The organism is Rhodobacter sp. NTK016B (assembly GCF_017303295.1).
Taxonomy (GTDB): Bacteria; Pseudomonadota; Alphaproteobacteria; order Rhodobacterales; family Rhodobacteraceae; genus Pararhodobacter.
On sequence record NZ_JAFKOK010000010.1, the window covers coordinates 111454 to 220210 of the forward strand.

Consider the following 108757-nt stretch of genomic DNA (forward strand, 5'->3'; position numbering starts at 1 on the left):
AATTGCCTGTGTTCTTCTGCGCCCCGCGCGCGCCGAAAATCGTCATCGCTTCGGCTTCGCGGGCCTTGTCCTGTTCGCTGACGGGCGGGCGCGAGGTCGGAACCGAGGCTTGCAGTGGGGCGTTGCGACGCGGCGCGTCCCCGGACGTGGTCGCGGTCTTGCCCGGCGCCGGACGCGCGGGCGGCGTGCCCGAAGGCGCCGCCGGAGCGGGCACCGAAGCGGCCGAGGTTGCGGTTCCAGTCGCGACGGGCGCCGGCGCATCCGCAGGCTTTTCCGCCCGCTTGGAAGCAAGCTTCGTGCGCGCGTTCTGCGCCGCAGCCCCCGCACCCGCGAACATACCGCGCGCGCGCTCAAGCAGACGCTGTGCGCCTGCCGGTTCGGACGAGGACGAGGCCGTCGCACCGCGCGTCACGGCCAGACGGCCGCCGGGGCCGGTCTTGGCATCGCTCGGCGCAGGGTTGCTGGAGGCCACGACGGGCGCCGGACGGCGTCGCGAGGCGAACGAGACGGGCTCAGCTGCCTGACCGGACGTATCGGGCGTTTTCGCGTCGCTTTTCCCGGTCGCGCCCTTTGCGGCCTCGGCCTTGACCTCGGACGCGGTGGGGATTTCAGGCGCGTCGCCCGCCACAGCGGGACGGACCGGCGGCACTGCGCGCTTGGTCGCCAGTTCGGCGGGCAAGGCGGGTTTGGCGGTGTCTGGCGCGTTCTGCTCGCGGCGCAGGCGGCTGCCCATGCGACGCACCAGACTGCCGACGCCACGCTTGCCGCCGTCTTCCGCCGGAGCGGCGGAAAGCGGCGGCGTGCGCGGACGGGCCAGACCGGCCTCGGAGGTATCCGACATGGGACGCGGCGGGATTTCGACCTTGGGGCGCGCAGGAGCAGAAGCGGTGGTGCTCGGTGCAGCTTTCGCCGGTGCCGATGGGGCAGCCGGGCGTGGATTGGCGACGTCGGGCGCGGCGGACGGCACGACCGGATCGGCCTTGGCCGCAGGTTGCGGCGCGGGCTTGGCGGTCTTTGCCGCAGCGGGCTTTGGCTCGGGTTTCGGTTCAGGCTTCGGTGCTTCAGCCTTCGGCTCGGAGGCGCTTTGTCCCGATGTCTTGGCCGAGGGCTCGGCAGGCGGCGGCGCCTTGGCAGCAGGCGCGGCGATCTCGCGGATCGGCTCACCATCGGGCTGGACATGGTCGCCCTGCGCCAGATAGCGCGGTGCGGCCATCGTTTCGCCGAAGAACGGCTCGCCCGAGAATTCGCCCGGCCCGGGCTTGGCAACAAAGGCCACCGGGTTGAACCCATAGCCATCGGCGAAGGACTCGGCCTCGATCAGCGTCTCGCGCGCGGCGATGACGACCAGCGCATATTCGTCCTCGACCGACCAGTCATAGGCCAGTTCCTCGATCCGGTAGGGCGTCAGCCGCTCGATCTCGGCTTCGATCTGATAGCGCCGTGCCTCGTCCGTGGGCCCCGGCGCGACCACGCTGGTATAGCGGACTTCGCTTTCGGGCAGCACCAGCTTGGTGCGCAACCCGCCCGGCTCGAGCTGCTCGGCTTGCGTGACCAAACCTGCACAGGCTTCGGCGATGTTGTCGTTGTCAAAGTCGACCGAACCGACATGCGCCCAACCGCCAGAGGTGCGGTGGAGCAGTTCGACACCTTCGTTCGACAGCTTCAGAGCAAAATTTGGTTTCATACCGCGCGTTTATCACAGCCAACCTGAAAGAGCCGAGTCACCGGCTTGTGTGTTCCAATGCGTATAGCAGGAATCCGCCGAAGGAAACAAAAAGCCCGGCAGTGATGCTGCCGGGCCACAATTCTTTGATCGTTTTCGCGCGAAAACGCTTCAGGCCGAGGCTTTCGCCAGCGCCTGATCCAGATCGGCGATGATATCGTCGGCATCTTCGGTCCCGATTGACAGCCGCACGAGGTTCGGCGCGGCGCCTGCGGCCTTCTGCTGTTCGGGCGTCAGCTGGCGGTGCGTGGTGCTGGCCGAGTGGATGACCAGGCTGCGCGTGTCGCCCAGATTGGCCACATGGCTGAACAATTCCAGCGAATCCACCAGTTTGACACAGGCGTCATAGCCGCCCTTCAGCGTGACAGTGAACAGCGCACCGGCGCCTTTGGGGACGATTTTCTCCGCGCGCTCCTTGTAGGGCGAGCTGTCGAGACCGGCAAAGGTGACACCTTCGACCGCCGGGTGCTTTTCCAGCCACGCGGCAACCTTCGAGGCGTTGGCGACGTGCTTTTCCATGCGCAGGCTGAGCGTTTCGATGCCCATCAGCGTGTAATGCGCGGCCTGCGGGTTCAGCGTCATGCCAAGGTCGCGCAGTCCGATGGCGATGCTGAAAAAGGTGAAAGCCAGCGCGCCGAAGGTCTCGTGGAACTTCAGGCCGTGATAGGCGGGCTCGGGCTGCGACAGCGACGGGAACTTGTCCGAGGCCGACCAGTCGAACTTGCCCGAATCGATGATCGCGCCGCCGGTCACGGTGCCGTTGCCGGTCAGGTATTTGGTCATCGAATGCACGACCAGCGTCGCGCCCATCTCGATGGGCTTGGCGAGGTAGGGCGTCGCGGTGGTGTTATCGACGATCAGCGGCAAGCCGTGCTTGTCGGCGATCTTGGCCAGCGCCGGAATGTCGCTGACATAGCCGCCGGGATTGGCGATGGTTTCGCAGAACACCGCGCGGGTATTCTCGTCGATGGCGGCTTCGACTGCGGCCAGATCGTCGGTGTCGACAAAGGTGCATTCCCAGCCGAAGCGTTTGAAGACCTGCGTGAACTGCGTGATCGTGCCGCCGTAAAGACGGGTTGAGGCGACAATGTTCTTGCCCGGCGCCATCAGCGGATACAGCGCCATGATCTGCGCCGCGTGGCCCGACGAGGTGCAGACCGCGCCTGCGCCCCCTTCCAGCGCCGCCAGCCGCTCGGCCAGTGCCGCGACGGTCGGGTTGGTCAGGCGCGAATAGATGTAGCCCACTTCCTGCAGATTGAAGAGCGCCGCCGCGTGGTCGGCATCGCGGAAGACGTAGGCGGTGGTCTGGTAAATCGGCACCTGCCGCGCGCCGGTCGCCGGATCGGGGCGCGCGCCCGCGTGGATTTGCAGCGTGTCGAAACCGTAGTCTTGGGCCATCACGACCTCCCTGTCTGATGTCATCGGGTGCTGCGCGACGCTAGTGTATCGGCCCGGGGCGTACAACTGTCCTCGCGGTGCCCGCAGGCGGGCCGGGGCGGAACATTGTTGTCCTGCGCCGCTCGCTTCTTTGGACGACGTTCCGCGCTTGGCACCCATGCCGGACACTTGATCCGCTGAGGACGCGCAACGCGCGACGATGGTTCGGCGCAAGAAATCTCAACCTAGGGGGCGGGACGGATCAGGCACGCGGATCGAAAGAAAAAGCGCCCCGGGAAATCCCGAGGCGCCGACTTGATTGAAAAGGGATAGAATAAGTTTTGGTGATGAAACCCGGCAAACCCGGCGTTCTTGAAAAATCTCCGTCTCAACAACTTTCGCGGCAAACCCGCTTGGATACCCGTAGGTCGGTTAACCCGGCGCAGGCGTTCAAACTTTTTCGCCCGATCCGAGATTTTTTTCTGTTCCCTGCGAAACAGCCCCCGGCGCAGAAAAAAGCCCCGGAGCAAGCTCCGGGGCAGGTATGGGACAGACGGCGATGCACAGGGCTGACAGAGCGGGAACGCGGGAGGCGTGGCTGGCTGTGGCAGCGGGTCTTGCAATGTCGGGCCGTGTGGCATCGCCTCTATGGGTCGCGCGAGGGGCGGACCCGGTTCAAACTTTTCCGCATTGGCATGAAGGGGGCACGACAACGCGCCAGAAAGTGGTGGATAACTGCGTAAAGGGCCGCCGGTCTGGAAACCGGCGGCCCGTAGGGGGGGGGGCAGATCGATGCGGTGGCCTGCTCAGCAGCCGCCGTGGACCAGCCCGTAGCCGAAATCGGTATTGCGCCCGCCCGGTCCCAGCGGCTGCACGTCCGAGCGCAGGGCCGAGCGGATCGCCGCGACCGAGCCCCGTCCCGCCGCCATCTCGCGCGCGGCAAGGGCGGTGACGATGGGCGTCGCGAACGAGGTGCCGCTGACATAGCCGCCGCCGCTTTCGCTGGCGGCGTAGATATCGACGCCGGGCGCCGCGAATTCCAGCTCGGGGCCGGTATTGGCCATCCGGAAGCGACGCCGCGCGGCATCGACGGCGGTGACCGCGATCACCTCGGGCGCGGCGGCGGGCCACGCGACGACAGGACGCCGCTCGTTCCCCGAGGCCGCGATCAGGATCGCACCCCGGCTTGCCGCCGCCCGGATCGCCACGCCCAGAGCCTCGTTCGGCGGCCCGGCGAGCGACAGGTTGATCAGGCGCACACCGTTGCTCACCAGCCGGTCGATCGCCTGCGTGATCCGCTCGACGCTGGCCATGTCATTCTCGTCCCGGGTGCTGAAGACCGAGACCGCGTACAGCTGCGCGCCCTGCGCAAACCCGGCAAGCGCGCCGGTATCGTCCTGCCCCACGAGCAGCGTCGCCACTGCGGTACCATGATTTTGCGACGGCACCTGCCCGGTCGGCACCAGCGTCTCGTAGGTCACGTTGACCCCGCGCAACGCCGGGTGGTCGGTATTCACCGGCCCGTCAATCATGCCGATCCGCACGGACGACGACACCCGGCAGCGCCCCGGCGCGGTATCGCCGATCAGATCGGGCGCATAGATCCGCGGGCTGCTTGCGCTCTGCGCAAAGTAATAGGCGTGCTGGACAGCCAGAACCGAGGACGGCGCCATCCGCGACAGCGCCTCGTCGATGCGGGCGCGCGAATACTGCGTGGGCAGGATCGCCACGGTGCTGGTCTGGCCCAGCGCGTCGAGCGCGTGGACGCGCAGGACTCGCCCGCGCACGCTCTCAATCGCCGCGCGCACGGCATCGGCATCGCCCTGCGGCCCGACAACGATCCATTCCGGCTGACCGTTGGGCGTGGTGAGAATCCGTACCGGACGGCTGCGCCCTTCGCGACGCGCCGGGGCGTGGCCGATCCCGTAATCGTGGTATTCGTGCGGAACCTCTGTCCCCGGCCCCTCGCCCCCGTCGGTCTGCGCAAGCGCGACCGGCGCCGAAAGCAATGCGGCAGCCAGAAGAACAACAAAACGGCGGATTGTTCTGGATCGCTTAATTCCGGGCATTCTCCACGCTCTCGACAATTCCTTCCGCTGACCGGAGGATCCCGGCCGCGTTTTCCACATCCGCGCCTTCGAGCACATCGAGCCGATACAGGCCCAGCGCCGAGGGACCCGCGACGATTTCAAGCTCGGCATCCAGCAACACGTCCCGGATCGCGGCCTCGGTCGCGTCGGCGGCAAACCCCACCACCAGCGCCCCGCGCGCCTCGCCCCCGGCCAGCACATAGCCCGCCGGTGCGACATTGACCTCGAAACTGGTGGGCGGGCGCATGAAATAGCTCTGCGCGACGATGCCCAGCACCGCCACCGCCGCCACCGCCTGCCACAGGGTCGTGCGCGATCTGAGCTGCGCGATCACGCCCCGGCGCCCATCCGTTTCGGACCCGGCGCGGTAATCTGCGTCGCGCACGCTCTGGCGGTCGACATCGCGCATAAGCCGCGCCAGACCGAATTCGCCGGGTGCGTTCACCTCTTCGGCCTGCATTTCGCGCCGGATGGTCGCCAGCGCGTCACGCTCGGCCGCCAGACGCGCGTCGTCGGCGACAAGCGCTTCAATCTCGGCCCGTGCTTCCGCATCAAGCGTGCCATTCACCAGAAACGGCAGATCCAGTTCGATCTCTTCCCGGGAACGGGTCATGCAACCACTCTCCCCTGTATCCGGCCCGACAGGCAATGCAGCAGCAGCTTCTTCGCGTGATGCAGCCGCGACTTGATCGTGCCCTCGGGGACACCGGCGATCTGGGCGATCTCGGCGCAGGTCATGTCTTCGTAGAAGGCCAGCGAGACCGCGCTGCGATGATCATCCGACAGCGTGCCCATGCAGAAGCGGAGATGCTCGGCTTCCTGCTTCGCGGCGAAACCCGCATCGGCGGCCTCGGCGACGTCGCCGGTTTCGGGCACCTCATCGGTCACCGTCACCCGCGCGCGCTTGCGATGGGCATCGATAACCTTGCGATAGGCGATTCCAAAGATCCAGGTACGCACTTGGCTTCTCCCCTCGAAGCTGGCGGCCACCCGCCATATGTCCATGAAGACTTCGTGGAGTATGTCGGCCGCCTCGTGCGGATCGTTCAATCGCGAAACGATGAATTTGTAGACCGGGCGCTCATAGGCACGATACAGCGCGGCCAGGGCCTGCTTGTCCCCCTGCCCGACCTGCTGAACCAGAAAATGATGGTTCTCGCTCATGTGCCAACGCGCCTTTGATCAATGCGTCGGACGCTACACCAGGATCGGGACACAGGGAAGCACCCAGCCGCCCGCGAACACTCATGCTTTGGCAAAGCTCACGGAAACCGACCCGAAGCCTCCGAAATCGGCATCGAAGACACTTCCGGGGGGCGCTTCGACGGGGCGCACGAAGGATCCCGACAGCACCACTTCGCCCGCCTGCAGCCCCTCGCCATACTGCGCCAGCCGCCTTACCAGCCAGACGATGCCCGTGACCGGATCGTCCAGCACGCCCGCGCCCAGCCCGGTTTCCTCGACCACGCCGTCGCGCTTCACGATCGCCCCCGCCCAGCGCAGATCGATGTCGCGCGGATCGTGGCGCTGACGGCCCAGCACGATCCCCGCATTGGCGGCATTGTCGCTGATCGTATCGGTAATGACCCGCGCCCGCCCCGTGGCCGGATCTGCGCGCAGGATGCGGGTGTCGAGGATCTCGAGCGACGGCGCCACCGCCTCGGTCGCATCGAGCACCGCCTCGCGCGTGACATCGGCGCCCGACAGGGGGGCCTTCATAACAAAGGCAATTTCTGCCTCGATGCGCGGCTGGATGAAACGCCCCGCAGGGATCTCGGCGCCGTCCTCGAACAGCATGTCATCGAACAACACGCCCGAATCCGGCGTGTCGATCTTCAGCGCATCCTGCATGGCGCGGCTGGTCAGACCGATCTTCCAGCCGATCACCGTCCGCCCCGCGGCCTTCCTGTGCGCCACCAGCGCCGCCTGCACGGCATAGGCATCGTCCAGATCCATGCCGGGATGGGCCAGCGACAACAGCCCGATCTGGCGCCCATCGCGCTCGGCCTCGAACAGCGCGCGCCCAGCGGCCTTGTGCTCGTCCGGCGTCATTCGTCCACCACCCCGTTTCGCAGCACACCGATGCCCGCGACCTCGATCTCGACCACATCGCCGGGCACAAGGTATTTCGGCGGATCGAACCGCGCGCCCGCGCCGGTGGGGGTGCCGGTGACGATCATGTCGCCGGGCTCGAGCGTGGTGAAGGTCGAGATATAGGCGATCTCTTCGCGGATCGGGAACATCATCCGGCTCAGCACATCATCCTGCCGGACCTCGCCATTCACCCGTGTGACGATCCGCGCCTCGTCCAACTGCGCGGGATCGTCGAATGGCACCAGCCACGGCCCGATCGCACCCGACTTGTCCCAGTTCTTGCCCTGCGTGACATTGAATTTCGCATGCCGCACCCAGTCGCGGATCGTGCCCTCGTTGCACAGCGTCAGCGCGGCGATATGGTCGTACGCATCCTCCGCCGCGATCCGCCGCCCGCCCTTGCCGATCACCACGACAACCTCGCCCTCGTAATCCAGCGTATGGTTCTCGGGCGGGCGCATCAGCGGCTCGCCGTGCCCCGTGAAGCTCGACGGGAAGCGCGGGAAGAGCGACATGTATTTCGGCTGGGACGAGCCATCCTTGTATTCGGCATTGCGGTCGGGGAAGTTGACCCCCACACACAGGATCTTGCCGGGATCGGGCACCGGAACGGCATAGGTGAACTCGCCCTCGGGATGCGTCACCGCCCGCCCCGCGCCCGCCTTGACCAGATCGCCCAGCGCGCCCGCCGCGATCACATCCTTCAGCGTCGCCCATTGCGGAAATTCGTCAGACAGCGCGACGAAACCGCCCTGCGCCATCAGCCCGTAGACCTGCCGCCCCCCGGCCTCCACCGTCGCGATCCGTGCTTTCATCTTTAATCTCCAAATATCCTCGGGGGTGGCCGGAGGGGGCAGACGGCCCCCTTCGGCGCGGCGAGCGCGAGGGGGCGCGCAGCCCCCTCGCCCGACGTCACGGGGCCACGATCGGCTGCGCCTTCAGCGCCGACGCCACCAACTGTGCGCCCTCGAAGACGGATCCTTCCTCGAACCACGACCGCGGCGCGGGGGCGCCCCACAGGGTCTGGCGCTGCGGGTCCTTCAGATCCCACTTGATCGGCTCCAGATCCGGGTCGACCGTCATGTAATCCGAACAATAGATCTCGATCCGGTGTCCGTCGGGGTCGCGGATATACAGGAAAAACGCGTTCGAGATCCCGTGCCGCCCCGGACCGCGCTCGATATTGCCGACATAACCGGTGGTTGCCATCAGGTCCAAAAGGTCGATGATGTTCAAGGGCGTCGGCACCCAGAAGGCCGTGTGGTGCAGCCGCGGCCCGGTGCCGTTGGTGAAGGCCACATCATGCACGCCGCCCTTGCGGTGCATCCAGGCGGCCCAGCATTTCCCGGTCTCGGCATCCTCGGTATATTCCGTCACCCGGAAACCGATCGAGTTGTAGAACGCGACAGAGGCGTCGACATCCGACGAGAACATGTTGAAATGGTCGATCCGGAGCGGCTTCACCCCCCGGTAGAGCTTGTATTGCTGATGGATCGGCGGCAGGCGGTCCATGCGGCAATAGAATTCCAGCGGGATGCCGAATGGATCACGCGTGCGGAAGGTCCGGCCGAGAAAGGGTCGCTCGACCCAGTCGACGCCAAGCCCCTGCGCCTCGAACCAGGCTGCGGCCTTGTCGAGTTCCTGCTCGTCGAAGACCTTGAAGCCCAGACCGCCGACATACGCGGTGTCGGATTGCACCAGCGCGATGCAATGGTGGCCGCGCTCCTCCATCGCCCGCAGATAGATGATGCGATCATCCTCGTCGGTGACCTGCAGGCCCAGCGTGTCGACATAGAAGGCCCGCGAGGCCGCAAGATCGGTCACGCCGTATTCCACATGGCTCAGGCGGACGATGTTGAAGGGCGGGTAGAGATTGGGTTCGGGGATCGGCATCGGGAACTCCTCAGACCGGGAAAATCACGTTGACCTGTCCGGTACCGGACGACGGGAAATAGGGGGTCACGATCTCGCACTGGCCGGTATAGTCATCCCAGCCCAGCGCGCCATACAGCATCGCCGTATCGTGCATCGCGCCTTCGCCTGAGCAATGATGCGCGTAATCGCCCAGCATTTTCAGGAACGTGGCGTGATCACCGCGCTGCCACATCTCCAGCACCATCAGATCCACCTGCCGGTTGAATTCCGAGCTGATGGTGAAGGTGCCGTTATTGGGCGCGTATTCCTTGTTCGACCAGATCTTGTGGCTGAGCGAGCCCGAAGCGACCAGCATCACGCGGCTGTCGCTGTCTTCGATCGCTTTGCGGATCGCCTGTCCCAGCACCCGGCTTTCGTCATGGCCATGCACCGTGCAGAAAGCCGCGACCGAGACGACCTTCATGTCATGCTCGCGCGCCATGAAGCTCATCGGCACCAGCGTGCCGTATTCCAAGTCCAGACTGTCGAGCCGGTGCGCCAGCGTATAGACGCCCATATCCGTGGCCGTCCGGGCGATCGCTTCGCCCAAGGCCGGATTTCCCCGGTGGGAATAGGGCATGTCGCGGATGAATTGCGGGAATTCGGACGAGGTCAGCAGCCCTTCGAAATGGTCGTTGGCGTTGACGTGGTAGCCTGCATTGACCAGCCAATGCGTGTCGCAGATCACCACCGTGTCCACGCCCAGCGCCTTGGCGCGGCGCGCGATTTCCAGATGGCCGTCGATGGCCGCCTGTCGCTTGCCCTTGATCGGGCCCTCCTGTTCGGACATCTGCAATGTCGGAACATGGGTCATCTTGGCGGCGAGAACGAGGTCGCCCATATCTGTCTCCTCCCAGAGTGATCGCGCGTTTCCCGGGGGTTGTCAGGCGCCCAGCTGCTGGATCTTGTGGCTTCCCAGCGCGAAGGACGTATTCTTCGTCTCCATGTAGAAATCGAACGACCAGTCGCCGCCGTCACGCCCCACGCCCGAGGCTTTGACACCACCGAACGGCGTCGGCAGATGGCGGACATTTTCAGAATTCACCCAGATCATGCCCGCTTCCAGCTTGTCGCTGAAATTGAGCGCGCGGGTCAGGTCGTTGGTCCACAGATAGCCCGAAAGGCCGTATGCCACGTCATTGGCGATATCGAGCGCTTCGGCCTCGTCCTTGAAGGTGATCGAGGTCAGGAAGGGGCCGAACACCTCTTCCTGCGCGATGCGCATCTCGCGCGTGGCGCCGGTGAACAGCGTGGGTTTCACGAACCAGCCCTGCTCACCCTCGCGCGCGCCGCCCGCGCGGCAGACCGCGCCTTCGGATTTGCCGATGTCGACATAGGACATGACCTTGTCGTAATGCACCTTGTGGATCAGCGGCCCGACCTCGGTCGCGGAATCCAGCGGGTGGCCCACCTTGATCCGCTTCACGCGCGCTTCGAGCTTTGCGTGGAAGTCCTCGGCCACGCTTTCCTGCACCAGAAGCCGCGAGGACGAGGTGCAGCGCTCGCCATTGAGTGAATAGATCATGAAGATCACCGCATCCAGCGCGCGCTCCAGATCGGCGTCTTCGAACACGATCACCGGGTTCTTGCCGCCCAGTTCGAAATGCACGCGCTTCAGCGTGTCGGCGCCCTGTTTCATGATCATCGAGCCGGTTTTCGATTCGCCCACGAAAGCGATGGCCTTGATGTCGGGATGCTCGGTCAGCGCGCGTCCCGCATCCTCGCCGAACCCGTTGACGAGGTTCAGTACCCCGTCGGGCAGCCCCGCCTCGCGGCAGATCTCCGACAGGATGCGCGCGGTCAGCGGGCTGAACTCGGCCGGTTTGTGCACCACCGTGCAACCCGCGGCAAGCGCGGGCGCGATCTTCCACGTCGACAGCATGAAGGGCGTGTTCCACGGCGTGATGACACCGACCGGGCCGATCGGGTGGCGCGCGGTCACGTTCATCTGGCCCGGGGCGAACAGGGTCTGCCCGTCGCGCGCGCCCGGCGCCTGATCGGCGAAGAAGCGGAAATTCTCGGCCGCGCGCAGCGCCGCCTTGGACATGAACCGCCACGCCTGCCCGGTGTCCCAGCATTCGCAAAGCGCGATTTCCTCGGCGCGTGCGACGATGGCGTCGGCAATGCGGTGCAGGATCTTCTTGCGTTCCTTGCCGTCCATCGCGGCCCATGCCGGGAACGCGCCCTTGGCGGCCTTGGCGGCGGCGTCGACATCCCCGGCGGTCGAGCGCGAGACGCTGCAGATCAGGCTGTCATCGACCGGCGAATGCGTGTCGAAAGACCCGCCCGAGCCCGGCACGTCCTTGCCGTCGATCAGGTTCATGATACCGCCGTCGCGGAACCGGGCGAGATGGGTGTCGAGCTGGGCGAGACGGGTGGCGAGATCACTCATGCTTGCATGTCCTTCGGCAGAAAACGGCGGATTGAGCTTGTCTTGGGGCTCAGCTCGGGATCGATGTCGCGCATCTCGAGCGAGAGCATCAGCGAATTTTGCGCGAGATCCTCGGCGCAATAGGCTTCGAGGGCCGCGAACAGATGGTTCGTCGCCCTGAGCTTGTCCTCGGGGCTGCGGCCACCGCGCAGGCGGACCGCGATATCGATAAAGGCGTGCTTGGGATCGCCATCGGCAATCAGCACGTGATCGGCGGCGAAGGCGCGCACCCGGATGCCGGCGGGCGGGAAAACGCCCGTCTCGACCGCCGCGTCGCGCAACACGCGCAGAAGGCCCGGCATATCGAGTCGCTCTTCCAGATTGCGCGAATACTGGATCTGCAGATGCGGCAAGGCTCCCCCCTTTCCAATTAATTGCTTTGTTAAGGGTTAGGCGCACGAATGTCAATCGCTGAATCGCGGGTCGCTCCCGCTTAAGTTGCGTTGGCAACCCCGCAAAGCGCTTGCCTAGGCGGCGATGTTCGGCCACTGCTTGTTCATGAGTAAGACCTCTCTCCGCACGACTTCCCGCTCTCTGCCGATCGCCCTGTTGCGCGCGCGGGAGACCGTCATGGGCCCGGTTCGCGAGATGCTCGCCGATAGCGGCATCAACGAACAGAAATGGCGTGTCCTCAGGGTGCTGGACGAATCCGGCGCGCTGGATCAAAGCCTTCTGGCCGAGAAAAGCTGCCTGCAGCTTCCCTCGCTCACCCGCATCCTGCGCGCGATGGAGGAACAGGGCCTTGTCACCCGCGCGATGGATCCGGGCGACCGCCGGCGCTCGATCGTCAGCATCTCGAAAGCGGGGCAAAGCGTGATCCAGGACCGGGCCGACGCCAACCGCAAGCTCTTCGACCGGCTGGAAGCGGCCTATGGCAAAGAGCGCATGGAGACGCTGCTCGATATGCTGGAAGATCTCAACAACACCGATTTCCGCGACTGATTCCCGGCAGGGTGCGATTGCCTCAGATGATGGGTGGAACTCAGCCGCCGGGATGCCTAGTGTCTGGGGCGTCACCAGCCCCCGGAATTCGATGAGTCAGACCTACCAGGTTCTCGCCCGCAAATACCGCCCGGAAACCTTTGCCGATCTGATCGGGCAAGAGGCGATGGTGCGCACGCTGAAAAACGCCTTCGAGGCGGATCGCATCCACCATGCCTTCGTGATGACGGGCATTCGCGGAACCGGCAAGACGACCACCGCGCGGATCATCGCCAAGGGGCTGAACTGCGTGGGGCCTGACGGCAATGGCGGCCCCACGACCGAACCCTGCGGCGTCTGCGAGCCCTGCCGCGCGATCACCGAGGGACGGCATGTCGACGTGATGGAGATGGACGCCGCCAGCCGCACGGGCGTCGGCGACATCCGCGAGATCATCGATTCCGTGGCCTATCGGGCTGCAAGCGCGCGCTACAAGATCTACATCATCGACGAGGTGCACATGCTCTCGAACAGCGCGTTCAATGCGCTGCTCAAGACGCTGGAAGAGCCTCCCGCGCATGTGAAATTCATCTTCGCCACGACCGAGATCCGCAAGGTGCCCGTCACCGTGCTGTCGCGCTGCCAGCGCTTCGATCTGCGGCGGATCGAGCCCGAGGTGATGATCGCGCATCTGCAAAAGATCGCCGGCAAGGAAAACGCGCAAGTCGCGGACGAGGCGCTGGCACTGATCGCGCGCGCCGCCGAAGGCTCGGTGCGTGACGCGATGAGCCTGCTCGATCAGGCGATCAGCCACGGCGCGGGCGAAACCGGGGCCGATCAGGTCCGCGCGATGCTGGGCCTTGCCGACCGCGGCCGGGTCATGGACCTGTTCGAAGCGGTGATGCGCGGCGATGCGGCAGGCGCGCTGGAAGAGCTGGCGGCGCAATATGCCGACGGCGCCGACCCGGTCGCCGTGCTGCGCGATCTGGCCGAGATCACCCATTGGGTCAGCATCATCAAGGTCACGCCCGGCGCGGCCGAGGATCCGACCGTCGGTCCCGACGAGCGCCAGCGCGGCAGCGATCTGGCCGAGCGGCTGGATCTGCGCATCCTCGCGCGGATGTGGCAGATGCTGCTGAAATCGCTCGAAGAGGTCGCGATGGCACCGAACGCGATGATGGCCGCCGAAATGGCGATCATCCGCATGACGCATGTCGCCGAACTGCCCACCCCCGACGAGCTGATCAAACGGCTGCAGGACAGCCCTCCGCCCCCCGCGCCGAACGGCGGCGGTGGTGGCGGTGGCGGTGGCGCGCCGGCCATGGGCGGCGGTGGCGGCACGCAGGCGATGGGGCGCGGGATGCCCCCGCGTGGTGGCGGTGGCGGTGGCGGGGCGCAGGCGGCGCTGGCCGGGCAGGTCAACGCGCTGGCGCAGTATGCCACCTTTGAAAGCGTCGTCTCGCTGATCCGCGAGCGCCGCGACATCCGGCTTCTGACAGAGGTCGAGACCTGCCTGCGGCTGGTGCGGTATTCGCCCGGCCGGATCGAGTTCGAACCCACCGACAACGCCGCGCCCGATTTCGCAGCGCGGCTGGCCGGACGGCTGCAGAACTGGACCGGCGCGCGCTGGGGCGTGTCGATCGCGCAGGGCGGCGGGCAGACCATCGCCGAGGTGCAGGCGGCGGAAGACGCCGCGCGCAACGCGCAGGCGCTGGAGGATCCGCTGGTCAAGGCGATCTTCGACGCCTTTCCCGGCGCCAAGATCACCGCCTTCAACGCCCCCGCCGAAACCGTGCAGGAGGTCGCCGAAAGCGCCCTGCCCGAGGTCGAGGACGAATGGGACCCGTTCGAGGACTGAGCACCCTCGCCTTGCGGCCTGCAGGCCCGGTGCCTACATGTTCACCAACACGGATCACGGACCACGGGAGCAGATCATGCTGAAGGGATTGGGCGGCCTCGGTGGCTTGGGCGATATGTCCAAGATGATGAAGGCCGCACAGGAAATGCAGGAAAAGATGGCCGAGCTGCAGACCCGTCTGGACGACACGATCGTCGACGGCGAATCCGGCGCGGGACTGGTGCGGGCGACGGCGAATGCCAAGGGCGTGCTGAAAAGCCTGTCCATCGACCCGTCGATCTTTTCCGCCGACGACAAGGAAGTGGTCGAGGACCTGATCCTCGCCGCGATCAAGGATGTTCAGTCCCGCGCGCAGGAGCGCACGAAATGGGAAATGGGCAATCTGGCCGAATCGATGGGCCTGCCGCGCGACATGAACCTTCCGGGGATGTGACGTGGCGAACGCGCCGGGCGAGATCGAGGCGCTGATCGCGCTGATGTCGCGGCTGCCGGGGCTTGGCCCCCGCAGCGCCCGGCGCGCCGTTCTGCACATGCTGAAAAAGCGCGGGCTTGTGATGGAGCCGCTAGCGCAGGCGCTGTCTCGCGTGGCGCAGACCGCGCGTGACTGTCAGGTCTGCGGCAATATCTCGGATCACGACATCTGCCCCATCTGCACCGACGAGACGCGCGCGACCGGCGTCGTCTGCGTGGTCGAGGATGTCAGCGATCTGTGGGCGATGGAGCGCGCGGGCGGCTTCAAGGGTCGCTATCACGTGCTGGGCGGAACCCTCTCGGCACTGGAATCGGTGGGCCCCGAAACCCTGCGCATCCCGGCGCTGGTGGACCGCATCGGCGTCGAGGACGTGAGCGAGGTGATCCTTGCGCTCAATGCCACGGTCGACGGTCAGACCACCGCGCATTACATCGCCGAAACCCTCGCGCCCACCGGCGTCTCGGTCAGCGCTCTGGCGCGTGGACTGCCGATGGGGGGCGAGCTGGATTATCTCGACGACGGGACAATTGCCGCAGCGCTGGCGGCGCGGCGGCAGCTCTGATCAGGCGTATTCCGCGTCGTAATGCCGAACCCGCACGCGGCGCGTCGACACCAGATGCCGGGGCTTCGCCCAGGGAAGCGGGAAACGCGCGGTGGCGCTTTCGGTGACGACCCATTGGGCCCAGCGTGACCTTGCCATGACTAGAATCCTTGCCTGTCAGCGCGCTTTGGCGCCTTTCCCGGTCAGATTGACCCTGGAATGAGGCCAAAACGGGGCAAAGGCCGGGATTCTTTCCGTCCAAGAAACGGCTTAGAGCCGGATGGCAGAAATCAGCCGGCCATAATCGGCCTGGTTCTGATGCACCGAGCGGCGGTAGGAATAGAACTGCTCGGGGCTGGAATAGGTGCAGTGCCGCGTCCAGCTGGCCGCGCCCACGCCTGCCTCGCGCAACCGCCTCAGGCCGAAGCCCGGCAAGTCGAACAGGTAGCGGTCGCCTTCACCATTGGCGAAGAACCATTCGGCCTCGGGGTCTTCGGTCAGGAAGGTGTCCAGAAATTCCGGCCCGACCTCATAGGCGCGCTGGCTGATGCACGGCCCGATCACCGCCGAGGTTTCAGCCCGGTCGCCGCCCAGATCCTCGATCGCGTCGAGCGTCGCCTCAAGGATGCCGCCCAGCGCCCCTTTCCAGCCCGCATGAACCGCGCCGATGACCCCGGCAGACGAATCGTGCAGCAGAACCGGCATGCAATCGGCGGTCAGGATCGACAGCGCGAGGCCCGGCACATCGGTGACCATCGCATCGCCTTCGCCCTGCTCACCCGGCCCGGTAACCGTCACGACCTTGGCCGAATGCACTTGCCGCACGCCCAGCAATGCCTCGGGCGGAACGGCCATCGCGGCGGCAACGCGGGCGCGGTTGATCGCCACCACCTCGCGCTGATCGGACGAGCCGCCACCGCAATTCAGCCCCGCGAACACGCCCGACGAGGCCCCACCCCGGCGGGTGAAAAAGCCGTGGCGGACCTCGGAGAGATCGTCAGATGTCAGGATTTCCAATGTCATCCGTCATCCTTGGCTGCGGAACGGGCGGCGAAACCGGGTGGAAGAGGGGCGCCGTCAGGCACCAACGCGAGCGCCTTGAACAACGTTCCCATTTCCGCGGCATGGGTCAAGCGGCGAAACGCGGCAATATGCGCATCGAGCGCCGCACCGTCGAGCGATTGCGCCAGCCGCGCGGCACGGGTCTCGATCCCCAGCGCGGCCAGAAGCATCCCCTGCGGCGTCAGGGCGCTGGCGGTGAGCGGCCGGGCGAAACGCGCGAGGGCTTCGAAATCGACATGCGCGGTCAGGTCGGCCAGCCCCGGACGGGCGAAGGGGTCGGCATAGGCGTGGTTTTCCAGCGCCTGAAACGTGTCCCCTTTCGAACGCCAGTCGCCGTAATCGACGATCAGGGCCGCGCCGCCATGACGGGCGATGCGGCCCGCCACTGCCTCGACCGCCGCGCGGGCTGGCGGACAGGTTTCGACGATGTCGCCGTCGCGGGTATCGGCCAGCCGGTGGTGCAGATCGGCAAGCGGCGCGCGGGGCGACAGGCCGGGGCCAAGGGTTTCGCCCTGCAGGCCCACGACGACCTCGCGCCAGCCCTCGCCATCGCGTCGGAACTGACGAATCGGCAGGGCATCGAAGAATTCGTTGGCCACAAACCATGTCGGCGCTGCGGGCAGCGCATCGAGACTGTCCAGCCATTCGACCGGCGCCCCCGTCAGCCGCTCGGCCTGTGCCTTGCGCAAAACGGGCGAGGCCTCGATCAGCCGGATCGTCACGCGGTCATGAAAGCCCGGAACGCCCCGTGTGGCGCGCCAGATATCGGCCATCAGCGTGCCCCGGCCCGGCCCGGCCTCGGCCAGAACGGCGCGCGGGGCGCCCTGATCGAGCCAGCTTTGCGCAACGCACAGGCCGATCAGCTCGCCGAACATCTGGCTGATTTCCGGCGCGGTGGTGAAATCTCCCGCCGCGCCAAGCGGATCGCGGGTCGCGTAATAACCATGCTCGGGGTTGAGCAGGCATTCCGCCATATACTCGGCCAGCGAGATCGGCCCCGTCGCAGCGATGCGCCGTGCAAGGATCGCGGCCAGTTCCGTCATGCGGGCGCGGGCGCCCGGCGCCGTGACCACACGATCAGCGCGATGCCGATCAGCAACATGGGCAGGCTCAGCGTCTGGCCCATCGTCAGCCCGAATTCGCCCAGACGGATCACGTAGCCCTCGGGGTCACGCGCCAGAAACTGGTCGTCGGGCATGCGCCAGAACTCGACAGCGATACGCGACAGGCCGTAGATCGTCAGGAAGGTGCCGGTGATGAACCACGGACGCTTCAGGCCACCGCGCCGGGTCACCAGATACCAGATCACCAGCCCCAGCAGCAGGCCTTCCAGCCCGGCCTCGTAAAGTTGCGTCGGGTGGCGCGCGCAGATGCCCGGCCATGCAGGCGGGCAGACGCTGCCCATGCCGGGAAACACAACGCCCCAGGGCAGGTTGGTGGGATGCCCCCAAAGCTCGGCATTGATGAAATTCGCGACGCGGCCCAGCCCCAGCCCGACAGGGATGACCATCGCCATGGAATCGCCCACCGCCGAAGCCGGGATGCCGTTCTTCCATGCGAACAGGAAACCTGCCGCCGTCGCGCCCGCCAGCCCGCCATGGAAGGACATGCCGCCTTCCCAGACCTGCAGGATCTGCAGCGGATGGGCGAGGTAATAGGCCGGCTGATAGAACAGCACAAAACCCAGCCGCCCGCCGAGGATCACGCCTAGGATGATCCATGTCAGCAGGGATTCGACATGCACCGGCGTCATCGGTGCGGTATCGCCGCGCCACAGATGCGGGCGTTTCACCGCCGCGACGATCAGCCGCCAGCCGATCACGAACCCGGCGATATAGGCCAGCGCGTACCAGCGCAGCGCAAAGGTGAAGAAGCCCAGATCCAGCGAAAAGATCTCGGGGCGCAGATAAGACGGGAAGTCGATGACCAGTTGCATGGTGGTCCTGTTTGCTTTGCCACGGGTTTCCCGTGGCGGCCCCCGGAAGTCAACCGCGGGGGGCACGGGGACAAGGCGGCAAGACGGGCCCATGCCAACCTTGCGTTGCCCGCCAGCCCGTCCCATATAGGTTTCAAGCCAGTAAAGGAGCGCCCGATGCAGCCCGGCAACAAGATCTTCGACGACCTGTCGAAACTCATGACCAATGCGATGGGTGTCGCTCAAGGCGCCCGGTCCGAAGCCGAAACCGCGATGAAATCGCTGATGGATCGCTGGTTGGCCGACCGCGACTTCGTCACGCGCGAGGAATTCGACGCCGTGCGCGCGATGGCCCAGAAGGCCCGCGAGGAAAACGAGTCGCTCAAGGCGCGCATCGACGCGCTGGAATCGCGTCTCAACGGCTGAGTGCGTGCCGGGTCGATCCCGGCCCGTATCCCTGCTCCCGCTTCACAGCATTGTCATGCCGGCCTAACCTGCCCCACCCGTTTGCGGGTGGGTCTTGTGGTGGGGAGGCAGCATGAAAACGTGGCTCGTGGCCGAGGGGCGACGACTCTGGCGCACCTGCGTCTATTCATGGCGCGGCTGGGCAGCCGCGTGGGCGTCGGAAAAGACGTTGCGGCAATGGACGCTGGCCAACGCGCTGTCGGTGCTTGCTGCGCTGCTTTTGCCGCTCGGCACTGCTGAGCGGGCACTGATCATCGCGCTGGGTCTGCTGCTGCTTGCCACCGAGTTGATGAACACCGCGATCGAGACGGTGGTGAACCACCTGTCGCCGCAGCCCCATCCGCTGGCCGCCAAGGCCAAGGATTGCGGCAGCGCGGCCGTCGCGCTGGCTGCCATCGCTGCGGGGGCGGCCTGGATCGTCGTGTTGTGGGGACTCTGGGCGCGCTGAGGATCAGCCGCCCAGCAGACTGCGCGACCCGCCCGCCATCGAAGCACGCAGGCTGTCCACCAGCCCGACATAAGAGACCAGCGGCCCGCGCAGGAACGGCAGGGCATTCGCGATCACCGGAGCCAGAAGATAGAGCACCGCCAGTGCGATAACGATCAACACGACCAGCGACAGCCCCCGGCGGAAGCCCTTGCCGTCTTCGTCGTCGTCATCCTCGTCACCATCGGCGTCGCGGTCGCTGCCCGGCTCCAGCGTCGAGGTCAACTCTTCGATATCCGGCAGCAATTTACGGCGGCTGACGGGCGTTTCCTCGGGCTTGGACTCGTCCGGCGCCTGGGCGTCCGAATCGTCGGGCAGCGCGGGATCGTCCTCGCCATAAACGCGCGACGGCGCAGCTTTCGAGCGTTGCGGCCGCGTCAGGCCCAGATCGCCCTGCGTCTCGATCCCGGTGCGGGCGCGCTTGCGCTCGCCCATCTCGCGCTCGGCCTCTTCGCGCAGGACGTCGAGCACCGTCTTGTCGATCCGTGGCGCGGCCTGAGGCCGACCGGGCACCGGCCCGCGTTCATCCGCATCGTCGTCGTCGAGCGCGTCTTCGGTCTCGAAATCCTCATCGTCGTCATCGAGATCGGCGGCGCGCATCTGCAGCGCCACGTCCATCGGATACTGATACCAGGTATGCCCGCAGGCCGAGCACTGAACGTCACGCCCGCCCTTGGGAATGACCTTTTCATCCACCTCGTACTGCGCATTGCAGTTGGGACAGGTCAGTCTCATCGGGACTCCTTGGGACGATTTTCGCCGTTTGCCTGCCACGGCCATTGGCTCTGCTCACCGGACGTTGTAGCAATCCCCATGTCAACTTCCAAGGGCGCAGCCCGCGTTTCGACTGCTCGCAAAGGGGTTAACTTGTGATCCGATTGGCGAACGTCTCGCATGATTATGGCGGGCGCGGTTTGTTAAAGGGAATCGACCTGCACATCGCGCCGGGGGCTTTTCACTTTCTTACCGGGCCCTCAGGTGCAGGCAAGTCCACACTTCTCAAACTGTGTTACGGCGAATTGCGGCCAAGTGACGGCGAGGTCGAACTTTTCGGCCAGCCGCTGGCCGGCCTGAGTCGCGACGCGCTGGCCGATACCCGCCGCCGCATCGGGGTGATTCATCAGGATTGCCAGTTTCTCGACCATCTGAGCCTTGCCGAAAACGTGGCGCTGCCCTTCGTCGCCACCGGTCGCCCGGTCCCCGAGGCCGATCTGCGCGAATTGCTGGCCTGGGTCGGGCTTGCGGGACAGGCCGAAAGCCTGCCGCCCACCCTGTCGGGCGGCGAACGTCAGCGCGCGGCGCTGGCCCGGGCGGTAATTATGTCGCCCGAGGTCGTGCTGGCCGACGAACCCACCGGCAATGTCGACCCCGAGATGTCGCAGCGCCTGCTGTCGCTGTTGGTCGAACTCAACCGCATGGGCACGGCGGTGATGATCGCCACCCACGACCTGCCCCTGATTCGCAGCGCCAAGGCGATGGTTTCGGCGCGTGTGCTGCGAATCGTGGATCAAAACCTGCAAGCAGCCGGGAGCGACCTTTGAGCGACGCCCAGCCCCGCCCCCTGCGCGCCTTAGGCGGCGCGCGTCGCACGCCCGGTTTCGGCGACCCCGCCGGGATCGTCCCCGCGACCGGCTCGGCCGCGTGGCTGACCGCGCTGATCTCGGCGGCGATGGCGTTTCTCGCCGTCTTCGCGCTGGCGATGTCGCTCAGCTCGAACCAGCTTGCACAGCGCTGGTCGGACACGCTGTCGCAAAGCGCCACGCTGCGCATCTCGGCCCCGCCGAGCGAACTGGACGCCCAGACGCGCGCGGTTCTGGAAATCCTGCGCACCACGCCCGGCGTACAATCGACCCGGGTGATGGACGAAGACGAGCAGCGTCGCCTGCTCGAGCCGTGGTTCGGCCCCGACCTGCCGATCGAGACGCTCGCCCTGCCCCGCCTGATCGAAATCGCCGAAGACCCCGGCGGCTTCGATTCGGTCGGCCTGCGGATGCGGCTGGCGACCGAGGCGCCGGGCGCGGTGCTTGACGACCATACCCGCTGGCGCCGTCCGCTGGTGCAGGCCGCGTCCTCGCTGAGGGTGCTGGCATGGTTCGCCGTGGCGCTGATCGCGGTGATGGTGGGGGCAATGATCACGCTGGCCGCCGGGTTCTCGCTGGCCGCGAATGCGCAGGTGATCCGCGTGCTGCGGCTGGTAGGGGCGCGCGACCTGTTCATCGCCCGCGTCTTTACCCGGCGCTTCACGCTGCGCGCCTTTCTGGGCGCAGCGGCGGGGACCTTGCTGGGCATCGGCGCCTTCGCGGTGTTGCCCGTCGCGGGCGAAGCCGGGTTCTTCACCGGGCTTGGCTTTCAGGGCGCGGGCTGGCTGACACCGCTTATCATTCCGCCCGTTGCCGCGCTGATCGGCTGGGCCGCCACCCGCGCGGCGGCAATGCGCGTTCTGAAAAGGGAAACGTGATGGGCTACGCGTTCCAGTGGCTGCGCTCGCTGATCTTCACGGGGCAGGCCTATGCGATGATGGTGCCGATGGCGGTGATCTTCCTGCCCTGGGCCATCGTCAGCCGCAAAGGCGCCTGGGCGGCCGTTCACACTTGGACAAGCTGGGTGCGCTGGACGGCGTCCTGGATGATCGGGCTGAAATCCGAGATCCGGGGCCCGATCCCCGAAGGCGAGGTGATGATCGCCGCAAAGCATCAGAGCTTTTTCGACATCATCCTGATCTGCAACGTCCTTCCCCGCCCCAAATTCATCATGAAAAAGCAGCTCGTCTGGGCGCCGATCCTGGGCTGGTACGCGCTGCGCATCGGCTGTGTCCCGGTGGATCGCGGACGCCGTGGCGCGGCGATCAAGGCGATGGTCGAGCAGGTGAATTCCGGCAAGCTGGAACCCGGTCAGCTGATCATCTTCCCCCAGGGCACCCGCGTCGCGCCGGGCGTCAAGCAGGATTACAAGGTCGGCGTCGCGGTTCTGTATCAGGAACTCGGCGCGCCCGTTGTGCCCGCTTCCTGCAATGTCGGCGTGTTCTGGCCGCGCCACGCGGTTTACCGCAAGCCCGGCCTCGCGGTGGTCGAGTTCGGCACACCGATCGAGCCGGGGATGCCCTTGCGCGACTTCCTCGGGCGGGTCGAAGAGGTTGTCGAAGAGCGCTCGGACGCGCTGATGGCCGAGGCCGGTTTCCCCCGGATCGAAGGCTGAGATGGCAACCAGCGCCGACACCGTGGAGTTCATTCGCGAACAGATGGCCGGGGCCGGTGCGGTCACGGCCAAACGCATGTTCGGCGAATGGGGGCTGTATCTGGATGGCAAGTTCATCGGCGTGATCTGTGACGAAACGCTGTTTCTGAAGGACACGCCCGGCGCGCGCGACGCCTTCCCCGACGCCGAAACCGCCCCGCCCTATCCCGGCGCGAAGCCCGCGCTTGTGGCGGCGCCACTGCTGGACGAGCCCGAGCAACTGTGTCGGGTTGCGCGTGCGGTATGGGACGACTTGCCCGCACCCCGTCCCAAGAAACCGCGCAAAAAGACCTGAGACGTCCCCGCGAAGACGCGGCGCGATCATGGAGCCAAAAGGGAGAGCACAGGATGAGCTGGATCACCGAGATGGCCGCGCTGGAGGCGCTCTACGGCACGCCCGCCGAAGCGACGCAAACCAAGGTCACCCCCCGGCTGACCCCGGCCTATACGCGCTGGATCGAAGCCGCGCGTTTCTGCTTTCTTGCCAGCGTCGGCCCTGAAGGCACCGATTGCACGCCGCGCGGCGATGACGGTCCGGTGGTTCAGATCGCCGATCCCGGCACGCTTGTCATGCCCGACTGGCACGGCAACAACCGCATCGACAGCCTGCGCAATATCCTGCGCGACGGGCGTGTCTCGCTGTCGTTCATGGTGCCCGGCTCGACCAATGTGGTGCGCGTGAACGGCACCGCCCGTCTGTCGACCGACGCCGCGCTGACGGGGCGTTTCGAAAAGACGGGCAAGCGCCCGAAACTGGTGATCGTGATCGCTGTGGGCGAAGTCTACATGCAATGCGCTCGCGCGCTGATCCGCTCGGGCATCTGGCAGCGCGACGACAGTGCCGGCCTGCCCAGCATGGGCGATATCCTGGCCGAGATCACCGCCGGCGCGTTCGACGGCGCCGCTTACGACACGGCCTGGCCGTCGCGCGCGGCCGAAACGATGTGGTGAGGAAAGCGCCGCGCGCGGGTCAGACCGCGCGCTTGTGCTTGATGCGGTCGACGGGCGTGCCATCCGCCAGCGGCACCGCGCGGATCACGTCGTATTCGCGAAAACCCATCTTGGTGTAATAGGCCAGACCCGGCACGTTGTCGGCGCGGATTGTCGCGTTCATCGTCTCAAGCCTCAGCGCCTGCGCCCGGGCCATCGTCGCTGCAAAAAGCGCGCGCCCCGCGCCCGGCACGCGGGGAACCTGCCGGGTGAAACTGCCGATATCGCCCCAGCCCTGAGGCAGATCGGTGTTGCGGTAGAGCCCCTGAAAGCCCACCGGCTCACCGTCGCGGGTCACCACGTGACAGCAAAGCACGTCCGGCCCCGCAAGACTGAGGTCCCACAGCCGTGCGGGGGTGAAGGGGGTCTCGTTCGCGGTTGTGCCACCCGCGGCGATGATCGCGTTGATCACGTCGCAGAGCGGCTCTGCATCGGTCTCGACCGGGGGCCGGACCTGCAAGCTCACGCGGCGAGGCCCTTCTTGCCCATATCGAGGTATTTCTGCCGCCGCGCCTTGATCAGCGCGTCGCTGGTCTGGCCATCGAACTTGGCCAGCATCTCGTCCAGCGCCTTGCCGACCGAGGCAATCGTGCCGCTGCGGTCGCGCTGCGCCCCGCCACGCGGTTCAGAGATGATGCTGTCGATCACGCCCAGCTTCAGCAGATCCTGCGCGGTCAGGCGCATCGCCTCGGCGGCTTCGCGCATCTTCTCGGAATCCTTCCACAGGATCGACGCGCAGCCTTCGGGCGTGATGACCGAATAGACGGAATGTTCCAGCATCAGGATGAGGTCAGCCGTGGCCAGCGCGACCGCGCCGCCCGAACCGCCCTCGCCGATAATGACCGAAATCACCGGGACACCGACCTGCAGGCATTTCTCGGTCGAGCGGGCGATGGCCTCGGCCTGACCGCGTTCCTCGGCGCCCTTGCCGGGATAGGCACCGGGCGTGTCGACAAGCGTGATGACCGGCAGGCCGAACCGCGCGGCCAGATCCATCAGGCGGATCGCCTTGCGATAGCCCTCGGGGCGCGCCATGCCGAAATTGCGCTCGATCCGCGACTTGGTGTCCGAGCCCTTTTCCTGCCCGATCACCACAACGGGCCGGTCGTTCAGCCGCGCAAGACCGCCCATGATGGCGTGATCGTCGGCAAAGTTCCGGTCGCCCGCAAGCGGCGTGTATTCGGTGAACAGCGCATCGATATAGTCTTTGCAATGCGGCCGGTCCTGATGCCGCGCGACCTGACATTTGCGCCACGGCGACAGATTCTTGTACAGGTCATTCAGAAGCTGCTCGGCCTTCTTGTCCAGCGCTTCGGCTTCCTTCTCGACATCCATCTCGGGCGAGGTCTGGGCCATGGCACGCAATTCGGCGGCCTTGCCTTCGATCTCGGCGAGGGGTTTCTCGAATTCAAGGTAATTCATCGACGGCACCTATTGAGACGGGTTCTATATGCATCGCCTCATGCGGTGTTGCAACCGATCCCGTCCCGCAGCCTTGGCCCCGCGCGCCGATCAAGCCGTGTTCTGGCGGCTGCCCGCTTGCACCCGCGCGCGGAAATTCTATTTTATGTAAGGTCTATAGGGATGATGCTGCAATGATCCGCTACAGCCTGCAATGCGATAAGGGACATGCGTTCGAGAGCTGGTTCGCCTCGGCCTCGGCCTATGATGCCCTGGCCAAGGGCGGGCATCTGAGCTGCGCCCATTGCGGCAGCCCCAAGGTGGAAAAGGCGCTGATGGCGCCGTCGGTCTCCAGCGTCGAAAGCAACAGCGCGAAACCGGTCGAAACGCCCGCCGCTACCCCGCTGGGGCCGCGCAACGCCATAGAAGAGCGGATCGCGGCGATCCGCAAGCATGTCGAGACGACCTCGGATTATGTCGGGGACAATTTCGTGCGCGAAGCCCGGGCGATGCATCTGGGCGAAAGCCCCGAACGCCCGATCTGGGGCGAGGCGAAACCCGAAGACGCGCGCGCGCTGGTGGACGAGGGCATTCCGGTCGCCCCCCTGCCTTTCATGGGCAAGGCACGCACCAACTGATGCCGGATTGGCAACAATCCCCATCGGCATTGTACGCATTTCGTTAACCATTCTCGCGAGCCGCAAGGATTGGTTAATCAAACGACAACAAAGAGATCCGAATTCGGCGCAATCTCGCCACAATGCCAGCGCCATTCTGGGGGCAACCGCCAGTCACCGAGGTGCCGCCATGACCGTCTCGCCCAAGCTCTCGCCCGTCCGCTATCCGCAATCCGCCTTCAGCACGCCGCGCCGTTCGGGCCGGATCGACTGGGTCGTTCCGCTGGCCGCCGTAATCGGGCTGGGGATTGCCGGTTTTGCCGCGATGCGCGCGGGCGGCAGCGAAACGCAGGCCGCGCCCCTGCTCAACCGCGCGTCGATCGTGCCGATCTCGGCCCCGGCCGAACCCGGTGCCCCGCAGGTCTACGAGGCCCTCGCGACGGAAACCCGCGCCATCAACCGCTGCGACGCGATCAGCGGCGATTGTCGGATGCTGCCGGTTGAGGACACGCTCTACCGCATGAATGACGGCAGTGAATGGCTGGCCCGCACCGCCTTCGACGATGCCGGGCAAATCGAATACACGCTGTGGTACGATCATACCGGCGCGATGGTCGGCGCCCCGCTGGGGCTGCAACCGGGCGCCTGAGCACGCGCGCACCGACCGCGCGAAAACACCCCGTCCGGGCCTGATTTTCCTGTCGTTGCGGCCCTTGCGCCATACCCAACCCGCGCGTAAGACGAGCGCGCGCTGCACAAGGTGTGCGGCATGCGTCTTGCGGGGGTATTCATGCCGATCCTTGTGATGAAATTCGGCGGCACGTCGGTCGCCGATCTGGACCGGATCGCCAATGCGGCCGAGAAGGTCAAACGCGAGGTCGAGCGGGGCTATGACGTGATCGTCATCGTCTCGGCCATGTCCGGCAAGACCAATGAACTGGTGGGCTGGGTGAACGAAACCTCGCCCTTCTACGACGCGCGCGAATACGACGCCGTTGTCTCTTCGGGCGAGAACGTGACCGCCGGGCTGATGGCGCTGCGCCTGCAGGAAATGGGCGTCTCGGCGCGCAGCTGGCAGGGCTGGCAGGTGCCGATCAACACCACCTCGGCGCATGGCGCGGCGCGCTTCGAATCCATCCCGCGCGACAATATCGACGCGAAATTCGCCGAAGGCTTCAAGGTCGCCGTGGTCGCGGGCTTTCAGGGCCTCAGCCCCGAGGGCCGGATCACCACGCTGGGCCGGGGCGGCAGCGACACCACCGCCGTGGCTTTCGCCGCCGCATTCGAAGCCGAGCGTTGCGACATCTACACCGATGTCGACGGCATCTATACCACCGATCCCCGCATCACCTCGAAGGCGCGCAAGCTCGACCGCATCAGCTTCGAAGAAATGCTGGAACTCGCCTCGCTGGGGGCGAAGGTGCTTCAGACCCGCTCGGTCGAGCTGGCGATGCGCTACAAGGTGCGCCTGCGGGTGCTGTCCTCGTTTGATGAAACCGATGAAACGTCCGGCACGATTGTCTGCGACGAGGAGGAAATCATGGAATCGAAAGTCGTCTCCGGCGTCGCCCATTCGCGCGACGAAGCCAAGATCACCCTCTTCACCATCGAAGACCGCCCCGGCATCGCCGCCGCGATCTTCGGACCGTTGGCCGATGCGGGCGTCAATGTCGACATGATCGTGCAGAACATCTCGGAAAAAGACTACGATGACAGCCATCCCGGCGCCGTCACCGATATGACCTTCTCGTGCCCCGTCGATCAGGTGGGCCGCGCCCGCAAGGCGATGGAAGAAGCCAAGGCGGGCGGCAAGATCAACTACGAAGAGCTGATCATCGACACCGACGTCTCGAAGGTCTCGGTCGTCGGCATCGGCATGCGCAGCCATGCCGGGGTCGCCGCCAAGATGTTCCAGGCGCTGTCGGCCGACAACATCAACATCAAAGTCATCGCCACCTCCGAGATCAAGATTTCCGTGCTGATCGACCGGCGCTACATGGAACTCGCCGTGCAGACCCTGCACGATGCTTTCGACCTCGATCACGCATCCTGATTGCGGAATAGGCAGCGGCCCCGGAAGGCGAGTGCGGCGACAGCATTCGCGATCCGGGCCGCTCGCCGGCAGCGCGCCGTCGCAAAGCCGTTTCCATTCCGCCTTAAGTTGATCTAAGGTCCAGTCGCCCCACCGCTTGTTAACAGGACAGCCGCACAGATGCAGGACCGGAGCGAAAGCGAAAGCCGCCGACTGCTGCGCCGACTGCGCGACACGCTGGCCGAACCCGCCCGCGGACAGGAAAGGCTGGACCGGATCGTCGGCATGATCGCCGAATCGATGCGCACGGATGTGTGCTCGATCTACCTGTTCCGCGACCGCGAAACGCTTGAACTTTGCGCCACGCGCGGCCTTAAGGCGGAATCGGTACATCGCACGCGGATGCGACTGGGCGAAGGTCTGGTCGGTCGCGTCGCACGCACGGCCACCGCCGTGAACACCGCCGACGCCCCCGCCGAGCGCGGGTTCCGCTATATGCCCGAGACCGGGGAAGAGATCTATTCCAGCTTTCTCGGCGTGCCGATCCAGCGTCTGGGCGAAAAGCTGGGCGTTCTGGTCGTGCAATCGCGCGAGGCGCGGCTGTTTTCCGATGACGAGGTCTATGCACTCGACGTGACGGCGATGGTTCTGGCCGAGATGACCGAACTGGGCGCCTTCACCAGCGACGACACGCCGATGGCATCGGCCCACAAGCATCCGGTGATGCTGCGCGGCGGATCGGGTCAGGAAGGCACCGCCGAGGGGCAGGTCTGGCTGCACGAGCCGCGCGTGGTGGTGACGAACCTCGTCAACGACGACCCGGCGGCCGAGGCCGAACGCCTGCGCGCCGCAGTGGACCGGCTGCGGGTGTCGGTCGACGACCTGATGAACACCGCCGGCACCGGCGACAAGGAACATCGCGACGTTCTCGAAGCCTACCGTATGTTCGCCAATTCGCGCGGCTGGCTGCGGCGGATGGAGCAGTCGATCGAAAGCGGCCTGTCGGCCGAAGCGGCGGTCGAAAAGGAACAATCCGAAGCCCGCGCGCGGCTGCAGCTGGTGCCCGACCCCTATCTGCGCGACCGGCTGCACGATCTGGACGATCTGTCGAACAAGCTTCTGCGCATCCTGACCGGACAAGGCAGCGATACCGGCGCGCAGATGCCCGAACGCCCGATTCTGGTGGCGCGCAATATCGGCCCCGGCGAGCTCTTGGAATACGGCAAGCTCCTGAAAGGCGTCGTGCTGGAAGAGGGATCGGTGGGCTCGCACGCCGCCGTCGTCGCCCGCGCGCTGGCGATCCCGCTGGTGGTCCATGCCGAGGGCATCACCACCGAGGCGCTGACCGGCGACAGCATCATCGTCGATGGCGACGAGGGCGTCGTCCATCTGCGCCCCGATGACAGCGTCGCCGCCGCGTACCGCGACAAGATCATCATGCAGACGCAGGCCGCCGCCCGCTTCGCCGAACTGCGCGACAAACCCGCCAGCGACCGCAAGGGCAACCGCGTCGCGCTGCATATGAATGCGGGCATCATGGCCGATCTGCCCTCGCTCGAAGGGTCGGGCGCCGAAGGCGTGGGCCTGTTCCGCACCGAGCTGCAATTCCTGCTGCGCAATTCCATGCCCCGCCGCGCCGATCTGGCCGCTCTTTATGCCCGCGTTCTCAAGGCTGCGGACGGGCGGCGGGTGATCTTCCGCACGCTCGATATCGGCTCGGACAAGGTCATGCCCTACATGAACCGGCCCGAGGAACCGAATCCGGCGATGGGCTGGCGCGCGGTACGCGTGGGGCTCGACAAGAAGGGCGTGATGCGGATGCAGCTTCAGGCGCTGATCCGCGCCTCGAACGGACGCCCGCTTTGCGTGATGTTCCCGCTGGTCGCCAATTTCGAGGAATTCCGCACCGCGCGCGAGATCCTGCTTCGCGAGATCGAACGCGAGGCCCATCTGGGTCACCCGCTGCCCGAGAAACTGGAAATCGGCGCGATGCTGGAAACCCCCAGCCTTGCCTTCGCGCCGGACGCCTTCTTCAAGCTCGCGGATTTCGTGTCGATCGGTGGCAACGATCTGAAACAGTTCTTCTATGCCGCCGACCGCGAAAACGAACTCGTCCGCCGGCGCTATGACACGCTGTCGCTGAGCTTCATCACCTTCATCCAGAAGATCGTCAAACGCTGCGAGGCCAATGGCACCGCGCTGAGCTTCTGCGGCGAAGACGCGGGCCGCCCGGTCGAGGCGCTGACGCTGGCGGGTGCGGGCCTGCGCAGCCTGTCTATGCGACCGGCCTCCATCGGCCCGGTCAAGGACCTGATCATGCGGTCGGATCTCGACGAGGTCGCGGCGCTGATCGACCGGGCCAAAGAGCACGGCGAGGATACGCTGCGCCGCTCGATGATCGACTATATCCGCAGCCTGCCCATCGGCTGAACGCCCGCGCCTTCAGGGGATGCTCTGTCGATGGCTCAGGCGCCGTCGGTCCAGCGCGTCACGTCACCGGTCACGCCGTCCCACGCGCCGGGTTTCAGGTCCAGCCCCAGCACCCGCTCGGGGTTCGTGGGCGGCGGCATGACAACGCGGTCGAGCTTGGTGAAGCCGAAACGCCCGTAATAGGGCGCATCCCCCACCAGCATCACCCGGTCCCAGTGATGGCGCCGCGCGCGGCGCAGGCTTTCGCGGATCAGCAGCCCCGCCAGCCCCTCTCCCTGCCGTGTCGGGTGAATGGCGACGGGCCCCAGCAACAAGGCGGGCGTGCCGCCCACGCGGACCGGCCAATAGCGGATGACACCCGCCAGCGCCTCGGTCTCGTCCCACAAACACAGGCAGAGCGGCGCCACGGGCGGCACGTCGTCGCGCAGGCGGTACGAGGACAGCGCCGTGCGACCCGGCGCGAAGCACAGGTCGTAGAGCGCCTCGACCTCCCACCAATCGGCGGGCTCTTCCTGTTCCAGATCCATGGCCGCTCCAGACCGGTTTTCGCGTCAGATCCTGAAGCACATCCGGATCGCACAGGACAGGCCCGGCCCACAGCATCTGGACTCGGCCCTAACATGCGTTAAATCCAAGATCAAATCCCCGCAGCGCCGGGCTGCGAACGCGAAGGAAACCCATGTTCTACCGCCCCGCCGACGGCCACGGCCTGCCGCATAACCCGTTCAACGCCATCGTCTCGCCCCGCCCCATCGGCTGGATCTCGACCCGCGACGCCGACGGCCACGACAATCTCGCGCCGTATTCCTTCTTCAACGCGGTCGCCTATGTGCCCCCGCAAGTCATGTTCGCCTCGACCGGCGCCAAGCCCGACCGCCCGGCCAACAAGGACAGCGTCTCGAATATCCGCGAGACCGGCGTGTTTTGCGTCAATGTCGTCTCGAAGGCGCTTCTGATGGCGATGAATACAAGTTCGGGGGCGTGGGACCGCGACGTCGACGAATTCTCGCTCGCCGCGCTCGAGCGGGCAGAATGCGACACGATCCCCTGCTCTTACGTCAAGGATGCCCCGGCCACGCTGGAATGCCGCATGACACAGATCATCGAGCTGGGCGGCAAGGACAACACCATGGTGATCGGCGAAGTAACCGGAATCCGACTGCACGACGACTGCCTGATCGACGGACGCTTCGCGTACGAGACCTTCACCCCGGTGGGGCGGCTGGGCTACCGCGATTACGCCTATGTGGACGATGCATTCCAGCTGGCCCGGCCCTCGGACAAGTGAGGGGCGAGAGGGCGGCTGCCCCCTCGCGCTCCCCTGCCCAAGAGGGGAAGCACGCTCCCCCTCTTGGACCTCCCCCGTGAGTATTTGAGACAAAGTGAAGGCGCTTCATTCTGCTTCATACACTCATGCCCGCTCATCATCGCTGTTTACGGCCGGGACCATGGCCCGCGCGCGCAAGCGGGGTGGGTGGGCGGGAGCGATGCGCGCGCGCCTATCCGCCCAGAACCGCGCCGGGATTGAGGATGCCGACCGGATCGAGCGCGCTTTTGATCGCGCGCATCGATGCGACCGCCACCGGATCGACATAGCGCCGCAGATCACCGGTTTTCAGCCGCCCGACCCCATGCTCGGCGCTCACGGATCCGCCGAAGGCATGCACCAGATCGTGCACCGTCTCGATTACCTGCGCGCGCAGCGGCTCGTAGGCGTCACGCGTTTTGCCCGGGGCCGGGAACACGTTGTAATGCAGGTTGCCGTCCCCGACATGGCCGAAGCAATTGATCCGCATATCCCCCAGCGCACCTATGGCCGGCCCTGCTTGAGCGATGAAATCGGGCAGCGCCGCCAGCGGCAGCGAGACATCGTGGCTGGCCACCGCGCCGATCTTGCGATTGGCCTCGGGGATCGCTTCGCGCAGGCGCCAGAACTGGGCCCGCTGAGCTTCCGAGCTGGCGATCACACCGTCGAGCGCAAGCTCCGCCTCGGCCGCGGCTTCGAACAGCGATTCGAGTTCTGCTGCCGGGTCGAGCGAGGCCACCAGCCCAAGATCCACCAGCACCATCCAGTCGGGGATCTCGGCAAAGGGCTGGCGGATCTCGGGCATCACCTCGGACAGGAAGCGCGGCCCTTGCCCGCCGATCAGCTCGAAACCCGACACCCCCTCGCCCAGCCGCTCTTGCGCCAGCGCCAGCAGGCTCAGCGCCGCCTGCGGCGACGGCACGACAATCATCGCCGCCCCCGTGCGTGCGGGACGCTGAAAGAGCCGCAGCGAGGCGGCGGTGATCACGCCCAGCGTGCCCTCGGAGCCGATCAGCAAATGGCGCAGATCGTAGCCCATGTTGTTCTTGCGCAGCCGTTTGAGCCCGTGCATCACTCGCCCGTCGGCCAACACCGCCTCGATCCCCAGACAGAGGTCGCGCATATTGCCCCAGCGGAGCACGCCGGTGCCGCCTGCATTGGTGCCCAGAAGCCCGCCGATCCGCGCCGTGCCCTCGGACCCCAGTGACAGCGGAAAGAGCCGCTGCGCGGCCTCTGCCGCGCCCTGCACATCGGCGAGGATGCAGCCCGCTTCGGCCACCATCACCCCGCCCTCGGGCTCGACGAGGCGAATGGCGTTCATCCGCTCGAGCGACAGCAGCAGCGGCGCGGCGCCCCCGGTCATCACCTGCCCGCCGACCAGCCCTGTGCCGCCACCATAGGGGATAACGCCGACCTTTGCCGCATTCGCGGCGCGCAGAATCGTCGAGACCTCGTCCACCGATGCCGGGCAGGCCACCGCGCCCGCCTGACCCCGGTAGCGCCCGCGCGGTTCGGTCAGGTAGCGGTCCTCGGCCGGGCGCAGCGTGCCTTTGGGCAGTTGCCCGTCGAGTGCGTCCAGAAAGGTACCATCGCAGGGGGAGAGCATGGTCAGAGTTCCTCGGCCAGTGTCAGGATCGCCCGGCAGACGCGGGGATTGCGCATCGTCAGTGGCGCGCCCATGGCTTTCTCGGCGCCGGCGGCGAGTTTCGAGCGCCCGACGCCATGCGGCAGGTGCAGATAGAGCGCCGCCTCGCTCGCGTGCCAGGCCTCATCCCCCTGGGTCAGCCTGTTGAGCCGGGCCGCATCGATTGCAGCGGGACGGGCAAGGAAGCCGATCTGCGCCGTGTCCTCGTCAAAGGGATTGGCCGCAAGGATCGCGGCGAAAGCGGGCGGATCGAAGATCAGCGCTTCGGGCGCGACGGGGAAATCGGCGGCGATGGCCTGCGCGATGCCGGGGCCAAGATCGGGGCGGCAGGCGGGGTCGCGAAACACCGCATTGCCGCTCTGGATATGCGTGCTCACCTGTTCAAGCCCCAACCCGGCCAGAAGCGCCCGCAGATCGGCCATCGGCAGTTTGCGGTTCGCGCCGACATTCACGCCTCTCAGCAGCAGGATCCGGCGGTCATCCGACATCCGTTCGTCCCCTTCGGTCGCCCCGAAGGTTGGCATAGAGCACGTGGTTGCGCCAGCGTCCGTTGATCTGCAGATAGCTCTGCGCGACCCCTTCGTACTTGAAGCCGCATTTCTCCAGCACGGCGCGCGAGGCAGCGTTTTCGGGCAGGCAGGCGGCCTCGATCCGGCTGATATCCAGTTCGGTAAAAGCGTGATGGACCACCGCGTTCAGCGCCTCGCGCATATAGCCATGCCGCGCGAAGGTTTCCCCGATCCAGTAGCCGACCGTGCCGACCTGCGCGGGACCGCGGCGGATATTGTCGAGTGTGATCGCGCCCAGAAGCTGGTCGTCGTCGCGCCGGACAAGAAACAGCGGCAGGCCGGTGCCCTGCTGGCGCACACGCGCCGCCCATTGCACGCGCCCGGTGAACGAGCGGCGGTGCAGATGATCCTCGGACCATGTTGGCTCCCACGGGACCAGAAACGCGGCAGAGGACGCGCGCAGCGCCGTCCACATCCGGAAGTCCGAATGCTCGGGCAGACGCAGGACCATGCGTTCAGTGTCCAACCGGAATCGTCGTCTCGATGCCAGCAGGAACCCGGCCATCAGGCAACGAGCCTTTCGCGCAGCTCCTGCAGCGTGGGCGCGGTGGCGACGGGACCGTACAGCGCCATCGACATGCGCGCCTCGCTGGCGAGTTTCTCGGCATAGGTCTTGATCGCGGGCAGATCGACGGCGTCGATCCGCTCGACCGTTTCCGACAGGTCGGGCACCCGGCCCCAGATCGCCAGCAGGCGGGCCAGACGCTCGGCACGGCTGGACGGGCTTTCCAGCCCCATCAGCAGCCCCGCCTTCATCTGCGTGCGGGCGCGGGCGATCTCGGATTCCTTCATGTCCTGCGTAGCACGGCGGAATTCGTCGATCGTCAGGTTGGCCAGATCGCGAATATCCTCGCCGCCGGTCCCCGCATAGACGGTGATCGAGCCGGTATCGTCATGCGACCCCGCCTGCGCGAAGGTGGTGTAGCACAGGCCACGTTCTTCCCGCAGTTTCTGGAACAGGCGCGAGGACATGCCGCCGCCCATCGCGCCCGCGAAGATCTGCGCCGTGAACAGGTCGGGATCGCGAAAGGCCGGGCCTTCGATCGCCAGCGCGAAATGCGCCTGTTCCAGCGTCTTGATCTCGCGCCGTTCATTGCAGTGAAAGCTGGCGGGATCGGCCACGCCGGCATCGAAGGCGGGCAGATGGCCGAACAGGTCCTCGGCCAGTTTCACCAGCGTGTCGTGATGCACGGCCCCGGCGGCGGCCAGAATCATCTGCCCCGGCCCGTAATGGCCTTTGACGAAGCTGCGCAGATCGCTGGCATCGTAATGGGCGATGCGTTCGGCGGGGCCCAGAATCGGGCGGCCGATGGGCTGGTCGGGATAGGTCGCTTCCTGCAGCCAGTCAAAGATCACGTCATCGGGCGTGTCCGCCGCCTGACCGATTTCCTGCAAGATGACATGCCGCTCGGTTTCGATCTCGCGCGGGTCGAAGGCGCCGTTCAGCACGATATCCGACACCACGTCCAGCGCCAGCGGCACATCGGCCTCGAGCACACGGGCGTAATAGGCGGTCATCTCGCGCGAGGTATAGGCGTTGATATAGCCGCCGACATCCTCGATCTCTTCGGCGATCTGCAGGGACGAGCGCGTGGCCGTGCCCTTGAACGCCATGTGTTCGAGGAAATGCGCGATGCCGTTCTGCTCGGCGCGTTCGTGGCGTGCACCGGCCATGACCCAGATGCCGACCGCTGCCGAGGCGAGGCCGGGCATGGGTTCCGTGACGATGCGGAAGCCGTTGGGAAGCGTTGTGATGCGGTGCATCAGGCCCCCGTCCGTTCGAGAATGAGCGCTTCGAGCGCCTTCAGATCGCCGGGCATCCGCGTCACGCGCTCGGTCCGGTCGAACAGATCGCCCATGCGCGGCGGCAGCGCCGGGTGAATGCCCGTCGCCTCTTCGACCGCGGCGGGGAACTTGGCGGGATGCGCGGTGGCCAGCGTCACCATCGGGTTCGTCCCCTGATGCGCTTCGGCCACGGCGACGCCGACCGCCGAATGCGGGCAGAGCAGTTCGGCCGAATGCGCCAGCGTGCGCTTGATCGAAGCCGAGGTCCCCTCTTCGCTGACACGGCCGGATTCGAACGTGTCCTGCAGCGATTGCAGCGCGCCTTGGCTCACGGTGAATTTGCCCGTGCTTTTCAGCTCGTCCATGAGCTGCGCCAACGCGCGCCCGTCGCGCCCGTAAGCGTCGAACAGAACGCGTTCGAAATTCGAGCTGACCTGAATGTCCATACTCGGAGAGATGGAGGGCAAAACGCTTTCGGTCTGGTAAACGCCGGTGGTCAGGCAGCGGTGCAGAATGTCGTTCTGGTTCGTCGCGATCACCAGCTTGCCAATCGGCAGGCCCATCGTCTTGGCAATGTAACCCGCGAAGATATCGCCGAAATTGCCGGTGGGCACGGTGAAATCGACGGGCCGGTGCGGCGCGCCAAGGCTGGTCGCGGCGCTGAAATAGTAAACCACCTGCGCCAGAACGCGCGCCCAGTTGATCGAGTTGACCCCCGCCAGCCGAACCCGGTCGCGGAAGTCGAAATCGTTGAACATGTCCTTGAGCAGGCCTTGGCAGGTGTCGAAATCGCCATCGACCGCCAGCGCATGCACGTTCGACTCGGCCGGCGTCGTCATCTGACGGCGCTGGACCTCGGACACGCGGCCATGCGGGAACAGGATGAACACATCGACATTGCTCAGGCCCTTGAAGGCCTCGATCGCGGCGGACCCGGTATCGCCCGAGGTCGCGCCGACAATGGTCACCCGGTCACCCGACCGGGTGAGCGAGGCCTGAAACAGCTGACCGATCAGCTGCATGGCGAAGTCCTTGAACGCCAGCGTCGGGCCGTGGAACAGCTCGAGCAGAAAATGGTTCGGGCCAAGCTGCTTGAGCGGCGCGCGCGCATCGTGGCCGAAACCGGCATAGGCCTTGGCGATCAGCGCCTTGAATTCGTCGTCGGTGAAGGTCTCGCCGATGAAGGGGCGCATCACGCGGTAGGCGATCTCTTCATAGGGCAGACCGGCCAGCGCGGCGATATCGCTCTCGCTCATCGTGGGCACGGTTTCGGGGACATAAAGGCCGCCATCACGCGCAAGCCCGGTGAGCATCGCCTGTTCGAAGGTCAGGGCCGGTGCCGAGCCCCGAGTCGAGATATACTGCATAAGTCTTTCCTCAGACACTTGTCCGCCTGATACGCCACAGCAGGGCGATTGTCATCACCGCCCAGACGGTCGCCAGCATGAACCACGTCAACGCGTATTCCAGATGGTCGTTCTTCAGGGCGGCGCCGCTGATCGGGTCGGTCATCAGCGGCGGCGCGGCGGCGCTGTCCTCGCGCGCGACGATCAGCAGGGGTTCGGCATCGAGCGCCTCGGCAATCGGCAGCGGGTCGCGGGCGAAATACAGGTTGCGGCCTTCGTCCGGGTCCGGCGTGAAGCTGTCGCGGTCGCCCGGCCAGTCCAGATTGCCGATCACAGTCACGCCGTCGGCCTGCGCAACATAAGCGTCGCGCTGCGATTCTCGCACGAAGCCCCGATCGACCAGCAGGCGGCGCCCGGTTTCGGTTTCAAGCACGGCGATGATGCGCACGCCCGGCCCCGCCTCGCGCTGGCTGGACAGGACATTGGCATATTCGCCGGTATAGCGGCCCTGCACGATCACCGGCAGGTAACGGTCGTCGTCAGGCGTGGCATCGGCGGGAACGAGCACCGGATCGTTATGAATGCGGGTCTCGATCCGTTCGATCAGGTCCAGCTTCCATTCCAGCCGGTTCAGCTGCCAGAAGCCCAGCCACAGCAGAATCGCCACACCGGCAATGCCGAAGATCCCCGCGCCGATCAATCGTCCGTTCACGTCATCATCCCGTTCAAAAAGAAGAACGGGGGGCACGTAGCCCCCCGAACCCAATGCATCAAGTGTGAGGCTCAGACGCCCGAGCTGCCCCAGATATAGACAGCAGCGAAGAGGAAGAGCCACACGACATCGACGAAGTGCCAGTACCACGCGGCGGCTTCGAAACCGACATGGCGTTCCTTCGTGAAGTGACCGGCGCGGACGCGCAGGTAGCACACGAAGAGGAAGATCGTGCCGATGATCACGTGCGCGCCGTGGAAGCCGGTCGCCATGAAGAAGTTAGCGCCATAGATGTTGCCGGCAAAGCCGAAGCCCGCATGGCTGTACTCATAGGCCTGCAGCACGGTGAAGATCGCGCCCAGAACGACCGCCAGGATCAGCCCGGTCGAGACGTCCTTGCGGTTATCTTCGTGCACAAGCGCGTGGTGGGCCCAGGTCGCGGCGCAGCCCGACAGCAGCAGGATCAGCGTGTTGATCAGCGGCAGATGCCACGGATCGAACAGCTCGACGCCCGCGGGCGGCCAGACGCCGTCGATGGCCGGGCTTTCCGGACCCATCGGGTACATGGCGTGCTTGAAGAAGCTCCAGAACCACGCCGCGAAGAACATGACTTCGGACATGATGAACAGGATGAAGCCATAGCGCAGGCCGATCACGACGACCGGGGTATGGTCGCCCGAATGGCTTTCGGTGACGACATCCGACCACCAGGCATACATGACGTAGAGCACGCCGATCAGGCCGATGGCGAACACCCAGGGGCCCATATCGTGCATCCACAGGATGGCACCCGTCAGCATGACGAAGGCCGAAACGGCACCGACGAAGGGCCAGATCGACGGCGGGAGGACGTGGTAATCGTGGTTCTTTGCGTGGGCCATTTCCGTTCCCTCAGATTTTCCCGTTTCGTGCCGCTTGCGCGGTGTCTGTTTTTTGGCGCCCCGGCCCGTCGGGCCCGGACGCGTGAAGTCAGTTCGTTTCCACCTGCGCCGCCGCCGATTCGGGCAGCTCCGCCGGGTGGAAGGTATAGCTCAAGGTGATCGTGTTGAGGCCCTGCGCCTGCACATCCGGATCGTCGACGATCTCGGGATCGACGTAGAAGGTCACCGGCATCTGGGCGGTTTCGCCTGGCTGCAGCACCTGCATGTCGAAGCAGAAACAGGCGATCTTGATGAAATAGCCACCCGCCGCATAGGGCGTGACATTGTAGCTGGCCGTGCCCGCGATCGGGTGATCGGTGGGGTTATAGGCCTCGTAGAAGGCAAGGCCGGTCTCACCGATCCGCAGTTCCATCACCCGCTCGACAGGGCGGAATTCCCAAGGAAAGCCCCGCTCGACCGAGGCGTCGAAGCGCACTTCGACGGTCTGATCGAGAATCGTGTCGGATTCGGTCTCGGCCCGCTGGGTGGTGCCGCCAAAGCCCGTGACCCGGCAGAACAGGTTATAGGCCGGGACCGCCGCCCAAGCGAGCGCGCCCATCACGATGACCACCCCGATGAGCGACGCAAGCGTGCGCTGGGATTGTTCGAGATTGCGCCACCAGCGTTTCATTCGTCTGCCCCCCCGGTCCGCGCACCGGGATCCATCTCGATGCGGTAGGTGTGGTCAAACCCCTGCAGCTGATCGCCCGTGGTCATCTTCGCGATGGTCAACCCGAAGACGAGCGCGACGAAGGCCAGCAGCACGACGAGAACGCCGATATTGCGGCCCTGGCGGCGCTTGTGCAGTTCGTGTTCGCGGGTCAGAGCCATGAGGCAGTCTCCCAGCCGACATAGGTCGACAATGCATGGGCCCACGGCGTCGCTTCGACCGCGAAGGCGGCGAAATGCAGGAACAGATAGGCCAGCGACAACGCGAAGAAACGCTTCTCGGCAGCGTATTTATCCGCCTCGGCCCGTTCTTCTCGGCGCATCCACAGGCGGAAGGCGCCGATCACGAAGAGCAGGTTCAAGACCAGCGATACAGCGAAATAGATCGGCCCGCCAATCGAAGTGAAGGCCGCGATCAGCGCGACCGGCGCGAGCAGCAGCGTGTAGACAAGGATATGGTTGCGGGTCGAGCGGCGACCGTGGGTCACGGTCAGCATCGGCACCTTGGCCTTTTCGTAGTCCGAGTTCATGAACAGCGCCAGCGCCCAGAAATGCGGCGGCGTCCACATGAAGATCAGCAGGAACATCAGCACCGCCTCGATGCTGATCGAACCGGTCGCGGCGACCCAGCCCACCATCGGCGGGAAAGCCCCTGCCGCGCCGCCGATGACGATGTTCTGCGGCGTCGAGCGCTTGAGCCACATCGTGTAGATGACGGCGTAGAAGAAGATCGTGAAGGCCAGAAGCCCGGCGGCCAGCGCATTCGTGGCCAGCCACAGCATGACGACCGACAGAACCGACAGCGACGCGCCGAGACCCAGCGCTTCGCCGGGTTCGACGGCCCCCGAGGGAACCGGGCGCTTGGCGGTGCGGCGCATGACGCGGTCGATATCGGCATCCCACCACATGTTCAGCGCGCCCGAGGCCCCGGCCCCCAGCGCGATGAAGATGATCGCGGCCAGAGCCTCGACCGGATGCAGATGGACGGGGGCGACGATCAGCCCCACCAGCGCGGTGAAAACCACCAGCGACATGACGCGCGGCTTCAGAAGCTGGACGTAGTCGCCGAAACTGGCGTCCCCCGGTCCGGTCTGGCCTGCGATGTCTGCACGAATGTCGGTCATTCAGTCCTCGGAATGGTCCGGCGCCGCGTCGCGGGGTTAGTCCCGCGCGCGACGCCGGTTACTCTTGGATCAGTTCGACGCCAGCTCGACGGCGGCTTCGGTGTAGCCCGGCGCGGCGGCGAGGTTCTCGGCGCCCTGCTCTTGCAGCCAGGCGACATAGTCTTCCGGCGACACGGCGCGGACGGTGATCGGCATGAAGGCGTGGCCCTGACCGCACAGTTCCGAGCACTGGCCAAAATAGATGCCGGGTTCGTCAACGTTGAACCACAGCTGCGCCAGACGGCCGGGAACCGCGTCCTGCTTCACGCCAAAGGCCGGGATGGTCCACGAATGGATCACGTCACCGCCGGTGACCTGCATGACGACGTTCTGCCCGACCGGCACGACGACCTGCGCATCGGTCGCGAGCAGGTAGTGACGATCTTCGTAACCGTATTCGGCCAGTTCGTCGCGGGCCAGCGGATAGGCCGAGAAGTCGACGCCGTGATCGACATATTCATAGCCCCAGTACCACTGATAGCCGGTCACCTTGATGGTCACGTCGGCCTCGGGCATCGTCTGGTCGCGGAACAGCGCGGGAACGGTGAACGAACCGATGAAGATCAGGATGAAGATCGGCAGGATCGTCCACGCGATTTCCAGCGGCGAATTGTGCGTGAAGCGCGACGGCACCGGGTTCGAACGCTGATTGTAGCGCACGATGACCCACAGCAGCAGGACGCAGACGAAAACCGTGATCGCGCCGATGATGTACATCAGCATGCTGTCGATCCAGTGGCTGCTCGCCGCGACAGGGCTGTGCGCGTGTTGCAGGTCGATCCCCGCGTCGTGGGGTTCGCCCAGGAAGGGCAGATCCTGCGCCATCGCCTGGCCGGCGGCGGCCATCGACAAAGCGGCAGCCCCAATGCGACCACCCATTCCGGCGGCGAAGCGGGTGAGGTCCTTGAAAAGATGCATCTTGTGTTCCCGTTTTGCGCGGCCTTCCGACCGTCTATCTCCGCCGCCCCCGCGCGATGCGCCATCAGTCATGGACGGACCGGCCGCGAACAGACGGGAGGCGGTTTCCCTCTCTCCTAAAATCATATTAGCATCCCCATAACAAGCCAAACCGATGCGTCATGGTGCCGCCATTTGACTTAAGTCAAAGACATGCTGCACCGCCGCAACGGTCGCGCAACGCTCACGTTGAAAGGAGCATCATGTCTGTCGCTGCCCATCCCCTCCCCGAGGCCGACCGCTTTCAGCCCTTCGAGACCGCGCTGGACCGGGACGCTGCCCTCGCCACCCTGCGCGAGGCAACGCAGGGCGCGGATGACGGCGAGCTGTTCCTTGAACGCCGCCGCTCCGAATCACTCGTGCTCGATGACGGGCGCATCCGCAACGCCGCCTATGACGCCGCCGAGGGCTTTGGCCTGCGCGCGGTGCGCGGCGATGTCGCAGGCTATGCGCATTCCTCGGAAATGACCGAATCCGCCCTGAAACGCGCCGCCGCCACCGCGCGGCTGGCGGTCGGCGCGGGCGGCGGCACGATGGCCCCGCCGCCCAAGGGCACCAATACCCGCCTGTATGGCGATTTCGACCCGATCACGGATGCCAGCTTCGCCGCCAAGATCGAGACCCTGCGCGCGATCGACGACTTCCTGCGCGGGCTCGATCCGCGGGTGGTGCAGGTGACCGCTTCGCTCGCCGCCTCGATCCAGGAAGTGGCGATCCTGCGGCCCGAGGGCGGGCTGGTGAGCGATATCCGCCCGATGGCGCGGATCTCGATCGCGGTGATCGTCGAACGCGACGGCCGCCGCGAATCGGGCCATTACGGCGGTGGCGGGCGCATCAACCTGTCGGGACTGATGGAGCCTGCGCATTGGCAGCCCGTCGCGCGCGAGGCGCTGCGCGTGGCGCTGGTCAATCTCGACGCCGTCCCGGCGCCGGCAGGCGCGCTCGACGTGGTGCTGGGACCGGGCTGGCCCGGGATCCTGCTGCACGAGGCGGTGGGCCACGGGCTGGAAGGCGATTTCAACCGCAAGAAAACCTCGGCCTTTGCCGGGCTGATGGGCAAACAGGTTGCGGCCAAAGGGGTGACGGTGCTCGATGACGGCACGATCCCGGACCGGCGCGGCTCGCTTACCGTGGATGACGAGGGCACGCCCTCGGGCAAGAACGTGCTGATCGAGGACGGGGTGCTGGTGGGCTATATGCAGGACCGCCAGAACGCGCGCCTGATGGGGGTCGATGTGACCGGCAACGGACGGCGCGAAAGCTATGCCCATACGCCGATGCCGCGCATGACCAATACCTACATGCTGGGCGGCGATGCCGATCCGGCGTCGCTGGTGGCCGATATGAAGGACGGGATCTGGGCCGTGGGCTTTGGCGGCGGGCAGGTCGACATCACCTCGGGCAAGTTCGTGTTCTCGTGCACCGAGGCCTACCGGGTGCGCGACGGCAAGATCGGCGAGCCGGTGAAAGGCGCGACGCTGATCGGCGACGGCCCCACAGCGCTGAACAACGTGCACGGGATCGGCAACGACATGGCGCTGGACCCGGGCATCGGCAATTGCGGCAAGGCCGGACAATGGGTGCCGGTGGGCGTGGGCCAGCCTTCGCTGAAGATCGGCGGGCTGACGGTCGGCGGGGTGGCGTGACAGCGGGGGGCCAGCCCCCCGCACCCCCCCGCCAGAGGGGGCTGTCTGCCCCCTCTGGACACCCCCGAGGATATTTTCGGATTAAAGATGAGGGGCGCCGCGATAATCGGCGCCCTTCTTCACCCCCTGTTAACCGTTATCGCGCAGTCTTCGAATCGAATGAGGCGAGGTTGCGATGGACGGGAACACACTTTCTTCTCCCACACCCTTCACCCCACCCACCACGGAAGAAGACCGTCTGGCGTGGCTTCGCCTCATTCGCTCTCGCAGGGTCGGACCCAGCACGTTCATCCGTCTGATGACCGAACACAAGAGCATCCATGCGGCACTCGATGCCCTGCCCGCGATCGCCCGCGCGGCAGGGGTTGAGGATTACGCGCCCTGCCCCGCCGATCTGGCCCGGCGCGAAATCGACGCAGGCATGCGGGCCGGCGCGCGGATGGTGACGCTGGGCATGGAGGATTACCCCGTTTCGTTGGCCGCGATCCCCGATCCGCCGCCGGTTCTGTGGCTGCGCGGGCGCCCGCAGACGCTGGGAAAGCCCTGCGTCGCGCTGGTCGGGGCGCGCAACGCGTCGTCGCTGGGCGCGCGGATGACGCGCAGGCTGGCCGAAGGGCTGGGCTATCATGGCTATTGCGTGGTCTCGGGACTGGCGCGCGGGATCGACACGGTCGCGCATGGCGGAGCGCTGAAAACAGGGACGATCGCGGTCATGGCCGGGGGCGTCGACGTTATCTATCCCGCTGAGAACACAATGCTGGCCGCGGCGATCGCCGATCAGGGCCTGCTGGTATCCGAGCAGCCGATCGGGCTGCAGCCGCAGGCGCGCCATTTCCCGCGCCGCAATCGTCTGATCTCGGGCCTGTCACTTGGCGTCGTCGTGGTCGAGGCGGCGGAGGGGTCAGGCAGCCTGATCACCGCGCGCGATGCGCTCGATCAGGGGCGCGAGGTGATGGCGGTGCCGGGCCATCCGATGGATGCCCGCGCGGCCGGGTGCAACGCGCTCTTGCGGGAAGGCGCACGGCTGGTGCGCGGGGTCGAAGATATTGTCGAGGCGCTGAGCGAGGGCGCACCCGCAGCGGATGCGAAGAGCGGCGCGCAGACGGGCACACAGACAGACCCGCGCAATTCGCGCCCCGCCAAAGGCGCGAAAGGGCGCGCCGGAGCCGCCGGAGCAGAGGGCAAGGCACCGCCTGCCGCGCCAGACATGTTGACCCTGCACAAAATGATCCTGGACCGGCTGGGCGCCGCTCCGGTGGCCGAAGATCAATTGCTGCGCGATCTGGATCTGCCACATCCGGTGATCGCTCCCGCGCTGCTGTTTCTGGAACTGGATGGACGGGTCCAGCGTCAGCCGGGGGGATTGCTGGCACGGATGTGAGATTGGCGAAACGCAATGGGGGTTGGGACGCCGACCCTATCCCCGATGCTGCCCGCAGCCCGACGGGGCGCGGGGAGCGGGGCGGCCAGACAGACGAATGGTGCGGGGAATGAGGCGTCGGAGGCGACTGGACATTATCCCGCCTTCTGGCTGGGTCGATGGGACGTCTCCACGGTCCGTGTCGTCGTTACGCGGCAAGCGGGGGCTGCGCTGGAAAGCCCCGCGATCACGCCAACGGAGAGGGGCAGACGCCCCGCGACAAAGACAGCCAAGGATCGGCACAGAAGGACACAGGCCCCCGGGACCAAAGCCCGGCATTGGCAAGCCTGCCCGGGATTATCGGACGCCCCCGGTTACGCCGGAACCGGCATCGAAGAATCCCGGCCCACTCAACCCTGCGGTGCGCCGCCCAACCCTGATCGCGCGGCATCAGCGCCGCCCCCCGACACCGTCCGGAGAGCGCGCGGCAAGCGGCGTCAGATTGACATCCCCCCCCATTCGCCCCCATCTAGGCATCGCGGCCCGAACGGCGCACAGCCGCAGCATCCAGCCGATCTGGTGCGAAAAGCGTTTTCTATCTGAGGTTTGCATGGCAGTTGTCGTCGTCGAGTCCCCGGCCAAGGCCAAAACGATCAACAAGTATCTGGGCTCGGATTACACCGTCCTGGCTTCGTTCGGCCATGTCCGCGACCTGCCGCCCAAGGATGGCTCGGTCGATCCCGAACACGATTTCGACATGAAATGGGAGGTGGCCTCGGACAGCAAGAAACATGTCCGCGCCATCGCCGAGGCGCTGAAGACCGACAACGACCTGATCCTCGCCACCGACCCTGACCGCGAGGGCGAGGCGATCAGCTGGCACCTGACCGAGGCGCTGTCGAAGTCGAAAGCGATCAAGAAGGACACGCCGGTCAAGCGCGTGGTGTTCAACGCGATCACCAAATCCGCCGTGACCGAGGCGATGAAGAACCCGCGCGATGTCGACATGCCGCTGGTGCGCGCCTATCTGGCTCGGCGGGCGCTCGACTATCTGGTGGGGTTCAACCTGTCGCCGGTGCTGTGGCGCAAGCTGCCCGGCGCGAAATCGGCGGGGCGCGTGCAATCGGTCTGCCTGCGGCTCATCGTCGAGCGCGAGATGGAGATCGAGGCGTTCCGCGCCCGCGAATACTGGTCGGTGACCGCGAACCTCGCCAATACACGGGGCGCCGAATTCACCGCCCGGCTGGTGACGTTGGGCGGCAAGAAGCTTGAGCGCTACGACCTTGCGACGCAGGCCTCGGCCGAGCTGGCGGTAGAAGCGGTCAACAAGCGCGACCTGTCGGTTCAATCGGTCGAGGCGAAGCCCGCCAACCGGAACCCGACCGCGCCCTTCATGACCTCGACCCTGCAGCAGGAAGCGAGCCGCAAATTCGGCATGGGCGCGCGCCAGACAATGAACGCGGCGCAGCGGCTCTACGAGGCCGGGCTCATCACCTATATGCGGACCGACGGCATCGACATGGCCCCCGAAGCCGTGACCGCCTGCCGCGCCGAGATCGAACGGCGTTTCGGCAAGGACTACGTGCCCGCCGCGCCGCGTATCTACAAGAACAAGGCCAAGAACGCGCAGGAAGCGCACGAATGTATCCGTCCGACCGATATGTCGGCCGACCCCGACAGCCTGAAGCTGACCGACAGCGACCAGCGCAAGCTCTATGGCCTGATCTGGAAGCGCACCATCGCCTGCCAGATGGAAGCCGCACGGCTGGAACGCACGACGGTCGAGATCGGCTCGAAGGATGGACAGGTGGGCCTGCGCGCAACGGGTCAGGTGATGTTGTTCGACGGCTTCCTCAAGGTCTATGAAGAAGGCCGCGACGATGACGAAGGCGAAGACGGTCGTCTGCCGCAACTCGGTCAGGGCGAGGGTGTGAGCAAGAAGGCCGTCACGCCCGAGCAGCATTTCACCCAGCCCCCGCCCCGCTATACCGAGGCCACGCTGGTCAAGCGGATGGAAGAGCTGGGCATCGGCCGCCCGTCGACCTATGCGTCGATCGTCACGACGATTCAGGAGCGCGGCTATGTCCTGAAGGACAAGAATCGCCTGAAGCCCGAGGATAAGGGCCGTCTGGTCACGATCTTCCTGACCTCCTATTTCCCGCGCTATCTGGGCTACGACTTCACCGCCGGGATGGAAGAGCAGCTCGACGATATTTCGGCGGGCTCGCGCGACTATAAAGACGTGTTGCAGAATTTCTGGGCGGATTTCTCGGCGGCTCTGGCCGAGACCTCGGATCTGCGCATCACCGAAGTGCTGGAGAAGATCGACGAGGTTCTGGCGCCGCATCTTTATCCGCCGCGTGAGGATGGCAGCGACCCGCGGGTCTGCCCGACCTGTGGCGAGGGGCGGCTGAACCTGAAGACCGCGCGGTCTGGCGGGGCCTTCATCGGCTGCTCGAACTATCCCAATTGCCGCTATACCCGTCCCTTGTCGGGCGATGAGGGCGACGCGGAACTGGCGGGCGACGGCAAGCTGCTGGGCTATGACGGCGAGGATGCGATCCGCCTGAAAACCGGGCGTTTCGGCCCCTATGTCCAGCGCGGCGAGGCGACCGAAGAGGTGCCGAAACCGCCGCGCGCCAGCCTGCCCAAGGGTTGGTCGGTCGAGGACATGGATCTGGAAAAGGCGCTGACTTTGCTGAGCCTTCCGCGCCTCGTGGGTCATCATCCCGAGGACGGTGAGCCGGTCGAAGCCGCGATCGGGCGCTTCGGCCCCTATGTGAAGCACAACAAGACCTATGCCAACCTGCCCGAGGTGGACGAGGTCTTCACCATCGGCATGAACCGCGCGGTCGAGTTGATCGCCGCCAAGGCTGCGCGCGGCCCGGGCCGGGGGGCGGCTGCGCAGCCGCTCAAGGTGCTGGGCGATCACCCCGATGGCGGGGCTATCCAGGTCATGCCGGGGCGCTACGGTCCCTATGTGAAATGGGAAAAGATCAACGCCACGCTGCCCAAGGAAATCGAGCCCGAAGCGGTGACGATGGAACAGGCGCTGGAGCTGATCGAGGCCAAGGCCGCGACCAAGGGCAAGAAGAAGGCGGCGCCGAAGAAAGCGCCCGCCAAGAAAGCGGCGCCCAAGAAGACCGCCGCCAAGACGACTGCGAAGAAAACCACCGCTAAAAAGGCCCCGGCCAAGAAAAAGGCCGAGCCTGAGGGCGACGACTGATCCCGCCGCGCGCCCGCAGACACTTTCGGGCGCGCGTCAGCCTTTCGGCGTGAAACGATTGAGCGGCACGCGCAGCACCGCGCGGCCCTGCGCGTCGGGTTCGGGCAGGCGCCCGCCCCTCAGATTCACCTGAAGCGCATGCAGCATCCGGTCCGGCAGGCCCAGCGTCGCATCGCGCGCCTCGCGGGTTTCGATGAACTCGGCCTTGGTGATCCCGTCCTTCATATGCTTGTTCGTTGCGCGGTGCTCGGCCACCGTCGCCATGCAGGCGGGATCGTCGCCGTAATCGTGGCCGATAAAGACCCGCGTGTCCCCCGGCAGGTCCAGAATCGTGCGGATCGAGTGCCACAGCTCTTCGGTCGAGCCGCCGGGAAAATCCGCGCGGGCCGAACCGCTCTCAGGCATCATCAGCGTATCATGCGCGAAGATCGCATCGCCGATCCTGTAGCTGACCGACGCGAGCGTGTGCCCGGTCGACAGGATCACCTGAGCCTGCAGCCCGCCAATCGCAAATGTGTCGCCATCGTCAAACAGCCGGTCCCAGTGATCGGGCTGATCCTGCATGTCGTCCTGCGCATAGAGATCGGCCCAGAGCCGCTGCACGTCGAGCACCCGGCGCCCGATCCCCTGCCGAGCGCCCAGCTTTTGCGCCAGATAATGCGCGGCCGAGAAATGGTCGGCATGGGGATGGGTGTCGAGCACGAAGACCACCGTAAGCCCGCGCTCGCGCAGATAGGACAGGATCTCATCGGCGCAGGCGGTCCATGTGGCCCCGGCGGCGGGGTCGAAGTTCAACACCGGGTCGATGATCACCGCCTGCCCCGTCTCCGGGTCCGAGGCCACGTATTGCCACGAGCCGGTCGCCTTGTCGTAGAAAGCGGCGACATCCGGGCTGTTCTGGCTTTGGGTTGCGGGAAAGCGCTGCATGACGACTCCTGAGATTTGTGGCACGTCTTGCATTCTGAAACGCGAATGTTTGGCAATGGTTCCGCCGATGCCGGGTCAAAAGCCGCGTTCGATGAAGCCGAACAGCGCAAAGAACCGCATCCACCGCGACAATTCCTGCCCGGTCCCGACAGGCTCACCACCGTCGAGATAGCTCTGGACCAGGCGATCCGCCTGCGCGGCGATCCGGCGGTCGAGGATCACCACCCCGTTTTCCAGATCGTGCAGGAAGCTGCGCTGGTTCAGGTTGACCGAGCCCGCAACCACCAGCCGATCGTCGATCACGATCAGTTTCGCGTGCAGCAGGCTGGGCATCGGGTCGTAATCGACGAACCGGACCCAGTCGGCATAGCGGTTGGCAAACCGGCGGTTGAGGCCCGACACCATGAAATCCGTAACCTCGCGCACCCGCACCGTGGCCACCACATCGACCTCGACCCCGCGTTCGCGCGCCCGCGCCAAAGCCGCGCCGATCATCGGCGGCAGGTTAAGATAGGGCGACGCGATACGGATCCGGCTTTGCGCCGCGTCCAGAAGGCCCGCGTAATACCGCTCAAGCGCCGCGCCATCGGTATAGGGGACCGAGATGAAGTGGCGCATCGCCCCCTCGCGCAGCGGGCCGGCGGTTCCCGAGGCGATACCGGGCCGCATGGTCTGGCGCTCGGTATCGCGCAGCCACAGCGCGCCCATATGCTGCACGATAGCCCGCACTTGCGTATCGTCGTGGAAAGCCAGCTCGACATCCTGATACGCGGTGAAACCGCCGGTCAGGCGCATCTGCGACGGGTCGTACTGGTGCAGGAACGAAAAGCGCGACAGATCCCGCGGCGCTTCGAAGAAATAGCCTTCATGCATGTTGCGCCCACCGACGATGGCGACCGAGCGCCCTGGCTGGCGCGCGATGGTCGCGAACAGCTTCACATGCGTCACCCGGTGCAGGCGCGCGAATTGCCCCTCGAAGCCCCGCGCATCGGCGGCAGGCGTGCGGTAAAGCTGCAACTGCACATTCGGATAGCGCGCGGCGAGGCCTTCGAACAGCGCGCGATCAGCCTCGGCCAGCATCACATCCGACACAAGGATACGCACGATCGTGCCCCGCGCCGCGTGCCATGCCAGCATCCGCGCGGTCAGGTAGCCCACGAAATCGGCGTTGATGTTCAGGTAATTGACGTAGATGAGATCCAGATCCGGGGCGTTGGAGTAATCCAGCGGCAGATCCGGGTCGCCGGTTTCCAGCGCCGCGCGCGACAACCGGGCGCCTGTCAGGGCCTCGACCCGCGCGTTGAGCGCATCTGCGCCGTCGGCCAGAAACTCGGTCCGTCCCGCTGGCATCGGGCAGGTCGAACTCAGCGCCCCCGAGGCCATCATCGCCCGCGCCAGCGGGTCCGCGCCCCCGCCCCCCTCGCAGGCAGGCAGGGCCGCGTCCAAGGCCGCAACGGCGGGGGCTGCGCGGTCGGTGGCATCCAGCCGCAGCGACCAAGGCGCCCGCCCGCCCGGCGTGACGCTCAGCGTGCAACTCTCGGTCTGGGGCGCGATGTCCAGAAAACTGCGATGCCGCTCGCCCGGTTCGATCCGTAGCGCCAGCGTCACACCCGCCGGCGCCCATGCCGGGTTCGCGCGCCCGTGGTCAGGCTGGCGCACCCGCGCCGGGCCGTTGCAGGTGGCGCGCAGGCTATAGGCGCCGTGCCCGCGCGCCAGAAAGGTCAGTGAAACCCGCGCCGCGCCATGCGTGTCGAACACGCTGTGCCCTTGCCCCGGCGCGGGGCCTTCTTCGGTCAGGACAAGGTAGCTGAGGACATGCGCGCCCTCGGCTGGCGGGGCGATCTGCGGCACCTGCCGGGGCGCAGGCCCGCGTTCCACCGCTGCGCATCCGGCCAGTGTCGCCAGACAACACAACAATAAGCCGCGCAACCCTTTTACCATGGCGCCACAATACCGCGCGCAAGCGCTGTCGCAAGCCCGCCGCGCGGCGCCCCACACCGCCCCGCACCACGCCGGTCCGGGCCGGTGACCCGCATGGTGCCCGGGAATTGACTTCGCCGCACTGCCGCGTCACAAACAGGGCGCGCCTAGCGAGGGGGAAAGTATGCAGAAGATTTACGGTTCGGCAGCCGAGGCTCTGGACGGGCTGGTATTCGACGGCATGACCATTGCCGCCGGTGGTTTTGGCCTGTGCGGCATCCCGGAACTGCTGATCGACGCGCTGGTCGAAACCGGGGTCAAGGACCTCACCATCGCCTCGAACAATTGCGGCGTTGACGGCTTCGGTCTGGGCAAGCTGCTGGATACCAAGCAGATAAAAAAGATGATCTCGTCCTATGTCGGCGAGAACGCGGAATTCATGCGTCAGTACCTGTCGGGCGAGCTTGAGCTCGAATTCAACCCGCAGGGCACACTGGCCGAGCGGATGCGCGCCGCTGGCGCGGGCATTCCGGGCTTCTACACCAAGACCGGGGTCGGCACGCAGATCGCAGACGGCAAGGAACACAAGGATTTCAACGGCGAAACCTATATCCTTGAAACCGGCCTGTTCATGGACCTGTCGATCGTCAAGGCGTGGAAGGCCGATGAAACCGGCAACCTCGTGTTCCGCAAGACCGCGCGGAACTTCAACCCGCCGGCGGCGACCTGTGGCAAGGTCTGCATCGTCGAGGTCGAGGAAATCGTGCCCAACGGCTCGCTCGATCCCGATCACATCCACCTGCCCGGCATCTACGTGAACCGCATCATCCAAGGCGAGCACGAGAAGCGCATCGAGAAGGTGACCACCCGCAGCCGCAAGACCGCCGCGTAATGTCCTCGCCCTATTCCGACCTCCCCAAGCGCGCCTATTGGCGTAGCGGCGTCGCCGAACGCGCGCCGCTAGATCCCGGTGATCTGTACCAACCGCGCTTCGAGGTCGGAATGTCTACGCGCGTGGCCACGGCCGGCAGTTGCTTCGCGCAGCATGTCGGTCGCGCGCTGCGCGGCGCGGGGCTCGACGTGATCGATGCCGAGCCACTGCCCGTCGGTATTCCCGACAGCGTGGCCACAGGCTTTGGCTACCGGCTTTATTCGGCGCGCTACGGCAATATCTATACCGCACGGCAGCTCTTGCAGCTCGTCCGCGAGGCCGAGGGCAGCTTTACGCCCGCCGATCCCGTCTGGACCAAGGACGGTCGCCATTTCGATGCACAACGTCCCTCGGTCGAACCCGACGGGCTGGATAGCCCCGAGGCCGTGCAGGCCCACCGCGCGGGCCATCTCGCGGCGATACGCAGCCTGCTGCGGCAGGCGGACCTGTTCGTCTTCACTTTCGGCCTGACCGAATGCTGGATGCACCGCGACAGCGGCACCGTCTTTCCGACCGCGCCGGGCACGATCGCCGGCACCTACGACCCCGAGCATTACGTCTTCAAGAACTTCGACGCGATCGAAGTGCTCGAGGATTTCGAGGCCTTCCGCACCATTGCCAAGTCGATCAATCCCGACATGCGGTTTCTGGTCACCGTCTCGCCGGTTCCACTGACAGCCACCGCGACCGGCCAGCATGTCGAGGTCGCGACGACCTATTCCAAATCCGTCCTGCGCGCCGTCGCCGGCATGCTCTATGCCCGACACGAGGACATCGACTATTTCGCCTCCTACGAAGTGATCACCTCGCTGAACACGCGCGGCGCCTATTACGACGCCAACCAGCGCAACGTGAACGCCCGGGGCGTCGCCACGGCGATGCAGATGTTCCTCGGCGCCCACAACCTTGACGGCACGGGACGCACCGGAGCGCCGCGCAGCCAGAGCGCGAACGCCGCCGATGTCGTGTGCGAGGACGCGTTGCTCGAGGCTTTCGCGCAATGACCCGGCTGATCATTCTGGGCAATTCTCACCTCGGCGCCCTGCGCGCTGCACTGCGCGAACAGCCGCAGCTGGCGCAAGGCACCGAGATCGCCTTTTTCGGCGGCATTGCCCCTGTCTTCAAGGCTATGTCGCTCAGCCCCGATCTGCACTTCGGGCTGATCGGCCCGCACGATGTGCCCGCAGCCAATGTCGAGCAGACGAAAAAGCTGTTCGGCGGCACAACCATCGACCTGAAAAACGCCGACGCGGTGGCGATTTCGGGGGTTGCATGGCATGTTTGGACGATGGTGGAACTGCTTGGTCGCTACATCGTTGACGGGCTTACCGATAACACCACCGAAGCCGGGTCCGGCGAAGCGGCGCTGCGCCTGTCGCGCCCCGCTTTCGAGGCGGTGCTCAAGGCGCTTGCCGAGGCAAGCCTTGCCCCGCTCGCATGGACCCGTGCGCTGGATGTGCCCGTCCATATCGCACTGCGCGCGGTCCCGCCCGAGACCTTGATCACCCAGAGCAAACCCGCTTCGCGGACCAACCGGGCGACACGGCACGGCTTAGCGCAAGCGCTGCAGCGGCTCGAGACGCTGATCGTCGAAACCGGCGCCCGGCAGGGTCTTTACGTGCGACCGCAACCCGCGCAGACCCGTGCGGTCACCGGCTGGACGCTGGCCGAGTTTCAGCGCGGCGCGGTCCGTCTTGCGCCCGGCGCCCAATCGGCTGCCGGACAGAAGCCCGACAACGAGCATATGAACACCGCCTATGGCGCGGCGTGCCTTACTGACCTACTGAACCGGATCGAAACCGAGCAGCGCCCGACCGGCCCGGATCTCGCAAACACTCAAGGAGGATGACAACATGGCCTGGGATCGCAACCAGATGGCCGCCCGCGCGGCGCTCGAACTCGAAGACGGCATGTATGTGAACCTCGGGATCGGCATCCCGACGCTCGTCGCCAATTATGTCGGCGACAAAGACATCACGCTGCAATCGGAAAACGGCATGCTGGGCATGGGCCCCTTCCCCTATGAGGGCGAGGAAGACCCTGACCTGATCAATGCCGGCAAGCAGACGATCACCGAACTGCCCCGCACCGCCTATTTCGACAGCGCAACCTCGTTCGCGATGATCCGCGGCGGCAAGATCGCCGCGGCGATCCTCGGCGCGATGGAAGTGGCCGAGAACGGCGATCTGGCGAACTGGATGATCCCCGGCAAGCTGGTCAAGGGCATGGGCGGCGCGATGGACCTCGTCGCGGGCGTGAAGCGCGTGATCGTGGTCATGGACCACACCAACAAGCACGGTGAATCGAAGGTCCTCAAGGCCTGCACGCTGCCGCTGACCGGCACCGGCGTCGTCGACCGCATCATCACCAATCTGGGCGTGCTCGACGTGGTCGAAGGCGGACTGAAGATCGTCGAATGCGCCGAGGGCGTGACCGAGGACGAGCTCCGCGCCGCGACCGAGGCGACGATTGTCAACTGACCTGCCGATTGAGCGCGCGGTCACCGGCTCGAAGGGCCGATACGTGATGCGGCGGGACGGCGAAGAGGCGGAACTCACCTTTTCGATCGTCTCGCCCACGCTCATCATCGCCGATCATACCGGCGTGCCCGACAGTTTCCGCGGCACCGGCGCCGGAAAGGCGCTGGTCGAAAGGCTGGTCGCCGATGCCCGCGCTGAAGGCGTGAAAATCGTGCCGCTCTGCCCTTTCGTAAACGCCCAGCGCGCGCGTCACCCCGAATGGGCGGACGTGTTCCAAGTCTGAGCCTTCGCACCGCAGGCCCGGCACGCGCCAGCCCTGCGGCCGCGCGCAGCGGAAGCGTTGATTGAGTATTTTGGGCAGAATGAAAGGGCGCGCGCATCACGGCGCGGCATCTTCATTCGGGCATCTTTGATCCGGAAATATCCTCGGGGGTGAATTGGCCGTCAGGCAAAGAGGGGGCAGACAGCCCCCTCCCTCATCCGGCAGGCGCGGCGCCCTTGGCTTATTCCTCGCCCGGCAGGATCCGCACGCCGCCCTTGTCCGCCGACGAGGCGAACATCGCATAAGCCTTCAGCGCGGTCGACACGGCCCGCTTGCGGGGTGCAGCCGGTTTCCACGGCAGCGGGCCCTTCTCCTCGCGCCGCGCGGCCAGAGTGGCGTCGTCCACGGCCAGGTTAATCGAGCGGTTGGGGATGTCGATCTCGATCGTGTCGCCGGTCTCGACCAGCCCGATCAGCCCGCCTTCCGCCGCTTCTGGCGAGGCATGGCCAATCGACAGCCCCGAGGTCCCGCCCGAGAAGCGGCCATCGGTCAGCAGCGCGCAGGCTTTGCCAAGGCCCTTCGACTTCAGATAGCTGGTCGGGTACAGCATTTCCTGCATCCCCGGCCCGCCCTGCGGCCCCTCAAAGCGGATGACCACGACCTCGCCTTCCTTGACCTTGCCGGTCAGGATGCCGCTGACCGCGTCGTCCTGGCTTTCATAGACCCGCGCGGTGCCGGTGAATTTCAGGATCGAATCGTCCACGCCCGCGGTCTTCACGATGCAGCCGTTGAGCGCGATGTTCCCGAACAGCACCGCCAGCCCGCCATCCTTGGAAAAGGCGTGTTCGACATTGCGGATCACGCCGTCATCGCGGTCGTCATCCAGCGCCTTGTAGCGGTTCTCGGTCGAGAAAGCCTGCGTGGTGCGCACGCCACCCGGCGCGGCGCGGTAGAATTCGTCCACTTTCGGGTCGTTGGCCGTCTTGATGTCCCAGGTCGACAGCGCCTCGGCCATCGAGCCCGAATGCACCGTGCGCACGGTGTCATGCAGCAGCCCGCCGCGATTCATCTCGCCAAGGATGCCCATGATCCCGCCCGCGCGGTGGACGTCTTCCATATGCACGTTCTGGGTGTTGGGCGCGACCTTGCACAGGCAGGGAACCTTGCGGCTCAGCCGGTCGATATCCTGCATGGTGAAATCCACGCCGCCCTCATAGGCGATGGCCAGAAGGTGCAGCACCGTGTTGGTCGAGCCGCCCATCGCGATGTCGAGCGACATGGCGTTCTCGAAGGCCTCGAAGGTCGCGACCTCGCGCGGCAGGTAGCCGGGCTCGCCGCGCTCGTAATGGGCCTTGGTGATCTCGACGATCCGACGACCGGCGCGCAGGAAGATTTCCTTGCGGTCGGCATGGGTGGCCAGCATCGAGCCGTTGCCCGGCAGCGCAAGGCCCAGCGCCTCGGCCAGACAATTCATCGAGTTCGCTGTGAACATACCCGAGCACGAGCCGCAGGTCGGGCAGGCATTCTGTTCGAATTCCTCGACCTGCTCGTCGGTGTAATGGTCGTCGGCGGCGACGATCATCGCGTCGATCAGGTCGACCTTGCGCACCAGATCGCCGATTTCGACCTTGCCCGCTTCCATCGGCCCGCCCGAGACGAAGATCGTCGGGATGTTGAGCCGCATCGAGGCCATCATCATGCCCGGCGTGATCTTGTCGCAGTTCGAGATGCAGACCATCGCGTCGGCGCAATGGGCGTTGACCATGTATTCGACCGAATCCGCGATCAGCTCGCGCGACGGCAGCGAATAGAGCATCCCGTCATGGCCCATCGCGATCCCGTCATCGACGGCGATGGTGTTGAATTCCTTGGCCACACCGCCCGCCGCTTCGATTTCCCGCGCGACCATCTGGCCCAGATCCTTGAGGTGGACATGGCCCGGTACGAACTGGGTGAAGCTGTTGACCACGGCGATGATGGGCTTGCCGAAATCGCTGTCGGTCATCCCCGTGGCGCGCCAGAGGCCCCGGGCCCCGGCCATGTTGCGGCCATGGGTGGAACGGCGGGAGCGGTAATGCGGCATGGTAGCGTCCTCGTGACTGTCTTGGCGCTCAATAGCGCAGATCGGGCGGGCGGGACAAGAAACTTACCCCCTGTGCCCCACAAATCGTGCGCCCGGCGCCAAGGATCAAGGGTGCGGCGGGATGCGGGCTTGGCCCCGGCAGCGGCATCGGGTTAACTCGGACCAAACAGGGAGACTGTCATGAGCATCCGCAAACTCGCCGCCGGGAACTGGAAGATGAACGGGCTGACCGCCCAGCTGACCGAGGCCATGGCACTGGCCGCAGCCCATCCGCAGCCCGATCTCGACATCCTGATCTGCCCGCCCGCGACGCTGCTGGCGCCTATGGCGACGGCGATGACCGGCACCTCGGTCGCGGTCGGCGGGCAGGATTGCCATGCCGCCGAGAAAGGCGCGCATACTGGCGACATTTCCGCCACGATGCTCAGCGATGCGGGCGCGTCTTACGTGATCCTTGGCCATTCCGAGCGCCGCGCCGATCATGGCGAAAGCTCTGCCGATGTCGCCGCGAAGACGCAGGCCGCCTGGGCCGCGGGGCTGATTGCCGTGGTCTGCCTGGGTGAAACCGAGACACAGCGCGATGCCGGCGAGACGCTGACGGTGATCGGCGCGCAACTGGCCGAGTCGCTGCCCGAGGGCGCGACGGCCGAGAATACCGTCATCGCCTATGAGCCCGTCTGGGCCATCGGCACCGGCCGCACCCCGACCGAGGAACAGATCGCCGAGGTCCACGCCTTTCTGCGCAAGAACGCGCCCGATGCGGGGATCCGGCTGCTTTATGGCGGGTCGGTCAATCCCAAGAACGCCGCGACGATCTTCGCCATCGCCGATGTGGACGGCGCGCTGGTCGGCGGCGCTTCGCTGAAGGCCGAGGATTTCGGCGCCATCGTCACCGCTTTGCAAGAGGCCTGAGCGCCGCGCCGGGACCACGCGGGGCAAGGGGGCTGTCTGCCCCCTCTTTGCCGTGCGGCAAATTCACCCCCGAGGATATTTACGGAACAAAGATGGGCAATTTTCGTCGAATTGTCCGTAACTGTTGAGTCCTACACCCGCGTCACGCCGCTTTCTCGTCCTGCGCGGCGCGGGGTTGCGCGCGTTCGACAAGACGGGCGAAATAGCTGGCGCCGATCGGGGCGACGGCATCGTTGAAATCGTAGCGCGGGTGATGAAGCCCGGCGCTGTCGCCCTGACCCAGAAAAAGATACGCCCCGGGACGCGCTTCGAGCATATAGGCGAAATCCTCGGCCCCCATCGTCGGCTCGCATTCCCCCGCCTCGCTGCCGATCTCGGCCGCCACGGCGCGGGCGAAATCGTAATCCCCGGCGTGGTTGATCGTGGCGGGATAGCCGCGCTCGAAGGTGATGTCGGCGCGCACGCCCATCGCTGCCGCGATGCCCGAGACGATCTGATGGCAGCGGGCTTCGACCATGTCCTGCACCGCCTTGTCATAGGTGCGAACCGTGGCGCAGAACCAGCCGCTTTCGGGGATGATGTTGTCGGCGGTGCCGGTATGGATCTGCGTCACCGAGATCACCAGCGCATCGGTGCCCTTGCGGTTGCGCGACACGATGCTTTGCAGCGCGCCGACCATCTGCACGATGGCCGCGACCGGATCGGCGCAATCCTCGGGATGGGCGCCGTGGCCACCCTGCCCCGTGACCGTTACCCACAGCGTATCGACGGCGGCCATGATGGGGCCCGGCGCGCCTTCGAACCGGCCCTCGGGCACGCCGGGGGCATTGTGCAGGGCAAAGACCCGCGAGATGCCGAAGCGCTCCATGATGCCCTCTTTCACCATCACCTCGGCGCCGCCGCCCCATTCCTCGGCCGGCTGGAAAATCAGCGCAACGCGGCCGGCAAAATTGCGCGTCTCGGCCAGATAGCGCGCGGCACCCAGCAGCATGGTCGTATGGCCGTCATGGCCGCAGGCATGCATTTTGCCGGGCACGGTCGAGGCATGCGGCAGGCCGGTCTCTTCTTCGATCGGCAGCGCGTCGATATCGGCGCGCAGGCCGATGGTCGGCCCCGCGCCCTGACCCTCGATGATCGCCACGAGGCCCGACTGCGCGATGCCTTCGTGGATCTCGGTGATGCCGAATTCGCGCAGCCGCTCGGCGATGAAAGCGGCAGTCTGGTGGCAGTCGAAGCGCGTTTCGGGATGCTGGTGCAGATGCTGGCGCCACGCCGTCATCTCGGGCGTGTAATCGGCGATACGGTTGAGGACGGGCATGGTGGACTCCGGCGCGGGGCTTTGGGATAGAGGGCGCAAGCTTCCTCCAGACAGCGGGTGCGTGCAATGGCCGAAGATCCCCTTATCAACGATCCCGATGGCGGCATGCCCCGCCTGGCGCGGATCATGGCCCGGCTGCGCGACCGCGAGACCGGCTGCCCGTGGGATATCGAGCAGGATTTCGACACGATTGCCCCCTACACGATCGAAGAGGGTTACGAAGTCGCGGATGCCATCGCGCGCAAGGACTGGGACGGGCTGAAAGGCGAGCTGGGCGACCTGCTGTTCCAGTCCGTCTACCACGCGCAGATGGCCGAAGAGGCCGGGCTTTTCACGCTGGACGACGTCTTGCGCGGCATCGCCGACAAGATGGTCGCGCGTCATCCGCATGTCTTCGGCGACGTGGTGATCGACAGCGCCGAGGCGCAGACCGATGCGTGGGAAGTCATCAAGGCCAAGGAACGCGCGGCGCGAGCGCAGGGCGGCGTTCTGGATGATGTGCCCGTGGGGCATGCCGGGCTGACGCGCGCGGTGAAGCTGCAAAAGCGGGCCGCGCGGGTGGGGTTCGACTGGCCGGAGATCGGTCAGGTCGTGGCCAAGATTGCCGAGGAAGCGCAGGAACTGACCGAGGCCGCGCCCGAGGATCAGTTCGAGGAATATGGCGACCTGCTGTTCGTGATGGCCAATCTGGCGCGGCATCTGGATATCGATCCCGAGGCAGCGCTCAGGGCCGCGAATGACAAGTTCACCCGCCGTTTCCGGTCCATCGAGGCCGCGCTGGCAGCGCAGGGGCGCAGCCCGGCCGACAGCGATCTGGCCGAGATGGATGCGCTGTGGGACGCGGCGAAGGCCGAAGAGAAAGCCGCGCGCCGGGGTTAGGGTCTTCCGGTGCGGGCGGGCGCGCAGTAAGCCTGTGGGATGCAACGCCTTACGCTCAACTCGATCGCCGATATCCTGTCGCTGCCCTATGACGAGGTGATCGATACCCGTTCGCCGGGCGAATACGCCGAAGACCACGTCCCGGGCGCGGTCAACCTGCCGTCTCTCGACAACGACGAGCGCGCGCGTGTCGGCACGGTCTATGTGCAGGACAGCCGCTTCAAGGCCCGGCGCATGGGGGCTGCCCTTGTGGCAAAGAACGCGGCGACGCATCTGCAGACCTATCTCGCCGACAAACCCGCCGATTACCGCCCGCTGGTCTATTGTTGGCGCGGCGGGATGCGCTCGAACGCCATCGCGCTGATCTACAGCCAGATCGGCTGGCGGGTCGGCGTGCTGGACGGCGGATGGCGCAGCTGGCGGCGATTGGTGCAACAGGCGCTGTATGAAACACCGTTTCCCGCGCCGGTGGTGATGCTCGACGGCAATACCGGCACCGCGAAGACCGCGCTTTTGCACAAGGTGAAAGCGATGGGGGCACAGGTGCTGGATCTTGAGGGGCTGGCGCGGCACCGAGGCAGTCTGTTCGGGCTGACGGTGGGCGACAGCCAGCCTGCGCAAAAAGGGTTTGAGAGCGCGCTTGCGGTCGAGATGGCAAAGCTCGATCCCGCGCGCCCGGTGCTGGTCGAGGCGGAGTCGAACCGGATCGGAGAGATCCGCATCCCGCCCGCCTTGTGGTCGGCGATGCAGGCGGCGCCTCGGGTCGAGATCGCCGCGCCGCTGGCGGCACGGGCGGACTGGCTGACGCGCGCCTATGCCGATGTGACGGCGGATCCGGGGGAACTGGCCGCGCGCATCGCGGCGCTGCAACCCTACCAGTCGCGCGAGACAATCGAGGCATGGCAGAAGCTGGCGGTCGAGCGGCAGTTTCCCCGCCTCGCGGCGGCACTGATGGAAGCACATTACGACCCGCGCTATGCCCGCACCCGGTTGCGCCGGGGGACCGAGCCGTTGCGCGTCTATGCCACCGAGACGCTGGACGACGCGGCGCAGGATCGACTGGCAAAACGGATCGCCGCCGATCTGGAAGGCGACTTTTTCAACACTTGAGCGGCGTCAATGTCGGTCAAGTTATAGCGGACCGGCATTAATCCGACACAAGGCGAAAGTCTGACTTTCAATCCCGCCAGTCGAAAAAACCGCGCGGCGTCCGCTCAAGCAGGCGGCGGGCGATTTCGGTTCCAAGATCGGCAGCATCGAAGATCGAGGCCCGCCCCTCATCGCTCAGCGATTCCGAGCCGTCCGGGCGCAGCACTTCGCCGCGCAGCCATATCTCGTCGCCTTCCAGAACCGCCAGCCCCGCAATCGGCGTCTCACAAGAGCCGTCCAGCGTGGCGAGGAAGGCGCGCTCGGCGGCCAGACGGTGGCCAGTATCGGCATCGTGGATCGCGCTCAGCATCGCCTCGGCGCGCGGATCGTCCAGACGCCGCTCGATCCCGATGGCACCCTGCGCGATGGCGGGCAGCATCTCGTCCACCTCGATGGCCGAGCGGGCGACCTTGGCCATGCCCAGCCGGTTGAGCCCCGCCATGGCAAGGAACGTGCAATCCGCAACGCCCTCGGAGAGCTTGCGCAGGCGGGTCTGCACGTTGCCGCGAAACTCGACCACTGTCAGGTCCGGGCGCCGGTGCAGAAGCTGTGCGCGACGGCGCAGCGACGACGTGCCCACCACCTGCCCCGGCTCAAGATCGGCAAGACGCGCGACGCCCGGCGAAACGAACGCGTCGCGCTCATCCTCACGCGGGAGATAGCAATCCAGCACCAGCCCCTCGGGCTGTTCGACCGGCATGTCCTTCATCGAATGCACCGCAAGATCGATGCGCCCGTCGCCGAGCTGTTCCTCGATCTCGCGCGTGAACAGGCCCTTGTTGCCGATCTCTTTGAGCGGCCGGTCAGCCTCGATCATCGAGCGGTCATCGCCGGTGGTCTTGATCACCACGATCTCGAAGGCCGCTTCGGGCAGGTCGAAAGCCGCCATCAGCCGGTCGCGCGTCTCATGCGCCTGTGCCAGCGCCAGCGGAGAGCCGCGCGTGCCGATTTTCAGGGTCTGGTCGGGGGTCGGAAGGATCACGCTCATGGCCCCTGCTTAGCCGCGCAGAAGACCGCGCGCAATCACCCCGCGAAAAGAGCCGCGACGCCCCCCGGAAAGCCACCTTTTCTTTGAACCGCACGCGCCGGTCCCGCGACTAACCGGCATTGATCGAGGGAGTTTTCCATGCCGTACCGTTTCAAAGCTGCGCGATTCTGGGTTCTTGTCACCGCCCTGTCGCTGACCGCCGCCGCGATCAGCGCAGGCAGCGCGACGATTGGTCACGATACCTCGACAATCGACCCGATCCGGACCCATTCGGGCGCAATCTGAGCATTTTGCGATACGACGCCGTTTTCTTGCCGTATTCAGCATTCATTGGCGACCGAAGTTGTATAAGGAATCGGTGTCATGAAAGATGTATCAGGCCTGATCGAGCGGACGGCTCAAACGCAAGTGATCGAACCTCGTTGCCCCTTGACCGGAACTGCCATGTCGCGCGGCCTGACCGTGCCGATGGACTGGCGACGCCCGGTCACGTCGCGCGAGCGGCAGATCTGGTGGAACGCCGATCACAGCTTTGGTCAGATCCATCCCCGCCCGGCGCTGGACGAGGTGTCGGAATTCTACGACTTCCCCACCTATTACACCCATGACGATCCCAATTCGCTCGACAGCGCCGAGGAAGAGCGCCGCATCGGCGCGCTGGGGCGTCTGCTGGGCTCGATCGCCTACCGCTTCGAACGCGGCGCCGAGCCGACCGTCGAATGGTGGGGATCGGTCATTCCCAAAGGCGCGCGCTACGGGCTGGAAATCGGTTGCGGCAATGGCGACCGGATGAAGACCTTCGGCGCCCATGTCGAAGCCACCGTCGGCGTCGAGCCCGATCTTCGTGCCGCTGCGGTGGCACGTCAGAAAGGGCTCGAGGTCCATGCTGGCACGGCCGAGGAACTGCCCGACGCGATCCGCACGCGCAAATACGACGCCATCGTCTTCTCGCATGTGCTCGAACACACGATGGACCCGATCCTTGCGCTGCAGAATGCGCGCGACCTGCTTTCGGACACCGGCATCCTGTCGGTCGAAGTGCCCAACAACGCCTCGACCGGCAGCCGCTGGATGGGCGAGCGCTGGCGCTGGCTGGACACGCCGCGACACCTGAACTTTTTCACCGCCGACGGCTTGCGCGCCTGCGCGCAATCGGCGGGGCTGAAGGTGCGCGCGGTCCTGTACCGGGGCTATGTGCGCCAGTTCATGCCCGACTGGATCCTCGACGAGGCCCGGATCACCGCCGCTCAGCAGCGCCGCGCGATGACGCAGGCCGATATCGACCGGCAGGTCCGGCACTCGGCGCGGCTTCTGGCCGCGACTGCCATGGCAGCGCCCGAGAAGAAATACGATTCCGTGCGGCTGATCTGCTCGCGCTACTGAGCCGGAACGCCCTGCCCCAGAACGAAAAAGAACCCGGCGTCGCGCCGGGTTCTTTCGTATCTGGTCATGTGAGAACCGCTGTCAGCCGTCAGCCCCGGCCTGCGGGCCATAGGCGTTGCAGGTCTGGTTGCGTGCAGCGAGGCGCAGGCAGGCAAGCTCGGCTTCCTGCTCGGTCAGCGAATTGACCTCGGCCACATGGCGCCCGCCACGCGGCACGACCCGCAGGACGCCGTTGCCCAGGGTCGCCGCTTCGGACAGCGCAACGCTCAGCAACACGCGGTCGGCCTCGAACGAGCTGCCGAAGCGGCCCAGCTCGACGCGCCACAGACGCCCGCCCGAGGTCGAAACCCGGGTAATGATCTCGGGCGCGCGCTCGTCCTCGGTCTCGTCGGGCGTGTCCTCAAGCGACGAGGTCAGCACGATCGTAGGCTGCAGCACCGGATTTTCCGGATCTTCTTCATCAAGCGCAGTCAGCAATTCCTCGTCACGCCACAGAATGCGGCCATCGTCATCCACCGACAGATCCTGCGCGACCGGCTCGATCTGCGGCAGAATCGGAGCAGCAGGGGTGGGCGCAGCAGGCGGCTGCACGGCGGCGAGGGCGGTTTCGGGCGCCGGTTGCGTTGTCTCGGTCGCGTCAACCGCGCGACCGCCACTTTCGGTGATCGCAATCGGCGGCAGGCCGGGGATGAGCAACCCGTCGGGCGTGACCTCGGCTGCCGTGACGCTGTCGGGATCGTGCTCGAACTGACGCGGCTCGGGTGCGGCCTCGGCCACCTGCGCGCCGACGCTCGCGCCGGCTTCGGGAACCGGCACCCCGCTTTCGGCAAGTGCCGCGTGGATGCTCGCATCGATGGCGCTGGACCCGGCCCGCGCCACTTCGACGCCGTGATCGGGGGCGTCGGGCGTGGCCTCGGTTTCGTCCTGTACAAGCTGAACCACCGCGACTTCGGGTCGGGCGGGCGGCATCGGCGAGGCCTGCGGCGCGATGGCGGCGATCATCGTCTCGGCTGCGGCTTCGGCATCGACTTCGCCCTCGGCGATCTCGGTGCCGTCGGCCCCATCCTCGATCTCGCTGGCGATGGTCAGCGCTTCGGAGACAGCATCGGCCACCTCGACCGGCTGATCCCCGGGCTCGGGTTCGAGCACGTCATCAAGCACCTCGTCGATACCCTCGCGCAAGGCCGCCACCATTTCGGCGGGCATCTCGGCGGGGGGCGCCACATCGGGGCCCGGACGCGGACGCGGGAAGATCGAGCGCGCGGGCGCGGTCTGCAGCCGGATTGTGCGCCCGGCCGCGACACCGCCGCCACGATCATCGGCCCCCCGCACGTAATCGGGTCTTGGCGGCCTGCGTGTCGCCACGCGGCGTGGCGCATCGCGGAATCCGCGATCCAGCAGCGCCGAGACCCGCCGCAGACGGTCGGGCGACGAGCGCGCGCCGAACACCACCGCCAACATCCGCACGCCGTTGCGCTCGGCCATCGCGGCAAGGTTGTAGCCGGCCGCGTTGGTGAAACCCGTCTTGATGCCGTCGGCACCGCGATAGCTGCTCAGGAAAAGCCGGTTGGTGTTGCGCACCGTCGCGATGCCGGCATTGTCCGACATGCGCGAGAAAATGTTGTAGTAATCGGGGTGGTCGAAATAAAGCTGGCGTGCCAGCAGTGCCATGTCCCGGGCCGACGACAAATGCGTCGACGCCGTCAAGCCGTGCGGATTGACGAAATGGGTTCGCGTCATGCCGATCGCGCGCGCGGTCCGGTTCATGCGCGCGGCAAAGGCCGAGACAGACCCTTCCAGCGCCTCGGCAATCGCCACCGCCGCATCGTTGCCCGAGCGCAGCGCCGCGCCACGGATCAGGTAGCGAAAGGCGATCTCCTGGCCCGAGCGCAACCCCAGACGCGAGGGCGGCTGCGACGCCGCATGGGACGAAATCCGGACCCGCGTATCGGCGTCGATCTCGCCGTTTTCCAACGCCTCGAAGGCGATGTAGAGGGTCATCATCTTCGTCAACGACGCGGGATGAAGCCGCGCATTGGAGTTGTCGGTCTCGAAAAGGATCTCGCCGGTCCGGACATCCATGAGAAGCCCAGCATAGGGCTGAGCCTGAGCGCGCGTTGTCACGCCAAGCGCGATCAGAACGACCAGAAAGGTCGCCACTCTCAAGATACCAAAGCCGCGGAACCAACGCCCGGTGTGCGTTGTCACGTGCCTGTCCTCTGCCTCTGCGCCCCGTCTTACGCGGGGACGTCATTAATGCTCTGAGTTCAGACTAGCACCTATCCCCGGACCTGAAAACCCCCCGCCTTTTCAATGTGTTTTCGTGCGTTGTTCATGTACATCCCAGATATTGCAGGGGCGCGGGCAGCCACCACTACATCGGGGATCAGCGCAGATGATCGAGAAGGTCAGGCAATTCCGACAAGGTGGAAATCCGCCGAAAGCGCGGATGAGCCTCGGGCGCTTCGGCGCGTTCAAGCGCCCATTCCCGCCCATGCGGCACGAAGACGCCAAAGGCCCCGGCCTCGATGGGCGGCACGACGTCGGACTTCATCGAATTCCCCGCCATCAGCGCCTGCGCGGCCCCGTCGCCGTGATTGTCGAAGATCCTTGCATAGATTTCGGGCGTCTTGTGGCTGACGATCTCGACCGCGTCGAACAGATCGCCCAGCCCCGATTGCGCAAGCTTGCGCTCCTGATCCAGAAGATCGCCCTTGGTGATCAGCACCAGCCGGTGCCGGTCCGCAAGGCGTTCGATGGTTTCCTGCACCCCGGGCAACAGCTCGATCGGATGGGCCAGCATATCCTGCCCTGCGGCGATGATCTGGCCGATCACCGAGCCGGGCACGCGCCCCTCGGTCACCTCGATCGCGGTTTCGATCATCGACAGAACGAAGCCCTTGATGCCGAAACCGTACTGCCCGAGATTGCGCTGCTCGGCATCCAGGAGCCGCTCGGCCAGATGCTCGGTCTCGGCGTAATCGGCCAGAAGCTCGGCGAAACGCTGTTGCGTCAGGGTAAAGAAGCGCTCGTTATGCCAGAGCGTATCGTCGGCATCGAGCCCGATCGTGGTCAGTTGCATGGGTGCTCGCGGCTGCTAGGGTTTTCTTGAGAACATTCGGCGCTATATAGTCGGCTTAACTCGAATCTGTCACTCAGGCTCAAACACCGCATGGTTCTGTCCCCCACGATGACTGAGCGCAAGGACGGCGATGGCGATCCCGGCGATCCCGGTATTGCGCTGAAGACGCGCACGCGGACGGCAAAGCCGCCGATGTACAAGGTCCTGCTGCTCAATGACGACTATACGCCGATGGAATTCGTCGTCCACGTTCTGGAACGTTTCTTCGGGCTCAATCACAGCCAGGCGTTCGAGATCATGCTGACGGTCCACAAGAAGGGCCTCGCCGTGGTCGGCGTCTTCAGCTACGAGATCGCCGAAACCAAGGTCGCGCAGGTCATGGACTTCGCGCGGCGCCATCAGCATCCGCTGCAATGCACCCTGGAAAAGGAGTAGGGCGTTCACGCGCCCTGTGACGCGCATGTCCCTCAATGATCCGGCGCCGCGCGCGCTGCGGCTCGAGCTTGCCCTCGAGGCAGGTCTGATGCTGCCCGATGCGGGCACGATAGCCGTTTTCCACCCCCGTTCGGGCGAATTGCTCACCCCCCTCCCGCGCGAGCGGGTGGTGATCGTGTCGCCCCATGCCGCCGATGTCTCGGCCTTTCAGGCGCAGGGTTACAGCTGTGTCCCGGCGGCCGAAGGGCCCTATGTCGCCGCCATGGTCTGTCTGCCGCGCAGCCGCGCCGAGGGGCGCGACCTGCTGGCGCAGGCCGTGGCGATGACCCGCGGGCCGGTGATCGTCGACGGCCAGAAGACCGACGGCGCCGACACCACGCTCAAGGATCTGCGCGCCCGCGTCGATCTGAGCGAGGCGATAGCCAAGGGTCACGGCAAGATCGCATGGTTCGACACGACAGCCAGCGAAGACGGACTGACCGACTGGCGCGCCCTGCCCGGTCAGGCGCAGGACGAAACACGCAGCTACCGCACGCTGCCCGGCCTTTTCTCGTCGGACGGGATCGACCCGGCCTCGGCGCTGCTCGCCACCACGTTCCCGGCGGGGCTGAAAGGCGTGGCCGCCGATATGGGCGCCGGATGGGGCTATCTGTCGGCCCAACTGCTGGCGATGGCACCGGGTCTGGCCGAACTGCACCTGATCGAATCGGACATTCGCGCGCTCGATTGTGCGAAAGAGAACGTCACCGATCCACGCGCGCGCTTCCACTGGGCCGACGCTACCAACCCGTTGAAATTGCAGCTCGACGTGGTGGTCATGAACCCGCCCTTCCATCAGGGCCGCGACGCCAATCCCCGGCTGGGCGCCCAGTTCATCCGCACCGCCGCCGCGATGCTGAAACCCTCGGGTCAGCTTTTCATGGTTGCCAATCGTCACCTGCCCTACGAGGCGACGCTGGCCGAGTGCTTCCGCAAACACGGCGAATTGCCCGGCACCAACAGCTTCAAGATCTTCCATGCCGAGGCGCCGCAACGCGCCGTCGCCGCCCCCTCAGCGCGCAGCCGCGTGTCGCATAACCGGGGGCGCCGCGCATGAGTTTCTCGATTCAGGGCAAGACCGCCATCATCACCGGCGCCGCGACCGGCATCGGCCACGCCATCGCCCGGCACTTTCTGGACCAAGGCGCGAATGTCGTGTTTTCGGACCAGAACGAGAAGCGGCTCAAGAGCAATTGCGACGATCTCGCCAGTTCTGAAAACTGCCGTCTCTTCGCGGGCGATCTGCGCGAGAAGCTGGCGGTGGCGAACCTGTTGTCGACCACGCTCGATGCGTTCGACCGCGTCGACGTGCTGATCAACGCGACCCGGTCCTTCATGCTGACCGATCCTATGGACCCGTCGGACGATTCCGTCGAAACGCTGCTCGACCAGAATCTCAATGTCGCGCTGCGCACCTCGCAGGCGGTGGCGCGCCGGATGATCCTGCAGGCCGAGCAGGCGGATGAAAAACCGCAGGAAGCCGGGACGATCATCAACATCTCGTCGATTGCCGCGCATCGCACGCAGCCGCAACTGATGGGTTTTTCGATCTCGAACGCCGCGCTGGAACAGATGACCCGCTCGATGGGCGTGGCGCTGGCCCATCAAGGGATCCGGGTCAATGCCATCGCGGTCGGCTCGTTGATGTCGGGCACCCTGCGTGAAACGATCGCAGAGCATCCCGAATACCGCGACTCGATCATTCAGGGCACGCCGCTGAGCCGGATCGGCACGGCGTCGGAAGTCGCGGATCTGGCGCAGTTTCTGGCGTCGGGGGCCTCGGGCTTCATGACCGGGCAGGTGATGACGCTGGATGGCGGGCGCTCAGTTCTCGATACCGTCCAGCGCCCGGCGCATTAAGTCACGAATTGCCCTCGGCCCGCGTCAGCAGCTCTTCGACGACCGGGCCGAGATGATCGACAACCAGCGCCACCCCCGCCGGGTTGGGGTGGACCATATCGCCTTGCAAAACGCTGGACGGCGCCGCGCCGGATTCGACCCGCGCCATCAGCGGCGCCAGCATGTCGGGCACCAGAAGCGCGCCATGCTCGTCCGCCAGCTCGGGATAGATCGCAGCGAAATCCTGTTGAAATTCAGGGCCGTAATTGCCGGGCGCGGGCAAACCGACCAAGAGCGCGGGGATCTGTTCCTCGTCCAGGCGCGTCAGGATCCGGTCGAGATTGTCACGGCTCAGCGCCGGGTCGATCCCGCGCAGCAGGTCGTTGCCGCCCAGCGCCACGATCATCGCATCCGGTCCGTCCGACAGCGTCCAGTCGAGCCGCGCAAGGCCGCCGCTGGTGGTGTCGCCGCTGACGCCCGCATTGACGATCTCGACATCGTGGCCGCGCTCATCGAGCCATGCTTGCAATTGCGGCACCAGCCCCTCGCCCTGCTCCAGCCCGTAGCCCTGCGTCAGCGAATCCCCCAGTGCCGTGATCCGCAGCGTTTCGGCCTGCGCGACGGAAATTCCCGCCGTCAGCGTGAAAAGGCCAAGTGTCACAGCCCCGCGAAGCTTGCCTGCCCAGCCCGAGACCCCATATCGGCTGAAGGTACAAAGGACTTTTTTCATGCCGGATTCCATCGTCTCGCCTGTTCTGTCGCTGCGTGATGCCTCTCTGACCTTGCAAGGCAATGCCGGGGCTGTCGAGATCCTGAAAGGGATCTCTCTGGAAATTGAGCAAGGCCAGTCGGTCGGGCTGATCGGCCCGTCGGGGTCGGGCAAATCCTCGCTTCTGATGCTGATGGGCGGGCTCGAGCGCGCCACGGGCGGCAGCGTCATGGCGCTTGGCCATGACCTGACGGCGATGAACGAAGACGCCCTCGCTCGCTTTCGGCGCGGCAATATGGGCGTGGTGTTCCAGTCCTTCCATCTGATCCCGACGATGACTGCGCTGGAAAACGTCGCCACGCCGTTGGAACTGGCGGGCCGCAAGGATGCGTTCGAGCGGGCCGAGGCCGAGCTGACCGCCGTCGGCCTTGCCAAGCGGATGCATCATTATCCCGCGCAGATGTCGGGCGGCGAGCAGCAGCGCGTGGCGCTGGCCCGCGCCGCCGCGCCGCGCCCGGCGATCCTGCTGGCGGATGAGCCGACGGGCAATCTGGACGGCCCCAATGGCGAGGCGATCATGGAGCTTCTGTTCGGTCTGCGCGACCGGCACGGCGCGACGCTGGTGCTGGTGACCCACGCGCCCGAACTGGCCGACCGCTGCGACCGGGTGATCGGGCTGCGCGACGGCAGCATCGACGGCGAGACCCGCAAGAGCCGGCCCGAGAACACCCGGTCCGAGGCCGCGCAATGAGCCTTGCCATTGCCGCCCGTCTGGCCCGTCGAGAACTGCGCGGGGGCCTTGGCGGCTTCCGCATTTTCCTGCTGTGCCTGACGTTGGGCGTGGGCGCCATCGCCGCCGTCGGATCGGTCGGTTCGGCGATCGAGGCCGGGCTGGCCCGTGAAGGCCGCGCGCTGCTGGGCGGCGATGCCGAGCTTGAACTGACCTATCGCTTCGCGGGCGACGAAGAACGCGCATGGCTGGACGAGAACGCCGCCGCCTGGGCCGAGGTGGTCGATTTCCGCTCGATGGCGGTGGGCCCCGATGGCGACCGCGCGCTGACGCAGGTGAAGGGCATCGACGCCAACTGGCCCCTGGTGGGCGAGCCGCGTTTCGCCCCCGACATGCCTGTGGCCGAGGTACTTGCGGGCCGCGACGGCCTGCCCGGGGCCGCGCTTGAGCCGGTGCTGATCGACCGGCTGGGGCTGGAAGTGGGCGATACGGTCCGGCTGGGTACGCAGGATTTCGCCCTGATGGCCGCGCTGGAACGCGAACCCGACAGCGTCAGCACCGGCTTTGCGCTGGGGCCGCGCACGCTCGTTGGTCTTGCCCCGCTGCGCGACGCGGGTCTGCTGGGCGCAGGGTCGATGTTCGAGACCTCCTACCGGCTGGTTCTGAATGACGGCGACACGCTGGAGCGCGTACGCCGCTCGCTGATCGACACGTTCCACGATGCGGGCATCCGCTGGCGCGATTCCACCCGCGCGGTGCCCGGCGTCGCGCGGTTCGTCGACCGGATCGGCGCGTTTCTGGTGCTGGTCGGGCTTGCCGGTCTGGCCGTGGGCGGGATCGGCGTCTCGGCTGCGGTGCGCGCCTATCTCGACGCCAAGACCGGCGTCATCGCCACGCTGAAGACGCTGGGCGCCGAGGGACGAACCATTTTCGCCGTGTATTTCATGCAGATCGGCGCGCTGACCTTGCTGGGCGTGGGGCTGGGCGTCGCGCTTGGCGCGGGCGCGCTGCTGGTGGCGGCGCCCTTCGCGCAGGAAAGCCTGCCCGTCCCCCTTCAGGCCGGGATCTACTGGCAACCTTTGGGCGAGGCCGCGCTCTACGGCGTGCTGACCGCGCTGGTCTTCACGCTCTGGCCGCTTTCGCGCGTCGAACAGGTCCGCGCGGCGGCGCTGTTTCGCGGCATCGGCGGCGAGTCCCGGGGACGCCCCCGCCTTGGCCCGCTGCTGGCGCTTATCATCAGCGTGGCCGGGCTGATCGGTGCGGCGGTGTTGTTCTCGGGCACGTGGCAACTGGCGCTTGGCGCGGCACTCGGCATTGCCGGGGCGCTGGTGATCCTGTCGGTCGTGGCGCTGGTGCTGCGCGTGCTGGCCCGGCGGGCTGCCCGCGCCCGGGCGCTTCGCGGCCTGACCGCGCTCAGGCTGGCGCTTGGGGCCGTTGGCAACCCGCGCGAGGGCGCGGTGGCCGTGGTGCTGTCGCTGGGGCTGGGCCTGACCGTGCTGGCGTCAGTGGGGCAGATCGACACCAACCTGCGCAACGCCATCTCGACCGAGATGCCCGAGCGCGCACCGACCTTCTTCTTTCTCGATATCCAGCCCGATCAGGTTGAGCCGTTCCGCGAGATCCTGTCGGGCTTCGACGGCGTCCACGACATCCAGCTTGCGCCCCAACTGCGCGGCGTCATCAGCCAGATCAACGGCCGCCCGGCGCGTGAATACGGCAGCCACTGGGTCCTGCGCGGCGACCGGGGCGTGACCTATGCCGCCGAACAGGGGGACATGCGGCTGACGCAGGGCGAATGGTGGCCCGAAGATTACGATGGTCCGCCGCTGATTTCCTTCGGCGCCGAAGAGGGCGCTGAGCTGGGCCTCGCTCTGGGCGACACGATCACCGTCAACGTGCTGGGCCGCGACATCACCGGCACCATCGCCAATTTCCGCGAGCTGGATTTCTCGACCGGCGGCATCGGCTTCGTGATGACCTTCAACCCCGCTGCCTTTGCTGGGGCGCCGCATACCGTCATCGCCACGCTGCGCGCACCTGAGGGAACCGAAGGCGCGATCCTGCGCGCGGTGGGCAACGCCCTGCCCAACGTCACCGCCATCCCGATCCGCGAAACCACCGAACGCGTGGCCGAGGCGCTGGATGCGCTGGCCGCTGCCACCTCGATTGCCGCGCTCGCAACGCTGGCGACCGGCTTCGTCGTGCTGATCGGCGCGGCGGCGGCGGGCGAGCGGGCGCGGGTTTTCGAGGCTGCCGTGCTGAAGACATTGGGCGCCACGCGGGGCCGCATCCTGCTGAGCTTCGCGTTGCGCTCGGTGCTGATGGGCGGCGCGGCGGGCCTTGTGGCCATCGGCGCAGGCGGGCTGGCCGCCTGGGCAGTGATCACGCAGGTGATGGACTTGACCTATCGCTTCGCCCCGCTCTCGGCGCTTGGCGTCGTCGTGGGCGGCATCCTTGCGGTGCTGATCGCGGGCCTCGTCTTCGCGCTCAGACCGCTCGCCGCGCGTCCTGCCGGTATCTTGCGCGCGCAGGAATAGCCGTCAATAGCCCAGCGCCTTGCGCAGCATGTTGAGCGCCATCAGCATGATGAAAACCGCGAAGACGCGCCTCAGCGGCTTGGGGTCCATCGCATGCGCCAGCTTCACGCCAAGCGGGGCCGTAAGGTTGGTCATCGCGATCACCAGCAGGAAGGCGGGGATGTTGACCGCGCCCAGCGTGTAGGGCGGCGGGGCGTCGATCGGCATCAGCAGAAAGCCCAGAACCGAGGGCACGGCGATGGTGATCCCGAACCCCGCCGCCGTCGCGACCGCGCGGTGGATCGGTACCCCGAACAAGGTCATCAGCGGTACACCGAACGAGCCGCCACCGATCCCCATCAGGACCGACAGAAAGCCGATCCCCGACCCGGTCGCCACGCGCCCCGCGCCTTTGGGCATCGTCTCGCCCAGCCGCCAGTAATCGCGCCCCAGCGCGAGATACAAACCGACGACGACGCCAACGACGCCGAAGATGGTCTGCAGCACGACCGAGCGCAGGCCCGACGCCGCCAGCACGCCCACAATGGCGCCCAGCGCGATCCAGGGCGCCCAGGCTTTCAGGATCTCCCAATCGACCGCGCCGCGCTTGTTATGCGTACGCACCGATTTCAGCGAGGTGACGATGATCGTCGCCAGCGAGGTCGCCAGACAGACCTGCATCAGTTGCGGACCGGCATAGCCCAGCAGCGTGAAGGCGTAGAAAAATGCGGGCACCAGCACGATCCCGCCGCCCACGCCCAGAAGCCCGGCGATGATCCCGGCGAACCCGCCGATCACCGCCAGCATCGCCACCATCAGGGCCAGCAAGGTGGGATCAGGCATCGTCGCCATCCAGCGCCTGCGCCGCGACCAGCCGGATCCGCTCGACCATGGCGCGCAGGCCGTTCGAGCGCTGCGAAGACAGATGCTCGTCCAGCCCCAGCCGTTTCAGCGCCCCGCCCGCATCGACACCCGGCACCTCGGCCAGCGGACGCCCGGCATAAAGCGCGTGCAGAACCGCGATCAGCCCGCGCACGATCATCGCGTCGCTGTCGCCCATGAAGTCGAAATGCCCGTTCTCGATGCGCGGGAAAAGCCAGACCTGACTGGCGCAGCCATTGACCTTGTTGGCGGGTACTTTCAGCGCCTCGTCCATCTCGGGCAGCTCGCGGCCCAGCTCGATGACATGGCGATACCGCTCTTCCCAATCGTCCAGGAAATCGAAGGTCTCCGCGATCTCGTCGAACTCGTCCTGCGCCATCTGCCGCCCCGCCTGCTGCCATCTCTTCGCGCGCGCCCGCACGCCGTCGCCCGCGCGCGCCTTGCGATGCCAGACCTAGGCCCGCGCGCGCCAAAGGTCCAGCCCGCCCTTTTCAACCGCGCCCGTTTGCGCTACGCGGAAGGGCGCATCCGCTGCGTCTTTGGCCTGCCTCGTGGAGGGACCCCATGAAAACCCCGCTCGCGCTTTTGCTGATCGCCTCGCTGAGTGTCGCCGGCTGCGGCGGCCTGCGCGATTCGCGGATGAATCCCCGCAACTGGTTCGGCTCCTCGTCGGAAGAAGCCGCGCGGCCCGAATTGGGCGAGACCAGCAATGTCGCCGATTTCCGCCCGCTCGTGCCGCAGGTCACGGGCCTTACGATCGAGCGCACCTCGTCTGGCGCGATCATCCGCGCCGATGCGGTGATGCCCTCGGCGGGCTGGTGGGACCCACAACTGGTGGCCGAGAATTTCGGTCGTCCGCAGGGCGGCGTGCTGACCTTCCGCTTCGTCGCCGCCGCGCCGCGCACCCCGGTTGCCGCACCCAGCGCCGCCGCCCGCACGATCTCGGCGGTCTATGCGATGACACAGGCCCAGCTCGACACAACGGTCGAAGTGGTGGTTGTGGGCGAAACCAACAGCCGCCGCGCCCGCCGCTGAACGGCACGCACAGGCACGCGCCGCGCGCCCCTGTCATCTTTGATCCGAAAATATCCTCGGGGGGTGAGGCGCGCCCGCGCCGAGGGGGGCAGACAGCCCTCCTGCCCCGTTACCCCTTGGGCAGCACGCCCGCTTCGATCCAGCCATCGACCACCGCCAGCGCCGCCTCGGAAAAGGCCGGGTCGTTGATATGCGCATCCATTTCGATCAGCCGCACATTCGCCGGACAGGCGGCGCGGATCTCGTCCACGAACGCCGCCAGCGCCTCGGGATCCGAGAGCGGGCCGCCGGGCCGGTCCCATTCGTTGCCGCCCTGCACAGGCAGCAGGCACACCACCGGCCCCGTCGCTTGTGCCAGGCGCTCGCACAGCGTGCGCGCCATCTCGCGGCGTTCCTCGGCATTCATGACGATCGAGGTCAGCAGCCGGTTATGCGCATGGGCCGGGCGGTCGAGCAGATGCTCGGGCATGGGCTGCCAGCCCACAAGGTCCACAAGGTCGTAGCACCCGATCGAGACGATCTGCGGCACGCCCGCGCGGCCTGCCGCCGTCAGCCGGTCGGGCCCCGCGCTGATGGCCGAACCATGCAAGTGGTTGGCCACTTCCTGCGGCGCGAAATCCAACACCGCCGCGAAAGCGCCCTCGGCGGCCAGCGCTTCGAAGGCGCGCCCCCCCATGCCGGTGGCGTGGAACACCGCAACCTCAAACCCGCGCTCTTCCAGCGCGGGTTTGAGCGCGACCATGTATCTCAGCACCGTCTTCCCGAACGAGGTCATGCCGATCAGGGGCCGGTCGCGCGACGGTTTCTCAACCGCCCGCGCTGCGCCCAGCACGGCGCCCGCCGCCTGTGACAACGACGCCTTGCAGACCGAGTTCAGTCCGTAAAGCCCGCCCGCCCACAGGATCATCTGCACATCTGCCGCCAGCCGCTCGGGCGGGATCATCGGAGAGAAGCTGACAGTCGAGACGATGTATTTCGGCACGCCCAGCGGCAGCGCCGCACACAGATCCAGCGCAAGATCCGTGCCCATCGTACCGCCCAGCACGATCACCCCGTCCACCACGCCCTCGGCCTGCAGCCGGGCTGCCAGCGTCGCGGCGCCGCGCGCCATGATCTGCATGGCGAGGTTTTCGTCCTCGCCCTCGATCGCCTCGGCGATGGACGAACCGCCCGCTTCGGCGACATCGTGCTTGGAATAATCGGTGGGCTGCGCGGGGTCGCCCAGCACACTGACATCCATGGTTGTCACCCCGCCCCCCTGCGCACGGATGACCTGGGCCAGATAGCCCAGTTCGTCCTGCTTGGTGTCGTAGGTGCCAACGACGAGAATGGTCCGGTCAGTCACAGCGAAATCCATGCGGTCTTGAGGTTCACATACTTGTCGAGCGCGTGAAGCGATTTGTCGTGGCCATTGCCGGACTGGCGGTGCCCGCCCAGCGGCACGGTATTGTCAGCGCCGCCATAAGTATTGACGTGCACGACGCCCGCGTCGATGGCCCGGACCATGCGATGCGCGCGGCTCAGATTGCCGGTCCACACCGCCGAGGCAAGGCCGTAATCGGTGCCGTTGGCGATGCGCAGCGCCTCTTCTTCGGTCTCGAAGGGCGTGATCGCGGCGACCGGGCCGAAGACCTCTTCGCGCGCCAGTGTCATTTCGGGCGAGACCTTGTCGAAGATCGTCGGCGCGTAATAGCTGCCGCCGGTCTCGGTCAGGATCCGCTCGCCGCCCGCCATCAGAGCGCCACCCTCTTCATGCGCCTTCTCGACGAAATGCTGCACGCGGGCGAGTTGCGCCTCGCTCGAAATCGCGCCCGCCTGCGTGTCCAGTTGCAACGGGTTGCCGATCTTCATCGCGCGGGCTTCCTGCGCCAGCATCTCGGCGAATTCCTCGTGTACCGAGCGCTCGACCAACAGCCGCGAACCCGCGACGCAGACCTGCCCGGAATTGCGGAAGATCCCCGCCGCGCTGACCTTGGCCGCCTGCCGCAGATCGGGCGCGTCGGCGAAGACGATGTTGGGGGATTTGCCGCCCAGTTCCAGATAGACGCGTTTGAGGTTCGAGCGCGCGGAATATTCCAGCAACCGGCGCCCGACGCCACCTGAGCCGGTGAAGACCAGCACATCGACATCCATATGCAAGCCCAGCGCCTCACCCGAGGTGGCGCCCGCGCCGGTCACGACGTTCAGCACGCCGTCGGGCAGGCCGCATTCGGCGCAGATCTCGGCCAGCCGCAGCAGCGAGAGCGAGGCCACTTCCGACGGTTTCAGCACCACCGAATTGCCCATCGCCAGCGCCGGGGCGATCTTCCACGCGCCGATCATCATCGGGAAGTTCCACGGCACGATGGCGCCGACCACCCCCACCGGATCGCGGTGCACAAGGCCCAGCACATTCCCCGCCGTGGGCGCGATCTCGCCACCGACCTTGTCGAGCGCCTCGGCGTAATAGCGGAAGGTGCCCGCTGCGCTCATCGGTTCGGCTTTGAAGGCCATCGAAATCTCGGTGCCGTTATCGCGCACGCCCAGAACGGCCAGCGCCAGCGCCTCGCGCTCGATCGCCTCGGCGATACGAAACATCACCTTCTTGCGCTCGGCCGGTGCAGCGCGCGACCAGACGCCCGACTGATAGGCCGCGCGCGCGGTCTTCACCGCAAGGTCCACATCCCCGGCCGAGGCATCGGCGATCTGCGTGAATTCGCGTCCGTCGATGGGCGAGGTTACGGGCAGCGACGCGCCACCCATAGCCGACACCCATTTGCCGCCGATGAACAGGCCCTGCGGGCCGACCGGCGTTTGCGCCAGCGCATCAATGCTGGACTGATCCATTCCGTTTTCTCCTCCAGTCGCGCCACAAACCCCAGAGGTGCAGCGCCAGAACAATGCAGATGAGGCAAAAGATTGCCATGGCAACGGGCCGGTCAATCCACGAATAGAGCGACCGGATCCGCGGCAGCGATGTGCGGAACTTGGTTTCCATGATGCCGCCCAGAACCATGCCAAGGATGATCGGCACGATGGGCAGGTTGAGCCGCTTCAGCATCACGCCCAGCAGCCCGAAGGCCGCCGCCATCATGCAATCGACCGCCGAGTTGCGCAGCGAATAGATGCCCACGAAGCTGAGTGTCAGGATAATCATCCCCAGATAGCGATTGGGGATCACCAGCACTTTCAGCAGCGGCTTCGTTGCCACCAGCAGAAAGGCCAGCGCGAGGATATTCAGCAAGGCAAGGCAGATATAGAGCGCCATGACGAAATCCATCTGGTCGCGGAACAGGCCCGGACCGGGGATCACGTTATGGACGTAGAACACGCTGAGCATCATGGCCGTCAGCGCCTCGCCCGGGATGCCAAGCGCCAGAAGCGGCACCATGGCGGCGGGCGGGACCGAGTTATTGGCGGTTTCCGAGGCGATCAACCCTTCGGGGCTGCCCCTGCCGAACAGCTCGGGCTTTTTCGACGTCGCCCGCGCGAAGCTGTAGCTGAGGAATTGCGAGGTGAACTCGCCCACGCCGGGGATGATCCCCATGATCGTGCCCGACAGCGACCCGGCGGTGGCGACGCGCGGGTGGCGGAACACCTCGCGGATGCCCTTGGCGACGCTGCCGCTGATTGTCGGCGCCTCACCGGGATCGTCCTTGCCGATCAGCAGCACGAAAGCCTGCGACACCGCGAACAGCCCCAGCACCACGACGATCAGGTCGACACCCTGCGTCAGGAAGCCCAGATCGAAGGTGAAGCGCTGGGAATAGGTGTTGGCCTCCATCCCCACAGTGTTCAGGAACAGCCCGAACATCAGCAGCGCCCCCGCCGCCAGCGACTGACCGCGATGCGCGACGACGACCAAGATGCAGCCCAAAAGCGCGGCAAGGAAGATCTCGCGCGAGCCGAACATCGGGGCGACCTTGGCCAGAACCGGTGACAGCAGCATCAGCGCGACCACGGCGAAGATCCCGCCGAAGAACGAAGAGCCGAAACTCAGCCCCAGCGCGCGCGGCGCTTCGCCCGCCTTGGTCATCGGGTAGCCGTCATAGGTGGTCAGCGCGTTGACCGGCGTGCCGGGCGTGTTGATCAGGATCGACGGGATCGAGCCGCCGAACAGGGCCGAGCCATAGATCCCCAAGAGCAGCGTCAGCCCGACGATTGGCTCCATGCCGAAGGTCGCGGGCAACAGGATGGCGATGGCCACGGCCGGGCCGACGCCGGGGATCGCACCGATGATCACGCCGCCGACCGACCCGGCGATCAGCGCGGCGATGACATCCCAGCGCGAGACGATGGCCAACGCGTCGATGAATGTGTCCAAGTCAGGACCCTCTTACAGATAGACGACAAGGAAATTGCGCAAACCCTGCGGCAGCAGGTCATAGACCGCGCCCCCCGGAATACGGACAGACAGCCCGGCCTTGAAGACCACGACGATGCCCAGCGCGATCAGCGGCGCCAGCAGCAGCGTCAGCCCGCGATAGCCCAGCCGGAACGCCAGCAGCGTGGCGAACAGGACCGAAGCGGGCAGATAGCCGATATAGGGCACCGCCATCACATAGATCAGGAACCACGCGACATACTCGCCCGCCTTGGCCCAAGTCCCCAGTTCGGCCAGAACGTTACCCCCGCCGGCCCGGGCGTTGCGCACCAGACAGGCGACCAGTTCTCCGGCGCCGAAAACCAGCATGCCGACGATAGCGATTAGCGGCCACAGGCCGGGTTGCCGGCTCCAGGGTTGTCCGTTGGCCCACGCGGTTTCCGACGACCACATCGCAGCCAGCGCCACCGCCACAAGGAACGAAGCAACGGCGAAGACGATTTCGGCGCGGTGATGGGGCGGGTGGGTCAGCTCTAACAGGTCGTGATGATCGTCGCTCATGCGGATCCCGTATCGAAAAAGGCCCCGGCGATGCGGTCGCCGGGGCCGGGTTGCTTACTCGGCGGTCAGTTCGTCGATCCGCGCCATCGTGGCGATGTCGCTCTCGATCTGGGCCGTGGCCTCGGACGTGTCCTGCCAGTAGATCTGCGCACCGGTTTCGGCGGCGAAGGTCTGCGCGCGCTCCGAGGCGATGGTCTCTTGCGCGACGGCGGCGATGGCGTCGATCACCTCTTGCGGCGTGTCCTTGTGCACAAAGAGGCCGTTCCACAGCGAAATCGCCAGATCCGGCGCGATCTCGCCCACGGTCGGCGCATCGGGCGCCAGTGCCAGCCGCTCGCCGGTCACCGAGGCCAGAATCGTCACATCGTCGAGGCAGGGCATGATCAGCTGGATCGTGGTGTTGATCACATCCACATCGCCCGAGGCCAGCGTGTTGCAATCGAGCGCGTCATAGGCCGCGTCCGCGCCCCAGCTGAAGCCCATCGTTTCAGCCAGCGCGAAGCTCACGGCGGTCGGGGTCAGCGCGGCGCCGAAATGGCCCAGCAGAACCTCGTTGTCCTGCGCATAGGCTGCCAGCTCGTCCATCGTCTGGAACTCGGACGAGCCCGAGGTCGCCAGAACGAAGGGATAGGTCAGAAAGATGCCCACCGGCACGAAAGGATCGGGGCTGAGCTCTTCGATCCCAAGGGTCGGCCCGACGACCGGCACGCCGATCACGAAGGACCCGACCATCGAGCCGTCGGCGGGCGCGCTGGCCACTTCGATGGCACCGGGGAACGGACCACCGCCACCGCCCGGACGGTTCACCACCGCCGCCGGCTGGCCGTAAGCCTCTTGGAAATCCTCGGCGATCATGCGGGTCAGCACGTCTTCCAGATCGCCCGGCGGCCACGGCACGATGAATTCGACCGGGCCTTCGGGATATTCGGCCAGGACCGCACCGGCGGGCAGCGCCATCGCTGCGGCCAGCGCAAGAGAGACGGGAAACTTCATCGGGATTCTCCTTGTCGGTTGTCGTTTGATCTTATGGTTCATCGGTTCATTATATACACCGACGTTTCAAAATTAGCTTGCGCGACGGTCCGGATTCGGTCAAGGCTTTTCTTGCGCCTGCAATGAGTGTTTTTCGCCCCGCCCGCCGGAGACCCGATGCGAACCGTCGAAAAAGCCCTGAGATTGTTGGATTTTTTCACCGACAAAGTGGTCGAGATCGGCCTCTCGGACCTTGCGCGGCAGTCGGGAATCGACAAGGCCACGGTGCTGCGAATGCTGTCGGATATGGCCGAATGCGGCTTCGTTGAGCAGAATCCCGAAACCAAACGCTGGCGCCTGGGCGCCGGGGTCCTGCGGCTTGCCCGGCTGCGTGAACACGCTCAGCCGGTCACCCGCGTGCTGACGCCGATCCTTGAAAAACTGGCGCAAGAGACGGGCGAAACAGCCCATGCTTCGCTGATCTCGGGCCGCGATCTCGCCAATATCGGCGTGGTCGAGCCCAGCCGCGCCAACCGTGTCTATATCGAACCCGGACTGGTCCTGCCGCTGCACGCCACCGCATCGGGCATCGCTGTCACCGCCTTTTCGCGACCCGAACAACAGGAACGCGTGCTGGCGCGGACGCTGACGGCGGTGACCGGCATGACCCCTACCTCGCGCGCGGCGCTTGAAGGCATGGTCAGCCGGGCCCGGGACCGGGGTTTTGCCGTGGCCGACCAGACCTACGAGGCGGAAGTCTACGGCATCGCCATGCCGATCTTCGGCCCCGACGGCTATGCAACGGGCGCGCTGGCGGTGGCGATCCCCGCCTCGCGCGCCGGAGAAGACCACGAACGCCAGATCATCGCCGCCCTCGAAACCGCCGCCCATGCTGCGACCACGCGGCTCGGCGGGCGGCCTTCAGCCGAACATCGCATCACATATTAAGGGAGCTTCCGATGCCCGCCACCAAACCCCGCGACGAAAATTTCCTCAAGGCCAACAACGCCCGCCACCTGTGGCACCCGATGACCCACCCGGCCGATCACCACAAGAACCCACCCACCATCGTCACCGGCGGTCAGGGCGTGCGGATCACCGATATCGACGGCCATAGCGTGGTCGACGGCGTGGGCGGCCTTTGGAACGTGAACCTGGGCTATTCCTGCCAGCCGGTGAAAGACGCGATTGCGGGCCAGCTGGACGAACTGCCCTATTACTCGATCTTCCGCGGCACCTCGAATGACAAGGTGATCGAGCTGGCCGAGGAACTGAAGGACTTCTTCGCCCCGGACGGTCTGTCGCGCGCCTTCTATACCTCGGGCGGCGGCGACAGCGTGGAAACCGCGCTCAGGCTCGCGCGGCAATACCACAAGATCCGCGGCGAGGCCGGGCGGGTGAAATTCCTGTCCCTCAAGAAAGGCTATCACGGCACGCATTTCGGCGGCGCCTCGGTCAACGGCAACGCCAATTTCCGCACGATGTACGAGCCGCTTCTGCCCGGCTGCTATCACATCCCGGCCCCCTATCCGTATCGCAACCCGTTCAACGAAAGCGATCCCGCGCGTCTGGCGCAGCTCTGCCTGCAGGCGCTGGAAGACGAGATCGCCTTTCAGGGCGCGGGCACGATCGCCGCGATGATCATGGAGCCGATCCTTGGCGCCGGCGGTGTCATCGTCCCGCATGAAAGCTTCATGCCCGGCGTGGCCGAGATCTGCCGCAAAAACGGCATCCTGCTGATCGCCGACGAGGTCATCACCGCCTTCGGCCGCACCGGCGCCTGGACCGGCTCGCGGCTCTGGGGGGTGCAGCCCGACATGATGTCGACCGCCAAGGCGATCACCAACGGCTATTTCCCCTTCGGCGCGACGATGATCTCCGACGGCGTGGCCGAGGTCTTTGAGAAGGACGAGACCGGCAAGGCCGCGATTGGCCATGGCTATACCTATTCCGGCCACCCGGTCGGCGCGGCGGCGGCTCTGGCCTGCCTTGCGGAAACGAAACGGCTGGATGTCGCGGCGAATGCCAAGGCCCGCGGCGACGAGCTTTTCGCAGGCGCTCAGGCCCTGAAGGAGCGCTATGACGTCGTCGGCGACGTGCGCGGCGGCTACGGGCTGATGGTGGCGCTTGAACTGGTCTCGGACCGCGCGACCAAGGCCGCGCCCGACAAGGCCACCGCCGCGAAGGTGCAGCAGGTCGCTTATGAAAACGGCGCGATGGTGCGGGTTTCGGGGCCGAACATCATCCTGTCGCCGTCGCTGGTTCTGACGGCGGACGATGTACAGGTGATCCTGAACGCCCTCGACGCGGGCTTCCGCGCGCTGTGAGGCTAAGAGAGGGGGGCTGTCTGCCCCCCTCGCGCTGACGCGCTCACCCCCCGAGGATATTTGGGGAACAAAGATGCGCGGTTAAGAAAAGGTAAAGGCGCGATCTCTCGACCGCGCCTCTCTTTCACTTTGCCGGACATACGCCACGTGGCCGACTGTGGCCCCGGGCTGAGCCCCGGGGCCTGCCGCTGGCGCGTTGTTCAGGCGTGGATCGCGCCGTCGCCGCAAGCAAGGGCGGCTTCACGCACCGCCTCCGAATAGGTCGGGTGCGCGTGGCAGGTCAGGGCCACGTCCTGCGCCGAGGCGCCGAATTCCATCGCCACGCAGATTTCATGGATCAGGTCGCCCGCGCCCGGGCCGATGATGTGGCAGCCCAGCACGCGGTCGGTCTTCTTGTCGGCGAGAAGCTTGACGAAGCCCTCGGACTGGAAGACGGCCTTGGCACGCGCGTTACCCATGAAAGGGAATTTGCCGACCTTGTAGTCGACGCCCGCTTCTTTCAGCTGTTCCTCGGTCTTGCCGACATTGGCCACTTCGGGCGCGGTGTAGATCACGCCCGGGATCACGCCGTAGTTGACGTGGCCATGCTTGCCGGCGATCACCTCGGCCACGGCCATGCCCTCATCCTCGGCCTTGTGGGCCAGCATCGGACCGACCACGGCGTCGCCGATGGCGTAGATGCCCTTGACGCTCGTCGCCCAGTGATCGTCGATCTTGACCTGACCGCGCTTTTCCATCTCGACGCCCAGATCGGCCAGACCCAGACCATCGGTGAAAGGTTTGCGGCCCGTCGCGACCAGCACGATATCGGCGTCGATCGTGTGTTCGCTGTCGTCTTTCTTCAGCGTGTAGGTGACGCTGGCGCCGCCGTCTTTCTTCTCGGCCTTCTGCACCGCTGCGCCGAGGACGAATTTGAAGCCCTGTTTGGTGAGGATCTTCTGGAAGTTCTTGGCGATTTCGGCGTCCATGCCCGGCGTGATCGCGTCGAGATATTCGACCACCGTCACCTCGGCGCCGAGCCGCTGATAGACCGAGCCCATTTCCAGACCGATCACGCCCGCGCCGATCACCACGACCGATTTCGGGATCTTGCCCAGCGACAGGGCGCCGGTCGAGGTGACGATCACCTCCTCATCGACCTCGACGCCCGGCAGCGAGGCCGCTTCCGAGCCGGTGGCGATGACGATATTCTTCGCCGAATGCACGTCGTCGCCGACCTTAACCTTGCCGGCCTCGGGGATCGAGCCCCAGCCCTTGAGCCAAGTCACCTTGTTCTTTTTGAACAGGAATTCGATGCCCTTGGTGTTTCCGTTCACCACGTCCTGCTTGTAGGCCTGCATCTTTTCCCAATCGACCGTCGGCGCGTCGCCCATCAGGCCCATCTTGGCGAAGTTTTCATGCGCCTCGTGCAGGTGGTGGGTCGCGTTCAACAGCGCCTTCGAGGGGATGCAGCCGACATTGAGGCAGGTGCCGCCCAGCGTCTCGCGCCCTTCGACACAGGCGACCTTGAGGCCCAGCTGCGCCGCGTGGATAGCGCAGACATAGCCGCCGGGGCCCGCGCCGATGACGATGAGGTCGAAGTCAGCCATGGTCAATTCCTTCCGTATGCCCCGTCCTGGGGCCAGTCCTAGGCAGCGCTCAGATCAGCGCCGCAATCAGCATCAGTATCGTGGCGAGAAATCCCACGAACCAGATGGCCGAGCGCCAGGGCACCCAGCCGAAGAGATAGGCGGGCACGTAGAGCACGCGCGCGCCGAGATAGGTCCAGGCCGCGCCCTGCGTCACGCCCGTTGACTGGCCGCCCTGCGTGACGACCAGCACCGCGATGGTAAACAGGATGAGGCCTTCGAAATGATTGTTCATCGCCCGGTGCGCGCGCCCGGCAAGGCCGGTCAGCTGCCGAGGCTCATCGCGCGGCGAGGCCGCGTATTTCGAGCCGACCTGCTGCTGAGCGGTAACTGAGAACAGCGCGAATTGCAGCGCCTGCAGAAGCGCCGCGAGGGTCAGGACGGTGAGTTCGGGTGTCATCATGCCCCTCAGATAAGGCCGAGAACCAGAAGCGCCAGCGTTGACAGCATGCCCACGCTGAAAATCACCGTCCGCCACGGCACCCAGGCCAGCGCGTAGGCAGGCACGTAGAGAACCCGCGCGGCGACATAGATCCATGCCAGAACGGCGGTCGCGGTCGAGGTCTGGCCCGCCAGCACCACGACCAGAACGGCGATGATGAAGGGGCCGACATTCTCGGTGAAGTTATCCGTTGCGCGGCGCAGGCGCTTGGTCAGCGGCGACAGGCGTTCGTCGAGGTTTTCGCGCGTGCCGGTATTGCCCTCGGCGCCGATATCGCGCGTCAGAAAGCGCTGCGCGACGAAGATCGTCCCGAAATGGACAAAGGCGAGGGCCGCAAGGGCGGCGAGTTCAGGGGTCAGGCCGGGCATCATGGGCGGATCTCGATTACGGTTCCATCGGGGACGAGCGACCAGATCTCGCGCATCTCGCCATTGGTGACGGCGATGCAGCCCGCCGTCCAGTCACGGGTGCGCTGCAGGGCGCCAAGGAATCCCCAGCCATTGTTGATGCCGTGGATCATGATGTCGCCCCCGGCGCTGCGGCCATGCGAGGCGGCATAGGCCACGTCCTGCTCGTTGGGATACGAGATGTGCAGGCTCAGATAGGCCAGCGAATTGGGGTTGCGCCAGTCGATGACATAGGTGCCCTCGGGCGTGCGACCGTCGCCCTCGAAGCGCTTCGGCCCGTCATTGGCGCCGTCGCCCATCGAGATGCGGTATTCCCGCATCGGCTGGCCCTGCCGGTACAGGATCAGGCGGCGCGCGCCCTTGAGGACAAGCACGAAATCGGCCTGTTCATGCGCCGGGGCCATGTCGGGCGGGCCGCGGCGGAACAGCTGCGCCTGCGCGTCGCTTGCGGTGCCGATGGCAAGGGCCGAGGCGAAGGACAAAAGAACGGTGCGGCGGTTCATGGCCGAGGGCTCCGGCGGATAGGGGCGGTGAGTGCAGGGACGCACCCTTGAGCATGGGTGCGTCCCTGCCTGTCGGTCTTACAGGTCCAGCAGCAGGCGCTGCGGATCTTCCAGCGCTTCCTTGACGCGCACGAGGAAGGTCACGGCGCCTTTGCCGTCGACGATCCGGTGATCGTAGGACAGCGCCAGATACATCATCGGACGGATGACGATCTGACCGTCCACCACGACCGGGCGGTCCTGGATCTTGTGCATGCCCAGAATCCCCGATTGCGGGGGGTTCAGGATCGGCGAGGACATCAGCGAGCCATAGACACCGCCATTCGAGATGGTGAACGAACCGCCCTGCATTTCCGCCATCGACAGCTTGCCGTCGCGGGCGCGCAGGCCAAGCTCGCCGATCTTCTTCTCGATGCCGGCAAAGCTCATCTGGTCGGCATCGCGCACGACCGGCACAACCAGACCCGACGGCGTGCCCACGGCCACGCCCATATGGACGTAGTTCTTGTAGACGATTTCCTGGCCGTCGATCTCGGCGTTGACCTCGGGGACTTCTTTCAGCGCGTGGCAGCAGGCTTTGACGAAGAAGGACATGAAGCCCATCTTCACGCCGTGCTTCTTCTCGAACTGCGCCTTGTATTCGTTGCGCAGCGCCATCACCGCCGACATGTCCACCTCGTTATAGGTGGTCAGCATCGCGGCGGTGTTCTGAGCGTCCTTCAGGCGGCGGGCGATGGTGGCACGCAGGCGGGTCATCTTCACCCGCTCTTCGCGCACCGCGTCATCGGCGGGAACCGGGCCACGCGGCACCGAGACCGGCGCAGGGGCCGAGGTCTGGGCGGGCGACGCCTTGGTGCCGTCGGACACCGCGCGCTGCACGTCTTCCTTCATAACGCGGCCGTCGCGGCCGGTGCCTTCGACCTGATCAGACGACAGGCCTGCTTCGGCCATCGCCTTCTTGGCCGAGGGGGCGTCTTCGCCCTTTTTCTCGCCGTCTTTCTTGGGCTCTTCCTTGGGCGCGTCGGCCTTCGGCTCTTCGGCGGGCTTGTCGTCAGCCTTGGCGTCGGACTTATCGTCCGATTTCGGCGCGGGGGCTGCGCCCTCGCCTTCCGAGATCATCGCCAGCAGAGCGTTCACGCCGACGGTTTCGCCTTCGGCGGCGATGATTTCCGACAGGGTGCCGGAAGCGGGCGCCGGAACCTCGACCGTCACCTTGTCGGTTTCCAGCTCGCACAGCATCTCATCGGCAGAGACGGCATCCCCCGGCTTCTTGAACCAGGTGGCGATGGTCGCTTCCGAGACGCTCTCACCAAGCGTGGGCACGCGGACTTCGATGCTCATGATGTTACTTTCCTTCCGACGACAGCGCTTCGTTGACGAGCGCTTCTTGCTGAGACTTGTGGCGCGAGGCCAGACCCGTGGCGGGCGAGGCCGAGGCGGAGCGACCGGCATAGCGGGCGCGCGTTTGCTTGGCGCCGATTTCGATCAGCGCCTCTTCGAGAAGGGGCGCGATGAACGACCACGACCCCTGATTTTTCGGCTCTTCCTGACACCAGACCATCTCGGCGTTCTTGAACCGCGCGAGTTCCTGACAGATCGACTGCGCCGGGAACGGATAGAGCTGCTCGACACGCAGAAGATAGGTGTCGTCGAGACCGCGCTCATCGCGCTCGGCCAGCAGGTCGAAATAGACCTTGCCCGAACACATCACCACACGCTTGATCTCGGCGTCGGGCTTCAGCGTGATCTTCGAGTTGTTGCCCTTTTCGGCATCGTCCCACAGGATCCGGTGGAAGGTGGACCCTTCGGTGAAATCGGCGCTGGTCGAGGTGCACATCGGGTGACGCAGCAGCGATTTCGGCGTCATCAGGATCAGCGGCTTGCGATAGTCGCGGTGCATCTGACGGCGCAGGATGTGGAAGTAGTTCGCCGGGGTCGAGCAGTTGGCGACGATCCAGTTATCCTCGGCCGACATCTGCAGGAAGCGTTCCAGACGCGCCGAGCTGTGCTCGGGGCCCTGCCCTTCGAAGCCGTGCGGCAACAGCAGCACCAGACCCGACATCCGCAGCCATTTCGACTCGCCCGAGTTGATGAACTGGTCGAACATGATCTGCGCGCCGTCGGCGAAGTCGCCGAACTGCGCTTCCCACGCGACCAGCGCATTGGGTTCGGACAGCGAATAGCCGTATTCGAAACCCAGCACCGCGTATTCCGACAGCATCGAGTCGATGACTTCGTAACGCGCCTGCCCGGCCCGGATATGGTTCAGCGGGTAGTACCGCTCTTCGGTGTTCTGATCGACAAAGGCCGAATGCCGCTGCGAGAAGGTGCCGCGCGTACAATCCTGCCCGGCCAGACGGACGGGATACCCCTCGACCATGAGCGAGCCGAACGCCATCGCCTCGGCCGTGGCCCAGTCGAAGCCCTGCCCGCTTTCGAACATCTTCTTCTTCGCTTCGAGCTGACGCCCGACCGTCCGGTGCAGATCGAAATCCGTCGGATGGCTGGTCAGCGCCTTGCCGATTTCCTGCAGCGTCTCTTCCTTGATCGCCGTCTGACCGCGCTGATAGTTCTGGTCCTTCGGCTTCATGGTCTTCCAGCGCCCGTCCAGCCAGTCGGCCTTGTTGGGGCGGAATTCCTTGGCGATCTCGAACTCGCTGTTGAGATGCGACTGGAAAGCGGCCTTCATGTCCTCGATCTCGCCCTCGGGGATGAGACCGTCATTCACCAGACGCTCGGTGTAAAGCTGCAGCGTCGTCTTGTGGCGCTTGATGTTCTTGTACATCGCGGGGTTGGTGAACATGGGCTCGTCGCCCTCGTTGTGACCAAAGCGGCGGTAGCAGAAGATGTCGATGACCACGTCCTTGCCGAAACGCTGACGGAACTCGGTCGCGACCTTGGCGGCGTGAACCACGGCTTCGGGATCGTCGCCGTTGACGTGGAAGATCGGCGCTTCGACCATCAGCGCGATATCCGTCGGATAGGGCGAGGTGCGCGAGAAATGCGGCGCGGTGGTAAAGCCGATCTGGTTGTTGACGATGATATGGATGCAGCCGCCGGTGCGGTGCCCCTTGATCCCCGACAGCTGCAGGCATTCGGCCACAACGCCCTGACCGGCAAAGGCCGCGTCCCCGTGCAGCAGGATCGGCAGCACGGCAGTCCGCTCGGCATCGTTCAGCTGGTCCTGCTTGGCGCGGACCTTGCCCAGAACGACCGGGTTCACGGCTTCAAGGTGCGACGGGTTCGCGGTCAGCGACAGGTGCACGACATTGCCGTCGAATTCCCGGTCCGACGAGGCGCCGAGGTGGTATTTCACATCGCCCGAACCGTCGACATCGTCAGGCTTGAAGCTGCCGCCCTGGAATTCGTTGAAGATCGCGCGATAGGGCTTGGACATGACATTGGCCAGCACCGACAGGCGACCGCGGTGCGGCATGCCGATGACGATATCCTTCACGCCCAGCGCGCCGCCGCGCTTGACGATCTGCTCCATCGCCGGGATCAGCGCTTCGGCGCCATCAAGGCCGAAACGCTTGGTGCCCATGAACTTGACGTGGCAGAATTTCTCGAAACCCTCGGCCTCGACCAGTTTGTTCAGGATCGCGCGGCGACCCATCTTGGTGAAGGTGATTTCCTTGCCATAGCCCTCGATCCGCTCTTTCAGCCACGCGGCTTCCTGCGGGTTCGAGATATGCATGAATTGCAGTGCGAAAGTACCGCAATAGGTACGCTTGAGGATCTCGATGATCTGCCGCATCGAAGCGACCTGCAGCCCCAGCACGTTATCGATGAAGATCGGGCGATCCATATCGGCGTCGGTGAAGCCATAGGCCTTCGGATCCAGCTCGGGATGCATCGACTCGTCGCGCATGCTGAGCGGGTCGAGATTGGCGATCAGATGGCCCCGGATCCGGTAGGCGCGGATGATCATCAGCGCGCGCAGGCTGTCCAGAACGGCGCGCTGGACCTGCGTGTCGGTCACCTCGACGCCCTTTTCGGCGGCCTTGGCGCGGATCTTGTCACCCGCGGCCTTGCCCTCGGCTGCGGCGGGCCACATGCCGGTCAGTGCGCCCATCACCTCGCTGTCGGGGGTCGGCGGCCAGTCCTTGCGTGCCCAGCTCGGCCCTTCGGCCTGCTTGGTGGCGGTGGCGTAATCGTCGCCATTGGCTTCGAAGAACTCCGCCCACGCACTGTCGACGCTGGCCGGATCCTGCGCGTATCGCGCCTGCATCTGGTCGATGTAATCGGCATTCGCCCCGTCCAGGAAGGACGTGGCATGCATGGCGTCGTTGGGGCTTTGATCGTTCATCTGTTTGTCCTCGGCATGAGGGAAGGAAACTTAAGGGTTCGAACGGTTCGACGTGTGTCTCATGTCACCAGCGACGCCGCCGATCCGCGTCTTGGCGATACTCTGAGGCACGATCGTGACCGGAGCGTTGACACGTGCACGGGTTTGCGCCGGAGCGCCGCTATCGGGGCCTGCCCCAACCATAGGGCTCGACAGGCGCGCAGCCAGAAAATTGTTGCCGCGCCCGGTCCGGGGCTGCGGCGCCCGAATTCCGGCCGGGTCAGAAAAGCGGGCCGCGCACGGCCCGGCTTTCGCGCTGTGGGCAGCATCCGCCCGCCGGCCCCGGCGAGCAACCGCCAACGCCCCGACCGCATGGTCGGGGGCGTCAACAGGGGTCGCAATGGCGGCCGGAGGATGCATGGCGCTTAGCCCTTGATCGCCTTCATGACGGCTTCGCCCAGCGTCGCGGGGCTGTCGGCAACGACGATCCCGGCCGATTTCATGGCCTCGATCTTCGATTCCGCGTCGCCCTTGCCGCCCGAGACGATGGCGCCGGCATGGCCCATGCGACGGCCCGGAGGGGCCGTGCGCCCCGCGATGAAACCGGCGGTCGGCTTGTAGCGGCCTTTTTTCTTCTGTTCCTTCAGGAACTCGGCCGCTTCTTCCTCGGCCGCGCCGCCGATCTCGCCGATCATGATGATCGACTGCGTCTCGTCGTCGTCGAGGAACATGTCCAGCACGTCGATATGCTCGGTGCCCTTGATCGGGTCGCCGCCGATGCCGACGGCGGTCGACTGGCCCAGCCCCATATCCGAGGTCTGCTTGACGGCCTCGTAGGTCAGCGTGCCCGAACGCGACACGACGCCGACCGACCCACGCTTGTGGATATGGCCGGGCATGATGCCGATCTTGCAGGCGTCAGGCGTGATGACACCCGGGCAGTTCGGGCCGATCAGCCGCGACTTGCTGTCGATCAGCGCCCGCTTCACGCGCATCATGTCGAGCACCGGGATGCCCTCGGTGATGCAGATGATCAGTTCCATCTCGGCGTCGATCGCTTCGAGGATCGAGTCGGCCGCGAAGGGCGGCGGCACGTAGATGACCGAGGCATTCGCTTCGGTGACATGCTTGGCTTCATGCACCGAGTTGAAGACCGGCAGGTCCAGATGCGTGGTGCCGCCTTTGCCGGGCGTCACACCGCCGACCATCTTGGTGCCGTAAGCGATGGCCTGTTCCGAGTGAAAGGTCCCCTGCGAGCCGGTGAAGCCCTGACAGATAACCTTGGTGTTTTCGTTGACGAGAATGGCCATTCTATTTACCCCTTCACCGCTTTCACGATTTTCTCGGCGGCGTCGGACAGGTTGTCCGCGGCGATCACGTTGAGACCGCTGTCGTTGATGATTTTCTTGCCCTGCTCGACATTGGTGCCTTCGAGACGCACGACCAGCGGAACCTGCAGACCGACTTCCTTCACCGCGGCGATGGTGCCTTCGGCGATGATGTCACAGCGCATGATGCCGCCGAAGATGTTCACCAGGATGCCTTTGACGTTCGGGTCCGAGGTGATGATCTTGAAGGCCTCGGTCACTTTCTCTTTCGTGGCGCCACCGCCCACGTCGAGGAAGTTTGCGGGCTCGGCGCCGTAGAGCTTGATGATGTCCATCGTGGCCATCGCCAGACCGGCGCCGTTCACCATGCAGCCGATCTCGCCGTCGAGCGCGATGTAGTTCAGGTCGTATTTCGACGCGGCGAGTTCCTTCGGATCCTCTTCGGTCTCATCGCGCAGCGACGCGATATCGGCATGGCGATAGATCGCGTTGCCGTCGAAACCGATCTTGGCGTCGAGCGCCTTCAGATTGCCGTCGGTCATGACGATCAGCGGGTTGATCTCGAGCATCTCCATGTCCTTCTCGATGAAGGCGCGATAGAGATTCTTGACCAGAGCCACGCATTGCTTGACCTGAGGACCCTTCAGGCCCAGCGCGAAGGCGACGCGGCGGCCGTGGAAATCCGACAGCCCGGACGCCGGGTCAACGCTGAAGGACAGGATCTTTTCGGGCGTCGACGCGGCGACTTCTTCGATATCCATGCCGCCCTCGGTCGAGCAGACGAACGACACGCGCGAGGTGCCGCGATCGACCAGCAGAGCGAGGTAGAGTTCGGTCTCGATATCCGAGCCGTCCTCGATATAGATGCGGTTGACCTGCTTGCCGGCAGGGCCGGTCTGGTGCGTGACCAGCGTGCGACCCAGCATCTGCTTGGTCATCGCTTCTGCTTCTTCCACCGATTTGGCAAGGCGGACACCGCCCTTTTCGCCTGCTTCGGCTTCCTTGAACGAGCCCTTGCCGCGGCCACCGGCGTGGATTTGCGCCTTGACGACCCAGAGCGGACCGTCGAGCTCGCCCGCCGCCGTCTTGGCTTCTTCGGCTTTCAGGACGACTCGGCCGTCCGACACCGGCACGCCGTAGGTGCGCAAAAGCGCCTTGGCCTGGTATTCATGGATGTTCACGGAACTGCCCCCGTTGCTGCGAATTTTGCCGTGTAATGACACAAGACCATCGTGGCACAAACGAAATATTCGTGCAAAACTTCGCGATGAGGGGTTTTTCTTCGTTTTGTGATCACACCCTGAAAACGTGTGATCACAAGTATCGGAACCGTGATCGCGTCGGGGCAACACTGCGCGCGGCCCGCCAAGGCGGCCACGGAGACAGCAGGATTACGAGTCGTTTTCATGGCAGCGCAAACACCCCGCCCCCCGTCCGCGGCGCCCGGAACACCGCGAAAGGACCCGCCGCTTGCGGGCTGGCGCGGTACGATCAGGCCGGTTCTGACGCTGGGCATCACGCAGATCGTAGGCTTCGGTTCGATCTATTACGCGTTCGGGGTGCTGGTGGCACCGCTCAGCGGCGAACTGGGGATTTCCACCACCGCCGCCTTCGCCTGCCTTTCCGTGGCCCTGCTGTCGGGGGCCTTCACCGCGCCGCTGGCCGGGCGGCTGATCGACCGGCATGGCGCGCGGCGGATGATGGCGGCGGGCTCGATCGGCTGTGCGGTTGCGTTTGCGCTGCTGTCACAGGCGGGCGCGGTGTGGGGCCTGGTGCTGACCCTGATCGCGGTCGAGATGCTGGCCCCGCTGGTGCTGTACGACGCGGCTTTCGCCGCCGTCGCGCAAGCGGTGGGCGAGGCGCGCGCACGGGCAGCGATTACCATGACGACGATGGTCGGCGGCTTTGCCTCGACCGTATTCTGGCCGCTAACGCTGTATCTGTCGCAGGGCTGGGGCTGGCGCGAGACCTATCTGGCCTTCGCCGCGCTGCACCTGATCCTGTGCCTGCCGCTGCATCTGTCGCTGCCCAAAGGCAACGGCGCCGAGACAAGGCAAGTCCCCGGCGCACCCCGTTTCGCCCCCCTGCCCCGCCGCTTGCATGGCCGGGCGATGGTGCTGCTGGCGCTGGGGCTGAGCCTGAGCTGGGCGGTGATGTCGGCCTTCAGCGCGCAATGGGTGCCCGTGCTGGGCGCGGTCGGACTGCCCGAGGCCACGGCGGTCGCCGCGGGCGCGCTGATGGGACCGTCGCAGGTGGGCGCGCGGGTGCTCGACATGCTGTTTGCCAGCCATCGTCACCCGATGTGGACCGCGCTGGTGGCGATGGCCTGTCTGGTGCTGGCGCTCGTCGTGCTGGTCTTGGCGCCGGTGGGCGTGCTGACAGCATCCGTCTTCGCCATTCTGTTCGGCATCGGGCAGGGTCTGGCCACCACCGTGCGCGGCACGGTGCCCTTGGCGCTGTTCGGGCTGATGGGCTATGCCGCGCGGCTGGGACGGCTGGCCAGCCTGCGGATGCTGGTCGCAGCGCTGTCCCCCTTCGCGATGGCGGCATCGCTGGCAACGCTGGGGCCATGGATCACGCTGTGGCTGTTAGCCGCGCTGGCGGCCGTGTCGCTGACGCTGCTGGCCTGCCTGCCGTGGCGGGTTACAGAATAAGCGGCGCGCGCTCGCCCTCGACGAAGCGGCGCAGCACGGCAGGATAGAGCAGATGCTCCTGTACCAACACACGTGCGGCCAAGGTGCCGGCATCGTCGCCCGGCAGAACCGGCACCCGCGCCTGCCCCAGAAGCGGCCCGGCATCCAGTTCGGCGGTGACTTCGTGGACGGTGCAGCCCGCCTCGGTATCGCCGGCATCCAGCGCGCGCTGATGCGTGTGCAGGCCGGGATACTTCGGCAAAAGCGAGGGATGGATATTCAGCATCCGCCCTTCGAAACGGCGGGTGAATTCCGGGGTCAGGATGCGCATGAACCCGGCAAGGCACAGCACGTCGGTCTCGGCCCTGAGCAAGGGGTCGAGAAGCGCCGCCTCGAAAGCCGCGCGATCCCCTTTGAAGTCACGATGATCGACGGCATCGGTGGGAATGCCCATCTCGGCGGCCCGCGTCAGTCCCCGGGCGGCGGGATCGTTCGACATCACCAGAACCGGACGCGCCGGGTGATCGCCCGTCATCGACTGCGCCAACGCCACCATGTTCGAGCCGCCGCCCGAAATCAGGATGGCGACGCGTGTCACAGAAGCGACCCGGTATAGGCCACGCCCTCTCCCTCGACGACGTGACCCAGACGCGACACGATCTCGCCCGCGCCGATCAGCAACGCTTCGAGATCGTCGGCACGCTCGGCATCGACAGCGAGGATCATGCCGATCCCAGCATTGAAGGTCTTCAATAGCTCGGCCTCTTCCAACTCGGCGTGCTTGGCAAGCCAGCGGAAGACCGGCGGCAATTCCCAAGCACCAAGGTCGATCTTCGCCCCCAGCCCGTCGGGCAACACGCGCGGCAGGTTCTCGGTCAGGCCGCCGCCGGTGATATGCGCGAGCGCATGAACACCACCCGCCTTGATCGCGCCCAGAACCGGACGGACATACAGCCGCGTCGGCGCCAGCAGGGCTTCGCCAAGCGTGCCGGGGCCGAAGGGGCACGAGGCATCCCACGACAGGCCCGTCTTCTCGACGATCTTGCGCACCAGCGAATAGCCGTTCGAATGCACCCCGTCCGAGGCAAGGCCCAGCAGCACGTCACCCGCTTTCACGCCCTTGGGCAGATCCTGCCCGCGCTCCATCGCGCCAACGGCAAAACCGGCAAGGTCGAAATCGCCCGCATGGTACATGCCCGGCATCTCGGCCGTCTCGCCGCCGATCAGCGCGCAACCCGACTGGGCGCAGCCCTCGGCGATGCCCTCGATGATCCGTGCGGCTTCCTCGACCTCGAGCTTGCCGGTGGCGAAGTAATCGAGGAAGAAGAGCGGCTCGGCGCCCTGACAGACCAGATCGTTGACGCACATCGCCACAAGGTCGATGCCGATCGTGTCGACATTGCCGGTATCGATGGCGATGCGCAGCTTGGTGCCGACGCCGTCGGTCGCGGCGACAAGGATCGGGTCTTCGTAGCCCGCGCCCTTCAGATCGAACAGCGCGCCGAAGCCGCCAAGGCCCGACATCGTGCCCGCGCGCGTCGTGCGTTTCGCCGCCGGCTTGATCCGTTCGACCAGCGCGTTACCGGCATCAATATCGACGCCCGCCTGGGCATAAGTCAGTCCCTTGGTCCCGGTCATCGTGTCCCCCGAGGAAGTTTCGCGCCGGTTACCCCATCCCGAGCCGGGGATCAATGCGCATGAAAGCCGCGATCCTGCCGGATCGCGTTGTGTCAGCTTCCGCGTCGTGGTGAACGCGGATTGAGAACCGGCGCCGGGCACAGCGCCGCCTCGTCGTCGGTCAGCGGCCGCGCGCCATTCGCCCGCCATGTGCTGGGCGGGCCGACCTGCAGCTCGGGCGCCGGGCGCGCATCGCTCAGCCCCACCGCCGACGCGCGCCGCGCGCCCACGCGCTCCCAGTTCAGGCGCTCGGACCGCGTGAGCCCGTCCTCGAGCGCATCGACGTAATAGGTCACGTCGCGCCCCAGCCGGGGCCCGCGCTGCGAGCGGTTCGACACCAGAGCCTGCCGGGCAAAGGCGCGGCGGATCTGCGCGGGCGTCATCTCGGCCCCGCCCCGTGCCATGATGCGCCGCAGGATGCGCCGGATCTCGAGATTGCGCACGGCGGTATGCGCGGCACGGTCGCTGAAAAAGGCGAAATCCACCTCGGTCGGTTCCAGCCCGGCATGGCGCCATGCCTCGATGAAGGTGCGGATCTTGCCGCCGTCGAAACTGGCCGAGTCATAGAGCCGCCGGTAGATCGAGCGCACCTCGGGCCGTGTGCCCAGATCGGCGAACCCCTGCGCCCAGTGTTCGCGGCGCTCGGGATCGGCGTAGACGCCGCACAGATAGCGGCGCAGCTCGTCATCGTCGCCCAAGGGCAGCGACAGGTCGAACATCCGGCGCACGGCCCCGGCCTCGGTCCGGAAGGCGCGATCGATCAGGTCGGGATCGAAGCGATCGACGCGCGCAAGGATCGCGAGGATCTCGCGTCCATGCCCCGCCGTCGCGCCGTTCGGCCCCCATGTCAGATAGGACCAGCGGTCATTCGTCAGGCAGGTCGGATCCTCGGCGCCGGGATCGTAGATCTCTCGGTTGTTCTGGCAGAAATTCCAGCGCGCCTGCTCGGTGATATCGGTCCCTTCGAAGGACAGCAGCAGCGCCCCGGCCCGCGCGCGCGGACCCGGTGCCGGGCGCATGGGCACCAGAAGCTCCCACAGCGCCTGCGTGATGGCCCCGTCGCGCGCCGCGCTGTTCTCGGGCAGATGCGCGGCGATCCCGTCGCATTCGGTCAGCCGCCGGATCGCATCGCGGGTTCGCGGGCCGAACATGCCATCGGGGTCGATGGCGATCTCGGCCCCGCAGGCCAGAAGCGCCACGTTCAGCGCGTGCTGAAAGGTGGCGATATGCCCCTGCGTCCCGTCGATAAGAATGCCTTCGATCTCGCCGTGTTCGGGGCCGGAATAGGCATAGAGCACCGGATCGGGCGGGGTCTGCGGGGCCTCGGCCGGTTCGCGGGAGACAGTTTCGGTGCCGGACTCCGGCGCGGTCTCTGGCGCGGGCTCGGCCCCGTCGGCGACAGACGGCACCGGCGCCTCGGCTGCGGGCGGCGAGGCAGATGACGCACCCGTTTCGGACATCTCTGCAGGCGCCTGCGCCATCGCCGAACAGGCGAGACACAGCCAGACGACCGCCCCCAAACCAATGCCCTGCATATGTCCCCGAAAACAAATGACCAAAGAAATATCGCCGCAGGATACGGAATGCCGGACCACCGGGTCAAGCTGGCGCGCAAAAGCCCACCAAACACGCCTCTTTCCCGAAGCTTGACCCCCGCGTACAACCTGCTACGGAAGACGCGGCTGGGCCTGTAGCTCAATGGTCAGAGCAGGGCGCTCATAACGCCTTGGTTGGGGGTTCGAGTCCCTCCGGGCCTACCATGCCGCATGAACACTAGGCGAACACGCTCTGATTTTATTGAGTAATTTCCGGCGTGGTACACTGCGGGTTTCCGGCGTGGTACACTTTGGCTATCCGAGCAGCGCGTCGATGCGGTCCACGACGGTCTCGGCCAAGCTCGCGCGGGCGGCGCTGCGGACATAGACCTTGGTCTCCGGACTTCCCATTTCATGGCCGAGCAGCACGTCGATCTCGCCGGACGTTGCCCCGGACGCGGTCAGCATGGCAGCCACGCCCTTCCGGATGCCGTGCAGGCTACGGCCTTTCAGTCCGGCATCATCCGCCCATTTCCTGAAGGCGTTGCCGAGGCCCGCCGCACTGTAGGGCGCCCCGTAGCTCGTCAGGATGTAGGTCATGTTGCCGTGCCCAGCCAAGTCGTCGAGCAGCGCGCGCGAAATGGGCATCTCGACGATCTCGTGCGGCGCCTTGTTCTGCTCCCAGCGCAGCCATTTCCGGCCCCCGCGCATCACCTCGTGCTGCCTGCCGATCTGGCACAGATCCCCGCGCCGGGCCGTTGTGCAAGCCGCGAGCATGAGCGTGCGCCTCGCCGTCGTGCCTGGCCCATGGAAGGCCAGAAACTGCGCGATGTCTTCTGCGGTCCATGGCGCGAAGCCCCGGGTCTTGCGGGTCATGCGTTTGACACCCCGCGCCGGGTTGTCGCACTGGACGTATTCGCGCTGGATCGCCCAGATATAGAGGCCGGATACTCCCTTGATCAGGTTGTCCGCCGCGCCGGGCGTGGCCGCGTATTTGTCGGCGATCTTGATGACGGCAGAGCGCGGCATCTCTGCGCTTTTGGGTCCGTATTCCTCGACCAGCCGCCCGAGATGATGGCGCTTGCCCTTCAGTGTCAGGGGCGATGCGAGCCGCGCCGCAACCTTCCGCTCCAGATCTTCCAGATAGAGCCCGACAAGCCATTCCACGGATCCGCGAACCGCTTTCATCGGTACGACCGGGACGTCATCGATCAGCGCGGCGTAGTGTTCATGGAACTCCCGGCTGCCGGGTTCGCCCCGCAAGGTTGTCACTTTGCCGTTGCGCCGGAAACGGTATCGCGTCGCCCCCGATGGCAGGCGTTCGGTCGTCACGTATTTCAGGCGCATCTCTTCTACCACGCTTCCGGCTCCCTCGGATCGTGCTTTGGTTCGGGCGCCCGGTCAACCGGCGCCTCGATGCGGATCGACGCGTCGGGCCCTAGATGCACGGCCCCGACGTCGCCGACCTTCTCCTTCCAAACGGCGATCGCGCGGGCGATCTGAGCCTTGGTCGCGTATGTCGTGCCCATGGTCAGGGTCTTTCCAGCGCCGACAGGATCGGCACGATCCGCTCGTCACGCTGGTGCAACATCATCGCGAAGTTTCCGACGTCTACGGGATCGCCCTTCTCGACGTGTTCGCGCAGCAGCTGAGAAAGGAAGGCGGCGGTGCAGTCTGGGCCTTCCCAGCCCCCGCGACCGTCTGCGCGCTTCTTCGCCAGCTTAGCCTTCATGGCGATGGCGAAGCGGTCAACAGCGGCGTCGTCGGGATGTGCGGCTGCGTTGGGTTCGAGGGCGGCGAGATACCGGCCCTCGATCGCCCGGCACTCCACAATAGCCGTGTTCTGATCTACTTTCTGGAACTTGCGGTCGAGCAGAACCGCATGCAGCTCCTGCCACGACAGCCCGCCCCGCTCTGCCAACCGATCGACCGTCTGGTAGTGGTTGGCCTTCGCCTGCCCGCCATGATCCGCGACGAGCTGATAATCGAAGCGCGCGCCTCCGCTGTTCAGGATCGGGAACGTCTTGCGCTCCCGGTTGGCGGCAAGCTGGGCCTCGGCGGCGGTGGCGCGGGTCAGGTCGTCGATCTTCGCGATCCGCCCGTCTTCATCGTCCAGCACGCGGCCTGCTTTGAGGATGGCGTATATCGTGCCGTGAACATCGCCGCCCCACTCCTCGGTGCCATCGCACGGGATATAGTCCTCACCGCCAACCGCACTGGCAAGCCATGCAAGGATCTGGTCGGCGGCATCGTCCATGCCTTGATCATAGGCTTCGCGATTCGCAGATTCGGCGGCGGTGGCGCGGGCTTCGGCGGCATCTTTTCCCTCCATCAACGCGACAATCATCTGCCGCCACGGCTGGGGGATAGCTTCTACAATGCAGATCGTTCCAGTCTTCGGGGATGTCTCAGCGGTCATAAGGTGCCTCCCTACGGAAAATCGGTTCAGTCAAGCTCACGGGCCGCTGCGCCATGGTCCGGAGAGTGTCGATCGCCTCAAGGCGTTGTTCGACGGCGGCGATCACGGCGTCCTGCAGCTCGTAGGTGGTGAAGCGGTGATCGCAGCGCGCGCAACGCCGGCGCCGCCGGATAGTCGGGAGATCTCCGAGCGCCGCGCCGCGCGAGTCGATCACGGCTGTCGCGCCATCGCAGCGTGGGCAGGTCAGGCCGTCGGGCATGAAGCATCCTCCCTGACAAGGGAAAAGCGGTCGGTCATTGCGTGGCCTCCGCAAGGTAACGATAGATGTGTGCCGCCGCCTGCTCCGGGGTGCAGTACCGCTCCCAGCACTTGGCGCAGTTGTGCCCCGCGAGGATGTCCAGCGCGGTGACGACGTGCTCGTGCATGGCGCCGGTTTCCTCGCTCGCGCAGCGATGAATGAAGGGCGGGATCTTGTCAGGCATCACGCCCCCTCCACGCTCGGCCATTGGAGCTGCTCCGGCAGCCATGCGTCGATCCGGGCATTCATGTCGCGCGAGAGGCCGAGGGCTTCGCGGAAATCGGCTTCGTTGAACAGGCGTTCCAGGATCTTCGCCTTCTCGCCTTTCTTCTTGCCGTCGAACTCCAGACTTTCGCGGCGATCTTCGGGGACCAGCTCGGCCCAGAGCCGATCCAGCACCGGCACCGGCAGGCGACCGAGATATCCGGCGGCGGTGGGCGTCCAGATCTGGCGGGGATCGGGCGTCAGCTGCGCGGCGATCCACGGCGCCATGTCACTGTGCGGCATCAGCAAGCGGCCAAGCGCCCGCGTCAGGACCTCGTTGCGATGCTTCTTGCCGAGGGCACGGAACGCAGCAAAGCGCTCAGGCGTGGCGCTTTCCACGCCCGGCTCGGGATCCACCAGCGACTCGGGAAGTTCGAAGCCCTCGGTCTTTTCCGGCGCGATCGACGGACGGTCGACAGAGATCCCGAGCACCCGCTCATAGGCGCGCATCCCGCCCGATATCTGCCACGCCAGAAGGTCGAGCATCAGCTCGGTCTGCGCGGCCGCGCGGCGCTGCAGAGCGGCAAGGCGGATCTTCGCGAGATCTTCGAGCAGGTTGTTCGGCAGGGCCTTGGCCTCGACCTTGACCGCGCTGTCGCCGCCCTCGCCTGCGCCCGAGTTACCGGGCCTGTCTTCCCGGCGCCGGAAAGGACCGTGCGTTTCTATCGTTCCCTCCAGAGCCAAGAAAAGGAAGAGTCCCGATGTGGCGCGGTCTTCGTCGGAATAGTCCCCAGCCTCTCGCTCTTCGAGTTCATCCATGCGCTCGATCTCGGCTTCGGTGAGCTCTTCCTCTACCCCCCGATCCCGCAGCTCGGCCAATTCGAGCGCGTCGGCCTCGGGCAATTCGATAGGCTTCGGCCAGATCCGCTCCATTTTCAGCCCTGCATCGAAGCGGTCGAAAGCCTCGACCACCTCGACCCATTTCCAGCCGCGCGCGAGATTGAAATCGACGGCATCGGAGAGGCGCCGTTTCACCAGCTCGTCGAGGATCGCCTCGTCGAGCAGCTGCACCTGGTCAGTGAAGAGATCTTCCAACACCGTCCCGCCGGCGGCGCGATAGGCGTCGATCCCCACCAGCCTGACGCGCCGATCGTGCATTTCGATCGAGGCATGCGAGAGACGGCTCCGGATCTCGGCCGCGCCGTTGCCCCAACGCGACTCCAGCACGCGCTGCAGTTCGGCCTCGGCCGCTTCGGCGCTGGTGGCGACGGTGAAGGCCCCGGCCTGGTCGAGGCTGATCTTGCCCTCGCGCAGGGCGCCCAGCACCGGCTGGGGCAGCTGGGCAAGCTTCAGGCGCTGGCGCACATGCCGCTCGCTGACGGCGAAGGCCCGGGCAATAGCGTTCGGGTCCGCCCCTTTCGCGGCCATGCGGCCATAGGCGCGAACCTCGTCAGCCGGGTGCAGCGCGGCGCGCGCGGTGTTCTCGGCCGAGGCCCAAATGCGCGCGGTGTCCTCGTCGGGCGCCAGCTTGACCGGCACGCGCGTCTCGTCGGGGGACCGGCCCTCGCGCGTTGCCAGCAGGATCATTGCGCGCAGGCGGCGCCCGCCGGCGACGATGCCGACTTTCTCGGGCTCGGCCGGGTCGAACCATCCAGCAAGGTTCTGCAGCAAGCCGAGATCGGCGATGGAGTCGGCCAGCGTCTCGATCTCGGCCGAGGGTGGCTCGGTCCGGGTGTTGAGCGCGTGAACGTAGCAATCCGACAGGGGCGTCAGAACGGTGACGGGGCTGTCGTCGGGGGCTGTGACTGTCTGGGACATGGAAACCTCGGGGGAATGAAAAGGCCCGGGCGGCGGGACAGACGCCGCCCGGGCAGGTGCGCGCCGCCGAGGCGTTCAACGGCGCGGGGCAGGAACCTGGATCAGGCGGGCTGTGCGCCCAGCTGGCGACGGAGCGCCGCGTCGACGGCCTCGGCAAGCCCGCGCGGGGTGGTGATCGCATTGAGGGCGCTGTCAGGGATCAGGACATCGAAGGCGTCCTCGGCCTCGACCGCGAAGACCATCAGGTCGAGGCTGTCGAGATCATGGTCAGCGAAAACCAGATCGGGCGTGACCTCGCCTGCGAGGCGCGGCACTTCGCGCTCGATCAGTGCGATGCAGCGCGCAAGGGTGTCATCATCGGCCATCACGCGGACCTCCGCGTGGTGCGGAACGTGCAGTTCCGGGCGCGGTGTTCGCGCTTGAGCAGGCGCCAGCGGATCCAGCGGGCGCGTTCGTCGCCGGGCCCGAGCGGGTCGATCAGGTTGGTGGTGTCGTCGGTGTCGGGCATTGGTGTCTCCCATCAGGTGAACCGCGATCAGCCGGGTGGCGTCTTCGGCGGGGATGGGTTGGACTATACACGCTAATGCGTGCATAACAAGATTATATGAACGCAAATGCGTGCATTCTTTCGAATCGCCTGCTAAGGTGCCCTCGCCGGCGCCATCGTGGCGCGCATGAAAAAGCCCCGCGCGAGGCGGGGCGAGGAAGGGTGTATGAAAGTCCTACGGATGAGCCTTGCAAGCATGTGCCTAGTCTTCGCCGGTGGCTCCGGGCAAGGCCAGAGTGGTGAGCTGGGGCTGCCGGGCGCTGCCATTCGGTCGCCGATAGGCGTCAACTCTGAGACTGTGCGTGGCGCCGAATATGTCCCTGTACCGGGTCAGGCAAGACACTGCGACGAAGTACTCACCGCTGATGACTTTCGCCGCCTCATCCGCCGTCAGTGCGCGTTTCGTTTTGATGCTACGCGACCATTCCACGCCGGGTCCATGTTCGTTCGTGCCGAGAACGTCGACGGGGGCAAGGGCGGGCATTTGATCGATGCTTTCGAGCGGCCCTTGCGCGACGTTGATGCCTATGGACGCGGCAGTGATAAAACAGGGCGAATTGCCGGTGTTTCGGAAGCCGATGGTAACCTCGATCGGTTTGCCGTCTTCGATGTCACTGAAATGCCCATCCCAGAAGCTGATATAGGCGCGGGTTTGCGCTTCTCCGTAGGTTTTGGTCAGGTCGAGGCTGTTGCGCGCGGCCTCCGTTGCGGCGCGTGTCTCTTTCAGGGCCTTCAAGCTGGCCCAAACGGTTACCGACAGCAGAACTACTGTGAGGATCGAGGTTATGTCTGGAACACTCAACGAATTCTGGCCCTTTCGTTTATCTTGTTTCTGAGCATTCCCACCATCGGCTGGGCGCTATGGTCTTTGATCGGATATGAAATGCGGTGCAGGAAGCGCTAGCTGCCGATACCTCCCGCCGTTCTGCGCCAGGGAATAGCCGCTTCCTCACATATCCAGCATCGTCCGGTGCGAGCGTTCACGGCGTCCAATTGCATGCGGCCGCAAGTGGCTCGATGCGCTGCCGAAGCCCTGAAACGTCGAACTCGAACTCAAGTCCGCTATGCTCGTAACTGCTGTATTCCATGATCAGGGTGTTTGCGCCGAAGAGGTCCCGTAAGAATGGAATAGCCCTACCGCCAGACCAAACGCCAACTCCGTCCCCGCCCCGCATGGCTTCCATGTAGACCGATGCGACGGCGCGATCATCAATTCTGTATCGCACCTGCTGATCATCCGGGGTGTACGCATTGAACGTAATGAAAACATTGGTCGAATTCTGCATGCAGCGAACATACAGCCGTGCTGAGGCGTGACGGCCGAGAGTGCCGGGCTGCGTGTTTTGGCTCATTACGGAGAGGAAGACATCTCGGCGCCCATCAATGCTGCTAGTATCTTCTTGGAGAAGCCATTGCCCCCCGCCTTCACCACCGGAGGATTGTTCAACCTCTGGCGCGTCGTAGCCCGAAGCTTCATCATAACAGCTTAGACGCGCGGCGTCGTTTGCGGCCTCGTGGCAAGGGTTTGCTTCTTGGGCATGTACTCCACCTGCGGCGCATAGCAGAGAGGCGAAGAGAAGTCTGCGTACTGGCACTCTAGAAAGTCCTTACATATCCAGCGTTGTCCGGTGAGCGCGCTTCGGCACCGGATCGGTACAGTTGACCTCGGTGCGGCGTGATTCTGCAACTAAGGATTGGCGGATTAACCAACTATGCCACTTAGCCGGTAGGAGTGCCGCAAGGTCTGGTGCGTTGACTCGGGGCACCAGTTCACGAAATGTTCTTTTCTTGCTAGTGGGGAGGACGGGCATGTGCGATATCGAGGCTATGGTTCTTGCTTGGGCTCAGATGACACCTGCTCAGAGGCGCGAAGCACTGGCTTTTCTTCGGTCTTTACAAGCACCTGAAAGAACTCGCGCGCAATCTTCCGCTGCTCCGGGGTCATAGCCGACAATCGCTCTAGGAACTCGAGCGTGTCCGCGTCTGCGCTCATTCCGGTGTACACGTAAAACGTTGCCTCCGGGCCCAGCTCGTCAAGCAGGGAAACCAGCTTCTCGGAAACGGGATGCGTGCCGCGCGACTTGGTCTGCTGGATGTAGTTCGGTCCGAGCCCAGCCGCCAAGCTGAGGGCGCGAGGGCTCCTGCCGTCCCGCTCGATGACCTCCCAGAGGCGCTGGATCCATCCGTCTTTCATGCTCTTTCCGCTACCATTTTGGCGCGCCACACGCATGGACGTTTTTGCGTGCATTGACTTGCACGCAAATGCGTGCAACAAAGCGGCATGTCGCAAAAACTCATCTCCGAAATCGAGACGTTTATCGCGGAAACCGGGCTTTCGGAGCATCGGGTCGGCATCCTGTTGGCGGGCAACGGGCGGCTCGTCGGCCGTCTGCGCAAGGGTAGCCGGGTCTGGCCCGAGACCGAATGCAAGATCCGCAATGCCCTTCGTGCTGAGCGGGTCAAACGTAGCGAATTGCCCCAACGCAGTTCCCCCTGAATTTCCTTCACCCGGCAAGCATGCCGTTGAGAACGCAACAAGCCAAGGAAACCCGGTTACCCGCCATGACTGACGTCCCGATGATCCGCATTCCCGACGATATCGTCTTCTACTTTTGGGATGGCGCGCGCTTCTCACCCGTCAAGCACGGGGACCACGGGCGCGACGCCAGCATCCTGCCGTCCGCCCCGGGCCCTGACGAAGACGAAGCTGAGTTTAAAGCGGCAACTGCCGGCGCCGCACGCGAGATACGGGGCGCGTGCTACGACTTCATTGGCGACGGTGACCTTTCCCCTCAATTTCGTCCGCTACCGCAAGCAGGTTCTGAGCAAGGATTCGAGCCGTTCGTGCGGACATTCGGAACTGTCTTGCTTCGGCTAAAGGCACTTTGGAGCCTGGTTCGTGCGACTGTGTCTCGCAATCCCAGAGACGGACAATGACAGCGCTCATCTCAGGGAAAATAGCCTCAGCAGCTATGGATGAGTCGATGAACTCTGCTGGCGTCGAATTCTCGCGCTTAAGGAAGTGGTCTGGCCCGACTGTCGCGACCTGCTCGTCACTCATTTTGTGCTCCTTTTCGGTCTCTCGGAAGCTGCGCGGCTTGTTTGCCGGCACTTTCCACTCTGACAGCGGCGCTGACTTCTTCCAACAACCTTCGGTTTCGCAGGTGTCTCCATGACTGACGCGCAGACGATGATCCACGTCCTCATGCAAGGCCTTGTCGAGCATGCCGGCGGTCCGGAAAACGCGGCACGCCGTATCGGCGCCCGGTTCGGCGACAAGGCCGAAGACGTGATCAAGGCCACCCGCAAGGGGACGATCTCGCGCCGGTGCAACGGGACGCTGACCTGGCCGCTCGATGAGATCATGGCGCTGGAAGAGGCGACGGGCGATTACCGGGTGCGCGAATGGCTTGCGGCCAGCCGCCCGCAGGCTGCGGCGGACGCCTCGCTGATGCAGCTGGCCGGCGATGTCTCGCGCGAAACCGGCGAGGCGATCAGCGCCGTGCTGGCGATGCTTTCGCAAAGCGGCACGCCCGAGAACGCACTGAAAGAGGCGCTGGAAAGTCAGGCCTTTCTCGACCGGCTGGTCGCTGAGCTGCGCGAGGTGGTCAAGTGAGGGTCGCCGTGTTCAATCAGTCCCGCCCCCGCCAGCTGCGCCGTGCCGTGCCGGCATGGGATCCCGCTTGTATCGGTCGCCGGGTGGCGAATGTGGCGGTGATGGATGGCTGGACACTGGAAGCCTCTCTGTCGCTGGTCGAGGCGATGTGCAGCGGGTCCTTCGGCCCGATCCGCGCAGCCACCGCGACGGGCCGCTCGCCCGACGATTGCTTGGCGCATTGGGAACGGGTGATGCCCGTGACCTATCGCGGCAGCATCGACAATCAGGCGGCGCTGCTGGCTGCGCTTCGGGAAGCGGTGGCGCAGCAGGCGGGTGCAGCATGAGCGCGCCGCGCGGATCCTTCGGGGGCTGGTCCCCGCGCTGCCCCGAGGTCTGGGCGTCAATCCTGTGCCCCGGGTGCGGCAAGTCGCATGCGCTGGCGATGTGTCCGTGTTGCGGCCTGCCGGGTCGTCGCGCGCCGATGCCGAAGAAGAAATGAGCATGACGATGCCGCTTTCCCCCTCCCATACCGCGCGCCCCTCCTCCCTCGCGCGGCCAGCCAGCCCGGCACCGGCAACCTGTCGGGCTGGCACCATCATCAACAACGAGGCCCCCCATGTTCAAGCGCTACGCCGCATTGCTTCCGTACATCATCGGCCCGGCTCAGGCCATGACTCCGGATCAGGCTTTCATCTGGTCGCCATCCGGACTGCAGCACGAACCGACCGCGCCCGCACGCAAGCGGTCCGGTCGATCGATGACCGTCGCGCAGCAAAAGCGCGTCTCGGCCAAGCGCCGGGCTGTGCGCCGTGCGCGCAAGCTCGGGCACGCCTGACCTCCCATTCGACGGCAGAGCGTTGTCCCCGCGACGGTCGCTCGTGGTGCGCTATCCGGGGCGGCGCTGCCGTCGAGGCCCCGGCTTCAAACCAAGGAGATCATCATGGACTTCGGGAATGCGCTTCGTGCGCTGAAGGACGGAAAGCGCGTTCGGCGCACCGGGTGGAACGGCAAGGGCATGTGGATTGCTCTCACGCCGGGCAGCGAGTTTCCGGCGCAACACGCGAAGGACGGCCATGCTGCGAAGCATCGGGCGGACGAGATGGAGCCGCAAACCGGGCACAACATCACGCTCCTGCCGCATATCGACATGCGCGCGGCGGACGGCTCGATGGTTATCGGCTGGCTGGCCTCGCAGACCGACATGCTTTCGGAGGACTGGGAAGTCGTCTGATCCTTATTGCCTCGGGTTGGGGTATTGCCCGGCGCGAGGGCGACTTCGCGCGTTCCTCCCTGTTCAACTCTGGGGCGGCTCAGGTCGCCCCGGCTTTTCCGCCGCTTTCCGGTCAGCGCCCGCGCGGCGTTGTCCCGAGCGCGGCGCGCTCAAGTCGAGGTGGGCGGGGTTTCCGGTTCCTGCAGCGCCTTCATCATGCGGAGAGAACCGGGGCTTTCCATCCTGAGCAGGATCAGGCTGGCGCGAAGCTGGGCGGCGGCGACACAGCCGCCCAGACAGGATCCGCACCGCAGGTCGCCGACCCACTTTCGAACATACGGCGACCTGTTGGTGGTCCCCCTCGCCGGGCAGGGCGCGGAAAGCCCGGCATCTTCTTTGCGTTTTCCGCAAGGAACGCATCGCCCGTAAAGCAAAACGGGCTGCTCACGGGCCCCCGAGACAGCGCTGCAGCGTCCTCTCGGGGTGCCGCAGCCAACCTGTGCGACACCGTTGCCGAACTGACCGAGGCGGTGGAGCCATGACCGAGACCTTCCGCCCCCTCGGTGAGCTGGCCGACGAACAGGTCATGCGCCTTGCCGGCCGTTGTGGCCGTTGCGCGGTGCGGATCGTCGTCTGGCTGCGCGCGCATGGGGGCGTGCGAACGCTGGCAGAGATCTGGGAAGAGGTCGCGGCGCCCGTGCCCGAGATTGAGGCAACCCTCGCGCGGCTCGATGCCGCAGGGCTGACCCAGCACCGCGACATGATCATGGATCACGGCACCGAGCTTGTCTGGTGGGCGCCTCGCGTCGTGACGGCCGCCGAAACCCCCGCCCGCCCGGAGGACGTGAAATGCACCCGAGCCTGAAACAAATGACCCTCGCCGAAGCGCGTGACCTGTGCGCGGCGCTTGGCGCGTTTTGTGATGCCGGCAAGAGGCTAGAGCGTGCGGGGATGGAGGTCACGGTGTCGCTGACGGACCGCGACGCAACCCTGCGCGTTCCCTCGCTCTGGGGCCTGCCGGGGTCGGTCGACACGGTGATCGAGATCGATGACGCCCCGGTCACCGCGACGTATCCCGCAGCGGCAGCGCCGCAGGACGCGGACGCAAACGACGAAGGCGCTGCCCCGTCGGCCGAGGGAATGACTGGGCAGGCGTCCCCGCCCTATGGCGAACGGGTCATCGGCGAGGACGGCCTCCTGCGCGGGCCTTGGCTGACCGAAGAGGAAGACACGATCCGGCGCATGCACGCGGCCGGCGACAGCTGGCCTGCGATCGCCAAGGCACTCGGGCGCCCGGTGCCGGCTGTGCGAGAACGTGGGCGCAGCCTTGGTCTGAAGAAAGCGAAAGCTGCAGCGCCGAATACCATTCGAACCGGGGGCCGTTCCGGCAGCGATGTCGCCCCCGCTCTGTCCCCCGGCAAGACGCCCGCCGACGAGTGCATCGGGTCGCCGCAAGGCGTGTCGGCCGAGGCTGCGCCGGGGGACACCCAATCTCAGACTTCCGGGGTCGCGGAAGCGCCGAAGAGCGCACCCGCGACAGCAGGCCCCCGGGAGCGCGCGCCGGTCCGGGACGTTCCCTCGGCCCGGGCCGGCGTGAACGCGGCCCCTGCGGCGGTGGTGACACCTTCCCCCTCGACCCCACCGCAGGGTGCCGCCCGAAACAAGCGCATGGCCTGCCCGGAAGATCTGAGGGGGCTGCAGCGCGAGGTGTGGTTCCACCTAGAGTCATTGGCTACCGATTCGATCTTCGACACCGAGCTCGACCTCGATTTGGTCAGAGGGCTCGCCGGCGGCCGCCACCTCGGTGAATTGGCGCTGGATCTCGACGTGGATGCCGCGAAGGCGAAGGCGCGTTTTGCATTGCTGACGGAGATCGTGCGCGACCAAAAGAACAGGATCCTCACTGACGGACAGCCGGCTCTGCTGGCCGTGCTGCGCCGCCGGGTGCAGATCGAACGCGGGGTGGCTGCGTGACGATTCAGCCGTCCATACCGGCCCCACGGTTGCGCCTGCCCGATCAGAAGCGGATCGATTGGGCGCCCGTGCTCAATCCCAAGGGGCTATGGTCGGCGCTGGTCGTGGCGGGATCTTCGCCCGACCGCGTCAGCCGCAGCTGCGCCGGCATCGTCTACATTTCCGCCCCCTATCACGCCGAAGCGCAGATCCGGGGCGCATGGCGCGTCGAGCGCTCGGTGCTGATGT

The 108757-nt window shown here is 65.8% G+C and carries 113 protein-coding genes, 1 tRNA gene and 1 pseudogene (1 of these 115 cut by a window edge); 47 read left to right on the plus strand and 68 right to left on the minus strand.

Features of this window, described 5'->3' with window-relative positions; all coding sequences use genetic code 11:
* From JI664_RS14290 to JI664_RS14340, 11 genes are all read right to left on the minus strand, one after another.
* Nucleotides 1-1684, minus strand: partial view of a hypothetical protein gene (locus tag JI664_RS14290; RefSeq protein WP_207014428.1) — the start only. Its footprint begins 1766 nt before the window's first position; the window shows 1684 of its 3450 coding nt (coding positions 1-1684); its start codon is at nucleotides 1682-1684; its stop codon lies beyond the left edge, outside the window.
* Nucleotides 1685-1834: 150 nt separating this feature from the next.
* Entirely contained in the window at nucleotides 1835-3121 is a 1287-nt protein-coding gene (locus tag JI664_RS14295) for an O-acetylhomoserine aminocarboxypropyltransferase/cysteine synthase family protein (protein WP_207014429.1), read from the minus strand.
* Nucleotides 3122-3906: 785 nt separating this feature from the next.
* Nucleotides 3907-5169, minus strand: a complete 1263-nt coding sequence (locus JI664_RS14300) for a S8 family serine peptidase (protein WP_207014430.1) — start codon at nucleotides 5167-5169, stop codon at nucleotides 3907-3909.
* Nucleotides 5156-5803, minus strand: coding sequence for a hypothetical protein (locus JI664_RS14305; RefSeq protein WP_207014431.1), 648 nt, complete (start codon nucleotides 5801-5803; stop codon nucleotides 5156-5158). Before JI664_RS14305 ends, JI664_RS14300 begins: the two co-directional genes overlap by 14 nt.
* The gene (locus JI664_RS14310) at nucleotides 5800-6354 is read right to left on the minus strand and encodes an RNA polymerase sigma factor (RefSeq protein WP_207014432.1); all 555 of its coding nucleotides are present in this window, start codon (nucleotides 6352-6354) and stop codon (nucleotides 5800-5802) included. Before JI664_RS14310 ends, JI664_RS14305 begins: the two co-directional genes overlap by 4 nt.
* An 81-nt stretch (nucleotides 6355-6435) precedes the next feature.
* The gene (hpaH, locus tag JI664_RS14315) at nucleotides 6436-7242 is read right to left on the minus strand and encodes a 2-oxo-hept-4-ene-1,7-dioate hydratase (RefSeq protein ID WP_207014433.1); all 807 of its coding nucleotides are present in this window, start codon (nucleotides 7240-7242) and stop codon (nucleotides 6436-6438) included.
* Nucleotides 7239-8099, minus strand: a complete 861-nt coding sequence (locus JI664_RS14320; protein ID WP_207014434.1) for a fumarylacetoacetate hydrolase family protein — start codon at nucleotides 8097-8099, stop codon at nucleotides 7239-7241. Before JI664_RS14320 ends, hpaH begins: the two co-directional genes overlap by 4 nt.
* Nucleotides 8100-8196: 97 nt before the next feature.
* Nucleotides 8197-9177, minus strand: coding sequence for a 3,4-dihydroxyphenylacetate 2,3-dioxygenase (gene hpaD / locus JI664_RS14325; RefSeq protein ID WP_207014435.1), 981 nt, complete (start codon nucleotides 9175-9177; stop codon nucleotides 8197-8199).
* A gap of 10 nt (nucleotides 9178-9187) precedes the next feature.
* A complete protein-coding gene (hpaD, locus tag JI664_RS14330) occupies nucleotides 9188-10039 on the minus strand; it encodes a 3,4-dihydroxyphenylacetate 2,3-dioxygenase (RefSeq protein ID WP_207014436.1) in 852 nt (283 codons plus the stop codon).
* Nucleotides 10040-10081: 42 nt separating this feature from the next.
* Nucleotides 10082-11590 (minus strand): 5-carboxymethyl-2-hydroxymuconate semialdehyde dehydrogenase, encoded by a 1509-nt coding sequence (gene hpaE, locus JI664_RS14335; RefSeq protein WP_207014437.1) that lies wholly within the window; start codon nucleotides 11588-11590, stop codon nucleotides 10082-10084.
* A complete protein-coding gene (locus tag JI664_RS14340; RefSeq protein WP_207014438.1) occupies nucleotides 11587-11982 on the minus strand; it encodes a 5-carboxymethyl-2-hydroxymuconate Delta-isomerase in 396 nt (131 codons plus the stop codon). The genes hpaE and JI664_RS14340 overlap by 4 nt, the downstream gene beginning before the upstream one ends.
* Nucleotides 11983-12127: 145 nt before the next feature.
* Between JI664_RS14340 and hpaR the strand changes: the two genes are divergently transcribed.
* The 4 genes from hpaR (at nucleotide 12128) to recR (ending at nucleotide 15442) form a co-directional block, all read left to right on the plus strand.
* Entirely contained in the window at nucleotides 12128-12571 is a 444-nt protein-coding gene (gene hpaR / locus JI664_RS14345) for a homoprotocatechuate degradation operon regulator HpaR (RefSeq protein WP_207014439.1), read from the plus strand.
* Nucleotides 12572-12662: 91 nt separating this feature from the next.
* Complete coding sequence (locus tag JI664_RS14350) at nucleotides 12663-14408, plus strand: DNA polymerase III subunit gamma/tau (RefSeq protein WP_207014440.1); 1746 nt, start codon at nucleotides 12663-12665, stop codon at nucleotides 14406-14408.
* Between the two features lie 76 nt (nucleotides 14409-14484).
* On the plus strand, nucleotides 14485-14841 hold the full coding sequence (locus JI664_RS14355; protein WP_207014441.1) for a YbaB/EbfC family nucleoid-associated protein: 357 nt from the start codon (nucleotides 14485-14487) through the stop codon (nucleotides 14839-14841).
* 1 nt (nucleotide 14842) lies between these two features.
* A complete protein-coding gene (recR, locus tag JI664_RS14360) occupies nucleotides 14843-15442 on the plus strand; it encodes a recombination mediator RecR (protein WP_207014442.1) in 600 nt (199 codons plus the stop codon).
* On the opposite strand, the gene JI664_RS14365 is transcribed toward recR, so the two are convergent.
* From JI664_RS14365 to lgt, 4 genes are all read right to left on the minus strand, one after another.
* Entirely contained in the window at nucleotides 15443-15580 is a 138-nt protein-coding gene (locus tag JI664_RS14365; protein WP_207014443.1) for a hypothetical protein, read from the minus strand.
* A gap of 111 nt (nucleotides 15581-15691) precedes the next feature.
* Nucleotides 15692-16444 carry a peptidoglycan editing factor PgeF gene (gene pgeF / locus JI664_RS14370; protein ID WP_207014444.1) on the minus strand — a complete coding sequence of 251 codons (753 nt, stop codon included), beginning with the start codon at nucleotides 16442-16444 and terminating at the stop codon, nucleotides 15692-15694.
* Nucleotides 16441-17526, minus strand: a complete 1086-nt coding sequence (locus JI664_RS14375; protein ID WP_207014445.1) for a class I SAM-dependent methyltransferase — start codon at nucleotides 17524-17526, stop codon at nucleotides 16441-16443. The genes pgeF and JI664_RS14375 overlap by 4 nt, the downstream gene beginning before the upstream one ends.
* On the minus strand, nucleotides 17523-18419 hold the full coding sequence (gene lgt / locus JI664_RS14380) for a prolipoprotein diacylglyceryl transferase (RefSeq protein WP_207014446.1): 897 nt from the start codon (nucleotides 18417-18419) through the stop codon (nucleotides 17523-17525). The genes JI664_RS14375 and lgt overlap by 4 nt, the downstream gene beginning before the upstream one ends.
* A 156-nt stretch (nucleotides 18420-18575) precedes the next feature.
* On the opposite strand from lgt, the gene JI664_RS14385 reads away from it, so the two are divergent.
* Both JI664_RS14385 and JI664_RS14390 read left to right on the plus strand, forming a co-directional pair.
* The gene (locus JI664_RS14385) at nucleotides 18576-18824 is read left to right on the plus strand and encodes an accessory factor UbiK family protein (protein WP_207014447.1); all 249 of its coding nucleotides are present in this window, start codon (nucleotides 18576-18578) and stop codon (nucleotides 18822-18824) included.
* A gap of 112 nt (nucleotides 18825-18936) precedes the next feature.
* Complete coding sequence (locus JI664_RS14390) at nucleotides 18937-19311, plus strand: diacylglycerol kinase (protein WP_207014448.1); 375 nt, start codon at nucleotides 18937-18939, stop codon at nucleotides 19309-19311.
* A 3-nt stretch (nucleotides 19312-19314) separates the two neighbouring features.
* Here JI664_RS14390 and JI664_RS14395 read toward each other — a convergent pair whose 3' ends face one another.
* Entirely contained in the window at nucleotides 19315-20085 is a 771-nt protein-coding gene (locus JI664_RS14395; protein WP_207014449.1) for a zinc-ribbon domain-containing protein, read from the minus strand.
* A gap of 134 nt (nucleotides 20086-20219) precedes the next feature.
* Here JI664_RS14395 and JI664_RS14400 point away from each other — a divergent pair, with 134 nt between their 5' ends.
* The 5 genes from JI664_RS14400 to JI664_RS14420 are packed head-to-tail and all read left to right on the plus strand — an operon-like array spanning nucleotide 20220 to nucleotide 23535.
* On the plus strand, nucleotides 20220-20891 hold the full coding sequence (locus JI664_RS14400) for a cell division ATP-binding protein FtsE (protein WP_207014450.1): 672 nt from the start codon (nucleotides 20220-20222) through the stop codon (nucleotides 20889-20891).
* 20 nt (nucleotides 20892-20911) lie between these two features.
* Entirely contained in the window at nucleotides 20912-21808 is an 897-nt protein-coding gene (locus JI664_RS14405; RefSeq protein WP_207014545.1) for a cell division protein FtsX, read from the plus strand.
* Nucleotides 21808-22545, plus strand: coding sequence for a lysophospholipid acyltransferase family protein (locus tag JI664_RS14410; RefSeq protein WP_207014451.1), 738 nt, complete (start codon nucleotides 21808-21810; stop codon nucleotides 22543-22545). Before JI664_RS14405 ends, JI664_RS14410 begins: the two co-directional genes overlap by 1 nt.
* 1 nt (nucleotide 22546) lies before the next feature.
* Complete coding sequence (locus JI664_RS14415) at nucleotides 22547-22879, plus strand: TfoX/Sxy family protein (RefSeq protein WP_207014452.1); 333 nt, start codon at nucleotides 22547-22549, stop codon at nucleotides 22877-22879.
* A 53-nt stretch (nucleotides 22880-22932) separates the two neighbouring features.
* Nucleotides 22933-23535: a pyridoxamine 5'-phosphate oxidase family protein gene (locus JI664_RS14420; protein WP_207014453.1), complete on the plus strand. Its 603-nt coding sequence runs from the start codon at nucleotides 22933-22935 to the stop codon at nucleotides 23533-23535.
* Nucleotides 23536-23554: 19 nt separating this feature from the next.
* Here the strand turns inward: JI664_RS14420 and JI664_RS14425 are convergent, their stop codons facing one another.
* Both JI664_RS14425 and JI664_RS14430 read right to left on the minus strand, forming a co-directional pair.
* A complete protein-coding gene (locus tag JI664_RS14425; protein ID WP_207014454.1) occupies nucleotides 23555-24040 on the minus strand; it encodes a GNAT family N-acetyltransferase in 486 nt (161 codons plus the stop codon).
* Nucleotides 24037-24996, minus strand: coding sequence for an acetyl-CoA carboxylase carboxyltransferase subunit alpha (locus tag JI664_RS14430; protein ID WP_207014455.1), 960 nt, complete (start codon nucleotides 24994-24996; stop codon nucleotides 24037-24039). Before JI664_RS14430 ends, JI664_RS14425 begins: the two co-directional genes overlap by 4 nt.
* A 173-nt stretch (nucleotides 24997-25169) precedes the next feature.
* On the opposite strand from JI664_RS14430, the gene JI664_RS14435 reads away from it, so the two are divergent.
* The 4 genes from JI664_RS14435 to ptsP all read left to right on the plus strand — a co-directional run bounded on the left by JI664_RS14435 (nucleotide 25170) and on the right by ptsP (nucleotide 30054).
* Nucleotides 25170-25613, plus strand: coding sequence for a DUF1178 family protein (locus JI664_RS14435; protein ID WP_207014456.1), 444 nt, complete (start codon nucleotides 25170-25172; stop codon nucleotides 25611-25613).
* Nucleotides 25614-25782: 169 nt separating this feature from the next.
* Entirely contained in the window at nucleotides 25783-26241 is a 459-nt protein-coding gene (locus JI664_RS14440) for a hypothetical protein (RefSeq protein ID WP_207014457.1), read from the plus strand.
* A 141-nt stretch (nucleotides 26242-26382) separates the two neighbouring features.
* On the plus strand, nucleotides 26383-27645 hold the full coding sequence (locus JI664_RS14445) for an aspartate kinase (RefSeq protein WP_207014458.1): 1263 nt from the start codon (nucleotides 26383-26385) through the stop codon (nucleotides 27643-27645).
* A gap of 159 nt (nucleotides 27646-27804) precedes the next feature.
* Nucleotides 27805-30054 carry a phosphoenolpyruvate--protein phosphotransferase gene (gene ptsP, locus JI664_RS14450; RefSeq protein WP_207014459.1) on the plus strand — a complete coding sequence of 750 codons (2250 nt, stop codon included), beginning with the start codon at nucleotides 27805-27807 and terminating at the stop codon, nucleotides 30052-30054.
* A gap of 35 nt (nucleotides 30055-30089) precedes the next feature.
* Here ptsP and JI664_RS14455 read toward each other — a convergent pair whose 3' ends face one another.
* Nucleotides 30090-30581 (minus strand): GNAT family N-acetyltransferase, encoded by a 492-nt coding sequence (locus JI664_RS14455; protein ID WP_207014460.1) that lies wholly within the window; start codon nucleotides 30579-30581, stop codon nucleotides 30090-30092.
* Nucleotides 30582-30733: 152 nt separating this feature from the next.
* Between JI664_RS14455 and JI664_RS14460 the strand changes: the two genes are divergently transcribed.
* Nucleotides 30734-31342, plus strand: coding sequence for a flavin reductase family protein (locus JI664_RS14460; RefSeq protein ID WP_207014461.1), 609 nt, complete (start codon nucleotides 30734-30736; stop codon nucleotides 31340-31342).
* Between the two features lie 211 nt (nucleotides 31343-31553).
* Here the strand turns inward: JI664_RS14460 and JI664_RS14465 are convergent, their stop codons facing one another.
* From JI664_RS14465 to coxB, 11 genes are all read right to left on the minus strand, one after another.
* The gene (locus tag JI664_RS14465) at nucleotides 31554-32966 is read right to left on the minus strand and encodes an FAD-binding oxidoreductase (protein ID WP_207014462.1); all 1413 of its coding nucleotides are present in this window, start codon (nucleotides 32964-32966) and stop codon (nucleotides 31554-31556) included.
* 2 nt (nucleotides 32967-32968) lie between these two features.
* Complete coding sequence (locus tag JI664_RS14470) at nucleotides 32969-33493, minus strand: DUF1697 domain-containing protein (RefSeq protein WP_207014463.1); 525 nt, start codon at nucleotides 33491-33493, stop codon at nucleotides 32969-32971.
* On the minus strand, nucleotides 33483-34067 hold the full coding sequence (locus tag JI664_RS14475; protein WP_207014546.1) for a GNAT family N-acetyltransferase: 585 nt from the start codon (nucleotides 34065-34067) through the stop codon (nucleotides 33483-33485). Before JI664_RS14475 ends, JI664_RS14470 begins: the two co-directional genes overlap by 11 nt.
* Nucleotides 34068-34078: 11 nt before the next feature.
* Nucleotides 34079-35338 (minus strand): M16 family metallopeptidase, encoded by a 1260-nt coding sequence (locus tag JI664_RS14480; protein WP_207014464.1) that lies wholly within the window; start codon nucleotides 35336-35338, stop codon nucleotides 34079-34081.
* Nucleotides 35338-36726 carry a threonine synthase gene (thrC, locus tag JI664_RS14485; protein WP_207014465.1) on the minus strand — a complete coding sequence of 463 codons (1389 nt, stop codon included), beginning with the start codon at nucleotides 36724-36726 and terminating at the stop codon, nucleotides 35338-35340. The genes JI664_RS14480 and thrC overlap by 1 nt, the downstream gene beginning before the upstream one ends.
* Before the next feature lie 10 nt (nucleotides 36727-36736).
* Nucleotides 36737-37417: an SURF1 family protein gene (locus JI664_RS14490; RefSeq protein WP_207014466.1), complete on the minus strand. Its 681-nt coding sequence runs from the start codon at nucleotides 37415-37417 to the stop codon at nucleotides 36737-36739.
* Nucleotides 37418-37488: 71 nt separating this feature from the next.
* Complete coding sequence (locus JI664_RS14495; RefSeq protein ID WP_207014467.1) at nucleotides 37489-38298, minus strand: cytochrome c oxidase subunit 3; 810 nt, start codon at nucleotides 38296-38298, stop codon at nucleotides 37489-37491.
* A gap of 88 nt (nucleotides 38299-38386) precedes the next feature.
* Nucleotides 38387-38968: a cytochrome c oxidase assembly protein gene (locus JI664_RS14500; protein ID WP_207014468.1), complete on the minus strand. Its 582-nt coding sequence runs from the start codon at nucleotides 38966-38968 to the stop codon at nucleotides 38387-38389.
* Nucleotides 38965-39168: a hypothetical protein gene (locus JI664_RS14505; protein ID WP_207014469.1), complete on the minus strand. Its 204-nt coding sequence runs from the start codon at nucleotides 39166-39168 to the stop codon at nucleotides 38965-38967. Before JI664_RS14505 ends, JI664_RS14500 begins: the two co-directional genes overlap by 4 nt.
* A complete protein-coding gene (cyoE, locus tag JI664_RS14510) occupies nucleotides 39159-40130 on the minus strand; it encodes a heme o synthase (RefSeq protein ID WP_207014470.1) in 972 nt (323 codons plus the stop codon). Before cyoE ends, JI664_RS14505 begins: the two co-directional genes overlap by 10 nt.
* 69 nt (nucleotides 40131-40199) lie before the next feature.
* Entirely contained in the window at nucleotides 40200-41048 is an 849-nt protein-coding gene (coxB, locus tag JI664_RS14515) for a cytochrome c oxidase subunit II (protein ID WP_207014547.1), read from the minus strand.
* Between the two features lie 281 nt (nucleotides 41049-41329).
* Between coxB and tldD the strand changes: the two genes are divergently transcribed.
* The 3 genes from tldD (at nucleotide 41330) to topA (ending at nucleotide 47358) form a co-directional block, all read left to right on the plus strand.
* On the plus strand, nucleotides 41330-42772 hold the full coding sequence (gene tldD / locus JI664_RS14520) for a metalloprotease TldD (RefSeq protein WP_207014471.1): 1443 nt from the start codon (nucleotides 41330-41332) through the stop codon (nucleotides 42770-42772).
* Nucleotides 42773-42947: 175 nt separating this feature from the next.
* Nucleotides 42948-44153 (plus strand): DNA-processing protein DprA, encoded by a 1206-nt coding sequence (gene dprA / locus JI664_RS14525; RefSeq protein ID WP_207014472.1) that lies wholly within the window; start codon nucleotides 42948-42950, stop codon nucleotides 44151-44153.
* 589 nt (nucleotides 44154-44742) lie between these two features.
* Complete coding sequence (topA, locus tag JI664_RS14530) at nucleotides 44743-47358, plus strand: type I DNA topoisomerase (protein ID WP_207014473.1); 2616 nt, start codon at nucleotides 44743-44745, stop codon at nucleotides 47356-47358.
* A gap of 36 nt (nucleotides 47359-47394) precedes the next feature.
* Here the strand turns inward: topA and JI664_RS14535 are convergent, their stop codons facing one another.
* Nucleotides 47395-48285 carry an MBL fold metallo-hydrolase gene (locus JI664_RS14535; protein ID WP_207014474.1) on the minus strand — a complete coding sequence of 297 codons (891 nt, stop codon included), beginning with the start codon at nucleotides 48283-48285 and terminating at the stop codon, nucleotides 47395-47397.
* Between the two features lie 75 nt (nucleotides 48286-48360).
* Nucleotides 48361-50163: a phospholipase D-like domain-containing protein gene (locus JI664_RS24175; protein ID WP_207014475.1), complete on the minus strand. Its 1803-nt coding sequence runs from the start codon at nucleotides 50161-50163 to the stop codon at nucleotides 48361-48363.
* 226 nt (nucleotides 50164-50389) lie between these two features.
* Here JI664_RS24175 and JI664_RS14545 point away from each other — a divergent pair, with 226 nt between their 5' ends.
* From JI664_RS14545 to JI664_RS14565, 5 genes are read left to right on the plus strand one after another with little or no spacing between them, the layout of a single operon-like run.
* On the plus strand, nucleotides 50390-51097 hold the full coding sequence (locus JI664_RS14545) for a CoA transferase subunit A (protein ID WP_207014476.1): 708 nt from the start codon (nucleotides 50390-50392) through the stop codon (nucleotides 51095-51097).
* Nucleotides 51097-52140: a GSCFA domain-containing protein gene (locus JI664_RS14550; RefSeq protein ID WP_207014477.1), complete on the plus strand. Its 1044-nt coding sequence runs from the start codon at nucleotides 51097-51099 to the stop codon at nucleotides 52138-52140. Before JI664_RS14545 ends, JI664_RS14550 begins: the two co-directional genes overlap by 1 nt.
* Entirely contained in the window at nucleotides 52137-52985 is an 849-nt protein-coding gene (locus tag JI664_RS14555; RefSeq protein ID WP_207014478.1) for a hypothetical protein, read from the plus strand. The genes JI664_RS14550 and JI664_RS14555 overlap by 4 nt, the downstream gene beginning before the upstream one ends.
* Nucleotides 52986-52989: 4 nt before the next feature.
* Nucleotides 52990-53616 carry a CoA transferase subunit B gene (locus JI664_RS14560; RefSeq protein WP_109533922.1) on the plus strand — a complete coding sequence of 209 codons (627 nt, stop codon included), beginning with the start codon at nucleotides 52990-52992 and terminating at the stop codon, nucleotides 53614-53616.
* A gap of 46 nt (nucleotides 53617-53662) precedes the next feature.
* Complete coding sequence (locus JI664_RS14565) at nucleotides 53663-53899, plus strand: GNAT family N-acetyltransferase (protein WP_207014548.1); 237 nt, start codon at nucleotides 53663-53665, stop codon at nucleotides 53897-53899.
* A 220-nt stretch (nucleotides 53900-54119) separates the two neighbouring features.
* On the opposite strand, the gene ilvD is transcribed toward JI664_RS14565, so the two are convergent.
* A complete protein-coding gene (ilvD, locus tag JI664_RS14570; RefSeq protein ID WP_207014479.1) occupies nucleotides 54120-55961 on the minus strand; it encodes a dihydroxy-acid dehydratase in 1842 nt (613 codons plus the stop codon).
* 186 nt (nucleotides 55962-56147) lie between these two features.
* Here ilvD and tpiA point away from each other — a divergent pair, with 186 nt between their 5' ends.
* Complete coding sequence (tpiA, locus tag JI664_RS14575; protein WP_207014549.1) at nucleotides 56148-56873, plus strand: triose-phosphate isomerase; 726 nt, start codon at nucleotides 56148-56150, stop codon at nucleotides 56871-56873.
* Nucleotides 56874-57015: 142 nt separating this feature from the next.
* On the opposite strand, the gene JI664_RS14580 is transcribed toward tpiA, so the two are convergent.
* Nucleotides 57016-58191 carry a M20 aminoacylase family protein gene (locus JI664_RS14580; protein ID WP_207014480.1) on the minus strand — a complete coding sequence of 392 codons (1176 nt, stop codon included), beginning with the start codon at nucleotides 58189-58191 and terminating at the stop codon, nucleotides 57016-57018.
* A gap of 66 nt (nucleotides 58192-58257) precedes the next feature.
* On the opposite strand from JI664_RS14580, the gene mazG reads away from it, so the two are divergent.
* Both mazG and mnmH read left to right on the plus strand, forming a co-directional pair.
* Complete coding sequence (mazG, locus tag JI664_RS14585) at nucleotides 58258-59070, plus strand: nucleoside triphosphate pyrophosphohydrolase (RefSeq protein WP_207014481.1); 813 nt, start codon at nucleotides 58258-58260, stop codon at nucleotides 59068-59070.
* 39 nt (nucleotides 59071-59109) lie between these two features.
* Nucleotides 59110-60180 carry a tRNA 2-selenouridine(34) synthase MnmH gene (gene mnmH, locus JI664_RS14590; protein WP_207014482.1) on the plus strand — a complete coding sequence of 357 codons (1071 nt, stop codon included), beginning with the start codon at nucleotides 59110-59112 and terminating at the stop codon, nucleotides 60178-60180.
* Nucleotides 60181-60247: 67 nt separating this feature from the next.
* On the opposite strand, the gene hemC is transcribed toward mnmH, so the two are convergent.
* Complete coding sequence (hemC, locus tag JI664_RS14595) at nucleotides 60248-61207, minus strand: hydroxymethylbilane synthase (RefSeq protein WP_207014483.1); 960 nt, start codon at nucleotides 61205-61207, stop codon at nucleotides 60248-60250.
* A gap of 138 nt (nucleotides 61208-61345) precedes the next feature.
* Between hemC and JI664_RS14600 the strand changes: the two genes are divergently transcribed.
* Nucleotides 61346-61492, plus strand: a complete 147-nt coding sequence (locus JI664_RS14600) for a hypothetical protein (protein WP_207014484.1) — start codon at nucleotides 61346-61348, stop codon at nucleotides 61490-61492.
* 159 nt (nucleotides 61493-61651) lie between these two features.
* Complete coding sequence (locus JI664_RS14605) at nucleotides 61652-62590, plus strand: class I SAM-dependent methyltransferase (protein ID WP_207014485.1); 939 nt, start codon at nucleotides 61652-61654, stop codon at nucleotides 62588-62590.
* Nucleotides 62591-62671: 81 nt separating this feature from the next.
* On the opposite strand, the gene JI664_RS14610 is transcribed toward JI664_RS14605, so the two are convergent.
* Together JI664_RS14610 and JI664_RS14615 are read right to left on the minus strand one after the other, a co-directional pair.
* Nucleotides 62672-64798, minus strand: a complete 2127-nt coding sequence (locus JI664_RS14610; RefSeq protein ID WP_349768732.1) for a D-alanyl-D-alanine carboxypeptidase family protein — start codon at nucleotides 64796-64798, stop codon at nucleotides 62672-62674.
* 178 nt (nucleotides 64799-64976) lie between these two features.
* Nucleotides 64977-65672 (minus strand): HAD family hydrolase, encoded by a 696-nt coding sequence (locus JI664_RS14615; protein ID WP_207014486.1) that lies wholly within the window; start codon nucleotides 65670-65672, stop codon nucleotides 64977-64979.
* Nucleotides 65673-65762: 90 nt separating this feature from the next.
* Here JI664_RS14615 and clpS point away from each other — a divergent pair, with 90 nt between their 5' ends.
* From clpS to JI664_RS14630, 3 genes are read left to right on the plus strand one after another with little or no spacing between them, the layout of a single operon-like run.
* Nucleotides 65763-66107 (plus strand): ATP-dependent Clp protease adapter ClpS, encoded by a 345-nt coding sequence (gene clpS / locus JI664_RS14620; protein ID WP_109533913.1) that lies wholly within the window; start codon nucleotides 65763-65765, stop codon nucleotides 66105-66107.
* Between the two features lie 25 nt (nucleotides 66108-66132).
* A complete protein-coding gene (locus JI664_RS14625; RefSeq protein ID WP_207014487.1) occupies nucleotides 66133-67203 on the plus strand; it encodes a class I SAM-dependent methyltransferase in 1071 nt (356 codons plus the stop codon).
* A complete protein-coding gene (locus JI664_RS14630; RefSeq protein WP_207014488.1) occupies nucleotides 67200-68006 on the plus strand; it encodes an SDR family NAD(P)-dependent oxidoreductase in 807 nt (268 codons plus the stop codon). The genes JI664_RS14625 and JI664_RS14630 overlap by 4 nt, the downstream gene beginning before the upstream one ends.
* Before the next feature lies 1 nt (nucleotide 68007).
* Here JI664_RS14630 and JI664_RS14635 read toward each other — a convergent pair whose 3' ends face one another.
* On the minus strand, nucleotides 68008-68715 hold the full coding sequence (locus JI664_RS14635; protein WP_207014489.1) for an arylesterase: 708 nt from the start codon (nucleotides 68713-68715) through the stop codon (nucleotides 68008-68010).
* Here JI664_RS14635 and JI664_RS14640 point away from each other — a divergent pair.
* Both JI664_RS14640 and JI664_RS14645 read left to right on the plus strand, forming a co-directional pair.
* Complete coding sequence (locus JI664_RS14640; RefSeq protein ID WP_211201708.1) at nucleotides 68714-69445, plus strand: ABC transporter ATP-binding protein; 732 nt, start codon at nucleotides 68714-68716, stop codon at nucleotides 69443-69445. The genes JI664_RS14635 and JI664_RS14640 overlap by 2 nt on opposite strands.
* Nucleotides 69442-71961, plus strand: coding sequence for an ABC transporter permease (locus tag JI664_RS14645; protein ID WP_207014490.1), 2520 nt, complete (start codon nucleotides 69442-69444; stop codon nucleotides 71959-71961). Before JI664_RS14640 ends, JI664_RS14645 begins: the two co-directional genes overlap by 4 nt.
* A gap of 3 nt (nucleotides 71962-71964) precedes the next feature.
* Here the strand turns inward: JI664_RS14645 and JI664_RS14650 are convergent, their stop codons facing one another.
* Complete coding sequence (locus tag JI664_RS14650; RefSeq protein ID WP_207014491.1) at nucleotides 71965-72783, minus strand: sulfite exporter TauE/SafE family protein; 819 nt, start codon at nucleotides 72781-72783, stop codon at nucleotides 71965-71967.
* Nucleotides 72776-73201 (minus strand): SufE family protein, encoded by a 426-nt coding sequence (locus JI664_RS14655; RefSeq protein ID WP_207014492.1) that lies wholly within the window; start codon nucleotides 73199-73201, stop codon nucleotides 72776-72778. The genes JI664_RS14650 and JI664_RS14655 overlap by 8 nt, the downstream gene beginning before the upstream one ends.
* Nucleotides 73202-73386: 185 nt before the next feature.
* Here JI664_RS14655 and JI664_RS14660 point away from each other — a divergent pair, with 185 nt between their 5' ends.
* Nucleotides 73387-73857 carry a hypothetical protein gene (locus tag JI664_RS14660; RefSeq protein WP_207014493.1) on the plus strand — a complete coding sequence of 157 codons (471 nt, stop codon included), beginning with the start codon at nucleotides 73387-73389 and terminating at the stop codon, nucleotides 73855-73857.
* Between the two features lie 109 nt (nucleotides 73858-73966).
* On the opposite strand, the gene JI664_RS14665 is transcribed toward JI664_RS14660, so the two are convergent.
* Genes JI664_RS14665 through JI664_RS14685 form a run of 5 tightly spaced genes read right to left on the minus strand, consistent with a single transcriptional unit; the run spans nucleotide 73967 to nucleotide 79714 of the window.
* Nucleotides 73967-75202, minus strand: coding sequence for a Tm-1-like ATP-binding domain-containing protein (locus JI664_RS14665; RefSeq protein WP_349768733.1), 1236 nt, complete (start codon nucleotides 75200-75202; stop codon nucleotides 73967-73969).
* A complete protein-coding gene (locus JI664_RS14670; RefSeq protein ID WP_207014495.1) occupies nucleotides 75199-76683 on the minus strand; it encodes an aldehyde dehydrogenase in 1485 nt (494 codons plus the stop codon). Before JI664_RS14670 ends, JI664_RS14665 begins: the two co-directional genes overlap by 4 nt.
* A complete protein-coding gene (locus JI664_RS14675; RefSeq protein ID WP_207014496.1) occupies nucleotides 76664-78160 on the minus strand; it encodes a tripartite tricarboxylate transporter permease in 1497 nt (498 codons plus the stop codon). The genes JI664_RS14670 and JI664_RS14675 overlap by 20 nt, the downstream gene beginning before the upstream one ends.
* Before the next feature lie 12 nt (nucleotides 78161-78172).
* Nucleotides 78173-78721, minus strand: a complete 549-nt coding sequence (locus tag JI664_RS14680; protein WP_207014497.1) for a tripartite tricarboxylate transporter TctB family protein — start codon at nucleotides 78719-78721, stop codon at nucleotides 78173-78175.
* Nucleotides 78722-78775: 54 nt separating this feature from the next.
* On the minus strand, nucleotides 78776-79714 hold the full coding sequence (locus tag JI664_RS14685) for a tripartite tricarboxylate transporter substrate-binding protein (RefSeq protein WP_207014498.1): 939 nt from the start codon (nucleotides 79712-79714) through the stop codon (nucleotides 78776-78778).
* 156 nt (nucleotides 79715-79870) lie between these two features.
* Here JI664_RS14685 and JI664_RS14690 point away from each other — a divergent pair, with 156 nt between their 5' ends.
* Together JI664_RS14690 and JI664_RS14695 are read left to right on the plus strand one after the other, a co-directional pair.
* Nucleotides 79871-80641 carry an IclR family transcriptional regulator gene (locus tag JI664_RS14690; protein WP_207014499.1) on the plus strand — a complete coding sequence of 257 codons (771 nt, stop codon included), beginning with the start codon at nucleotides 79871-79873 and terminating at the stop codon, nucleotides 80639-80641.
* Nucleotides 80642-80652: 11 nt separating this feature from the next.
* Nucleotides 80653-82020 carry an aspartate aminotransferase family protein gene (locus JI664_RS14695; RefSeq protein ID WP_207014500.1) on the plus strand — a complete coding sequence of 456 codons (1368 nt, stop codon included), beginning with the start codon at nucleotides 80653-80655 and terminating at the stop codon, nucleotides 82018-82020.
* A gap of 200 nt (nucleotides 82021-82220) precedes the next feature.
* Here JI664_RS14695 and lpdA read toward each other — a convergent pair whose 3' ends face one another.
* The 8 genes from lpdA to sucC all read right to left on the minus strand — a co-directional run bounded on the left by lpdA (nucleotide 82221) and on the right by sucC (nucleotide 91797).
* On the minus strand, nucleotides 82221-83609 hold the full coding sequence (gene lpdA / locus JI664_RS14700) for a dihydrolipoyl dehydrogenase (RefSeq protein ID WP_207014501.1): 1389 nt from the start codon (nucleotides 83607-83609) through the stop codon (nucleotides 82221-82223).
* A gap of 49 nt (nucleotides 83610-83658) precedes the next feature.
* Nucleotides 83659-84048: an MAPEG family protein gene (locus JI664_RS14705; RefSeq protein WP_207014502.1), complete on the minus strand. Its 390-nt coding sequence runs from the start codon at nucleotides 84046-84048 to the stop codon at nucleotides 83659-83661.
* A gap of 8 nt (nucleotides 84049-84056) precedes the next feature.
* Entirely contained in the window at nucleotides 84057-84461 is a 405-nt protein-coding gene (locus JI664_RS14710; RefSeq protein ID WP_286174106.1) for an MAPEG family protein, read from the minus strand.
* The gene (locus tag JI664_RS14715; RefSeq protein ID WP_207014503.1) at nucleotides 84458-85000 is read right to left on the minus strand and encodes a L,D-transpeptidase family protein; all 543 of its coding nucleotides are present in this window, start codon (nucleotides 84998-85000) and stop codon (nucleotides 84458-84460) included. The genes JI664_RS14710 and JI664_RS14715 overlap by 4 nt, the downstream gene beginning before the upstream one ends.
* 78 nt (nucleotides 85001-85078) lie before the next feature.
* Complete coding sequence (odhB, locus tag JI664_RS14720; RefSeq protein ID WP_207014504.1) at nucleotides 85079-86341, minus strand: 2-oxoglutarate dehydrogenase complex dihydrolipoyllysine-residue succinyltransferase; 1263 nt, start codon at nucleotides 86339-86341, stop codon at nucleotides 85079-85081.
* A 4-nt stretch (nucleotides 86342-86345) separates the two neighbouring features.
* Nucleotides 86346-89309, minus strand: a complete 2964-nt coding sequence (locus JI664_RS14725) for a 2-oxoglutarate dehydrogenase E1 component (protein WP_207014505.1) — start codon at nucleotides 89307-89309, stop codon at nucleotides 86346-86348.
* A gap of 404 nt (nucleotides 89310-89713) precedes the next feature.
* Nucleotides 89714-90598 (minus strand): succinate--CoA ligase subunit alpha, encoded by an 885-nt coding sequence (sucD, locus tag JI664_RS14730; RefSeq protein ID WP_207014506.1) that lies wholly within the window; start codon nucleotides 90596-90598, stop codon nucleotides 89714-89716.
* 5 nt (nucleotides 90599-90603) lie between these two features.
* A complete protein-coding gene (gene sucC, locus JI664_RS14735) occupies nucleotides 90604-91797 on the minus strand; it encodes an ADP-forming succinate--CoA ligase subunit beta (RefSeq protein ID WP_207014507.1) in 1194 nt (397 codons plus the stop codon).
* A 225-nt stretch (nucleotides 91798-92022) separates the two neighbouring features.
* Here sucC and JI664_RS14740 point away from each other — a divergent pair, with 225 nt between their 5' ends.
* The gene (locus JI664_RS14740) at nucleotides 92023-93270 is read left to right on the plus strand and encodes an MFS transporter (RefSeq protein WP_207014508.1); all 1248 of its coding nucleotides are present in this window, start codon (nucleotides 92023-92025) and stop codon (nucleotides 93268-93270) included.
* Here JI664_RS14740 and purN read toward each other — a convergent pair.
* From purN to JI664_RS14755, 3 genes are all read right to left on the minus strand, one after another.
* The gene (purN, locus tag JI664_RS14745; RefSeq protein ID WP_207014509.1) at nucleotides 93260-93847 is read right to left on the minus strand and encodes a phosphoribosylglycinamide formyltransferase; all 588 of its coding nucleotides are present in this window, start codon (nucleotides 93845-93847) and stop codon (nucleotides 93260-93262) included. The two genes, JI664_RS14740 and purN, sit on opposite strands and share 11 nt — an antisense overlap.
* Nucleotides 93844-94887, minus strand: coding sequence for a phosphoribosylformylglycinamidine cyclo-ligase (purM, locus tag JI664_RS14750; protein ID WP_207014510.1), 1044 nt, complete (start codon nucleotides 94885-94887; stop codon nucleotides 93844-93846). The genes purN and purM overlap by 4 nt, the downstream gene beginning before the upstream one ends.
* Nucleotides 94888-94979: 92 nt before the next feature.
* Nucleotides 94980-96461: a hypothetical protein gene (locus JI664_RS14755; protein ID WP_207014511.1), complete on the minus strand. Its 1482-nt coding sequence runs from the start codon at nucleotides 96459-96461 to the stop codon at nucleotides 94980-94982.
* A gap of 149 nt (nucleotides 96462-96610) precedes the next feature.
* Here JI664_RS14755 and JI664_RS14760 point away from each other — a divergent pair.
* A tRNA-Ile gene (locus JI664_RS14760) sits at nucleotides 96611-96686 on the plus strand.
* 90 nt (nucleotides 96687-96776) lie between these two features.
* Here the strand turns inward: JI664_RS14760 and JI664_RS14765 are convergent.
* The 11 genes from JI664_RS14765 to JI664_RS14815 form a co-directional block, all read right to left on the minus strand.
* Nucleotides 96777-97820 carry a site-specific integrase gene (locus JI664_RS14765; protein WP_207014512.1) on the minus strand — a complete coding sequence of 348 codons (1044 nt, stop codon included), beginning with the start codon at nucleotides 97818-97820 and terminating at the stop codon, nucleotides 96777-96779.
* Nucleotides 97814-97990, minus strand: coding sequence for a hypothetical protein (locus tag JI664_RS14770; protein WP_207014513.1), 177 nt, complete (start codon nucleotides 97988-97990; stop codon nucleotides 97814-97816). Before JI664_RS14770 ends, JI664_RS14765 begins: the two co-directional genes overlap by 7 nt.
* Nucleotides 97991-97992: 2 nt before the next feature.
* Complete coding sequence (locus tag JI664_RS14775) at nucleotides 97993-98880, minus strand: hypothetical protein (RefSeq protein ID WP_207014514.1); 888 nt, start codon at nucleotides 98878-98880, stop codon at nucleotides 97993-97995.
* A complete protein-coding gene (locus tag JI664_RS14780; RefSeq protein WP_207014515.1) occupies nucleotides 98870-99139 on the minus strand; it encodes a hypothetical protein in 270 nt (89 codons plus the stop codon). The genes JI664_RS14775 and JI664_RS14780 overlap by 11 nt, the downstream gene beginning before the upstream one ends.
* Before the next feature lie 34 nt (nucleotides 99140-99173).
* Nucleotides 99174-99362 carry a hypothetical protein gene (locus JI664_RS14785; protein WP_207014516.1) on the minus strand — a complete coding sequence of 63 codons (189 nt, stop codon included), beginning with the start codon at nucleotides 99360-99362 and terminating at the stop codon, nucleotides 99174-99176.
* Nucleotides 99362-101200, minus strand: a complete 1839-nt coding sequence (locus JI664_RS14790; RefSeq protein WP_207014517.1) for a ParB/RepB/Spo0J family partition protein — start codon at nucleotides 101198-101200, stop codon at nucleotides 99362-99364. Before JI664_RS14790 ends, JI664_RS14785 begins: the two co-directional genes overlap by 1 nt.
* 101 nt (nucleotides 101201-101301) lie before the next feature.
* Nucleotides 101302-101565: a phosphopantetheine-binding protein gene (locus tag JI664_RS14795; RefSeq protein ID WP_207014518.1), complete on the minus strand. Its 264-nt coding sequence runs from the start codon at nucleotides 101563-101565 to the stop codon at nucleotides 101302-101304.
* A complete protein-coding gene (locus JI664_RS14800; protein WP_207014519.1) occupies nucleotides 101565-101708 on the minus strand; it encodes a hypothetical protein in 144 nt (47 codons plus the stop codon). The genes JI664_RS14795 and JI664_RS14800 overlap by 1 nt, the downstream gene beginning before the upstream one ends.
* A 241-nt stretch (nucleotides 101709-101949) precedes the next feature.
* On the minus strand, nucleotides 101950-102483 hold the full coding sequence (locus JI664_RS14805; protein ID WP_207014520.1) for a hypothetical protein: 534 nt from the start codon (nucleotides 102481-102483) through the stop codon (nucleotides 101950-101952).
* 244 nt (nucleotides 102484-102727) lie between these two features.
* Nucleotides 102728-103342, minus strand: coding sequence for a type VI secretion system-associated protein TagO (locus tag JI664_RS14810; RefSeq protein ID WP_207014521.1), 615 nt, complete (start codon nucleotides 103340-103342; stop codon nucleotides 102728-102730).
* Between the two features lie 230 nt (nucleotides 103343-103572).
* Nucleotides 103573-103941: a hypothetical protein gene (locus JI664_RS14815; RefSeq protein ID WP_207014522.1), complete on the minus strand. Its 369-nt coding sequence runs from the start codon at nucleotides 103939-103941 to the stop codon at nucleotides 103573-103575.
* An 87-nt stretch (nucleotides 103942-104028) separates the two neighbouring features.
* Between JI664_RS14815 and JI664_RS14820 the strand changes: the two genes are divergently transcribed.
* Nucleotides 104029-104244 (plus strand): hypothetical protein, encoded by a 216-nt coding sequence (locus tag JI664_RS14820; RefSeq protein WP_207014523.1) that lies wholly within the window; start codon nucleotides 104029-104031, stop codon nucleotides 104242-104244.
* A 270-nt stretch (nucleotides 104245-104514) separates the two neighbouring features.
* On the opposite strand, the gene JI664_RS14825 is transcribed toward JI664_RS14820, so the two are convergent.
* A complete protein-coding gene (locus tag JI664_RS14825) occupies nucleotides 104515-104808 on the minus strand; it encodes a hypothetical protein (protein WP_207014524.1) in 294 nt (97 codons plus the stop codon).
* Between the two features lie 111 nt (nucleotides 104809-104919).
* On the opposite strand from JI664_RS14825, the gene JI664_RS14830 reads away from it, so the two are divergent.
* The 7 genes and pseudogenes from JI664_RS14830 to JI664_RS14860 form a co-directional block, all read left to right on the plus strand.
* Nucleotides 104920-105363, plus strand: a complete 444-nt coding sequence (locus tag JI664_RS14830) for a hypothetical protein (RefSeq protein ID WP_207014525.1) — start codon at nucleotides 104920-104922, stop codon at nucleotides 105361-105363.
* An 8-nt stretch (nucleotides 105364-105371) separates the two neighbouring features.
* The gene (locus JI664_RS14835) at nucleotides 105372-105689 is read left to right on the plus strand and encodes a hypothetical protein (protein ID WP_207014526.1); all 318 of its coding nucleotides are present in this window, start codon (nucleotides 105372-105374) and stop codon (nucleotides 105687-105689) included.
* A gap of 272 nt (nucleotides 105690-105961) precedes the next feature.
* Complete coding sequence (locus JI664_RS14840; RefSeq protein ID WP_207014527.1) at nucleotides 105962-106180, plus strand: hypothetical protein; 219 nt, start codon at nucleotides 105962-105964, stop codon at nucleotides 106178-106180.
* A 105-nt stretch (nucleotides 106181-106285) separates the two neighbouring features.
* A complete protein-coding gene (locus JI664_RS14845; protein WP_207014528.1) occupies nucleotides 106286-106576 on the plus strand; it encodes a DUF2829 domain-containing protein in 291 nt (96 codons plus the stop codon).
* Nucleotides 106577-107093: 517 nt separating this feature from the next.
* Nucleotides 107094-107420 carry a hypothetical protein gene (locus JI664_RS14850; RefSeq protein WP_207014529.1) on the plus strand — a complete coding sequence of 109 codons (327 nt, stop codon included), beginning with the start codon at nucleotides 107094-107096 and terminating at the stop codon, nucleotides 107418-107420.
* Complete coding sequence (locus JI664_RS14855) at nucleotides 107405-108529, plus strand: SANT/Myb-like DNA-binding domain-containing protein (protein ID WP_207014530.1); 1125 nt, start codon at nucleotides 107405-107407, stop codon at nucleotides 108527-108529. Before JI664_RS14850 ends, JI664_RS14855 begins: the two co-directional genes overlap by 16 nt.
* A pseudogene (locus JI664_RS14860) lies at nucleotides 108526-108757 on the plus strand (hypothetical protein); the annotation flags it as partial. The gene JI664_RS14855 and the pseudogene JI664_RS14860, both read left to right, overlap by 4 nt.

Bases quoted from the DNA above. Each gene is read 5' to 3' on its own strand.
- JI664_RS14505 (WP_207014469.1), bottom strand. From the start codon at position 39,168: ATGGCTCTGACCCGCGAACACGAACTGCACAAGCGCCGCCAGGGCCGC.
- JI664_RS14755 (WP_207014511.1), bottom strand. From the start codon at position 96,461: ATGCAGGGCATTGGTTTGGGGGCGGTCGTCTGGCTGTGTCTCGCCTGT.
- JI664_RS14775 (WP_207014514.1), bottom strand. From the start codon at position 98,880: ATGACCGCTGAGACATCCCCGAAGACTGGAACGATCTGCATTGTAGAA.
- JI664_RS14445 (WP_207014458.1), top strand. From the start codon at position 26,383: ATGCCGATCCTTGTGATGAAATTCGGCGGCACGTCGGTCGCCGATCTG.
- JI664_RS14605 (WP_207014485.1), top strand. From the start codon at position 61,652: ATGTCGCGCGGCCTGACCGTGCCGATGGACTGGCGACGCCCGGTCACG.
- JI664_RS14550 (WP_207014477.1), top strand. From the start codon at position 51,097: ATGTCCTCGCCCTATTCCGACCTCCCCAAGCGCGCCTATTGGCGTAGC.
- JI664_RS14410 (WP_207014451.1), top strand. From the start codon at position 21,808: ATGGGCTACGCGTTCCAGTGGCTGCGCTCGCTGATCTTCACGGGGCAG.
- JI664_RS14580 (WP_207014480.1), bottom strand. From the start codon at position 58,191: ATGCCCGTCCTCAACCGTATCGCCGATTACACGCCCGAGATGACGGCG.
- JI664_RS14725 (WP_207014505.1), bottom strand. From the start codon at position 89,309: ATGAACGATCAAAGCCCCAACGACGCCATGCATGCCACGTCCTTCCTG.
- clpS (WP_109533913.1), top strand. From the start codon at position 65,763: ATGGTTCTGTCCCCCACGATGACTGAGCGCAAGGACGGCGATGGCGAT.
- JI664_RS14660 (WP_207014493.1), top strand. From the start codon at position 73,387: ATGAAAACCCCGCTCGCGCTTTTGCTGATCGCCTCGCTGAGTGTCGCC.
- hpaD (WP_207014435.1), bottom strand. From the start codon at position 9,177: ATGCCGATCCCCGAACCCAATCTCTACCCGCCCTTCAACATCGTCCGC.
- JI664_RS14460 (WP_207014461.1), top strand. From the start codon at position 30,734: ATGTTCTACCGCCCCGCCGACGGCCACGGCCTGCCGCATAACCCGTTC.
- JI664_RS14365 (WP_207014443.1), bottom strand. From the start codon at position 15,580: ATGGCAAGGTCACGCTGGGCCCAATGGGTCGTCACCGAAAGCGCCACC.
- pgeF (WP_207014444.1), bottom strand. From the start codon at position 16,444: ATGACATTGGAAATCCTGACATCTGACGATCTCTCCGAGGTCCGCCAC.
- JI664_RS14295 (WP_207014429.1), bottom strand. From the start codon at position 3,121: ATGGCCCAAGACTACGGTTTCGACACGCTGCAAATCCACGCGGGCGCG.
- JI664_RS14555 (WP_207014478.1), top strand. From the start codon at position 52,137: ATGACCCGGCTGATCATTCTGGGCAATTCTCACCTCGGCGCCCTGCGC.
- JI664_RS14635 (WP_207014489.1), bottom strand. From the start codon at position 68,715: ATGAAAAAAGTCCTTTGTACCTTCAGCCGATATGGGGTCTCGGGCTGG.
- JI664_RS14655 (WP_207014492.1), bottom strand. From the start codon at position 73,201: ATGGCGCAGGACGAGTTCGACGAGATCGCGGAGACCTTCGATTTCCTG.
- JI664_RS14820 (WP_207014523.1), top strand. From the start codon at position 104,029: ATGTCGCAAAAACTCATCTCCGAAATCGAGACGTTTATCGCGGAAACC.
- JI664_RS14855 (WP_207014530.1), top strand. From the start codon at position 107,405: ATGCACCCGAGCCTGAAACAAATGACCCTCGCCGAAGCGCGTGACCTG.
- hemC (WP_207014483.1), bottom strand. From the start codon at position 61,207: ATGAGCGTGATCCTTCCGACCCCCGACCAGACCCTGAAAATCGGCACG.
- odhB (WP_207014504.1), bottom strand. From the start codon at position 86,341: ATGAGCATCGAAGTCCGCGTGCCCACGCTTGGTGAGAGCGTCTCGGAA.
- dprA (WP_207014472.1), top strand. From the start codon at position 42,948: ATGGACGGGAACACACTTTCTTCTCCCACACCCTTCACCCCACCCACC.
- JI664_RS14670 (WP_207014495.1), bottom strand. From the start codon at position 76,683: ATGGATCAGTCCAGCATTGATGCGCTGGCGCAAACGCCGGTCGGCCCG.
- JI664_RS14830 (WP_207014525.1), top strand. From the start codon at position 104,920: ATGACTGACGCGCAGACGATGATCCACGTCCTCATGCAAGGCCTTGTC.
- JI664_RS14320 (WP_207014434.1), bottom strand. From the start codon at position 8,099: ATGAAAGCACGGATCGCGACGGTGGAGGCCGGGGGGCGGCAGGTCTAC.
- thrC (WP_207014465.1), bottom strand. From the start codon at position 36,726: ATGCAGTATATCTCGACTCGGGGCTCGGCACCGGCCCTGACCTTCGAA.
- JI664_RS14500 (WP_207014468.1), bottom strand. From the start codon at position 38,968: ATGAAACGCTGGTGGCGCAATCTCGAACAATCCCAGCGCACGCTTGCG.
- mazG (WP_207014481.1), top strand. From the start codon at position 58,258: ATGGCCGAAGATCCCCTTATCAACGATCCCGATGGCGGCATGCCCCGC.
- JI664_RS14740 (WP_207014508.1), top strand. From the start codon at position 92,023: ATGGCAGCGCAAACACCCCGCCCCCCGTCCGCGGCGCCCGGAACACCG.
- JI664_RS14465 (WP_207014462.1), bottom strand. From the start codon at position 32,966: ATGCTCTCCCCCTGCGATGGTACCTTTCTGGACGCACTCGACGGGCAA.
- JI664_RS14535 (WP_207014474.1), bottom strand. From the start codon at position 48,285: ATGCAGCGCTTTCCCGCAACCCAAAGCCAGAACAGCCCGGATGTCGCC.
- hpaD (WP_207014436.1), bottom strand. From the start codon at position 10,039: ATGGGCGACCTCGTTCTCGCCGCCAAGATGACCCATGTTCCGACATTG.
- cyoE (WP_207014470.1), bottom strand. From the start codon at position 40,130: ATGACCGACATTCGTGCAGACATCGCAGGCCAGACCGGACCGGGGGAC.
- JI664_RS14545 (WP_207014476.1), top strand. From the start codon at position 50,390: ATGCAGAAGATTTACGGTTCGGCAGCCGAGGCTCTGGACGGGCTGGTA.
- JI664_RS14470 (WP_207014463.1), bottom strand. From the start codon at position 33,493: ATGTCGGATGACCGCCGGATCCTGCTGCTGAGAGGCGTGAATGTCGGC.
- hpaH (WP_207014433.1), bottom strand. From the start codon at position 7,242: ATGACGCCGGACGAGCACAAGGCCGCTGGGCGCGCGCTGTTCGAGGCC.
- JI664_RS14815 (WP_207014522.1), bottom strand. From the start codon at position 103,941: ATGAAAGACGGATGGATCCAGCGCCTCTGGGAGGTCATCGAGCGGGAC.
- purM (WP_207014510.1), bottom strand. From the start codon at position 94,887: ATGACCGGGACCAAGGGACTGACTTATGCCCAGGCGGGCGTCGATATT.
- JI664_RS14770 (WP_207014513.1), bottom strand. From the start codon at position 97,990: ATGGGCACGACATACGCGACCAAGGCTCAGATCGCCCGCGCGATCGCC.
- sucD (WP_207014506.1), bottom strand. From the start codon at position 90,598: ATGGCCATTCTCGTCAACGAAAACACCAAGGTTATCTGTCAGGGCTTC.
- JI664_RS14625 (WP_207014487.1), top strand. From the start codon at position 66,133: ATGTCCCTCAATGATCCGGCGCCGCGCGCGCTGCGGCTCGAGCTTGCC.
- JI664_RS14630 (WP_207014488.1), top strand. From the start codon at position 67,200: ATGAGTTTCTCGATTCAGGGCAAGACCGCCATCATCACCGGCGCCGCG.
- JI664_RS14790 (WP_207014517.1), bottom strand. From the start codon at position 101,200: ATGTCCCAGACAGTCACAGCCCCCGACGACAGCCCCGTCACCGTTCTG.
- mnmH (WP_207014482.1), top strand. From the start codon at position 59,110: ATGCAACGCCTTACGCTCAACTCGATCGCCGATATCCTGTCGCTGCCC.
- JI664_RS14435 (WP_207014456.1), top strand. From the start codon at position 25,170: ATGATCCGCTACAGCCTGCAATGCGATAAGGGACATGCGTTCGAGAGC.
- JI664_RS14310 (WP_207014432.1), bottom strand. From the start codon at position 6,354: ATGAGCGAGAACCATCATTTTCTGGTTCAGCAGGTCGGGCAGGGGGAC.
- JI664_RS14845 (WP_207014528.1), top strand. From the start codon at position 106,286: ATGGACTTCGGGAATGCGCTTCGTGCGCTGAAGGACGGAAAGCGCGTT.
- JI664_RS14560 (WP_109533922.1), top strand. From the start codon at position 52,990: ATGGCCTGGGATCGCAACCAGATGGCCGCCCGCGCGGCGCTCGAACTC.
- JI664_RS14350 (WP_207014440.1), top strand. From the start codon at position 12,663: ATGAGTCAGACCTACCAGGTTCTCGCCCGCAAATACCGCCCGGAAACC.
- JI664_RS14440 (WP_207014457.1), top strand. From the start codon at position 25,783: ATGACCGTCTCGCCCAAGCTCTCGCCCGTCCGCTATCCGCAATCCGCC.
- JI664_RS14395 (WP_207014449.1), bottom strand. From the start codon at position 20,085: ATGAGACTGACCTGTCCCAACTGCAATGCGCAGTACGAGGTGGATGAA.
- JI664_RS14415 (WP_207014452.1), top strand. From the start codon at position 22,547: ATGGCAACCAGCGCCGACACCGTGGAGTTCATTCGCGAACAGATGGCC.
- JI664_RS14480 (WP_207014464.1), bottom strand. From the start codon at position 35,338: ATGCACCGCATCACAACGCTTCCCAACGGCTTCCGCATCGTCACGGAA.
- ptsP (WP_207014459.1), top strand. From the start codon at position 27,805: ATGCAGGACCGGAGCGAAAGCGAAAGCCGCCGACTGCTGCGCCGACTG.
- JI664_RS14785 (WP_207014516.1), bottom strand. From the start codon at position 99,362: ATGCCTGACAAGATCCCGCCCTTCATTCATCGCTGCGCGAGCGAGGAA.
- JI664_RS14355 (WP_207014441.1), top strand. From the start codon at position 14,485: ATGCTGAAGGGATTGGGCGGCCTCGGTGGCTTGGGCGATATGTCCAAG.
- JI664_RS14390 (WP_207014448.1), top strand. From the start codon at position 18,937: ATGAAAACGTGGCTCGTGGCCGAGGGGCGACGACTCTGGCGCACCTGC.
- JI664_RS14375 (WP_207014445.1), bottom strand. From the start codon at position 17,526: ATGACGGAACTGGCCGCGATCCTTGCACGGCGCATCGCTGCGACGGGG.
- JI664_RS14710 (WP_286174106.1), bottom strand. From the start codon at position 84,461: ATGATGCCCGGCCTGACCCCTGAACTCGCCGCCCTTGCGGCCCTCGCC.
- lpdA (WP_207014501.1), bottom strand. From the start codon at position 83,609: ATGGCTGACTTCGACCTCATCGTCATCGGCGCGGGCCCCGGCGGCTAT.
- JI664_RS14695 (WP_207014500.1), top strand. From the start codon at position 80,653: ATGCCCGCCACCAAACCCCGCGACGAAAATTTCCTCAAGGCCAACAAC.
- JI664_RS14615 (WP_207014486.1), bottom strand. From the start codon at position 65,672: ATGCAACTGACCACGATCGGGCTCGATGCCGACGATACGCTCTGGCAT.
- lgt (WP_207014446.1), bottom strand. From the start codon at position 18,419: ATGCAACTGGTCATCGACTTCCCGTCTTATCTGCGCCCCGAGATCTTT.
- JI664_RS14455 (WP_207014460.1), bottom strand. From the start codon at position 30,581: ATGGATCTGGAACAGGAAGAGCCCGCCGATTGGTGGGAGGTCGAGGCG.
- JI664_RS14640 (WP_211201708.1), top strand. From the start codon at position 68,714: ATGCCGGATTCCATCGTCTCGCCTGTTCTGTCGCTGCGTGATGCCTCT.
- ilvD (WP_207014479.1), bottom strand. From the start codon at position 55,961: ATGCCGCATTACCGCTCCCGCCGTTCCACCCATGGCCGCAACATGGCC.
- JI664_RS14495 (WP_207014467.1), bottom strand. From the start codon at position 38,298: ATGGCCCACGCAAAGAACCACGATTACCACGTCCTCCCGCCGTCGATC.
- JI664_RS14305 (WP_207014431.1), bottom strand. From the start codon at position 5,803: ATGACCCGTTCCCGGGAAGAGATCGAACTGGATCTGCCGTTTCTGGTG.
- JI664_RS14565 (WP_207014548.1), top strand. From the start codon at position 53,663: ATGCGGCGGGACGGCGAAGAGGCGGAACTCACCTTTTCGATCGTCTCG.
- JI664_RS14650 (WP_207014491.1), bottom strand. From the start codon at position 72,783: ATGCCTGATCCCACCTTGCTGGCCCTGATGGTGGCGATGCTGGCGGTG.
- JI664_RS14690 (WP_207014499.1), top strand. From the start codon at position 79,871: ATGCGAACCGTCGAAAAAGCCCTGAGATTGTTGGATTTTTTCACCGAC.
- JI664_RS14680 (WP_207014497.1), bottom strand. From the start codon at position 78,721: ATGAGCGACGATCATCACGACCTGTTAGAGCTGACCCACCCGCCCCAT.
- JI664_RS14825 (WP_207014524.1), bottom strand. From the start codon at position 104,808: ATGAGTGACGAGCAGGTCGCGACAGTCGGGCCAGACCACTTCCTTAAG.
- JI664_RS14430 (WP_207014455.1), bottom strand. From the start codon at position 24,996: ATGAATTACCTTGAATTCGAGAAACCCCTCGCCGAGATCGAAGGCAAG.
- JI664_RS14600 (WP_207014484.1), top strand. From the start codon at position 61,346: ATGCCGTACCGTTTCAAAGCTGCGCGATTCTGGGTTCTTGTCACCGCC.
- JI664_RS14300 (WP_207014430.1), bottom strand. From the start codon at position 5,169: ATGCCCGGAATTAAGCGATCCAGAACAATCCGCCGTTTTGTTGTTCTT.
- JI664_RS14850 (WP_207014529.1), top strand. From the start codon at position 107,094: ATGACCGAGACCTTCCGCCCCCTCGGTGAGCTGGCCGACGAACAGGTC.
- JI664_RS14795 (WP_207014518.1), bottom strand. From the start codon at position 101,565: ATGGCCGATGATGACACCCTTGCGCGCTGCATCGCACTGATCGAGCGC.
- JI664_RS14645 (WP_207014490.1), top strand. From the start codon at position 69,442: ATGAGCCTTGCCATTGCCGCCCGTCTGGCCCGTCGAGAACTGCGCGGG.
- hpaR (WP_207014439.1), top strand. From the start codon at position 12,128: ATGAGTAAGACCTCTCTCCGCACGACTTCCCGCTCTCTGCCGATCGCC.
- JI664_RS14685 (WP_207014498.1), bottom strand. From the start codon at position 79,714: ATGAAGTTTCCCGTCTCTCTTGCGCTGGCCGCAGCGATGGCGCTGCCC.
- JI664_RS14385 (WP_207014447.1), top strand. From the start codon at position 18,576: ATGCAGCCCGGCAACAAGATCTTCGACGACCTGTCGAAACTCATGACC.
- hpaE (WP_207014437.1), bottom strand. From the start codon at position 11,590: ATGAGTGATCTCGCCACCCGTCTCGCCCAGCTCGACACCCATCTCGCC.
- JI664_RS14420 (WP_207014453.1), top strand. From the start codon at position 22,933: ATGAGCTGGATCACCGAGATGGCCGCGCTGGAGGCGCTCTACGGCACG.
- tldD (WP_207014471.1), top strand. From the start codon at position 41,330: ATGTCTGTCGCTGCCCATCCCCTCCCCGAGGCCGACCGCTTTCAGCCC.
- JI664_RS14840 (WP_207014527.1), top strand. From the start codon at position 105,962: ATGTTCAAGCGCTACGCCGCATTGCTTCCGTACATCATCGGCCCGGCT.
- JI664_RS14705 (WP_207014502.1), bottom strand. From the start codon at position 84,048: ATGACACCCGAACTCACCGTCCTGACCCTCGCGGCGCTTCTGCAGGCG.
- coxB (WP_207014547.1), bottom strand. From the start codon at position 41,048: ATGGGTGGTCGCATTGGGGCTGCCGCTTTGTCGATGGCCGCCGCCGGC.
- JI664_RS14715 (WP_207014503.1), bottom strand. From the start codon at position 85,000: ATGAACCGCCGCACCGTTCTTTTGTCCTTCGCCTCGGCCCTTGCCATC.
- JI664_RS14800 (WP_207014519.1), bottom strand. From the start codon at position 101,708: ATGCCCGACACCGACGACACCACCAACCTGATCGACCCGCTCGGGCCC.
- topA (WP_207014473.1), top strand. From the start codon at position 44,743: ATGGCAGTTGTCGTCGTCGAGTCCCCGGCCAAGGCCAAAACGATCAAC.
- JI664_RS14780 (WP_207014515.1), bottom strand. From the start codon at position 99,139: ATGCCCGACGGCCTGACCTGCCCACGCTGCGATGGCGCGACAGCCGTG.